The organism is Nocardia alba NBRC 108234, assembly GCF_001612665.1.
GTDB classification, from domain to species: domain Bacteria; phylum Actinomycetota; class Actinomycetes; order Mycobacteriales; family Mycobacteriaceae; genus Nocardia; species Nocardia alba.
On sequence record NZ_BDAX01000036.1, the window covers coordinates 1 to 86,189 of the forward strand.

Genomic DNA, 86,189 nt, shown 5'->3' on the forward strand with positions numbered 1-86,189 from the left:
GCCTGGGACTGCCACACCCCCGTAAGTTCCCAGCCCCACAACTCCCAAGCCCCGAGCAATCCTCAAGCCACCTCGGTAATCCCCACCGTCGGAAAGAAAAAGCAAGACCGCCCCCCATTGTCAGCAGTCCCGAAAACAGCAGCCAACACAGTCCCCCGCCCAGTATCAACAGGCACCGCCCGCACACCCCCCACCGGAACAGCCGCGAACAGAAATTCCCGAATAGCAGTCTCCGCGAGCGGACGCAGCTCACCAGGAACCTCAGCAGGCACCATCGCCCGCACAATGTCAGCAATCGACCCCATCGAAGCCATCCCCCCACGCCCCGTACTGATATTGAGCCACGCCACCTGCATCCCCGAGGTCTTGGTACCCGCGGTATCAGGAGCGAGCCCATAGGGCAGGAACGTGAACAACGTCTGCCCGGATTTCACAGCGGACAGGTCGAGCCCCGGAATCGGCAGCGTATTCGTCGGCCACGGCCCCGGCACCGCTCCCGCGACCGCCGGAACGAGCCCAGCACCATCACCGCTACAGCTCGCCGCCACCGTCGGATACAGAAATGGCTGGATACCCATGGCTTTCAGCGTCTCGACCACCGTCTGATAGGCACTGAGCAGATCCCCCGGCCCCGCCGTGGGCGTAACCCCGGATGCGTCGCGGGTGACAGCGGGCGTCACCGGCACGGCCGGTTCGGCAACCACCGACGGCGCCGCGAGTAGAAGCGCGGCGGCGCACACCGTCGACGCGATCAGCGTGGTGGAACGACGCGGCATGTTCACGACAAACTCCTCATCGACGCAGAGGAGCCCGACGCTACCGCGTGCGAGGGAAGAATCCGGACAGGTGAAGTAACCAGCCGTTCGGCGCGTCGCAATCTCACAGCGAATCCGTCGACCCCCCGGTTCACGGATCCCTACCACGCGGAACCGGGGCAATTGTGCCCGTGCGCGCGACCGGTTCCAAGCCCTGCGCTCACGGTGATTTCTACCGTTGCGCGCACTTGTGCCGGTGCCACATGCTGATTCAGCTCAGGCCCCGAAGGCCGGAGCGCAACCATCCAGAGCGACCGAGAGACCTGGCTCTACGACGTCGCAGCAACCCGCCCTCGTCGAGGGTGTGGGTGCTTCTGCCGGGTTCGATGGAGGAGATTTTCGTGCTGATCGTGGGCTACCGCCGGCGACATATCGACCAGTGCCGAGTGACCGCGACGGCATGTCGAACCCGATCGCTGCCAGATCGCGAACCCGTCGCTGGCCGGGTGGAGGTCGATGTGCCTCGTTTCACTGTTTTTCCGAAGGACTCCCATGACCGCGTCTGCCGTATCCGGCGCCGAGACCGCGCCCACACCACCCGGCGACGTGCTCCCCGTTGCGCCCGCGTCCGCTGACGAGCTTCCCCGGATCACCGGGTCATGGCACCCGTGGCGGTGGGTCATCGCGGCGATCGCGCTGCTGGTGGTGGCCCAGTTCGCGCACGGCCTGATCACCAATCCGGGTTGGGACTGGGGCACATTCGCCCAGTACTTCACCGCGAAGTCGGTGCTGGCGGCGCTGCGGGTGACCCTCGAATTGACCCTGTGGGGCACCGTCCTCGGTTTCGTGCTGGGCACTCTGCTGGCGATCGGGCGGGTGTCGAACAACCCCGTGTTGCGGGTGATCGCCTGGACCTACATCTGGGCTTTCCGTTCGATCCCGCTGATCGTGCAGCTGCTGTTCTGGTTCAACATCGCCTACCTGTATCCCCGCCTGTCCGTGGGCATTCCGTTCGGTCCCGGCTTCTACGAGTTCGATGTCAACGGTGTGATCAGCGGTTTCACCGCGGCGGTGATCGGGCTGGCCCTGCATCAGGCGGCGTATTCGGCCGAGCTGATCCGGGCGGGTCTGCTCGCCGTCGACGACGGTCAGCTCGAAGCGGCGGCGGCGCTGGGCATTCCGCGCTGGCGTCAGTTCCGCACGATCGTGTTGCCGCAGGCGATGCGGTCGATTCTGCCGAACGCGGCCAATGAGGTGATCAGTCTGTTCAAGGGCACCTCGATCGTGTCGGTGATGGCGATCGCCGAGCTGTTCTACCAGGTGCAGGTGATCTTCGGCCGCAACGGCCGGGTGGTGCCGCTGCTGATGGTGGCCACGGTCTGGTACATCGTGCTCACCACCGCGCTGTCGATCGTCCAGTTCTACATCGAACGCCATTACGCCAAGGGCGCGCAGCGTGAGTTGCCGCCGACACCGTGGCAGCGGGTACGCGCCAAGGTCGCCGAGATCGCCGTCGCACCCCGAGGAGCCACCCGATGACCGCCGCGGTGCAGGCACGAGGAATCCGCAAGTCCTACCACGGCACCGAGGTGTTACGTGGGATCGATCTGGCGGTGCGGACCGGCGAGGTCGTCGCGCTGATCGGCCCGTCCGGGTCGGGCAAGTCCACGCTGCTGCGGGTGCTCAACCACCTCGAGGCCCAGGACGCGGGCACCGTGCACATCGACGGTGAGCTCATCGGCTACCGGCAGCGCGGCAACACCCTGCGCCCGCTGCCCGACCACGCGGTGCGCGCCCAGCGCAGCCATATCGGTTTCGTGTTCCAGCAGTTCAACCTGTTCCCGCATCTCACGGCGCTGGAGAACGTCGTCCTCGCCCCGGTCTCGGCGCAGCGCCGCCCGCGCGCCGAGGTGATCGCCGAGGCGAGACAACTACTCGAACGGGTCGGCCTCGCCGATTTCGCCGATGCCTACCCGCGTCGGCTCTCGGGCGGCCAGCAGCAGCGGGTCGCCATCGCGCGGGCCCTTGCCCTGAAGCCGCGCCTGATCCTGTTCGACGAGCCCACCTCGGCGCTCGACCCGGAACTGGTCGGCGAGGTGCTGGCGGTGATCCGCGATCTCGCCCACGGCGGCACCGCGCTGGTGATCGTCACCCACGAGATCGGGTTCGCCCGTGAGGTCGCCGACACGGTGGTCTTCCTCGACGAGGGGCTGATCGTCGAACAGGGCGAAGCCGCCGCCGTTCTCGACCACCCCGAACATCCACGCACGCAGGCATTCCTGTCGCGCGTGCGCTGAGTATCCCTTCCCACGAACAGGTTTCGACACAGATGAAGCTCTCCACACTGATCGGTATCATCTCGGCGGCCACGCTGTTGACGGCAGGCTGCACCGCCGAGCCCGAGGCCGCCGACACCGTGCAGGCCGGCGCGGTCACCTACGACCTGTCCCCTGGCCAGCAGAGCAGGGTGCGGGCCGCCAAGGTCGCCGCGATCGCCGCCGAGGTGCCCCAGGCCATCCGCGACCGCGGCACGCTGGTGGTGACCGGTCCCGCCGGTTCCGTGCCGCCGCTGCGGTTCTACGCCACCGATGACCGGACCGTGGTCGGCTCCGAGGTCGACTTCGCCACCCTGGTGGCCGACATCCTCGGCCTCAAGCTCGACATCCAGGTGGCGGACTGGTCGCAGAACTTCGTGCGGGTGGATTCCGGCGAGGTGGACGCGTTCATCTCGAACGTGACCGTCACCGAGGAGCGCAAGGAGAAGTACGACTTCGCCACCTACCGCACCGACACTGTCGCCCTCGAGGTCCCCAAGGACAGCACGCTCACCTACACCGACCGCAAGAGCCTGGCGGGCAAGCGGATCGGGATCGGCGCGGGCACCAATCAGGAACAGCTGCTGGTGAGCTGGAACGAGAAGAATGTCGCCGAGGGCCTGCCCCCGGTCGATATCGCCTACTACCAGCAGAGCACCGACTACTACCTGGCGCTGGCCTCCAAGCGCATCGACGGCTACATCGGCCCGAACCCCGCGGCCGTCTATCACTCCGCGACCAGCGACGGCAAGATCATCGCCACCTTCTCCGGCGCGGGCGAGCAGCTGCAGGGCGAGATCGCGGCGCTCACCAAGAAGAACAACGGCCTGATCGGCCCGATCCACAAGGCGCTGCAGCACGCGATCGCCGACGGCAGCTACCAGAAGGTCCTCGACCGCTGGGGCCTGGCTTCGGAGAAGGTCACCGAGTCGCGGATCAACCCGCCCGGTCTGCCGAAGAAGCCCGCCGCATGAAGTTCCTGCTGATGACGCTGATCACCCGGGTGCCCGACCCGGTCACCGGCGTGGTCCCGACGACGCGTGATCGTCTGCACGAGGTGGTCGAACAGGCCAGGCGCGCAGAGGAACTCGGCTACGACGGGTTCGCTGTCGGTGAGCGGCACGAGGATCCGTTCCTGTCGGCCGCTCCCCCGGTGGTGTTGAGCCATATCGCGGCTCTCACCTCGCGGATCAGCCTGTTCACCGCGGTCACCACGCTGAGTCTGCTCGATCCGGTGCGCGCGTTCGAGGACTACTCCACGCTGGACAACCTGTCCGAGGGCAGGCTCGAGCTGATCATCGGCAAGGGCAACGGCGCGGCGCAGGCCCAGCTCTATCACGTCACCACCGAGGATCAGTGGGCGCGCAATCGGGAGGGGTACGAGCTGTTCCGGGCGCTGTGGGACAGCGAGGAAGTGACGTGGTCGGGACAGTTCCGGCCCTCGCTCACCGCGGCCAAGGCGTTGCCCCGACCGTTGCAGCCCCGGGTGCGGATCTGGCACGGGAGCGCGACGAGCCTGGAGTCGGTGGAACTGGCCGCGCGCCACGGTGATCCGGTGTTCTCGGCGAATGTCACCAACCCGATCGAGCCGTATGCCGCGCTGATCCGCCACTACCGCGAACAGTGGGCGCACCACGGTCACGACCCGGCCGACGCGCTGGTCGGCGCGGGCACGGCGGGTTTCCACGTCGCGCGGACCTCGCAGGAGGCCGTCGAGGCATTCCGCCCGCTGTTCGAGGCACGGACCTCGCTGCAGCGCAAGGTCGGCAATCCGGTCGTGTTCGAGACCATCGAAGACTTCGTCACCCGCTCGTCGGCGCTGGTCGGCAGCCCAGAGCAGGTGATCGACAAGGTCGGCCGCTATCACGAACAGTTCGGCCACGAGGTGATCCACCTGTCGGCCGAACGTGACGGTCGCACCGAATCCGCGTACCTGGGCAGTCTCGAGCTGTTCCAGGCCGAGGTGGCGCCCGAGTTGCGCCGCCGCATTCCCAGTCGTCCTCTGGCCGTTGGCCGTCAATTCTCTGGAGTTCTCTCGTGATCCGACATCGTCTCGCCGCTCTCGCAGGCGTACTCGCCGCCGCTACCACGGTGGTCGCGTGCGGCGGCGACACCGGGAGCTCCGGCTCGCAGGCCGGTCCCCCACAGCCGGGCGGCACGTTGCGCTATGGGCTCTCGGGTGCGCCGACCTGCTCGGACCCCGCGCAGTCGGGCACCAACCAGACCATCTACGTGGCCCGCCAGATCGTCGACTCACTGACCGATCAGGACCCGAAGACCGGCGCGATCACCCCGTGGCTGGCCAAGAGCTGGGAGGTCAGTCCCGACGCCAAGGTGTTCACCTTCAAGCTCGCCGACGGGGTCACCTTCAGCGACGGCACCGCGCTCACCGCCGACTCGGTGCGCGATACCTTCGACACAATCATCAAACTCGGTGCCGCGAAGGCTCAGCTGGGAGCCAGCTACCTCACCGGCTACGTCGCAACGACGGCGGTCGACAAGCTCACCGCCCGGGTCGAGTTCAATCAGCCCAACGCCCAGTTCCTGCAGGCGTCCTCGACCCCGCAGCTGGGTATCCTGGCCGCGGCCACCAACGCCAAACCGGCCGAGGCGCGGTGCGCCGGTGACAACATCGGCAGCGGCCCGTTCACCTATGCCGCCTACAAGCAGGACACCTCGGTGACCCTGGCCAAACGTGTCGGATACAACTGGGGCTCCGCGGTTTTCGGCCATCAGGGCGAGGCGTACCTGGATCGGATCGAATTCACCGTCGTCCCCGAATCGGGTGTGCGCACCGGCAGCCTGGCGTCGGGCCAGCTGGACGCGGTCAGCGACGCGCTGCCCCAGGACGCGCCGCAGATCGAGGCGACCGGCGGACGGATCCTGTCGACATCCAACCCCGGCACTCCGTTCGGCTTGCAGCTCAACGTGACTCGTGGCCCACTGCGTGATCCCGCGGTCCGGCAGGCACTGCTGCCCGCGATCGATCGCAAGCAGCTCGTCGAGACCGTCCTCGGTCCGCAGTTCAAGCCGGCCACCTCCAGCCTGGCGTCGGCGACCCCGGCGTACCTGGATCAGTCGGCCCGGGTCACCTACGATCCGGCCAAGGCCAAGTCGATCCTGGATCAGGCGGGCTGGGCGCCCGGCCCCGACGGAGTGCGAGCCAAGAACGGTGAGCGACTGAGCTTCGCGGTGACGTTCAGCCAGGTATTCGCCGGCAATCAGGCGATTCTGGAGCTGGTGCAGCAGCAATTGCGCCAGATCGGCGTGGACCTGAAGCTCGATCTCGTCTCCACCCCGGAGGCCATCGCCCGGCAGAACGCGAAGGACATGGACGCCGGTTACGGCAACTCCACCCGCGCCGACGGCGACATCCTGCGCACCTCGTTCGGCCTGGCCGGACGCAATCTCAACGCGCGTGGCCCGATCCCCGAGTTCGACGCGACCCTCGATCGCCAGCTCGCCACCAACGATCCCGCCGCCAGGAAGGAACTGCTCGCGACCGCGCAGCGGCAGGTGCTCGACAACGGGCTCTACATCCCCACGATCGAGCTGTCCCAGGCGATCGGCGCCGCCGGGCACACCCAGGATCTGAAGTTCGAGGCCTCGGCGCGACTGCAGTTCTTCGACACCTGGTTGAGCGGGCACTGAGATGAGTGGGCTGGTCGGGGGTCTGCGGCGAGTCGGCGCGAGCGAGCGCGCGGACTTCGCGCGCTACGTGGGTTCGCGTGTACTCCAGGCGATCTGGGTGCTGTGGGCGGCGTTCACGATCTCGTTCGTGGTGCTCTACCTGCTGCCGACGGATCCGATCTCGATGATGGCCGACAGCGGGGGCACCGGCGTTCCGGTGGACAAGGCGGCGATCGCCGAGTTGCAGGCTCGCTACGGCTTGGACAAGCCGCTGTGGGAGCAATATGTGACCGCGCTGGGCAATGCCGTCACCGGAGATCTCGGGCGGTCCATCAACACCGGTCAGCCGGTGACCGAAGCCCTCGGTGACGCCATCCCGCCGACCCTCGGACTGTCCGCTCTCGCACTGCTTTTCGCGATCATCGGCGGCACGATCCTCGCGTTCGCCGCCACCTACACGCGGCGGCCCTGGCTCCGCAATACGCTGAGTGCGCTACCGCCGCTCGGTGTTTCGGTGCCGACGTTCTGGACCGGCCTGCTGCTGTTGCAGCTGTTCTCGTTCCGGCTGCACTGGTTCCCCGCCTTCGGCGGGACCGGGCTGCGCGGGACCTTGTTGCCCGCGCTGACGCTGGCGCTGCCGATCGGGGCGGTGCTCGCCCAGGTCCTCGCCGCCGGACTCGAACAGACCTGGCGGCAGCCGTTCACCGATGTGGCGCTGGCCAAGGGGGCGTCGCGCTGGTGGGTGCAGCGTCGCCACATCGCCCGGCTGGCGAGTGTGCCCGCGTTCACCATCGCGGGTGTGCTGGTCGGCTCGATGCTGGCCGGGTCGGTGGTGGTGGAGTCGGTGTTCGCCCGCGCGGGCGTGGGCCGACTCACCCAGACCTCCGTCCTCAACCAGGACATTCCGGTGGTCCAGGGCGTGGTCCTGCTGTCGGCGCTGATCTTCGTGGCCGTGAATCTGGCGGTCGATCTGCTCTATCCGCTCCTCGATCCGCGCATCACCGGGACGCGGCGCAGCCGTGCCGTGCCGATCGAGAGCGTCCCCGCCGAAGCCGTGTCGATCGCCGGGACATCCGGCGACTCGGACGGTTCGAACACCGAAAGGAGTGAACGTGGTTGACATTCTCGTGCGCCGCGCGGCGCCGACCGCGAGGCCCGCATCGGTGACCGAGCACGGCGTCGAGCGCGGACACCGAACCGCCCGATGGGCCCGCGCGCACCTGGGCCTGCTGGTGTCGGGGATAGTGCTCGCCGTCGCGGTCGGCTGGGCGGTGGCGCCCTCGGTGTTCGCCTCCGGCGATCCGCTGACCGGGGTTCCCGCGCAGAAGTTCCAGGCGCCCAGCGCGGCGCACTGGTTCGGCACCGACAATCTCGGGCGCGACCTGTACACGCGGATGGTGCACGGCGCGGGGCTCTCGCTCACCGCCACGCTCACCGCGGTCGGGATCGCGTTGGTGGTCGGGTCGGCGCTCGGGCTGCTGTCGGGCGCCTCGGGCGGCATCGTCGACACCGCGATCATGCGGGTCGTGGATGTGCTGCTGTCCATTCCGTCGCTGCTGCTGGCGTTGGCGCTGGTCACCGCGCTCGGCTTCGGTACCCGCAATGTGGCGATCGCGGTCGGCGTCTCGCTGATCGCGAACTTCGCCAGGGTGATGCGCTCGGAGGTGCTGCGGGTGCGGCACGCGCCCTATGTCGAGGCCGCGCACGCATCCGGCGTGCGCTGGTACGCGGTGCTGGTTCGCCACGTTCTCCCCAACGCCTTCCAGCCGGTCCTGGCACTGGCCGCGGTCGAGTTCGGCGTGGCCGTACTGGCCGTGTCCTCGCTCAGCTTCCTCGGCTACGGCACCAAACCGCCCACTCCCGAATGGGGTTCGCTGATCTCGGAGGGCCGCAATTTCCTGGCGTCGGCCTGGTGGCTCACCACGCTGCCCGGCCTGGTCATCATCGCCGTGGTGTTGTCGGCCCAGCGGCTGGGCCGATTCGTGGGAAGGACCGAAACACGATGAGCGAGAAGACGAACGGGACGCCGAACCGGAGTTCGGCCGCGGCGGACCGCGCGTTGCTGACGGTGCGGGACCTGCGGATCGCGTATCGGACCGGTACGGGATCGTCGGTGCCGGCGCTGCGTGGCGTGTCGATCGAGGTCGCGCGCGGCGAGGTCGTCGCCCTCGTCGGCGAATCGGGCTCGGGCAAGTCGACGTTGGCGCACGCGGTGATCGGGCTGCTCGGCGACTCGGCGAGTATCGTCGCGGGCACGATCGAATTCGCCGGTGAGCCGGTCGATCCGGGCGACGAGAAGGCATTGCGGCGGCTGCGCGGGGCGCGGGTGGGCTTCGTGCCGCAGGATCCCGGCCTCTCGCTCAATCCGGTACTGCGGGTCGGTGATCAGGTGGCGGAGGCGCTGCTGGTGCATCGGCTGGCCGATCGCCGTGGCGCGGCGATCCAGGCCCTCGAGCTCCTGGAGGAAGTCGGGCTGGATCAGCCACGGGTGCGGGCGCGCCAGTATCCGCACGAACTGTCCGGCGGGCAGCGCCAGCGCGTGCTGATCGCGATCGCGCTGGCCTGCGGGCCCGAACTGATCATCGCGGACGAGCCGACGAGCGCGCTCGACGCGACGGTGGCCCGGCAGGTGCTCGACCGGCTCGCCGAGCGGATCGCAGCACGCGGCACGGCGGTACTGCTGATCACCCACGACCTGGCCGTCGCCGCGGAACGAGCCGATCGGCTGGTGGTTCTCGAACAGGGCGAGGTCGTCGAATCCGGCACTACCGCACAGGTGCTGACCCAGCCGACCCAGCCGTACACGCGCCGCCTGCTCGCCGCCTCGCCTGCCCTCTCGCCCACCGAATTCCGGCCACCGCGCCCCAGGGCGCAGACACCGTTGCTCTCGGTGCACGCGCTGCACAAGCGCTTCCACGCGGGATCGGGGTCCATCACCGCCGTCGACGATGTGCAGTTCAGTCTCGATCGCGGCGAAACGCTGGCGCTGGTCGGCGAATCCGGTTCCGGCAAGTCGACGACGGCGCGCATCGCGCTGCGACTCACCGACGCCGACAGCGGGACGGTGACCTTCGACGGCCACGACCTCACCAGCGCCCGCCGAACCCGCCTGCGCACGCTGCGCCGACGCTTCCAGGTGGTGTACCAGAACCCGTACTCCTCGCTGGATCCGCGCTGGGAAGTGGCCGACATCATCGCCGAACCGCTGCGCGCCTACGGGATCGGCAATCGCGCCGAGCGGGTCGCGCAGCTCCTCGAACAGGTCGCGCTACCGGCGGATTTCACCGCGCGCAGGCCCGCGGAACTGTCGGGCGGTCAACGCCAGCGCGTGGCGATCGCCCGCGCGCTGGCCCTGCACCCCGACCTGCTGGTGCTCGACGAACCGGTCTCGGCGCTCGACGCCTCGGTGCAGGCGCAGATCCTCGACCTGCTCGACACGCTGCAGCACGAACTCTCCCTCGGCTACCTGTTCATCTCCCACGACCTGGCCGTGGTGCGCCGGATCAGCGACCGGGTCGCGGTGATGCGCCACGGTCGCGTCGTCGAGACCGGGCCTACCGCGACCCTGTTCACCGATCCGCGACACCCGTACACGCGCGAGCTGCTCGCGGCGATCCCCACGCCGGGCGTCCGGATCGATCCCCTCGACGGAAAGGACCTCACCCGATGAGCAAGCCCAGACTGTTCCTCGGCATCGAAACGGTCGGCACCGGAACGCATCCCGCGTCCTGGCGGCGCGCCGATTCCGGCGCCGAAGACCTGTTCACCGCCCACTACTGGACAGCTGTGGTCTCCTCGGCCGAGGAAAGCGGATTCGACGCCGTCTTCCTGCCCGACTCGTTCGCCGTCCAGTCCGGTGGCGCGGCCGTGACCCGAGGCAGGCTCGACGCCGTCGCGATCGCCGCCCGCGCCGCCCCGCTGACCAGCCGGGTCGGCCTGATCCCGCAGGTCTCGGTCACCCATACCGAACCGTTCCACACGTCCAAGGCCGTGAGCGCGCTCGACTTCGCGAGCCTGGGCCGGGCGGGCTGGGAAGTGACCGTATCCACCACCGATGCCGAAGCGAAAGCGTTCGGGCGCAAGGAGAGTCAAGGCCCGAAGTCGCTGTGGCACGAGGCCGACGAAGCGATCGAGGTCGTGACCCGGCTGTGGGACAGCTGGGAGGACGGCGCCGAGATCCGCGACGTGCCCACCGGCCGGTTCATCGACCGTGACCGCCTGCACTACATCGACTTCGCCGGCGACAACTTCTCGGTCAAAGGCCCCGCGATCACCCCGCGTTCGCCCCAGGGTCAGCCGATCGTCACGGTCCGTGCCGAGGGCCCCGAGTCGACCGAGGTCGCTGTCCGCCGCGCCGACCTCATCCGGATCGACGCCCCCGACCTCCCCACCGCCGCCGCGCACCGCGAGGCTTTGCGCGCGGCGATCGCCACCGAGGGTCGCGATCCCGACACCGTGGCGATCCTGCTAAATCTGGCTGTCCACCTTGCTGATTCGACAGACACGGCCTGGTCCGGGGTGCACGAGCTCGAGCGCTGGGCACCGGATCACCCGCCGCTCGGTCCCGATCGCTTCCACCATGTCGGAACCGCCGCCGCCCTCGACGATCTGCTCGCCGAGATCACCCGCGCCGACGCCGTCGACGGCGTAGTCCTGCGACCGCTGGCCCTGCGCGCGTCGCTGATCGAACTCACCACCCACCGGACCGCCCTCGCGCCCACCGCGACGACCCTGCGTGAGCGCCTCGGACTTGCCCGTCCCCTCAGCCGATACGCCACGACAGGAGCAGCGCGGTGACCTCGAAGCCACGCAAGCAAGTCCACCTCGCCGCGCATTTCCCCGGCGTCAACAACACCACCGTCTGGGCCGATCCGGCGTCGAAATCGCAGGTCGATTTCGAGTCCTTCGAGCATCTGGCGCGCACCGCCGAACGTGGCCTCTTCGACTTCTTCTTCCTGGCCGAGGGGCTGCGGCTGCGCGAGCATCGCGGGCACATCCACGACCTGGATGTGGTCGGCAGGCCGGACACCTTCACCGTGCTCAACGCGGTGGCGGCGGTGACCGAGCGGCTCGGCCTGGCCGGCACCATCAACAGCACCTACAACGAACCGTTCGAGGTGGCCAAGCAGTTCGCCTCGCTCGATCACCTCTCCGGCGGTCGGGCCGCGTGGAACGTGGTCACCTCCTCCGACGCGTTCACCGGCGAGAACTTCCGGCGCGGCGGCTACCTCGAACACGGTGAGCGGTATCGGCGAGCCGAACAGGTGGTCGCCGCGACCAGGGCGCTGTGGGACAGCTGGCCCACCGACTCGCTGGTGATCGATCGGGAGCGGGGGATCTTCGCTCACGAGGTCCCCGAAACCGCTTTCCGGAGTTCACAATTCGACTTCACGGCGCCGTTCGTCGTGCCGCCGAGCCCGCAGGGGCATCCGGTGTTGTTGCAGGCGGGCGATTCCGACGAAGGCCGCGAGTTCGGTGCGAAGAGCGCCGACGCGATCTTCACCGGACACGGCACCCTCGAGGCGGGCCAGAAGTTCTACGCCGATATCAAAGGTCGACTGGCGAAATACGGTCGCGCGCACAGTGATCTGCTGGTGTTGCCCGCGGCCACCTTCGTGCTCGGCGATTCCGCGGCGCACGCGCACGAGCGGGCCCGTGAGATCCGCCTCCAGCAGGTGAGCCCGCAGACCGCGATCGCCTTCCTCGAACAGGTGTGGGGCCGTGACCTCTCCGGCTACGACCCCGACGGGCCGCTGCCCGATGTCGAGCCCGACGCCGCCGCCGAGATCACCCGTGGCCGGGTTCGGCACACGAAAGATCCACTGGCCGTGGCGAACGCCTGGCGTGCGCAAGCCGAGGCGGGCAACCTCAGCATCCGCGAACTCATCATCGAGGTCACCGCCCGCCAGCAGTTCATCGGCACCCCCGCCCAGGTCGCCGAGCAGATCGACCACTACGTGCAGTCCGACGCGGCCGACGGGTTCATCCTCGTCCCGCACCTGACACCCGCCGGGCTCGACGAGTTCGTCGACACCGTGGTCCCCGAACTGCAGGAACGCGGCAGCTTCCGCACCGAGTACACCGGCACCACCCTGCGCGACCATCTCGGTCTGCGTCACCCCCACCACCCCACCGTCGCCGAAGGAGCACGCGCGTCATGACGATCACCGTCGAGAACCCGACCCCCACCACGACATTCACCGACGACTGGTCGCGCTGGCACCACGCCCGCGAGGACGCCCTGCGCGATCCGCTCGGCTGGCTCAGCCTGGCGGGCCTGCACTGGCTCACCGACAGCCCCGAGCGTCTCGACGGCATCCCCGGCACCTGGTGGGTCACCGACGAGAAGGTGTTCATCACCGCGCAGCCCGCCGACCGGCTCGATGTGGACGGCGAGCGAATCGGCGGCGTGCAGATCGTGAAGCCGGTGGAAGGCGCGCCGGGGGTCAGCGTGTTCAACGAGGCGAAGATCTTCGAGGTGATCCGGCGCTCCGGGCAGTACGCGGTGCGCGTGCACGATCCGGCCACGCCGACGCTGACCGCGTTCACCGGGGTCAAGGCCTACCCGGTCGACCCGCGCTGGGTCGTCACCGGGCGTTTCACCGCCTTCGAGGACGCCCGCACCGTCACCACCGGCGCCGTGGTCGACGGGCTCGAGCACCACCACAGCGCCGCGGGAATCATCGAGTTCCGCGTCGGCGACAGCGACGAGACGCTGCTCGCCTTCGGCACTCCCGACAACCTGAAGGTGCTGTTCACTGACGCCACCAGCGGCATCACCACCTACCCGGCCGCTAGATCGCTGGCGATCGGTGCGGTCGAGGCCGACGGGACCGTCACCCTCGACTTCAACCGGGCCGTGAACCTGCCCTGCGCGTTCACCGACTTCGCCACCTGCCCTGTCGCGCCGGCCGAGAACCGGCTGCGCGTGGCGATCGAAGCGGGAGAACAGGATCCGAAACTATGAGCGTCGGGCTGTCGATTCTCGATCTGTCACCGATCAGCGAAGGGTCGAGTGCGGCACAGGCATTGCGCAATACCGTCGACCTGGCGCGGCACGCCGAGCAGTGGGGGTATCGGCGATTCTGGCTGGCCGAACACCATTTCGTGTCGGTGGCGAGTTCGTCGTCGCTGACGCTGCTCGGGTTGGTCGCCGCGGCGACCTCGCGTATCCGGGTGGGGACCGGTGCGGTGCAGGTGGGCCATCACACGTCGGCCTCGATCGTGGAGGCCTTCGGCACCGTCGACGCGCTGTATCCGGGACGACTCGACCTGGGTCTGGGCCGGTCGGGCCATCGACGCAGCCAGTTCGGTGCCTCGGCGACGACCACCAAGGGCGGGCACCCGGTGCTGGACACGGTCACCGGGCGGACCGAGGTGCGTGACGGTGTCGTGGTGCCGCCGCCGTTCGATCCACGCCGGGTCACCGACCGCTCGAGGTTCCTCGCCTCGGTCGAGGCGCTGCAACAGCCCGGTGCGCAGGCGCTGGACTTCGCCGACCAGGTGGCCGAGGTTCAGGCGCTGCTCGAGGGCCGCTACTTCACCGGCAGCGGTGTCGAACTGCACGCCGTTCCCGGCGAGGGGATCGACACCGAGCTCTGGCTGTTCGGCAGTTCGGCGGGCGAGAGCGCGGAGCTGGCGGGCAAGTCGGGGTTGCCGTTCGCGGCGGCCTACCATGTCGCGCCGGGATCGGCACTGGACGCGGTCGCGGCGTATCGGGCGGCGTTCCGGCCGTCGGAGCAGCTGGCCGAACCGTATGTCATCGTCTCGGCCGACGTCGTCGCCGCCGCCGACGACAACACCGCGCGCCACCACGCGAGCACCTACGGGCATTGGGTCCACAGCATCCGCAGCGGCGGCGCGGCCGAATACCCCGACCCCGCGACGACGTCCCCGCTCACCTCGGATCAGCACCGCCTCGTCGAGGACCGGCTGGCCTCCCAGATCGTCGGATCACCCACCACCGTGGTCGAGCGGCTCGAGGCTCTCCAACGGGTCACCGGCGCAGACGAATTGCTCATCACCACCATCACCCACGACCACGCCGACCGGCTCGAGTCACACCGCCTGCTGGCCGAGGCGTGGGAATCGCGCACCGCCCGCGCCGCCTGACCACGCCGCGCCCCGAGGGCGCCCCGCACCGTCGACTCGACCTCGGGGCGCCCTTCGGCTGTCCGAGGTCCATCGCCTGTCCCGACGGTGTCCCAGCCCTACCCGCCGATCTCCGCGACACCGGCAGCCGCGCTGAAGACGCCCCTGACCTGCGCCAGGATTCAGGTGCCGTTCATCACCGCAAGCACATCCGGTGCGGCGAAGAAGCGGGTACGGGCTCGAGTTACTTCGACGAGAATCCCCGCCTCCACCAGTTTCTCGACATTCAAGGTGGCGGAACGGTGGGTGACGTCGAGTGCCTTCATCGCGTTCGCGATGCCGATGATCGGGGAACGGAACAGCTCGTCGATCAGGATCGGGAGTAGGCCCGACGAACGGGCTCTCGCCACGCGCAGCCTGAGTTCGGTTCGCAGCGCGTCCAGGCGCACGGCGCGGGCCAGGCTGTCGCGGGCCTGCTCCTCGATGACCTCGAGAAAGAAGTCGAACCAGCCGAGCCAGTCACCTTCGGTCGAAACACGCAGCAAGCCTTCGTAATACCGGTCTCGACGCGGCTCGATATAGGCCGAGAGGTCGAGCAAGGGGCCCGGCAGCAACTGCCACTCGACCAGGAGCATCACCACGAGCAACCGGCCGATGCGGCCGTTGCCGTCGATGAACGGGTGGATCGCCTCGAACTGATAGTGCACCGCGGCGATCGCCAACAGCGGCGGCAGCTCTCCGTCGGCGTGCAGGAACTTCTCGAAGGCATCCAGACCTTGCCACAGGGATTCCGGCGGCGGCGGAACGTATTTCGCCGTGTCGATGGTAGAGCCGGGCGGTCCGATCCAATTCTGGCTGCGCCGGAATTCACCGGGCGTGGCGTAGTCCCCACGCACGCCGGTCATCAGAATTCGATGCGCTTCGCGCAGGAGCGACAAACTCAACGGCAAGCGCCTGCCGGGATCGAGGACATGATCCATCGCGCTCATGTAGTTGAACACTTCCTGGACGTCGCCCCGAGGCCGCGCGGGCCGCTCGACCTCGTACATCGCCACGTCCGATAGCGACGCGACGATGCCCTCGATCCGGCTCGACAAAACGGCCTCGCGGCGCACCAGTGCCCGGCCGAACAGTTCGGGACTCGGCAGTCCGCGCCCGAGACCGGCCAGCTCACCGACCGCCCGATCCGCACTGGACAGTCTGCGGACAAGTTTCGGCGACATCTGAACGATCGGCGGCAACGGCGGCGGCGAGAATGCGCGGTAACCATTGTCCGCACGCACGACATTGGCCTGCTGAGCGGCGCAGAAGTCTTCCAGAAGCATCCGCTCAACCCCTCACGACGGCATCCAGTGATACTTTTCGACTGAAAAGTATCACTAATGAAGGGTAATGGTACTTAAGTAGCACTACCAACCGCTTGTGCTACTTTTCGGACAAAAAGTAGCACAAGGTAGGGCGGATCTACGCGCTGAGCGGGGCCGCCGATACGCCGTAGCCGAGGTTGGTGAGGACTTCGCTGGTGGCCTTGGCGAAGTTCAAGGTGATGAAGTGCAGGCAGGGGGCGCCTTCGTCGGTGAGGCGCTGGGCCATTTCGGTGGCGATCTGGATGCCTTCGGCGCGCACGGCGGCGCGGTCTTCTTCCGGGCCGGTGCCCGCGGCGCGGGTGAGCCGGGCCACGACGTCGGCGGGGACGGGGCGGCCGCTGAGTTCCTCGGCGCGCGCGACCGTGCGCAAGGAGGTGATGGGCATCAGCTCGGGGATGATCGGCTTGGCGCCCTCGATGGGGTCCATGGCGATCACCCGGTCGCGCAGACGCAGGTAGTGCTCGACGTCGAAGAACATCTGGGTGATCGAGTACTCCGCGCCCGCACGCAGTTTCGCCGCCAGGTGGCGGGTGTCGTGGTCGAGGTCGGGCGAGCGATGGTGGCCCTGGGGGAACGAGGCGACACCCACGTGGAAGTCACCGAGGTCGCGCACGATGCGGACCAGTTCCTCGGCGTATTCGACGCCGCCGGGGTGCTTGGCCCATTCACCCAACGGGTCACCGGGCGGGTCGCCGCGCAGGACCAGCACATTGCAGATGCCGGAGTCGGCATAGGAGCCGATCAGGGAGCGCAGTTCGGCGATGCTGTGCCCGACCGCGGTGAGGTGGGCGACCGGGAGCAGGGTGGTTTCCTGCGCGAGTTCACCGGTGATGCGCACGGTGCGGTCGCGGGTGGAACCGCCCGCGCCGTAGGTCATCGACACGAAGGCGGGATGCAGGCGTTCGAACTCGCGGACCGCGCGCCACAGCCGGGCCTCGCCCGCTTCGTCGCGCGGCGGGTTGAACTCCACCGAGAACGGCACGCCGTTACCCGAATGGGTGCGCAGACTCTGCACCACCGAGGGGGTGTTCGAGACGATCGACGGCCGCTGGGCGGGTCGATCTGGGGTCGAACTTCCCCGTCCATTGTCGAAATCCACCGGCTCAGTCTAGAGGGAGGCGATGACGCCGCGGCACCGACTGGAAAACCGGCAGCCGAACACCGGACGATCCGTCGAGGCCGGTAGGCGTGCCACACCCGAACCCGGGGTGTGGGCTGCGTCGCAGCGACCCTGTGCGCCGAGGGCGCGCCCGGCGTGCCCGCGTATCGTTCGAGACAACGCTGGTGACCGCACCACCGAGTGCCCAACCGGTCCCACTGTTCGCCCACTTCGCCCCTGGAGGCCGCCCTGTCCGCCGGAATCGGTACCCCGCTATCCCGGTTCGGCGCCGACGCGCTGGCCCCGGTCGATCTCGTCGCGCTGACCCCGGGCACGCCGGCCTTCGTCGCCGCTGTCGAACAGGTGCTGACCAGCTTCTTCGCCACCCGTCGCGAGATCGTCGAGCCGCTGGGGCCCGTCTTCCTCGACGCGGTCGAATCGCTGGGCCAGTTCGTCGTGCGCGGAGGCAAGCGCACGCGACCGGGATTCGCGTGGACCGGCTGGCTGGGGGCAGGCGGCGATCCCGCCGGGCCCGATGCCGCCGCGGTGCTGACCGCCTGTTCGGCGCTGGAATTGGTGCAGGCGTGCGCTCTCGTGCACGACGACATCATCGACTCCTCGCGCACCCGGCGCGGGTTCCCGACCGTGCATATCGAGTTCGAGGATCGCCATGCCGCGGCGGGCTGGCCCGGCGACGGCGCCGCGTACGGCTCGGCGGTCGCGATTCTGATCGGCGATCTCGCGCTGGCCTGGGCCGATGACCTGGTGCACGAGGCCGGGTTGAGCCCGCGGGCGCTGGCCCGGTTCGCGCCGGTGTGGGCGCGGATGCGGACCGAGGTGCTCGGCGGGCAACTCCTCGACATCAACGGCGAGGCGGGCGCCGACGAATCGGTCGAGGCCGCGCTGCGGATCAACCGGTACAAGACCGCCGCGTACACGATCGAACGGCCTTTGCATCTGGGCGCGGCGCTGGCGGGCGCCGACGAGGCGCTGGTGGACGCGCTGCGGGTCTATGGAACCGATGTGGGCATCGCGTTCCAGCTGCGCGACGACCTGCTCGGCGTGTTCGGCGACCCGGCGGTGACCGGGAAGCCGTCGGGCGATGACCTGCGCGAAGGCAAGCGGACCGTGTTGATCGCCGAGGCGCTGCGCCGCGCCGATCCGGCCGCGGCCGCCCTGATCCGGACCGGCCTCGGCACGGACCTCGACGATGCCGCCGTCGACCGGCTGCGCACGGTACTCACCGAACTGGGCGCGGTCGACGAGGTGGAGCGCCGGATCACCGAACTCACCGATACCGGACTCGCCGCGATCGCGACCAGTTCCGCGACGCCGCAGGCCAAGCAGTTGCTCCACGCCATGGCGCTGGCCGCCACTCGCCGCGCGGCCTGATAGGAAAAGTGTTGTGGGACAAGCGAATCATGTCGTCGTAGTCGGAGCGGGCCTGGCCGGGCTCGCGGCCGCGCTGCACCTGCGGGGTGCGGGTCGCGAGGTGACGGTGCTGGAACGGGCCGATCACCCGGGCGGCCGGGTGGGTCGATACCGCTTCGACGACTACGAGATCGACAGCGGCGCAACGGTTCTCACTCTTCCCGAGTTGATCGACGACGCGCTGGCCGCCGTCGGGCACACCAGGGACAGTGTCGATCTCCGCATCCACCGGCTCAGCCCCGCTTATCACGCACGCTTCGCCGACGGCAGCGACATCCGCGTCTTCGACGACGCCGACCGGATGGCCGCCGAGGTCGAAAGTACCTGTGGGCCCGCCGAAGCGCGCAACTACCGCAGACTGCGCGACTGGCTCGGTCGTGTCTACGAGGCCGAATTCGACGAATTCATGAACGCCGATTTCGATTCGCCGCTCGATATGGTGCGCACGCCGCGCTCGCGGGCCGCGCTCGTCGCGCTGGCCGGACTCGGCGGCTTCGGCAGACTCGGACCCCGCGTGCGGTCCTATCTGCGCGACGAGCGACTGACCAGGCTGTTCACCTTCCAATCCTTGTACGCGGGCATGTCGCCGGACGACGCGCTGGCGGTCTACGGCGCGATCCCGAACATGGACACCTGCATGGGCGTCTACTTCCCCGAAGGCGGAATGCGCGCGATCACGGCGGCACTCGCCGCGGCGTTCACGGCCGCCGGTGGTCGACTGGTACTGAATGCCGAGGTCGACGGCATCGACTATCGACGCAGCGCGGGGTCCGACCGGATCTCGACCGGACGCGGCCGCCAGGCAGCGCGACACGCCGAAGCCGTGCGCACCGCCGACGGGCGCGCCTACCCCTGCGACGCGGTGGTCCTCACCGCCGACATCGGCTCGCTGCCGACGTTCGGCCTGCGTCATCGTCGCGGCCTGCGCGCCTCGCCGTCGGCCGTCGTCGCCCACGGCACCATCCCCACCGAGGTCACCGCGCACTGGCCCGTGCGGGCCCATCACACCATCGAGTTCGGCGCCGCCTGGGCACAGACCTTCGCCGAGATCGCCGCGCGCGCGGGCCGCGGCAGGCTCATGAGCGATCCGTCGCTGCTGCTCACCCGGCCCGCGCTCACCGACGCCGACCAGTTCATCGACCGGGCGGGCAGACGCTTCGAACCGCTGTCGGTGCTCGCGCCCTGCCCCAATCTGACCGCCGCCCCGCTCGACTGGGACCGACTCGCCCCGGCCTACCTGCGCGAGCTGCTCGCGGTGCTGGAACAGCGCGGCTACACCGGCATCGCCGAACATTTCGTAGTCGACCGTCTCGACACGCCCGCCACGTGGGCCGCCGCGGGCATGATCGCGGGCACGCCGTTCTCCCTCGCGCACGTATTCCGGCAAACCGGGCCGTTCCGCCCACGCAATCTGCCAAGGGGCGTGGACAACGTCGTTCTCGCAGGTTGCGGCACCACTCCGGGGGTCGGTGTGCCCACCACACTGCTGTCGGGAAAGCTGGCCGCGGCGCGAATCACCGGCAGCCGGGCACACGCCGGTACCGACCACCGGGTTAGTGTTCCCACTTGAAGCCGTAAACTGACGGCCGACTTATCAGCTCGCGGTTGCGACCGCCGACCATCCGGGGGGACCGACCGAACATGCCGCCCTCCGAGACGACCGTAGGCACCATGGACAACACGCGCACACTCGAGCGCCAGCGTCACCTACCCACCGGGAGCGACCCGGGCGTCCGGACCTGGCTGCGCACCGCAGGTGAGTTCGCCAGGAGCCCCGAGGGCCATGCGGCCCTGATGGGTTTCTTCGGCGCCATGATGATCACCTTCGGCGGCTTCGGCGCGGGAGCCGTGCGCAAGCGCGATCCGCTCCTTGAGGCGCTGCACCTGTCGTGGCTGCGGTTCGGCCACGGCTATGTGCTGTCGACGATCGCGATCTGGATCGGCGTGCTGCTGATGATCACGGCGTGGGTACGACTCGGTCGCACCACCCTCGGCAAGGGCGACTCGATGGTCACGCTGAACGAGTTGCGCGCGATCGTCGGAATCTGGATCACGCCACTGCTGTTCGCGGCGCCGATGTTCAGCCGCGACTCCTACTCCTACCTCGCCCAGGGCGCGCTGCTGCGTGACGGTTTCGACCCCTACCAGGTGGGTCCCGTCGCCAATCCCGGTGTGCTGCTGGACAACGTGAGCCCGGTCTGGACCACCACCACCGCGCCCTACGGCCCCGTGTTCTTGCTGATGGGCCGCGCGATCACCTCGCTCACCGGCGACAATGTCATCGCCGGAACCATCGCGCTGCGCGTGGTCATGCTGCCCGGTCTGGCGCTGATGATGTGGGCGGTGCCGTACCTGACCAAGCACCTGGGCGGAAAGCCGACGGTCGCGCTGTGGCTCGCCGTGCTCAACCCGCTGGTGCTGGTGCACCTGATCGGTGGCGTGCACAACGAGATGCTGATGGTCGGGCTGATGTGCGCGGGCGTCGCGCTCGTGCTCGAACGTCATCATGTGGCGGGCATCGTGGTGGTCGCTATCGGCGTCGCGATCAAGGCGACGGCGGGCGTAGCGCTGCCGTTCCTGGTGTGGATCTGGATTCTGCACGAGAAGGAACGCCGAGCCGCCGAGCGTCGGGCCGCACTGGATTCCGACACCGCGCTCACCGAGGAACAGAAGCACCCCGACGCCGCCAGGCCATCGGCGGATATGCCGCACCCGCTGTTCGTCTTCGCCAAGATCGCCGGCATCGGTGTCGGCGTGTTCGCGCTGGTGTTCGGCGCGGCGTCGGTGATCGCGGGGGTCGGCTTCGGCTGGGTCACCGCGCTGCAGGGCTCCAACAAGATCATCAACTGGCTGTCGCTGCCGACGCTGCTCGCGCACATGGTCACCTGGGTGACCCCACTCGCGTTCGACTCCGTGCTGGATGTGACCCGCCTGCTGTGCCAGATCGCCATGGTCGCGTTGCTCGTCGCGACCTGGTGGCGGTTCCGGCACAGTGAGCGCGAGGCCGTGATGGGCATCATCATCGCGTTCGTCGCGATCGTGCTGCTCTCCCCCGCCGCGCTGCCCTGGTACTACTCGTGGCCGCTCGCGCTGGCCGCCGGGTTCGCGATGTCGACCCGCACCCTGATGTGGCTGGTCGGCATCTGCACGTGGCTGATGCTGGTGTTCCAGCCCGACGGTTCGATCGGGCTCTACAACTTCTGGCACGTCGCGCTGGCGACCTTCGCCGCCGTGGTCGCGGCGCTGTCGCTGCGCACCGTCGATCCGCTGCATCTGCGTTCGGCCAGCTCGAAGGCCGCTGCCCCGGAATCGGCGCCGCCAGTTCGAGCATGAGCCCTCGCGCGCTCCGACTCGGCATCGTGAACGTGCCCGGCCGGCCGCTGACCGGCGATCTGGACGCGGCCTACGCGAGTTGCCGACGCATCGCCGCCGAGCACGGACGCACCTACTACCTGGCCACCACGCTGCTCTCGCCGCACCGTCGACAAGCGGTACACGCGCTGTACGCGTTCGCGCGGATGGTCGATGACATCGTCGATCACGCCGACAATCCCACCCGCGTCCTCGACCCACTCGACAGCACCCGTCGCGGTCTCGCTCCAGCCCACCGCAGCACCGTCGTCGGCCGTCGCGCCCCGGCCCGGCGCACCGAAACCCCGCGTGTCCAGCGGCCCGCACCGAGCGAACCCGAGCCCGCCCAGCACCTCGACATCGTCGAGAAGCAACTACGGCTTGCCCTCGACCACCGCGACATCGACACCACCGACACCCGCCGTCGCCAGATCATCACCGCGGCCGCGGACACCATCACCCGCTACGACATCGCGCACACCCACATCCAGACATTCCTCGACGCCATGCGCATGGATATCCCCGGTACGGCCACCCACCGCACCCGCTACGCCACGATGGGCGAGCTGCGCGAGTATATGTGGGGGTCCGCCGCGGCCATCGGCCTGCAACTGCTGCCGGTTCTGGGCACCGTAGTCCCCGTCGCCGAAGCCGAACCGGCGGCCGCCGCGCTCGGCGAAGCCTTCCAGCTCACCAATTTCCTGCGCGATGTCGCCGAAGACCTCGACCGCGACCGCGTCTACCTGCCCACCGACGAACTCCGCGCATTCGGCGTAGACGAACCCCACCTGCGCGCCTGCCATCAGCGCGGCCACACCGACGCGCCCCTGCGACGCGCGCTGGCCCACCTGATCGCCGTCAACCGCGACATCTACCGGCGAGCAGTGCCCGGCATCGCCCTGCTCGCCCCCCGGGTCCGACCGGCGATAGCCACCGCGGCCACCCTTTACGCCGAGATCCTCGACCGCATCGAAGCAGCCGACTACCAGGTCTTCACCAGTCGCGCCACGGTCCCCCACCGGCGCCGAATCCTGGTCGCCGCCAAAGGCTTGACCACCCCCACCGGCCGCCTCTGATCGCCCGTCTCGTATCACGCAGTCGCGACCCGAAATACCGAGCACTTCGCAGGTTCCGGTGCCGCCCTGGTGAACCCGTTCGATCCGTTCCGACGATCAGAAGGGTTCGGCGTGCGCGCGGCGGACCACCTCGCGGGCCAACTGCCCGTGCAGGGCGTCCACGGGGCGACCGGGCAGGGAGGGGTCCTCGGTGTAGAGCCAGCCGAGGATGTCCTCATCGGTGTACTTGGCGTCGCGCATGACGGTGATCACGCCGGGCAGCATGCGGACGATCTCGTCCTCGGCGTCGAAGAAGCGGGAGGGAATGCCTGCCACGCCGTCGCGGCGGATCGCGAGGAGCTGATGGTCACGCAGCAACTGGTGCACCGAGGTGACCGGGACGCCGAGTATGTCGGCCGCCTCGGGAAGCGAGACGATGGTTTCGGTGTCGGGCAGCACGTCGCTGCTGCAGGGGAAGGCACTCACCCGAACAACGGTAGTACGTGTCGGCGCGCAGGCATCGCCTGGCATGCCCACATCACCCGGTTACCATCGTGGTGGCCGCACCCGGCGGCCGGTTGAATGCCGGAGGACACCACTTGATCGGCCAGATGCTGGAAGGGCGCTATCGCATCGACGCGCCGATCGCGCGCGGCGGGATGTCGATGGTCTTCCGTGGGACCGACACCCGGCTCGATCGCCCCGTGGCGATCAAGGTGATGGACCCGAAGTTCGCCGGTGACCCGCAGTTCCTCAGCCGTTTCGAGTTCGAGGCGCGCGCGGTGGCCAAGCTCAAGCATTCTTCCCTGGTCGCGGTGTACGACCAGGGCGTCGACGGCGAATACCCGTTCCTGATCATGGAGCTCGTCGAGGGCGGCACGCTGCGTGAGCTGCTGCGCGAACGTGGGCCGATGCCGCCACACGCCGTGCGGGCCGTGGCCGAGCCGGTACTGCGCGCGATCGGCACCGCCCACGACGCCGGCCTGGTCCATCGCGACGTGAAGCCGGAGAACGTGCTGATCTCCGACGCGGGTGAGGTGAAGATCGCCGACTTCGGCCTGGTCCGCGCCGTGGCCGCGGCCAATACCACCTCCGCGAGCGTCATCCTCGGCACCGCCGCCTACCTCTCCCCCGAGCAGGTCACCACCGGCACCGCCGATGCCCGCAGCGACGTGTACTCCTTCGGCGTCCTTATCTTCGAACTGCTCACCGGTCGGGTGCCGTTCACCGGCGACCACTCGCTGTCGGTGGCCTACCAGCGGGTCGAGAACGATGTGCCGGCGCCGAGCAACTTCATCGGTGGCGTGCCGCCCCAATTCGACGCGTTGGTCGCCAAGGCCACCTCCCGCGACCCCGCGCGGCGCTTCGCCGACGCCAACGAGATGGCGGCGACCCTGCAGTCGATCGCGATGGAACTGAAGCTGCCGCCCTACCGGGTACCCGCACCGCAGGATTCGGCCGAACATCTCAGCGAGAGCTACCGGACCGGCGCCGCGCATCACCCCGGCGAGCGCCCGGTGACCCCGCCTCCGGTGGCCGCGCACGCTTCCCACGCACCCGAACCGCAGCACACCAGGGTGGTGACCGCGCCGCGCCCACGCCCGCAGGAGTACCCGCCCGCCGCGAGCGCGTTCGGTGGCAACGACAATCATGCGCGCCGAACAGGTTTGGTGTGGGTGGGCATCGTCGCCACCCTGACCCTGCTGGTCGGCATCGGCGGCTGGTGGCTCGGTGTCGGCCGTTACGCCGCGGTGCCGCCGATCGCGGGCATGAGTTCCGAGCGGGCCGTCGCGGTCCTGCAGGAGGCCGGTTTCGAGACGGCATTACGGCAGAAGGCCTCCGACACGGTCCCGGTGGGCGGAGTCGTCGGATCCGACCCGTCGGCAGGCTCGCGGGTCACCAAGAGTTCCACCGTCGCGGTGCTGATCTCCAACGGCAAGCCGCGGGTGCCCGATATCAAGCCCGGCGACCAGCTCGCCGCGACCAACCAGGCGATCCGCGACGCCGGCTTGCAACCGATCGACAGCGGCGAGGCCGCCAGTACCGCGCCGAAGGGCTCACTGGCCAAGGTGGAGCCCGCACCGGGCACGATCCTGCCGATGGGCGCGCAGGTGAAGGTGTACCGCAGCAAGGGTTCTCAGCCGGTGAACGTGCCCGATGTGCGAGGCAAGACCACCGAGGAAGCGGCCAGCGCGCTGACTACCGCGGGCCTGGTCGTTCGCGAAACGCGCGTGCAGTTCGACAAGAATGTGGAAGGCGACAAAGCGGTGGCGACCGAGCCCGCCGTCGGCACCACCCTGCAATCGGGCGATACCGTGACCCTGATCGTGTCGAACGCGGTGAAGGTCCCCAACGTGATGGGTCAGACCGTGGGCAATGCCCGGTCCAAACTGCAACAGCTCGGCCTGCGGGTGGAAGTCAAGTCCCTCACCGATTCCGACAGTTCGCTGGTGATCGGCCAGGTGCCGGGTTTCGGCTCGAATGTGGAGGCAGGCAGCGTCGTCACGCTCACCGCACTGCCTTGAAGGGGCAAGGATCCCGAGAAGGACAAGGAAAAACCCGGCCGCGGCCCCCGCTGACCACACTGACCACCACCCCGCCGCCAACCACACAACCAGCCCCGAACGACCCGACCTCGAGGAGGGTCCGCCGCGCAGCGGCGGTTCGCGGCCGTCCCGACGATCAGGTGCCGTTGCGCACGCGACGAAGGAGCAAGCAACGGCACCTGATCGTCGGGACCGCAGGGGCCGCGAACTCGAGCGCGCCAGCGCTCCAAATCAACGCAGCATCTCCGCGACCAGGAAGGACAGTTCGAGGGACTGCTGGGTGTTCAGGCGGGGGTCGCAGGCGGTTTCGTAGCGGCCGCCCAGGTCGAGATCGGAGATGTCCTGGGCGCCGCCGAGGCACTCGGTGACGTTCTCGCCGGTCAACTCGATGTGCAGGCCGCCGGGGTGGGTGCCGAGGGCGTGGTGCACCTCGAAGAAGCCCTGGACCTCGTCGACGATGCGGTCGAAGTGGCGGGTCTTGAAACCGGTGGACGACTCGTGGGTGTTGCCGTGCATCGGGTCGCACTGCCAGATGACCTGGTGGCCGGTGGCCTGCACCTTCTCGATGATCGGGGGCAGCACATCGCGCACCTTGCCGTTGCCCATGCGAGCGACCAGGGTGAGCCGACCGGGCTCGTTGTTCGGGTCGAGCCGCTCGACGTACTCCACGGCCAGGTCCGGGGTGGTGGTCGGCCCGATCTTGAGGCCGATCGGGTTCGCGAGAAGTTCGGCCAGCGCGATGTGGGCGCCGTCGAGCTGACGGGTGCGCTCGCCGATCCACAGGAAGTGCGCGGACAGGTCGTAGAGCAGCGGTTCGCCGGTCTCGGACTCGCTCAGCCGCAGCATCGCGCGCTCATAGTCGAGGACGAGCGCCTCGTGCGAGGCGTAGATGCGCGCGGTCTTCAGACTCGGGTCGTTGACCTGGCAGGCGGCCATGAAGCGCAGGCCGCGGTCGATCTCCTCGGCGAGGGTCTCGTAGCGTGCGCCCGCGGGCGACTGGGCCACGAAATCGCGATTCCAGTCGTGCAGGCGGTGCAGGTCGGCGGTGCCCGCGCTGGTCAGCGCGCGCACCAGGTTCATCGCGGCGCTGGCGTTGGCGTAGGCGCGCACCAGGCGTGACGGGTCGTGGCGGCGCACAGCCTCGTCGGCGACGAGCGAGTTCACCATGTCGCCGCGGTAGGACTTCAGGCCGAGCGCGTCGGTGTCGGACGAGCGCGGCTTGGCGTACTGGCCCGCGATGCGCGCCACCTTCACCACCGGCATGCTCGCGCCGTAGGTGAGCACCACCGCCATCTGCAGCAGCGTGCGGATATTGCCGCGGATGTGGGGTTCGGTGTTGTCGGCGAAGGTCTCGGCGCAGTCACCGCCCTGCATGAGGAAGGCCTCGCCGCGCGCAACGGCGGCCAGCTGCGCCTTGAGGTCTTCCACCTCGGCCGGCAGGCAGATCGGTGGCACGCTCTCGAGCACGGTGCGCATGGTGGCGGCCTCGTCGGCATCCCACGACGGCTGCTGCAGGGCCGGGCGGGCCAGCGCGGCGTCGAGGCGACCGCGCAGCTCGTCGGGCAGCGGCGGCAGTTCCGGCAGGCGGTCAATGGGTACGTCGACGGTCCAGGTCACCAGTCAACAATACGACCCATCGCGTCGCATTCCGCGTTCGGTCGACACAAATCGCGCCGATCACGGTCGTCACCGCGTTTCGGCCGGAGGCCGCGGGGGTGTCCTGGTCGTGGCGCATCCGGCACCTGCTGAGCGCGTCGGCGCTGCGCCTACAATCCAGGACGGAACTTGATAGCGGGCGAACCGTTGCGATGCCCCCGGTCCTCGCATGAGCCGAGGCGGATCCTCACGAGAAGGCAGGATACTTGCGATATTTCTACGACTCGGAATTCGTGGAGAACGGGGTGACGATCGACCTGATCTCGATCGGCGTCGTCTGCGAGGACGGGCGCGAATACTATGCCGTCTCCACCGAATTCGATGCGACGAAGGCCGGGCCGTGGGTGCGCAAGCACGTGCTGCCGAAACTGCCGACCGCCGGGTCGCCGCTGTATCGCACCAGGGAACAGATTCGCGACGACCTGTTCAAGTTCTTCCTCCCCCGGCCCAGCGTGCAGCCGGAGCTGTGGGCGTGGGTCGGCGCGTACGACCATGTGGCGCTGTGCCAACTGTGGGGTGATATGACCGCGCTGCCCAAGGCCATGCCGCGCTACACCAACGAACTGCGCCAGCACTGGACTGTCAACGGCAGCCCCGCCCTGCCGCCCATCCCCGACGACGCGCACGACGCCCTCGCCGACGCCCGCCACAACCTGGCCAAGTTCGAGGCCATCGAGACGTACCGGCGTACCCCGCGCCTGTAGGACACAGCGAAGGCCCCGAGTCGAATTCGACTCGGGGCCTTCGTGCTTCGTGCCGTCGGTCAGTGACCGGACGGTTTGCCGCTGTTCGCGATCGCCTGCTGCTCGGCGAGCACAGCGAGCATCCGGTGCTCCTCCTGCTCCTCGATCTCGACCCAGGAATCGCCCTCGGCCTTGGGGTCGGCCCGCAGGAAGCTACCGGTGCCGGGCTTGCCCGCCGAACCCAGCTTGTTCATCTTCTTGGGCACCGGAGCGCCCTGGTACTCCAGCGGGATGGCGTGGCCGTGGTCGTCGACCCCGCCCAGCGGCTGGTGCACCTCGATGTACTCGCCGTGCGGCAGACGCTTGATCACGCCGGTCTCGATGCCGTGCTCGAGCACCGCCCGGTCACTGCGCTGCAAACCGATGCAGAACCGGTAGGTCACGAAGTACGCGATCGGCGGCAGCAACAGCAGACCGATACGACCGAACCAGGTGGTCGCGTTCAGCGAGATATCGAACTTCAGCGCGATGATGTCGTTGACACACGAGAGCGTGAGCACCACGTAGAACGCGATGGACATGGCGCCGATCGCGGTACGCACCGGCACGTCGCGCGGACGCTGGAGCAGGTTGTGATGCGCCGAGGTGTCGTTGGTGAGGCGCTTCTCGATCCACGGGTAGGCCACCAGCAGCGTGAACACCAGACCCATGATGAGCGCGACCCAGAACGCCGCCGGGATCGTGTATCGACCCAGGTAGAGCTCCCACGGCGGCATCAGACGCGCCATACCGTCGGTCCACATCATGTAGAAGTCGGGCTGTGAACCCGCCGACACCTGGGACGGGTTGTACGGACCCAGGTTCCAGATCGGGTTGATCTGCAGGACACCACCCATGATGCCGACGATGCCGAGGGTGAACGCGAAGAACGCGCCCTGATCGGCGGCGAACACCGGGATGATGCGCGCGCCGACGACGTTGTGCTCGGTGCGGGCCGGTCCGGGGAACTGGGTGTGCTTCTGGTACCAGACCAGCGCCACGTGCGCGCCGATCAGCGCCAGGATGATGCCGGGCAGCAGCAGCACGTGCGCGATGTAGAGGCGCGGGATGATGATGTCGCCGGGGAAGTCGCCGCCGAACATCAGCCAGTGCAGCCAGGTACCGACGACCGGGACACCGATGGTGATACCCGAGAACGCGGCGCGCAGACCGGTACCGGAGAGCAGATCGTCGGGCAGCGAGTAGCCGAAGAAACCTTCGAACATCGCCAGGATCAGCAGCAGCGAGCCGATCACCCAGTTCGCCTCACGCGGCTTGCGGAACGCGCCGGTGAAGAAGATGCGGAACAGGTGGATGATGATCGACGCCGCGAACAGCAGGGCCGCCCAGTGGTGGATCTGCCGGACGAACAGACCGCCGCGCACCTCGAAGGAGATGTTCAGCGCGGTCTCGTAGGCCCGCGACATGCCGACGCCGCGCAGCGGCTGGTAGGCGCCGTCGTAGACCACGTGGGTCATCGACGGGTCGAAGAACAGCGTCAGGTACACACCCGACAGCAGCAGGATGATGAACGCGTAGAGCGCGATCTCACCCAGCAGGAACGACCAGTGGGTCGGGAAGACCTTGTTGATCGACCGCTTGACGAACGCTGCGGCGCGATACCGCTCGTCCATCTCGTTTACCTGGCTCATGAACGACGCTCCCAGAAGGCCGGGCCGAGCGGCTCGATGAAGTCGCCCGCGGCGACCAGGAAGCCCTCGGAGTTGACGGTGATCGGCAGCTGAGGCAGTGCGCGAGCGGCAGGACCGAAGACCGGCTTGGCCCACTCGGTCGCGAGGAACTGCGACTGGTGGCACGGGCACAGGATCCGGTTGGTCTGCTGCTCGAACAGCGAGGTGGGGCAGCCGAGGTGGGTGCAGATCTTCGAGTAGGCGAAGTAGTCGCCGAAGTTGAAGCTCTCCTGGCCCTTGCGCTTGATCGCCTTCTCGGCGTCCGCGGTGCGCAGCCGGATCATCATGACGGCGTTGCGGATACCGCGCAGCGACTGGAGGGTGGCGTGCTCATCGCCGCGCCACTTCTCTTTCCACGGGAACACGGTCTCCATCGAGCCGGCGTCCAGGTCTTCCGGACGCACCAGCACGATGTCGTTGGGGCGACCCGTATCGCGGCGGATGTAGACGGTCTCGCCCGGGTAGTCCGGGGTCCAGCCCGAGACCCACAGCGGCGACTTGTCGCGCTTGGCCCACGGGTTCTTCACCATGCCGCCGACGAACACCAGCAGCGCGCCGATACCGAGCACACCGACACCGGCGCCGGCCGTACCGAGCATCATCTTGCGACGACCGAGCGTGGAGGTGTCGAGCGCGTCCTGCAGCTCGGCCGCCAGGGTACGACGCTCGACCTCGTCCGACGGGCCGTCGTGGCGCTGCTGGATGGAGATCTCGGCGGGGATGAACCGCTTGCGGATCAGCACGACCGCGATACCGATGACCAGCACCGAGATGCCGAAGGTGAGGCCGACGAGCGGGGTGAACAGCGAGTAGGCGCTGTGGCCCTCCTCGGCGTAGCCCTTCCATTCCCACGGCCAGAACAGGAAGACACCGATGAGCGCGGCGGCGGCGAGACCGGAGACGGCGAACCAGAACGTGACCGCACGTTCAGCGCGCTTCTCGGCCCTGGTGCCGGGCACGGGCCACCGCTCGTTGCGGTAGACGACATCGACGTCGTCGCGACCGGTGCCGAGCGCTACCAGCTCGTCACGCGACATCGCGTCCAGTTCGTCTTCGGTGGGTTCGCGACCCATGTCGCTGTGCTCCTGTCCACTCATGGCTGCATCCAATTCGTCATGCTCGGGCGCGCCGCGTGGTTACGCTGCGCTGCCGCCTCCGCGCGCTGACCGATCATGTGCGCGATCCGATCCACATCGCGGCGCCGACCACGGCGGTGATGCCGATGACCCACATCGCCAAACCCTCGGTCGCCGGACCGAACCCACCGAGATCCCAGCCGCCGGGCGACTTCTCCTCGGCGGAGTTCTTGACGTAGGCGACGATGTCGCGCTTCTCCTCCGAGGTCAGCTGCCGGTCGGAGAACTTGGGCATGTTCTGCGGGCCGGTGACCATGGCCTGGTAGATCTGCTGCTCGCTGGCCTCGGCCAGCGGCGGCGCGAACTTGCCGCCGGAGAGCGCGCCACCGCGACCGGTGAAGTTGTGGCAGGAGGCGCAGTTCATGCGGAACAGCTCCGAGCCACGGGCGATATCGTCGCCGCGCAGCGACTCCTGGGCGATCTCGCCGTTGGCGTCACGGATCACCGAGGGGCCACCGCCGTTGGCGGCGACGTACGCGCCGATCGCGTCGGTCTGGTGCGCGTCGAACTTCTCCGGCTTGCGCAGGGCCTGCGCGCCGTTCATGGCCATCGGCATACGACCGGAGGAAACCTGGAAGTACACCGCGGCCTCGCCGACGCCGATCAGGCTCGGACCACGGTCGGCGACGCCCTGCAGGTTCGCACCGTGGCACGTGATGCACGACGTGTCGTACAGCTGCTTGCCCTCGCGGATGAGCGCGGACTGGTCTTCGTGCGCGGTCGCGACCTGCGCCTGCGGGGTGAGCGCGGTAGCCAGGAAGCCGGCTCCGACCAAGCCGATCATCAGCGCGAGCGCACCCGCGATGCGACGACGGGCACGGCGCTGCTTGCGCGCCTTTGCGGCCTGAGCGGCCTGCCCGGTGCCGGGGCCTGCGGGCTCTTGGGCCGACGGGGGAGATGAACTCATCTGTGTCCCTTTGGAGTAGACGGAACCGACTTGTGCAAAAGCTGTGTGCGCCGCGCGCTAACGGACGAAGTAGATCGTGGCGAACAGCCCGATCCAGACGATGTCGACGAAGTGCCAGTAGTACGACACCACGATCGCGGCGGTGGCCTGGGCGGGCGTGAACTTGCTCAGCGTGGTGCGGATGAGCAGGAACACGAACGCGATGAGACCGCCGATCACGTGCAGACCGTGGAAGCCCGTGGTGATGTAGAAAACCGAGCCGTACGAGCTGCCGGCGATCGAAGTTCCCTCCTCCACCAGGTGGTAGTACTCGTAGCCCTGCCCGGCGACGAAGAACGCGCCCATCAGCAGGGTGATCGAGTACCAGCGACGAAGGCCGAACACGTCGCCCTTCTCCGCGGCGAACACACCCATCTGGCAGGTGAACGAGGAGGCGATCAGCACGGCCGTCACCGGAATCGCGAGCTTCATGTTCAGCTCGGTCGGCTCCGGGGGCCAGTGCCCGTGCGCCTGCGCGCGAGCAACGAAATACATGGCGAACAGGCCGGCGAAGAACATCAGCTCGCTCGACAGCCAGATGATGGTTCCGACGCTGACCATGTTGGGCCGGTTCAGCGAATGCACACGCTGAGTAATGGCCGATCCTGGGGTGCCTACTGCGGTCGTCACGGGGTAAGTATGACTCTTCGTAGTACGACACATGTACCCGGGTACGAAAGTTTGTGGCCCGAGTCGGAAAACCCACGCACAGAGGGGGTCTACCGCCTCCGTCGGCGTGTTGGCGACGATCGCGCGACAACTCATTGTGACAGCGTTGGATGTGGATAGGCTGAGACGAGGAGGCGACGATGGTCGTGGTGCGGATGTGGCGGCGGCTGTTCGGTGGGCCGGCGCGGGAGTTGGACCCCGAACGTGACGATCTCGTCGTGGTCGCGTCGAGTTTCGACGATGTCGAGGCTTGTTCGACCGCGCTGGATCGGGCGAGCGAGCTGGATCGGGAGGCCGACGCGGTGTTGCGCCACCATCTTCGGCTGCCCGCCGAGCAGATCGAGGCCGCGTGCGAGATCGCCGGATACGACGGATACGCGCGTGCCGAGACCGCTGCCGCGGCCGAGGACCTGGTTCCGGTCCTCCTGCAGCGGGTGCAACGACTCGACCCACTGACCTGCTCGCAGGAACGCTCGCGGATGGCCGGGCTGGCCCAGCGCCACGACGGCATCGCCGACGGTTGGGACGCGCTGCAACCCCCGCGCGCCACCCCGTAAACTTCGCCCGACGGCGCAAAAGGCTTTGCGCCGCCTCCGCGTGCCCGATCTACTGTGGCGCAACGGCGTCGTCGAAGGAGAAGCAGAGCAGATGAGCGTGCGCAGCTGGGCCCAGGTGCTCGGAACCCTCGCCGACGGTGGCGACCTGGCCGCGGACGACACCACCTGGGTGATCGACGAGATCTTCACCGACAACGCCACCGCGGCCCAGATCGCGGCGTTCGGCGTCGCCATGAAGATCAAGGGCCCCACCCCGACCGAACTGGCCGGCATGGTGGCCGGGATGCTCGGGCGCGCGCGGCTGGTCCACATCGATGGCGACGCGGTCGATGTCGTCGGCACGGGCGGCGACCGATCGGGCTCGGTGAACATCTCGACCATGTCGGCGGTGGTCGTGGCCTCGGCCGGGGTGCCCGTGGTCAAGCACGGGAACCGGGCGGCCTCATCGAAGGCCGGTGGCGCCGACGTGCTCGAAGCGCTCGGGGTGAAGCTCGCACTCGGACCCGAGTCGGTGGCCCGGTCGGTGCGTGAGGCGGGAATCGGGTTCTGTTTCGCGCCGCTGTTCCACTCGGGGCTGCGTTTCGCCGGGGCCGCGCGCAAGGAGATCGGCATCCCGACCGTGTTCAACGTGCTGGGGCCGCTGACCAATCCGGCGCAGCCGGGCGCCGGGCTGATCGGGTGCGCGTTCGCCGATCTCGCGCCGGTGATCGCGGGCGTCTTCGCGGCGCGCGGGGCCAGTGCGCTGGTGGTGCGTGGGCGCGACGGGCTCGACGAGATCACCACGTCGGACCGCACCGATGTGTGGGTGGTCAGCGGTGGGCGGATCCGTCAGACGGTGATCGATCCGACGCGGCTCGGCATCGCGCTGGTGGATCTGGACGAGCTGCGCGGCGGCGACGCCGAGGTCAACGCCCGGGTCGCGCGCGAGGTGTTCGCGGGGACGCCGGGGCCCGTTCGGGACGCGGTGCTGCTGAACTCGGCCGCGGCGATCGTGGCCTATGACCTGTCTCGCGGAATCGGCGATGTCGACTCCGATCTCGACGCCGCGCTGTCGCGCGGACTCGAGCGGGCCGCCGCCGCTGTGGACAGCGGGGCGGCGGCGAAGCTGCTGCAGAACTGGGCGGCGCTCACCCAGGTGCTCGACGAGAACTGACAGCGCCTACTCCCCCAGCGAGAATCCGGCTTCCACGTCGGCGCTGGAATAGGACTTGAACGCGATATGGGTGGTGGTGCGGACCACGCCGTCCACCTTGTCGATGCCCGAGGTGACCACCTCGGCGATCTGCGCGTGGTCGCGGACCCGCACGATCGCGATCAGGTCCACGTCACCGGCGCAGGAGTACACCTCGGCGACTCCTGCGGTGTCGGCGAGGGCCTGCGCGGTCTCGGGGATGCGAGAGTTCTGCGCCTGGATCATCACGATCGCGGTAATCATGGGATCACTCTAGAACTTCGGGCCGTTCGGTGGCCGCTTTGAATCGTCGCATCAGGTCATAGCTCTTCACCCCTGGCGCGGTTTCCAGCGAACTGGACACGTCGACGCCGAAGGGTCGATGCCGCTCGATGACCTCGGCGACGTTGTCCGGGTCGAGGCCACCCGCCAGCACCACCCGACCCGGTTGCGCGCGAACCCAATCGGGGAATTCCTCGAAGACCCCGGAGCCCACGCTGGCGTCATAGAAGAAATATTCGCTGGTCTGCCCTGGTTCCGGCGGGTTCGAGGAGCAGAAGGCCAGGTTCGGCAGGTCGGTCCACCGGTAGAGCTGCACGACGTCGAACGCGTCCGACACCGCGGCGACCTCGCTCACCTCGAGCGCGACGGCGAAGGTGGTGATGCGGCCGCGGGCGTAGTCGGCGAGCGCGCGCGCCTGGTCGGGGGTGCGGTAGCGCTTGCTCTTCGTCGTCGTCATGACGCCGATCGCGGTGTAGCCGAGCTCGATCGCCCAGTCGATCTGCTCCTCGGTGGTCAGACCGCACACCTTCACGAACATCGGCCGCCGCTCCTTACTCTCCGCGCCCCGCCACGGTGTGCGGAGTCGAAGTCCATGATCCAGGACGGACTCCGCCGCGGTACCGCCAGCTGCCGTGCGACCGGAAAACCTGCCAGGGCCACGGCGACCCGCCAGCTCCAACTGCCCGCAGCGACCTGCTGTCACCGCTGCGCCAGATATTGCTCCTGGGCGCTCCTGGTGGTCGCGGCTGTGCGCGCGAGCTGCGCCCAGCCCACCCAACGCCCCGCCCCGTGCAGCGGTTCGCGGTAGCCCTCGCTGGTCCGCACGATCCGGGCGCCGGGTGTGGCGAGCCATCGGGCGATAACGCCCACCTCCTCGGGGGGTGCGCCGCGCAGTGGTGGCATGTCGTCCTCGTGTTCGACAACCGATGTGTCGGCGACGATGGCGGCGGGCATGGTGTTCGCGGCGGCAGGCGTGGCATTCGAGGCGGCGGGCGTGGCGATGACAGGAGCCACGGCGGACTCGACGGCCGGCGTGCCGGGCGGGCGGGTCGAGCCGCGTGCCGCCGCCGCGCCGAGATCGGGGATCACGGTTTCGGCCGCGGCGACGATGTGGTCGACCACCACCATGGGCGGGGTGCCGCGGGAGGCGGTGCCTGCGGCGGCGAGGCGGCCGTAGCGGATGACGGAGAATTCCCAACCGCCCGCGCCGTCGGGCAGGGCGACGATCAGTTCGGCGAGGCGAGCCAGGGCAGCGAGACGCTGGGTGCGGTACAGCTTGACGACGACGGCGGCAGTGCGGTCGCGCAGGCGGGCGGCGGCTTCGAAATGGTGCGCGGCCGAATGGGTTTCGATGCGATCGACCATCGCTGCCAGCAGCGTGTCGGCGCGGCCGGCGAACAGGTCGCGAACCGCCTCGACGGCCGGGGCGTAGGCCACCGCGTCGAGGTCGCCGTCGTGGCGTGCGGCGGGACAGCCGCCGACCACCGCGGGCGGGCAGGCGTGTCTCGCGGTGCGGGTGAGCCTGGTGGCGCAGGTGCGCGTTCCGGCGAATTCGGCGATCGTCGCTGCCACGTCGACCGCATCGATCCGAGAAGTGAACGGCCCCAACGCGGTTCGGGTGGGGGTGCGCACCGCGATCAGCCGAGGGAAGGCCTCCTCACTCAGCGTGAGCCACCAACCACGTCGCGGGAACTTCGAGCGACGGTTGTACGGCGGCGCGTGCGCGGCGAGCAACCGTAACTCGCGCACCCCGGCTTCCAGACCGTGCGCGCACACCACGTGGTCGACCCGAATCGCCAGTGCCACCATCTCTTTCATCCGGCCACGGGTCTCCGAGCCGGTGAAGTAATTGCGCACGCGCCGACGCAGATTCACCGCCGTCCCTATATAGAGGACTTCCTCGGAGGGTCCGCGGAAGAGATAGACGCCGGGAGCGGCGGGCAGATCGGTCGCGAAGGTGCGCTTGGCGCGCTGGGTTCCGGTGACGCCGGGCAGATAGTCGAGCAGCTCGGTCAGGCTGTGCACGCCCTGATTGCCGACCCGACCGATCAACGCGTGCAGTACGTCCACGGTGGCGCGGGCGTCGTCGAGCGCGCGGTGCGTCGGTGTCGTCGACGCGCCGAGGATCTGCGCGAGCACACCGAGCCGGGCCGACGGGGCCTCGTCGCGGGTGAGCACCCGCCGCGCCAGCTTCACGGTGCACAGCACCTGCGGACCGGGCCACGCGATGTCCTGGCGGGCGGCGGCCGCTTTGAGGAACGCGGTGTCGAAGCGCGCGTTGTGCGCCACCAGCACCGCCCCGGCGGCGAACTCGAGGAACGCGGGCAGCACCTGCTCGATCCGTGGCGCCTCGTACACCATCGCCGTGGTGATTCCGGTGATCGCCACGATGGCGGGCGGTATCGCGTACCCCGGATTCACCAGGGTGGCGAACTCCCCCAGCACCTCGCCCCCGCGCACCTTCACCGCCCCGATCTCGGTGATCGCGTCCCGATCAGCGCTGGTCCCGGTCGTTTCGAGATCGACGACTACGAAAGTGGTGGCATACAGCGGGGTATCGAGCTCATCGAAGGCCAACTGCCGGGCGGCGGCTGGGAGCGCAACGGGATCGGGCACGGCGAGCAGCGTAGGACGGGGGTCCGACAAGCCCACCCCGTCTAAGCCGACCTACCCGCACCGCCACAGTGTCTCTCCCACGATGCGGGCGCGTGGGCTGATACCACCCGGCGGCCCATCCCGCGACTCGACACAATGCGGGGCCGTGATCTCCGAAGCCCGCGATTCGGCGCGAAACTTTCGTTCCGGTCCGAACAGAATGCCAAGATCAAACTGAATTGTGACTGGGCTCACATATTTTTCGTGTTCACATCAATTCACCAGATTTCAACAGGTAATCAGCCTTACCGGTCTGTGCGCGTCGTAGCTTACGGCGCGCCGCCCGCGAGGCAGTCTGCTATCCGAGCAGGCACGGCCCGCCTCGAACGGTCCCGAGCTGCCGGTTTGCCGATTCCGAGGCTGAAAAGCGCCGCGCGCAGGCTATTGGCGACGCGCCGGTAGCACTCAGAAATCTCGGTCGACGCGACCAGGCGTTATCGTTTCGTGATCGGATGTGACTCAGATCGCACACATTCTTCGGTGATATCCGCCGAATACGCCTTTGGACCGATGTCCGACTTTACAAACCCCCGTGATGTCTTCGTAACCTTTTTGAGACCTCACGGAGTCCCGCTGACCGGAAACGGCCGACGAGACGAAGCCCGCCGCGTCATACGGACACGGCGTCGTGGGGCAGATTGGAAGTTCCGCATCATGGCGAACAACACCGTCAAGCGTCAGGCGCAGCGTGCCGTTGCCGTCGGAGCCGTCGGCGCTGCCACCATCGGCGCGTTCCTCCTGCCCGCCGCCCCGGCATCGGCCACGCCGGTGACCGTGCCCGGCATCGGCACTTTCGAGGTACCGAACGAGATTCCGCTGCCCCAGGGCGTCCCCGGCATCGAGATCCCGGCCGCGCCGCAGGTTTTCACCGCGCCGCGCGCCACCGCCGCCGACATCGCCCTCGATGCCGCACTGAGCAAGATCGGCTCGCCCTACGTCTACGGCGCCGCGGGCCCGAACGCCTTCGACTGCTCGGGTCTGGTCCAGTGGGCCTACGCCCAGGCCGGCATGAGCATTCCGCGCACCAGCGACGCCCAGCTGGGTGCGGGCGCCCCGATCTCGATCGATGACCTGCAGCCCGGCGACATGGTGTCGTTCTACGGTGGCGGCCACTCGGGCCTGTACGCCGGCGACGGCAATGTCGTGCACGCCTCCACCGCGGGCACCCCGGTCCAGATCGCGTCGCTGTCGTCGATGCCGTTCGCAGGCGCTCGCCGCTTCTGAGCGGTCGGGCTCGGTGCGTCGTTCGCGGGGAAGGGCGCACCGGAGGCCGCGGGATGTCTCGGGCAGACGCGCCGTCCACCGGGTTGGGCGGCGCACGTACCTTTACTGGACACGCATGCCCACGGTTCCGTAACCTGATCGAGATCTTCTCGGCTGACGAGGAGATCGCGCTCGGGTAAAGCGCTGGATCGGCGGACAACGAGAGAACGGGGCACGGGGCACTGTGACTGCACACCACCGGAATTCGCACGCCACGCGTGGTTTCGCCGGAACCCTGTCCGCCGCGATCCTGGTGTGCGCGATCTACACCGCCGGCCCCTCCGGCGCCGACCCCGTGGCCCTACCGACCACCGCGACCGACGCGATCTCACAGATGGTCGCGCTCTCGCGCCTGTCAGAACAGCTCAACCAGCTCGCCCTCGCCGCGCAGGACGATCTCGACGCCAAGCTCGCGCTGCAACGCGAAGCCGACGACAAGGTCGCCGCCACCTCCGCGGTCGTCGAGGCCGCCCGCGCGGAAGTGCGCAGGTTCCAGCCGATGATCGACCGCACTGCCGTGGCCGCCTACACCGGCGTGCGCACCAACAGCATGTTCGCCGTGCTGTCGAGCGGTTCACCCCAGCAGTTGCTGGACAAGATGTCGACGCTGGACGTGCTCGCCCAGCAGACCGCCGATACGGTGCGCCAGTTCAAGCAGGCCGCCGACGCCGCCACCGCGGCCGACACCGTCGCTCGCACCGCCGCCGAGACCGCGCACGCCGCGACCACCGCCGCCAACGCGGTGCGTGCCGATGTGGAACGCAAACGCCAGGATCTCGCCGCGTCGACCACCTCCGTGGTCGAGGCGTGGAGCCAACTCTCGGCCCGCGACAAGTCGACCCTGGCGGGTTCGCCGTTCCCCCCCGGCTTCGACCGTGATTCGCTGCTCGCGGGGCTGGTCCCCGGCAGCGGTACCAGCGCACTGGCCGCCGCCCTCACCCGCGTCGGCGATCCGTATGTCTGGGGCGCCACCGGGCCCGATCAATTCGACTGCTCCGGTCTCGTGCAGTGGGCGTTCAAGCAGGTCGGCAAGAACGTGCCGCGCACCAGTTCGCAGCAGGCGGGCTACGGCACGCCGGTGTCCAAGGACGAACTCCTGCCCGGCGACGTGATCCTGTTCTATCCCGACATCACCCACGTCGGTATCTACGCCGGCAACGGAATGATGGTGCACGCCTCCACCTTCGGTGTGCCGGTCGCTGTCGCACCGATCAACACCACTCCGTACCACTCGGCCCGGCGATACTGACGGTGACCGATCCGTCTGCCCGCTCGGGCCTGCGTTCGTGGCTCTCGTCGAACGGCCGCCTGGAATTCTGTATCACGCTCGTCTCGGTGACGCTGCTGACCGGGGCGTGCGTAGCCCTGACCCTGATGCCGCGCAACGCGGGTCCGCTACAGCCGGCCACCGACGAGGCCGAAGTCCTCAATACCTCGGCAGGCGTCGATGATCCACGCCTGAGTCCCGTGCGCCGTGAGCTGCAACCCTACGGCCCGATCCTGGTCCGTACCGTCACCGACGGCGCCGCGGCCGAGGCGTTGCTGGTGGCCCACCCCAGCCATAGCACCGACCTCGATGTCCTCGAACAGCAACTGGGCCGAGCCATTTCGGATGTGAGCGCGGTGTGGGGCACCGACTGGAATCGCGCGCCCGTGGTGGTCGTGGCGAGCACTCCGGCCGAATTCACCGCGCTCACCAGGTCCGCGGGCGCCACCGGCACCGACGTGGCCGCCGTATCGCTCACCGGGTCCTACACCCCGGGCACCCAGCCCAGCGACCAGCGCATCGTGTTCAACCCCGACGCCCGCAGGCGAGTCGGCGATGCGGGCCTGGCCACCCTGCTGCGCCACGAACTCACCCACCTGGCCACCAGAGCCGACACCACCGACGGCGCGCCGCTGTGGATGTTGGAGGGCTTCGCGGAGTATGTCGCTCAGCGCGATCAGCGGACCACTTTCTCCCAGATCGCGCCTACGCTCACCACCCGGTTGCGGGCCGGCGCCCTGCCCACCGCACTCGTCAGCGATCCCGATTTCACCGGGGTCGACGCGGCCTACGCCTACGAGAGCGCGTGGAGCGCCTGCGCGTTCCTCGCCGACCGCTACGGCATCACCGCCCTCACCACGTTGTACCAGCGCCTGGCCACCGGACCGCAGTCCCCCGCGACCGAGGACGCGGCGTTCACCGCGGTGCTCGGTGCCACGCGCGGCGAGGTGCTGGACGGGTGGCGGGCCTGGTTACGCGGCCGCATCGCATGACGGGCGCGGGCGCAGGTACGCCCGACCGTGTCCGCCCACCCCTCAGCCGACCGATTAGGTTGTTCTCTCATGGCCCGAACTCTGCTGGTTACCAACGATTTCCCGCCTCGGCCGGGCGGAATCCAGTCGTATCTGCAGGCGCTGTCGAATCAGCTGCCGCCCGAGGACCTGGTGGTGTACGCCCCACGCTGGCGCGGTGACAGCCACCAGAAGTTCGACGCCGCGCAGAAGTTCGCGGTGGTGCGTCATCCGACGACACTGATGCTGCCGACCCCCGCGGTTATCAAGCGGGCGAGCAAGCTGCTGCGCGAACACGACTGCGACACCGTATGGTTCGGCGCGGCCGCGCCCCTGGCGGCGATGGCGCCGATGCTGCGGCGCGCGGGCGCGCAACGCATTCTGGCCAGTACGCACGGCCACGAGGTCGGCTGGTCGATGCTGCCCGGTTCGCGCCAGGTGCTGCGGTCGATCGGCGAGCACACCGATGTGGTGACCTATGTCAGCAAGTACACCCGGGGCCGTTTCGCCTCGGCCTTCGGTCCGCGCGCGGCGCTCGAGCATCTGCCGCCGGGCGTCGACCCCACCGAGTTCCGACCCGACCCGACCGCGCGGGAAGAATTGCGCGCCCGCTACGGCCTCGGCGAGCGCCCGACGGTGCTGTGCCTGTCGCGGCTGGTCCCGCGCAAGGGCCAGGACATGTTGATCGTGGCGATGAGCGAGATCCGCGAGCGCGTCGACGGCGCGGTGCTGGTGATCGCCGGCGGTGGGCCGTACGAGACCCGCCTGCGCGCGTTGGCCGAGACGCTCGGAGTGCAGGACAGTGTGGTGTTCACCGGGCGGGTGCCCTCGGGCGAGCTGGCCGCCCACCACACGATCGCCGACGTGTTCGCGATGCCGTGCCGCACGCGCGGGGCCGGCCTCGATGTCGAGGGACTCGGGATCGTCTTCCTCGAGGCGTCGGCGACCGGGGTCCCGGTCGTGGCAGGCGATTCCGGCGGCGCCCCCGAGACGGTGCGCGAGGGCGAGACCGGCATCGTGGTGCACGGCCGGTCGGTCTCGCAGATCAGCGATGCCCTCGTCGAGCTGCTCACCGACCGGGACAAGGCGGCCGCGATGGGCGCCGCGGGCCGGGCTTGGGTGGAGCGGAACTGGCATTGGGACCGTCAGGGCGCCCGCCTGCGAGAACTGCTGCGGTGACACCGTGGCCGGGCCCGCTGTGGCGTCCACTACGCTCAGCCGGGTGAGCAGCATCCAGGTCGCAGATCAGACCTTCCTCGCCGCACCCGGCACCGCGATCGCCGAGGTGCTGAGCGCCGCGAACAACTGGCGCCGTTGGTGGCCCGACCTGCGCCTGGACGTGCGCGAGGATCGCGGCGACAAAGGCATCCGCTGGACGGTGGCAGGCGCGCTGACCGGCACCATGGAGGTATGGCTGGAGGCCGTGCCCGAGGGCGCGATCCTGCACTACTTCCTGCATGCCGAGCCCACCGCGGCCGCGTCGAAGTCGGTGCGCGAGCTGGCCGCGGCCAATCGGGCCCGTCGGGTGGCGGGTCGCGACATGGCCTTCGAACTCAAAGCACGACTGGAGGCCGGTCGCCCCGCGGGCGTCGCGCCCGCGGCTACCGCCGCCCGCTGATGCGCGTTACCGAGAACCGCCGCACCTGCCGTCGATAGACCGAGAATCGCGGCCTCGGCCGCCGGAGACACAGAAAGAGGCTTGGCTGCCATGGCCGACCGGACTCAGAGATCGATTCTCATCGACGCACCGGCGCAGCAGGTGATGTCCGTCATCGCGGATCTGGAGTCCTATCCCGAGTGGGTGGCCGCCGCGAAGTCGGTCGAGGTGATCGAGCGGGACGGCGAGGGCCGTGCCGCCACCGCCCGATTCGTGCTCGACGCGGGCGTCGTGAAGGACACCTATGTGCTGTCCTACACCTGGCGCGCCGACGGCAGGGCCGTGAGCTGGCGCCTGCTCAGCGGTGACCTGCAGAAGGCCCAGGACGGCAGCTACGAACTGCTGGATCGGCCCGGCGGCGGCACCGAGGTGGTCTACGAGCTCACCGTGGACCTGAACATCCCGATGATCGGCATGTTCAAACGCAAGGCCGAGAAAGTCATCACCGACACCGCGCTCAACGAGCTCAAGAAGCGGGTCGAAGGCTGAGCGCCCCGGGCGGTACCCGCGTCGAACTGTTCGTCGGCAAGGGTGGTGTCGGGAAGACGACGCTGGCCTGCGCGGCGAGCTTGACCTATGCCCGCTCGGGTCAGCGTGTGCTGATCGCCTCGCTGGATCAGGCCCATTCGCTGGGCGACGCGCTCGGTTTCCGTTTCCCGCACGATCCGGGCACCGTCGCCGGGGTGGCCAGGGTGGCCACCGGCATCGAAGTGATCGAGATCGACTCCCTAGCCCTGCTAGAGGACCGGTTCCGCGATGTGGTGGCGATGCTCGCCGCGGGCGGCGGCCACGATCACGGCTTCGACCTGGCCGCGCTGGACCCGGCCGAGCTGACCGGGCTGCCCGGTGTGCAGGAACTGCTGATGCTGGTCGAGATCGCCCAGTTCGCCGAGGAGACCGACTGGGACGTCATCGTCGTCGATTGCCCGCCCTCGGCCGACATGCTGCGCATCGTGACCGCCCCCGACACGATGCTCAGCTATCTCGAACGCCTCTGGCCCAAGCACGCCCGCACGATGAGCGCGATCGGGCTGGATCTGCGCAAGGCGGTGCTCGCGGCCTCGGTCGAACGGGTAGCGGTCGCGGTGACCCGGGTCCGCGATCTGCTCGCCGATCGCACGCGCACCAGCGCCCGCCTGATCACCGGCCCCGAACAGGTGGCCGTCGCGGAGGCGCGACGGGTCCGTTCGGCGGCCGCGCTGCTCGGACTGCGGATGGACGCGGTGGTGGTGAACAAGGTGCTGGCCCCGGTGCCGCCGCCGGGCGAGGACGCCCACCCGGCCGTGCACTGGTACCTGAACCGCCGCGCCGAGCAACTCGAGGTGGTGGCCCGGCTGCACGAACAGATCACCGATGTCCCGATTCTGATCGCCGAGCACGCCGGCGCCGAACCGGTGGGGGTGAATTCGCTGGCGGCGTTCTCGCGTTCGCTCGACACGCTGCCCGTCCCGGACGCTCAGAGCACGGATTCGGGCGAACCGGTGGTTCGATGGGAGTCCGGCTCCGGTATCGACTCCGTGTACGTGATGCGGTTGCGGCTACCGGTGGTCGATCCCGGCACCTTGCGGCTGGGCCGAGTGGAGGACGATCTGATCGTGGGAGCCGACGGGATACGCACCCGTGTACGGCTCGCGCCGGTGCTGCGACGCTGCACGGTGGCGGGCGCCGAACTCGACACCGGTCACCTCGTGGTCCGCTTCCGGCCCGATCCGCGGGTGTGGCCCGCCGATCCGAACTACACGAAGGCCACCGCAGATGAGCACTGACTCCCAGTCCGAGCGTCACGGCCACGACGGCTTCGCCGAGTTCACCGAGGAGCTGCGGCTACTGTCCGAAGTTCTCCTCGCCCGGGTCGAACCCGTGCTACGACGCACTGCCGCCGACGGTCGCGCCGACCTCGGCGGTTGTGCCTGGTGCCCGGTCTGCGCGGCCGCGGCCGTACTGCGCGGCGACCACCACGATGTCGTCGCGGCGCTCGCCGAACACGGCACCTCCATGGTGACCGTCCTGCGCGAAGCCCTCGCGGGTATCCCCGTCGAACCGGTCTTCCCGCCGGAATGGGCCGAACACGGCGCGCGGCACCCGGATTCGACCGACGACCACGCCGCACCCGCCACCGAACCCACGGGTCAGGGTCCACACCCGCACGGCACCACCGGTCTGCAGGATCCGGGGTCCAGCCGGCGTTCGGCGACCCCTCGCCCGGATCGATCCGGTGCCCCTCGACCGCGCCGGGTCGACGAATACGCCGCCCCGCGAACCGCGCGCACACCGCACATCACCCCCGAGACCGACACGGACGCATCGGGCCCGGACACCTTCGCCGCCACCGCGCCACCGACGGCCGACAACCCGAAACAGCGCGGCACCACCACCCGCGAACCGCGCTCGCCCTATATCGACATTCCGGTGACGATCCGGGGATGACCAGCAGGATCGACCCTCGACACCTGCTCACCGTCGGCATCGACGTGGGGGGCACGAACATTCGCGCCTCGGTGGTCGACGCCGACGGCGAGGTGCTCGACACCGTGGCCGCGCCGACTCCGCATTCGGCGCGCGCGCTGGAGGACGCGATCGACCGCTCGGTGCGCGAGCTGGCCCGGCGGCATCGGATCGCGGCGGTCGGGCTGGCCGTCGCCGGTTTCATCTCGACCGATCAGTCGACGGTGTTGTTCGCCCCGCACCTGCCGTGGCAGAACGCCCCGGTCGCCCAACGACTCAGCGCGCGGCTCGGCCTGCCGGTGTTGCTCGAGCACGACGCGAACGCGGCGGGCTGGGCCGAGTACCGTTTCGGCGCGGCGGCGGGTGGGCAGACGGTGGTGCTGGTCGCGATCGGCACCGGCATCGGCGCGTCGCTGCTCATCGACGGCCGGCTCTACCGAGGCAGCCACGGCATCGCCCCCGAACTCGGTCACCTCCAGGTCGTGCCGCAGGGCCGTGCCTGTCCCTGCGGCAAACACGGCTGCTGGGAGCGCTACTGCAGCGGAACGGCACTGGCCGACACCGCCATCGAGATGCTCGCCACCGACCCCGTGCGTTCGGTGCTGGCCCGCGACGTCTCGCGTGACCCCGGCTCGCTCACCGGCCGCCGGGTCGCGGGCGCCGCCCAGGACGGCGATCCACTCGCGGTCCGGGTGATGTCCGATTTCGCCAGGTGGCTGGGGCTCGGCCTCGCCTTCGTCAGCGATCTGTTCGATCCCGACCTCGTGGTGATCGCGGGCGGGGTGAGCAGTTCGGCGCCGTTGTTCCTCGACGAGGCCCGCGAACACTACGCGAGCGCGGTCACCGGAGCCGGGCATCGACCGCTGGCGCGCCTGCGCACCACCCAGCTCGGTGAGGCCGCCGGCATGATCGGTGTCGCGGAATTGGCCAGGGCGGCTGTCGACGCGCCGGTGACCGGGCGCGCGGCGAGATAAGGCTCACAGCCATGTGCTCCGGCTAACGACTCGGGTTGGTTGTGACCTGCGACCAGCGGTAAAGTCGTTGTCCGACGAGGCTCTACACGACCATCACGGTCCCGGGGAAAGGACGCCATGTTCTACTGGCTGCTCAAGTTCGTTCTCGTTGGACCGTTCATGCACGTGTACAACCGGCCCGAGGTCGAAGGGGTCGAGAACATCCCGACCGACGGCCCGGCCATCATGGCGGGCAACCACCTCTCCTTCTCCGACTGGCTGTTCGCTCCGTTGCTGAGCCCGCGCCGGATCAACTACCTCGCCAAGGCGGAGTACTTCACCACCCCCGGCGTCAAGGGTCGTCTGCAGAAGTTCTTCTTCAGCGGCACCGGCCAGTACCCGATCGACCGCAGCGGCGCCTCGGCCGCCGAGGACGCCCTCACCGCCGCCACCAAGCTCCTCGACGAAGGGCGCCTCGTCGGCCTGTACCCCGAGGGCACCCGCTCCCCCGACGGCCGCCTCTACAAGGGCAAGACCGGCATGGCGCGCCTCGCGCTCGAGACCGGTGTCCCGGTGATCCCGGTCGCGGTGATCGGCACCGACAAGGTGAGCCCGCCCGGACCGTTCAAGTGGCGTCGCCAGAAGGTCACGCTGAAGTTCGGTGCGCCCCTTGATTTCTCACGTTACGAGGGCATGAGCGGTAACCGCTTCGTCGAACGCGCCGTCACCGACGAGGTGATGTACGAGCTGATGCGGCTCACCGGCCAGGAATACGTCGATGTGTACGCGCACAGCCTCAAGAAGGGCGTCGCGCCCACCGACAATCAGATCGACGCCACCCGCATCCCCGAAACCAAGGCCGGCTGACTCGAAACCTGCTGCGCCGCACCATGCGTCGGCGCGCACCGACTTCACCCCCAGCGCCCGCGTGCGCCGTTGCCCGGACACCTCGGTACCCGATTGGTAGCCTGTGCCAGGCACGAACGGGCACCACAGGCGGTGGGCGTCGGAACAGCGAGGTGGGTATGGCCGGAGGCGAATCCGATGTGGGTCGCGTCATGCCGTTCGCTCGGCCCAAGCCCCCGCGAGACGGTAATCCACCCACGGGTCGGGTAGTACGCAGCGCCCGCTTGGCCGCGGTACCGGTGGCCTATGCGGGCCGCCGCATCGCGGGGTTCGGCAAACGCGCCGCGGGTCGCGACCCCGCCGCCGTGGACCGCGACATCCGCCTTCGCACCGCCGAACACCTCTTCCAGGTACTCGGCGAACTCAAGGGCTGTGTCGCGAAACTGGGCCAGCTCCTCGGCCTGCTCGAACTCGGACTCGCCCCCGACCTGGCCGAGCCCTACCGCCAAGCCCTTGCCCGACTGCACGATTCGGCACCGGCGATGCTGCCCGGCGCAGTCCACGCCGAGCTCGCCACCCATCTCGGCCCGCACTGGCGCTCGCTGTTCCTCGAATTCGACGACCGCGCCTCCGCCGCGGCCTCCGTCGGCCAGGTCCATCGCGCCCGCTGGCACGACGGGACCCAGGTGGCGGTCAAGGTCATGTACCCCGGTGCCCGCCGCGCGGTTCTGGCCGACCTGCAGGCCCTGCGTCGCGCGACACCGCTGTTCACCGCACTGCTCCCCGGCGCCGACACCCGCCCGGTCGTGGAGGCGCTGTGCGAGGAGATCCGCGACGAACTGGACTACGCCCGCGAGGCCGTCAACCAGCGCGCCTTCGCCGCCGCCTTCGCCGATGACCCCGATGTGGTGGTGAGCCGGGTGATCGCCCAGCGCGGCGACGTGCTGGTCACCGAATGGCTCGACGGGACTCCCCTGTCCCGGTTGATCATTCGTGGCGATGCCGACGAACTCGACCGGCTCGGCGTGCTGATCATGCGATTCCTGTTCTCCGCCCCCGCCCGCGGCGCCCTCGTCTACGGGGACCCGCACCCCGGCAATTTCCTTCGCATGCCCGACGGGCGCCTCGGCGTCGTCGACTTCGGCGCCTGCACCCCGTGGCCCGGTACCTTTCTCGATGTCGCGAGCGACGTGGGCGCCGCCGTCATCGCCGACTCCCCCGCCGACCTCGAGGCCGCGATCCGCCGCCACGGCTTCGTCGCCCCCGGGCGCGAACTCGACATCGCCACGGTCGTCGCGCGCCTGCGACCGGTCCGCGACGCCCTCCTCGCCCCCACCTACCCGCTCTCGGCCGACTGGCTGCGCGAACAGGTCCGCCTCGTCACCGACCTCCGCCTGACCAACGTCCTGCGCCAACTCACCATGCCCCCCGCCCACACCCCTATCCTGCGGTCCTTCCTCGGCGGCGTGGCTGTGCTGTGCCAACTCCACACCGCGGTCCCGCTGCGCGCCGAGTGCACCCGCTGGTATCCCGAAACCGCCGCCGCCGCGGGTTTGTAGACCCAGCCTTCGCAGTTAGGCCCGTCGTCCGGCATCGTTCATGTTCTGTTGCCTCGCTAACGACCGCGTGTTCGGACCGGTGGCGCACCGTGAGGTGCATGGCTGTCCCGGATTTCGCGATATCTCGGCGCACGCTGCTGCGCGCAACCGCTCTCGGCGTGGTGACCGCTCCCGCCCTGGTGGCCTGTGGCGATGGTGGACCCGCTCTCGTGCGAGCCAGGCCCACCCTCACCCACGGGATCGCGGTCGGAGATCCGCGCAGCGACGGCGCGCTGATCTGGGCGCGGTCGGACATCCCCGCGACGCTGGTGGTGGAGACCTCGGCGAGCGAGAAGTTCACCGACGTCAAGCGATTCACCGGGCCGCTGCTCACCCCCGCTACCGACGGCACCGGGCGGGTGCGGGTGAACGGTCTGCCCGCCGGACAGCTCGTGCACTACCGCGTGCGCCTCGACGGCGAGAGCGGCGCGAGCTCGGAAACGCTCACCGGCGTGTTCCGCACGGCGCCGACCGCGCCCGCCGACATCTCGCTGCTGTGGTCCGGTGACGTCGCGGGCCAGGGCTTCGGGATCAACCCCGACCTCGGCGGCATGAAGGTGTTCTCCGCCATGGCCGCTCGCGATCCACACCTGTTCCTGCACTCCGGGGACAGCATCTACGCCGACAACGCGCTCAAAGAGTCGGTGACGCTGCCCGACGGCCGGATCTGGCGCAACATCACCGCCGAGGCGAAGAACGCCCCGGCCGAAACCCTCGACCAGTTCCGCGGCAACTACGCCTACAACCTCACCGACGACAACTACCGCCGGTTCAACGCCGCCGTCGCCCAGATCGTCGGGTGGGACGATCACGAGACCACCAACAACTGGTCTCCCGGCGGCACGGTGGCCGCCGACAAGGGCTACGCCGAGCGCAGCATGGACACCCTCGCGACGCGCTCCTGGCAGGCCTTCCACGAGTGGATGCCGCTGGAGCCGAAGGAGGCCGTCGACGGGCGTCTCTACCGCAAGATCTCCTACGGCCCACTGCTCGACGTGTTCGTCCTGGACATGCGCGCCTACAAGGACGCCAACACCGCGAACACCGCGCCCCAGGGCCAGATCCTCGGCGCCGCCCAGATCACGTGGCTCACCGACGGTCTGCGCGACTCCAAGGCCACCTGGAAGATCGTGGCCGCCGATCTGCCGTTGGGCGTCGTGGTCCCCGACGGCAAGACCGACTTCGAAGGCCCCGCCAACGCCGCCCCCGGCGCACCCTCGGGTCGTGAAACCGAGATCGCCCGGGTGCTCTCGGCGATCAAGGCGAACAAGGTCGCCGACGTCGTCTGGCTCACCGCCGATGTCCACTACACCGCCGCGCACCATTACTCGCCCGCCCGGGCCGCCTTCACCGATTTCGACGAGTTCTGGGAGTTCGTCTCGGGTCCGCTCAACGCCGGCGCGTTCGGCCCCAACCCCCTCGATCCCACCTTCGGACCCGAAGCGGTCTACGTCCACGCGCCGCCCACCGCGAACACCTCCCCGATGGATCCGGAGTACCAGCACTTCGGCGAGGTGCGAATCGACGGCCGCAGCGCGGAAATGACCGTCAACTTGTGCGATGCGACCGGAAAGGTCCTGTTCGCCAAGCAACTGACGCCTACGCGGAAATAGGTGCGAAGTACCCTGCGCACGAACCGCGCACGTGTGGTTAGCTATGCGGTCATGGGCACGCCGCATACCGTCATCTCCGAAGAATATCTCCCCACCGATACGGCGGATGTCGTTCGCACTGTGCGTAATTCGCGCGGACGGTCGGAACGGTTGACGGTGCGCGGCGGTGAACAGACCGAAGAGTCCTATGGCCTGACCGATCAGCGCGCGGCGCTCTCGCTGCGCAAGATGAACTCGGTGCTCGACATCAACCTGGGTCGGCGCACCGTGCGCGTGCAGGCGGGCGCGAAGCTGTCCGAGATCGACCGCCGTCTCGGCGCGCACGGCCTCGGCCTGCCGGTGGTCGGCGATCATCGCGACATCACCGCGGGCGGCTTCGCCTCGGTCGGCGGGGTGAGCACCGCCTCGCACCGCTACGGCATGTTCATCGACCAGATCGTCGACCTCGAGTACGTCGATCCCGACGGCCGGATCGGCACCTGCGGGCGCGGTCACCACACCGAGCGGTTCCATCGCATCCTGGGCGCGGGCGGGCGCGCCGGGATCATCACCGCCCTCACCCTCGATGTGGTCGAGGTCGACAAAGACCACACCATGCTCACCACCGACGCCGACCGGTTCCTCGACTTCGACTCCTTCGTCGAGCACGCGACCAACGAGATCACCAACCCCGGCAGCGCGGCCCTGCAGGTGGGCCGCTGGGTCGATACCGCCCCACTGAAGGTGGCGCGCCCGGTCGGCACCGGCCAGGTGACCCTCGGCGCCGTCCGTTTCGGCCAGTGGTCGAGCCTGTACCCCACCGCCCCCACCCGTGGCCTGCGGGCCCGGCGCGAGGTCGGCACGCGGACCCGGAAGTCGTTGGGCGCCATCGCTTCCGCTGCGGGCGGGCGCGCGGGCATGCCGGTACGCAACGCGGCGGCGGGCGCGCTGATGTTCGCCCCGAAGGTCCTCACGATGCGCGACGCGGAGTACCTCGCCGATACCGTCATCAACTCCTCCGAACGCGGCCCCGCCTACCGCGTCGGCGTGTTCGCCCCGCTCGCCAACTACGGCTCGGTCTTCTACGGCCTGCACGACCTGTTCTCCGCGCACCGCGAACGCTCGGGCTGCTTCACCGTCATCTCCGCGATGACCTACGGCGTGCGCTCGGAGTACCTGCGCGCCGAAGCCGCCGCCCGCGGCCTCACCCCCGCCGACTACGGCCTGATCACCTTCACCTGCCGCCTGCGCCCCTCGGCCCTGCCCTCGGAGCAACTGCGCGAGATCGTCGCCGGCATCGACGACATCTGCCGCTCGGAGCAGGGCCTGCGCTACAGCGTGTAGCCGGCAACGACGAAGAAAGCCCCCACCGAAACAAAGAACCCGGTGGGGGCTTTCTCATTTCTCATTCCACACGAACGCAACCCGGTGAGGGCCGACCCCGAGGAGGCATCGCGAGCGCAGCGAGCGTCGCGGCCGCCCCGAGGAAAAACGACCCGAGACAATGCACCGCAGGTGCGAGTCTCGGGTCGTTTTTCATCGAGGCCCAGGGGCCGCGACTCGAGCGCGCCAGCGCTCCAAAATCTCAGTGCTTTTCGGCACCCAGGTAGTACTCGAAGACCAGGCCGGCGGCGGCGGTGAGCACGAGCACCACGCCGAGACCGATCAGCCAGAACTGGAAGAACGCCAGGCCGAGCGCGGTCACCGAACCGGCACCCGCGAGCAGGATGGGCCAGAAGCTACCGGGCGAGAAGAAGCCCAGGTCACCGGCACCGTCGACGATCTCGGCCTCTTCGTAGTCCTCGGGTCGCAGGTCGATGCGACGCGCGACGAACCGGAAGTAGGTGCCGATGATCAGCGACAGGCCCGCGGTCAGCACGATCGCGGTGGTGCCCGCCCACTCGATGCCGGTGCGCGACTGGGCGGTGAAGAAGCCGTAGACGATGCCCACCAGGATGAAGAACGCCGTGAGCAGTTCGAAGATCCGCGCTTCGATCCTCATATCAGAATCCTCACTTGCTCTCGTTCACCGAAGCGCTCTTGGCGTCGCGCTTGGTGTTGAAGGGGTACGTGGAGGTGGCCACCGGCGACTCGCCGATCGATGCCAGCGCCTCACCGTTGGTCTTGCCGTCGATGCGCGCCTGCATGTACTTGGCGTACTTCTCCGGCGTGACCGCGCGGACCTCGAAGTTCATCATCGAGTGGTAGGTGCCGCACATCTCGGCGCAGCGGCCGACGAACGCGCCTTCCTTCTCGATCTCGGAGATCTGGAAGACGTTGTCGGAATGGTTTTCCTTCGGGTTCGGCATCACGTCGCGCTTGAACAGGAACTCCGGCACCCAGAAGGCGTGGATCACGTCGGCGGCGGCGAGCTGGAACTCGATGCGCTTACCGGTCGGCAGCACCAGGACCGGAATCTCTTCGGTGGAGCCGAAGGTCTCGACCTTGTCGTAGTGCAGGTACGAGAGGATGTCGTTGGCCGGCTTGCCGTGCACGGGACCCGGCTGCGGGTGGCCCTTGTCGTTCTTGAGCTCACGGTATTCGGCGAGCTGCTCTTCGTTCAGCAGCTCCTTCTCCGTGTCGATGCCGTTCCAGGTGAGTCCGCCGACGTTGTTGATGTTGCGGTAGCCGAACTTCCAGTTCCACTGGAAGGCGGTCACGTCGACGGTGACATCCGGGTTGTCGGTCTTCTCGTGCACGTAGTTCTGCACGACCACGGTGAAGTAGAACAGCACCGCGATGATCACGAACGGGATCGCCGTGTAGGTCAGCTCGAGCGACACGTTGTAGCCGGTCTGGCGCGGGAACTCCGGGGAGTTCTTGCGCTTGCGGTGGAAGATGACCGTCCAGAAGGTCAGGCCCCAGACCAGCACGCCCATGGCGAGCGCGGCCAGCACCGACCAGGTCCACAGCTCACGCATGCGGGTGGCCTGCGGGGTGATACCCGACGGCCAGCCGAACCGGAGCCAAACATTGTCGATCGAGCAGCCCGAGACGAGCATCGCGGTGATCCCCAGGGACACCGCCAGCCCGGCCCGCCGAAGGACCCGGCCCTGCCGGCCCTTCTCGGGTCGTGCCCCGATCTCTTCGCTCGCCTTGTGCGCCACGCTCACGCCTTCCTGGTCGCCACACATTCCGACACATTGCGTCGTCCGGGCGGCGATTCGCCCGTTCCGACACCTCTTCACAGCAGTTTCAGGTCTTGTCGAAGTATTGCCGCTGTGACGCCTGCACACCTGAGAAGGACCTGAGTACTACGCAGCGTAGACCAAAGCGGGCACTGTCTTGTCGCGGGGTCACTTTCGACACTCCGCCGTGCTCTCACCGATCATCGCGACCTGCGGTTTGGCCCTCGTCTGGTCGCTACGTACCCCGCGCGAGCGGGCGAGCGCGGCGTGTCGGGCAGACGTGCGGCATACTCGGACACAGCGTTTCGGCCGTTTGTGGCCACCCATCATCGAACGAGAGAAGGTTGGGCGACACCGTGTGCGGACTGCTCGGATTCCTGACAGCTGATTCCGCGACGACCGCGGTGGTCGATCAGGTGTACGACGCGCTGCACTGCCAGCGGCATCGTGGCCCGGACGAGAAGGGCACCTGGCACGACGATCACATGATCTTCGGGTTCAACCGCCTGTCCATCATCGATATCGAGCACTCGCACCAGCCGTTGCGCTGGGGCCCGGCGGACAACCCGCAGCGCTACGCGATGACCTTCAACGGCGAGATCTACAACTACCTCGAGTTGCGCGAGCAGTTGGCGGCCGAGCACGGGGCCGAATTCCCCGATGCCGGGATCTTCGCTACCGACGGTGACGGTGAGGCCATCGTGGCCGCCTTCCATTTCTGGGGCCCCGAGGCCGTGCGCAAGCTGCGCGGCATGTTCGCGTTCGCCATCTGGGACACCGAGACCTCGCAGCTGTTCCTCGCCCGCGATCCCTTCGGCATCAAGCCGCTGTTCATCGCGACCGGCCCCGGCGGCACCGCCTTCGCCAGCGAGAAGAAGAGCCTGCTGGAACTGCTCACCCCGCTGGAACTGTCCGACGAGCTGGACCCGCGTGCGCTCGAGCACTACACGGTGTTGCAGTACGTGCCGGAGCCCGAGACGCTGCACCGCAGTATCCGCCGCCTCGAGTCCGGCACCTACGCCACGGTGCAGGTCGGCCAGGAGCCGGTCACGACCCGCTACTTCCGCCCCGACTTCCGGGTTCGCCCGTTCGCCGCGGGCTCGGAGCAGGCTCGCTACGCCGAGATCGCCGCGGCGCTGGAGGACTCGGTCGCCAAGCACATGCGCGCCGATGTCACCGTCGGTTCGTTCCTGTCGGGCGGCATCGACTCCACCGCCATCGCCGCGCTGGCGATGCGCCACAACCCGAAGCTGATCACCTTCACCACCGGGTTCGAGCGCGAGGGGTACTCCGAGGTCGACGTGGCCGCCGAGAGCGCCGAGCTGATCGGCGCCCGCCACATCGTCAAGGTGGTCTCGCCCGCCGAGTTCGCCGCCGCGATCCCCGAGATCGTCTGGTACCTCGACGAACCCGTCGCCGACCCGGCCCTGGTCCCGCTGTACTTCGTGGCCAAGGAAGCCCGCAAGCACGTCAAGGTGGTGCTTTCCGGCGAGGGCGCCGACGAGCTGTTCGGCGGCTACACGATCTACCGGGAACCGTTGTCGCTCAAGCCTTTCGAATACCTGCCCGCCGGTGCGCGCAAGCTGCTCGGCAAGCTCGGCGACAAGATCCCCGACGGTAAGCGCGGCAAGTCGCTGCTGCAGCGCGGCTCGCTGCGCCTAGAGGACCGCTACTACGGCAATGCCCGCAGCTTCAACGACGCCCAGCTGCGCGCGGTCCTGCGCGACTTCCGTCCCGAGTGGACTCACCAGGACGTCACCGCGCCGATCTACGCCCAGTCCGCGGACTGGGACCCGGTCGCGCGCATGCAGCACCTCGACCTGTTCACCTGGCTGCGCGGCGACATCCTGGTCAAGGCCGACAAGATGACCATGGCCAACTCCCTGGAACTGCGCGTGCCGTTCCTGGACAACGAGGTCATGCGCGTCGCCGAGGGCATCCCGTTCGATCAGAAGATCACCAAGAACACCTCGAAGTACGCGCTGCGCCAGGCCCTGGACGGTATCGTCCCCGACCACGTCCTGCATCGCGCCAAGCTCGGCTTCCCGGTCCCGCTGCGGCACTGGCTGCGCGGCACCGAACTCTACGACTGGGCCGAAACCCAGATCGCCGAGTCCCAGACCGACCACCTGCTGCACAAACCGGCCGTCCTGCAGATGCTGCGCGACCACAAGGCAGGCGTCTCCGACCACAGCCGCCGCCTCTGGACCGTCCTGGTCTTCATGGTCTGGCACGGCATCTTCGTCGAAGACCGCATCAAGCCCGAGATCCAGGAACCGGTCTACCCCGTCTCGCTGTAGACAGATAGCGAACACCCCCTGGATCGAAAGATCCAGGGGGTGTTCGCGTTCTGTCCGTCAGAGCAGGACGGCCAGGTCGTCGGCGGCGTCGGAGCCGTAGGCCTTGGTGATGCGTTCGAGGGCGTCTTCGGTGTTGAGGGTCCACTCCTGGGTGCCGGTGGTTTCCAGGATGAGCACGGCGATCAGGGAGCCGAGCTGGGCGGCGCGTTCCAGCGACAGGCCGGCGCGGTGGGCGGTGAGGAAGCCCGCGCGGAAACCGTCACCGACGCCGGTCGGGTCGACCTTGGCCACCTCGGGGACAACGCCGACGCGGACCTCGGTGCCGTCGGTGTCGACGACGAGTACCCCTTCCGAGCCCAGCGTGGTGACCCGGATGCCGACCTTGGCGGTGATGTCGGCTTCGCTGAGGCCGGTCTTCTGCTGCAGCAGAGCCCACTCGTATTTGTTGGTGAACAGGTAGGTGGCGCCGTCGACCAGTTCGGTCGCCTGCTCGCCGTCGAGGCGGGCCAACTGCTGGGACGGGTCCGCCGCGTAGGCGATGCCCTGTGCCTTGGCCTGGCGGGTGTGCGCGACCATCGCGTCGGGGTCGTTCGCGCCGACCAGCACGAGGTCGACATCGTGGGCGGCGGCGATCGCGGCGATGTCGATATCGCGCGCCTCGCTCATCGCACCCGGGTAGAACGACGCGATCTGCGCCATCGTCTCATCGGTGGTGCAGACGAACCGGGCGGTGTGCGAGGTCGCGGAGACATGCACCGCGGAGCAGTCGACGCCGCTGTTCTCCAGCCACTGCCGGTACTCGGCGAAGTCGGCGCCGACAGCGCCGACCAGTACCGGACGCTGCTTCAGCAGGCCCATCGCGTACGCGATATTGCCCGCCACTCCGCCTCGGCGGATCTGCAGATCGTCGACGAGGAAGCTCAGGGACACATGATCGAGTTGATCGGCGAGCAGCGCATCGGCGAACCGGCCGGGGAAGCGCATGAGGTGGTCGGTGGCGATGGATGCGGACACGGCAACAGGCACGAGGCAGGGCCCCTTCGACGCTAGGCGGGGAAAACAGAGAAAGTCCGGGACCACGAGATCCCGGACTTCAACGGTAGCAAGCGCCACACCCCCACGGTTCACCTGAACGCAACCGCGTCGAAAGCGGCAACCCCCACAAGCGAAGCGCTACTCCCCCGCAACACATCCCTGGACTCCACGACCACCCTCACGAGCGAATCGCCGAGCCTCCCGCAACCACCTACGAACTCCCAACCCGACCACCACGTTTTCGGCCGCCCCGAATCCGAGGGGCGATACGTAACGCCGAAGGCGCAGTATCGCCCCTCGGATTCGGGGTTACGAGGCCGAAAACCCGCGGCACCAGCCGCTAGTTGAACGAGTCTCCGCAGGCGCAGGAGCCGGTGGCGTTGGGGTTGTCGATAGTGAAGCCCTGCTTCTCGATGGTGTCGACGAAGTCGATCGAGGCGCCGTCGATGTACGGGGCGCTCATGCGGTCGACGGCCAGCTTCACGCCGGAGAACTCGACGACGATGTCACCGTCGAGGATGCGATCGTCGAAGAACAGCTGGTAGCGCAGACCGGCACAACCACCGGGCTGCACGGCGATCCGCAGGGCCAGGTCGTCGCGGCCCTCCTGGTCGAGCAGCGCCTTCGCCTTGATGGCGGCAGCGTCGGTCAACGTCGCACCGTGGGTCTCGGTGGCGGTCTCGTTCTGCACAGTCATGGACACTCCTAGTTCGACTCAGCCCGTCAACGGACCTCAGGTGCACAGCGCACGACTGATTCCAACGCTGTCGCAGCGACTGCTATTCCTATTTTGCCACCCTCGGCGCAGCCAGTGGACGCCACCTGGGTGCTTGTGCCCACAGTACGCCCTGTGACGGCGTGATCTGTGTCGCAGCCCGGCCGCGGTTGAGATCGGGCCCACCGCTGAGCGGACCGCATTTCCCGATGGTCGCCATCATCGAATAGCCTGGTGAACGTGAAATTGTTTCGTCGCGACGAGTCCAGCACCATCGACGAGTCCGTCGACCCCTCGGTGCCCGAATCCGAACAGGCCGCCGCTACCACGTCGACCACTCCGGGTAAGGGCAGGCCGACGCCGAAAAGGCGTGAGGCGGAAGGGAAGCGTCGCGGTCCGATCGCGCCCGCTCCGCTGACCGCGAAGGAAGCCCGCGCGCGCCGCAAGGCCGTCAAGGGCACCAAAGAGGACCGCAAGTCCGCCGCCGCCGACCGTCGCGCCGCCGTGCAGGACCGCCGCGCCCGCATGCTCGCCGGCGAGGACAAGTACCTGCTGCCCCGCGATCAGGGTCCGGTTCGCGCGTATGTGCGCGATCTGGTGGACGCCCGCCGCAACCTGGTCGGTCTGTTCATGCCGATGGCGCTGGTGCTGATCCTGTCGATGTTCGTGGCCCCCGGCCTGCAGACCATCGTCACGCTCGCGATGCTGGTGATGATGTTCTTCATGATCATCGAGGGCTTCGTCCTCGGCAGGATCGTGAACAACCGCGTACTCGAGCGCTTCCCCGACACCACGGACACCGGTTTCAAGCTCAGCTGGTACGCCTTCGTCCGTGCCTCGCAGATCCGTAAGATGCGCGCCCCGAAGCCCCGGGTCGGCCCCGGCGCGGCGGTGTAGTTCGGGGCGTATTCGCGCATTCAGCGATGGTCGGGGCGGGTGTAACCCGCGATGGCCGTGAGTTCGGCGTTCATGCGCTGAGCGTCGCGGTCGACGATCCCGGTGGATCCGGCGGTGCCGCGACCGATCAGTACGGCGAACGCGATGATCACGGTGAGGACGATCAGAAAAGTAAGCATGGCAGTAATTTTGCGCTCGATGATTTTCAGCCGAAAGTGGCCGTTCTGTCATTGTGCGCAAAGATTCAGCCAGCTACGATGAGGCATGCTGTCGAAGGTTGCCGTAGTCCTCAGCGACCGGCTCGCAATGTTCGAATTCGGTGTCGTCTGTGAGGTTTTCGGCCTCGACCGCACCGCCGACGGCCTGCCCGGCTTCGACTTCCGGGTCTGCGGCGCCGACCCGGGCAAGCCGCTGCGTTCCACCACCCCCGGCATTTCGGTCACCCCCGAGTTCGGCCTCGACCAGCTCGCCGCGGCCGATCTCGTGGCCATCCCCGCCTCCCCGATCGACCAGTACGACGATCGGGTGCTCGACGCGGTACGCAGTGCCGCCGACGCGGGCGCGACCGTCCTCACCGTCTGCTCGGGCGCCTTCCTCGCCGGCGCGGCCGGTCTGCTCGACGGCCGCAAGTGCACCACCCACTGGCGCTACGTCGACAGACTCGCCGCGATGTTCCCCGAAGCGACCGTCGACCCCGACGTGCTGTTCGTCGACGCGGGCAACCTGATCACCAGCGCGGGCACCGCCGCGGGCATCGACGCCTGCCTGCACCTGGTCCGCCGCGAGATCGGCACCGCCGCCGCCAACGGCATCGCGCGCCGCATGGTGGTTCCGCCGCAGCGCGACGGTGGCCAGCGCCAGTTCATCGAGCAGCCGGTCCCCGAGTGCAGCTCGATCGGTCTGTCCACCACCTTGGCGTGGCTCAGCGAGAACCTCGCCCACCCGCACACCGTCGACGAGCTCGCGGCCCGCTCCAGCATGTCCACCCGCACCTTCGCCCGCCGCTTCGCCGCCGAAACCGGCACCACCCCGGTCAAGTGGCTCACCACCCAGCGCGTCCTGTTCGCCAAGCACCTGCTCGAAACCACCGACATGGCCCTGGAGCGGATCGCCGACGAGTCCGGCTTCGGCTCCGGAGCACTGTTGCGTCACCACTTCCAGCGCCAAGTCGGCATCGCCCCCACCGAATATCGTCGCCGCTTCGGCGCGGCCGGCTGAGCCGACGTTCAATTCCGCTCTCCGCGGCGGCCGATGGCCACACCTGTCCCGACCGATTGGTACCGCGCGGCGCGGCGCTGTCGCCGATGCTGTGAAGCCGCACAATATGCTTGACGCGCTAGGCGCAAACTGGTCGTCTAGCAGGGTGTTTCACACTGGGTGGGGTAGTTTCCGTCGGCTGAGCAGAGTTCTCACGATCGTCGCCGCGGCCGTGGCCGTGTCGTCGTCGGTCAGCACATCGACAGCCTTCGCGGTGCCGGTCGCGGCACCGGCGATGCGGACGCCCGCAGGCGGTCTCGAGGATCTGGTCGTTCCGTCGAGCATGGGCCCGATCAAGGTCCAGGTGCAGTGGGCGGCGCGCGGCGGCAGTTCCGCGTTGTATCTTCTCGACGGTCTGCGCGCTCCGGCCGACCACAGTCAGTGGACCACCGACACCGACGCACTACGCCAATTCGCCGGTGACGACGTCACTTTGGTGTTCCCGGTCGGCGGCAACTCCAGCTTCTACACCGATTGGTACCGGCCGAGCAGCACCAATGGCCAACCGACGACCTACAAGTGGGAAACGTTCCTCACCCGCGAACTGCCCGACTTCCTGGCCGGATACGGCGTCTCCCGCACCAACAACGCCATCGTCGGCGTCTCCATGGGCGGCAATGCCGCCATGACACTGGCCGCCCACCATCGCGACCAGTTCCGGTTCGCCGGATCGTTCTCCGGGTTCCTCAACCCGGCGGCCCCGATGTGGAACCAGGTGATGCGCGCGGCCATGCTCGACGAGGGTCGGTTCAACATCGATGACATGTGGGGCGCCGCGGGCGATCCCGCCTGGAGTCGCAACGACGCCACCGTCCAGGCCGAACTGTTGCGCGGACTCCCGCTGTATGTGACCAGCGGCAACGGCGTCCCCGGTCCCCTCGATCTCCCGAGCGGCGTCGGTAACACCGTCAACGCGGCCGGGATCGAGTCGTTCGCCGTGATCACAGCGAGTGTCTTCCGCGACCGCACCGCCGCCCTCGGCATCCCCGCCCGGGTCGACTTCACCAACGGCACCCACACCTGGCCGTACTGGCAACAGTCCCTCGCTTCCGCCCGCCCGATGATCCTGGACGCTCTTTCCCTTTCTCCGGGTACTTCACCGGTAGCGGGTGATCGCTGAATTCGTGCCGGCCCGGATCACCTTCCTGGCAGCGGGAAGTCACCCCTGTTCCCGCGCGACCAGTCGGCGGTTACGGTGCTCGGATGTCCACTCGCATCCTCGTTCTCGGCGGTGCGCGGTCCGGCAAGTCGGCCTATGCCGAGGCCCTGCTGACCGACGCGCCCGCGGTTCGCTACCTGGCTACCGCCGTTCTCGACCTCGCCGATCTCGACTTCGGTGACCGGATCGCCGTCCACCGCGCTCGTCGTCCCGCGCACTGGACCACCGTCGAGAACATCGAACCCGCGACGGTTCTCGCCACCGAGACCCCCGCGACCCTGCTCGACGACATCGGCACCTGGATCACCGCCCGCCTCGATGCCCGCGGGGCATGGGATGCTCCGCGCGGCACCGTGGCACCGGACTGCGACGAGCTCGTCGCGGCCGTCGCGGCGTATCGGCAACGACTGGTGATCGTATCGCCCGAGGTGGGGATGGGGGTCATCCCCGCGACCCGCTCGGGGCGGCTGTTCCGCGACGAGATCGGCACGCTCAACCAGCGTCTCGCGCGGGCATGCGACGAGGCGTATCTCATCGTCGCCGGGCTGCCGATTCGACTGAAATGAGCCGGGCCGGTCGCCGTCGCGCACCGTGATCCGGGCAAGATGAGCGTCGAACACCCTGTACCACCTCCGAAAGGCATGCCAGTGACGCACGGATTCGACCCGGTCGCGGCCCCGGACGCGCAGGTGCGCGCGGCGGCCGAGCAGCGCCAGACGCAGCTCACCAAACCGGCCGGATCGCTGGGACGGCTCGAGGAACTCGGCAATTGGGTCGCCGCGTGCCAGGGCGTGTGCCCGCCCCGGCAGTTCGAACGCGCCAGGGTGGTGCTTTTCGCGGGCGATCACGGCGTGGCCGAGCACGGTGTCTCTGCGTATCCGAGCGAGGTCACCGCGCAGATGGTGGCCAATTTCCAGGCCGGCGGCGCGGCCGTGAACGCGCTGGCCGCCGTCGCGGGCGCGACCGTGCGGGTCGTCGATATCGCCGTTGCCAGCGACACCGATCCCTCGGTGTCGCAGCACAAGGTACGCCGCTCGAGTGGTTCCCTCGACCGCGAGGACGCCCTCTCCGACGCCGAGGTCACCGCCGCGCTGGCCGCCGGTCGCGCGATCGCCGATGAGGAGATCGACGCGGGCGCCGACCTGCTCATCGCCGGCGACATGGGCATCGGCAACACCACCCCGGCCACCGTCCTCATCGCCACGCTCACCGGCACCGAACCCGTCGCCGCGGTCGGGCGCGGCACCGGCGTCGACGACCAGGGCTGGATTCGCAAGGTCGCCGCGATCCGCGACGGCATGCGCCGCGCCCGCCCCGTCGCCACCGACCCCGTCGACCTGCTCCGCGTCGCCGCGGGCGCCGACTTCGCCGCCATGGCCGGTTTCCTCGCCCAGGCGGCCATCCGCCGCACGCCCGTGCTGCTCGACGGCGTCGTGGTGACCGCCGCCGCCCTGGTCGCCGAGGACATCGCCGCGGGTGCACGGGACTGGTGGCTGTCGGCTCACCGCTCCACCGAACCGGCCCACGACCTGGCCTTGAAGCACCTGCGCCTGACCCCGCTGATCGACCTCGAGATGCGCCTCGGCGAAGGCTCCGGCGCCCTGACCGCCCTGCCGATCCTGCGCGCCGCGGTCGCGACCCTCGCCGAGATGTCCACCTTCGCCGACGCGGGCGTCAGCACCTCGGCCGAGAAATCGGACGCCATCGACCTGGCCAAGTGAGCGCTGCGAACGCGGCCGCCGTGATCCGCACCGAATCCCCCGCCCCGGGTGGTTTCGCGGGGCCGACGCACCCTGTCGTGGATCGGAGCCCCGCGTGAACGCGCTACGGCTGGCGGTCTCCTGGCTGACGGTCGTCCCGGTCGCCGGGCCCGCGACGGTCGACCGGCGCACGGCGGGCCACGCGATCACCCTCGCCCCGCTGATCGGTCTCGCGCTCGGAGCCGTCGCGGCGGCCGCCCTCTGGCTGCTGGTCAGCGTCGGCATGACCACGCTGCTCGCCGGTTTCCTCGTCGTCGGCCTGCTCGCCCTGCTCACCCGCGGGATGCACCTCGACGGCCTGGCCGACACCGTCGACGGGCTCGGCAGCTACGGACCACCCCGGCGGGCCCGCGAGATCATGAAGTCCGGCGGGGCGGGCCCGTTCGGCGTGGCCGCGCTCGTTTTCGCCATCGCCGTCCAAGCGGTGGCCTTCGCGACACTGGCCGATCAGCATCGCTGGCTCGCCCTCGCCCTCGCCGTCACCGCGGGCCGAGTCGCCGTCGTGCCGGTGTGCCGCATCGGCATCCCCGCCGCCCCCGACGCCGGTTTCGGTGCGTTGGTCGCGGGCACGCAGCCGCGCGCCGCCGTGCTGATCTGGCCCGCGCTCGCCGTCGGCGCCGCGCTCGCGGCGGTTCCGGGCAACCTCTGGGTCGGCCCCGTTGTCGTGATCGTCGCCCTCGCGATGGCCGCCGCGCTCACCCGCCATTGTGTGCGCCGTTTCGAAGGTCTGTCCGGAGATATTCTCGGCACAGTCGTGGAGATCACGGTTTCGATTGCCGCAGCGGGCTTCTCACTGGCGTTATAGCGGATAGCTCGATTACCGGAAATTCGTACTGGTCACAAGTCCAGGATATGGGCGATTGTGTGCTCCCACAGACCGTCCGGTCAACGGTACTCGGGTGCGTCGCCAGCACACCGGTGGCAATACAGTGGAGCGCATGTCATCCGAGCGCCTCTACTTCCGCCAGCTGCTGTCCGGCCGGGATTACGCCGTCGGCGATCCGATCGCCACGCAGATGCGCAACTTCGCGTATCTGATCGGCGACCGGGAGACCGGCGAGACCCTGCTGGTCGACCCCGCCTACCAGGCGGCCGACCTGGTCGACGTCGCCGAGGCCGACGGCATGCGCGTATCCGGCGTGCTCGCCACCCACCACCATCCCGACCATGTCGGTGGCACCATGCTCGGTTTCACCCTCGGCGGCGTGGCCGAGCTGCTCGAGAAGACCAGCGTCGCCGTGCATGTCAACAAACTCGAACTCGACTGGGTCGCCCAGACCACCGGTATCGCCCCCAGCGAGCTGACCGGCCACGACCACGGCGACAAGGTGACAGTCGGCGCCTTCGAGGTCGAGTTACTCCACACCCCCGGCCACACCCCCGGCAGCCAGTGCTTCCTGTTCGACGGCCGCCTCATCTCCGGCGACACCCTGTTCATCGACGGCTGCGGCCGCACCGACTTCCCCGGCGGCGACACCGACGAGATGTTCCGCAGCCTGCGCCAACTGGCCGCCCTCGACGGCAACCCGGTCGTCTACCCCGGCCACTGGTACTCCGAAGCCCCCAGCGCCCCCCTCGCTTCGGTCCGCGACACCAACTACGTCCTGCGCCCGAAGTCCCTCACCGAATGGCAAGCCCTGATGCCGGGCTGACTCACCCCCGGTCCGGGGCCCAGGCCGGGCCCCGGATCCCCTACAGCGTCTGCATCCACCCATGCCGATCGGCGAAAGTACCCCGCTGAATCCCGGTCAACGTATCCCGCAGCGCCATCGTCACCTCACCGGGCTCGCCACCACCGATAGCGAATTCACCCGTCCCGGACTTCACCCAGCCCACCGGCGTGATCACCGCCGCCGTCCCACAGGCGAAGACCTCACTGATCTCACCGGATTCGGCACCCTCGCGCCATTCCTCCACCGAGATCTTGCGCTCCTGCACCGGGTACCCGGAGTCGGCCGCCAGAGTGAGCAGCGAGTCGCGGGTGATACCGGGCAGCAGCGAACCCGAGAGTTCCGGGGTGACCAGGCGCGCTTCCGACCCGGTGCCGAACACGAAGAACAGGTTGTTGGTGCCCATTTCCTCGACGTAGCGACGCTCGCAGGCGTCCAGCCAGACCACCTGGTCACAGCCTTCGTCGGTGGCCTGCGCCTGCGCGAGCAGCGACGAGGCGTAGTTGCCCGCCACCTTCGCCTCACCGGTGCCGCCGGGAGCCGCGCGCACGTACTCGGTCGAGAGCCACACCCGCACCGGCTTCACACCGCGCGGGAAGTAGGCCCCGGCGGGCGAGGCGAGCAGCAGGTACTTGTACGCCGAAGCCGGCTTCACACCGAGGCCCGCTTCGGTGGAGAACATGAACGGGCGCAGGTACAGCGAGTCCTCGCCACCTGCCGCGGGCACCCAGTCGGCGTCCACATCGAGCAGTTGACGCACGGATTCGATGAACAGCTCTTCGGGTAGTTCGGCCATCGCCATGCGCGCGGCCGAGCGGCGGAACCGCGCGGCGTTGGCGTCGATGCGGAAGGTCGCGATCTCGCCGTTGGGCTGGCGGTAGGCCTTGAGCCCTTCGAAGATCGCCTGACCGTAGTGGAACACCATGGTCGCCGGGTCCATCGAGAGCGGGCCGTACGGTTCGACGCGCGCGTTGCCCCACTGGCCGTCGGCGTAGTCGATCGACACCATGTGATCGGTGAAGAACCGTCCGAAACCGGGGGCCGCCAGTACCTCTTCCCGCCGCGGCGCCGGAACGGGCGCGGGGTGCGGGATACGGGTGAACTGTGCGGCGACTGTCATGGTGAGAATCCTATCCGGGCCGATTCGGTGCTGTCTCGCCCCCACTACGGGGGAGTTACTTGGTCTTGGTGTCGACGAACGGGGGCTTGACGACCGCGGCGCGCAGCTTGCGCCCACGCACGTCGACCTCCACCTCGTCGCCGGGTTCCAGGTTCGCGTCGGTGTCGAGCAGTGCCAGCGCGATGCCGACCTTCAGCGACGGTGAGAACGTCCCCGAGGTGGTCTCGCCGACCGGTACGCCGTCGCGGAGCACGGTCTGACCTTGGCGCAGCACGCCGCGGTCCAGTGCCTTCAGTCCCATCAGCGTACGGCGCGGGCCGTCGGCCTTCTCCTGCGTGAGCGCGGCTCTACCCCAGAATTCCGGCTTCTTCCAGCCGACGGCCCAGCCGGTGCGGGCCTGGTTCGGGGTGATATCGAGCGACAGTTCGTGTCCGTGCAGGGGGTAACCCATCTCGGTGCGCAGGGTGTCGCGCGCGCCGAGTCCGGCCGCCTGACCGCCTTCGGCCTCGACCTGCGCGATCAGGGCGCGAAACAGCGGTTCCGCGTCAGCCCAGGCGGGCAGCAGTTCGTAGCCGTGCTCGCCGGTGTAGCCGGTTCGGCACACGCGCACCGGGCGGCCCTGCCACTGGGCGTCGGCGTAGGCCATGTACTCCATCTCGGTTGGCAGGCCGAGCGCGGTCAGCACCTCGGTGGCCTTCGGCCCCTGCACCGCGAACACCGCGTAGTCGCGATGCTGGTCGGTGACGGTGATCCCCTCGGGAGCGACCTTGCGCAATTCGGCGACCACCGCCGCGGTGTTGGCCGCGTTCGGTACCAGGAACACTTCGTCGTCGCTGACGTAGTAGGCGATCAGATCGTCGATCACGCCGCCGTCCTCGGCGCAGCACAGGGTGTACTGGGCCTTGCCCGGCCGGATCCGATCCAGGTCGTTGGTCAGCGCCGAGTTCACGAAAGCCGCCGCTCCCGGACCCGCCACCGTCGCCTTGCCGAGGTGGCTCACGTCGAAGAGTCCCACCGTGGTGCGCACCGCGGTGTGCTCGCCGACCGTGCCCGCGTACTGCACGGGCATCTGCCACCCACCGAACGGCGCGAAGGTGGCACCGAGTTCGACGTGCACAGCGTGAATGGGGCCATCGAGCAGCACGGTGTCGGTCATGGGCAGAGTTTATCGGGCGCGGCCCCCTTTACTTCCCGCCCCCGCCATCGAGATCTGGGGGCGAGGTCGTCCGCGTCGAAAGATCGTGACGCCCAACGGCGGTAGTGTTCAAACTGTGAGTGAGTTGCCCCGAGCACGCTTCGGCCATGTCGCCCGGATCGACGACACGATGAGCCGGGCGGTATCCCGCATCCCGGAATCGGTGGTCGATCGCGGCATGCTGCGATTGACCCGGTCGGCCAATACCGGCGGCCTGTGGCTTGCCGTGGCGGCGGCGCTCGCGGTGAAGCCCGGTCCGCCACGGCGGGCCGCGCTGCGCGGCGTCATCGCGCTGGGTGGCAGCAGCTTCGTCGTCAACCTCGTACTCAAGACCCTGATCCCACGGCGTCGGCCACCGGCCGAACTGATGCCGCTGGGTCGCAGGCTGGTCACCGCGCCGGTGTCATCGTCGTTCCCGTCCGGCCACAGTTCCAATGCGGCCGCCTTCGCCACGGCCGTCGCCCTGGAGAGCCCGCGCACCGCGCTCGCGGTGGCGCCGGTGGCGGCCGCCGTGGCCTATTCGCGTATCCACACCGGCGCGCACTGGCCCTCCGACGTGCTGGTCGGCGCGGGCGTCGGCACCGCCATCGCGCTCACCACCCGCCGCTGGTGGCCGATTCGCGAATCCGACGAGGCCGACGCACACGTCGTGCACGACGCGCCGATCCTCGCCGACGGCAAAGGTCTGCTGCTCCTGGTGAATCCACGCTCGGGCGACTCCTCCTACGACCCGACGGACGACATCGCGCAAGCCCTGCCTGCGGCGGGGCTGGTGCGCACCGAACCCGGCCGCGACGCGGTCGAGCTGCTGCAGGAGGCGGTCGACGCCGCGGTCGGCGCGTCGGCTGAGCACACGTCGGTCCTCGCGGTCGGCGCCGCGGTCGGCGCGTCGGCTGAGCACACGTCGGTCCTCGCGGTCGGCGCCGCGGGCGGCGACGGCACCATCGCCGCGGCGGCGGCTGTCGCGATCCGCAACAACCTGCCCCTGGTGGTCATCCCGGCGGGCACCCTCAATCACTTCGCTCGCGACCTCGGCGTCTACGACCTGCGCGAGGTGGCCGATGCCACCGGTGCCGGCGAAGCCGTCGAAGTCGACATCGCCGCAGTCGAATTCGACACCGCCGACGGCCCGTATCAGCACCACTGGATCAATACCGCGAGCATCGGCGCCTACCCCGAACTGGTCCGGCTGCGCGAGAAGTGGGAAGACCGCTGGGGCAAGTGGCCCGCCTTCGCCGCCGCCCTCGTCGTCACCCTGCGCCGCGCGGAACCGATCCACATCCGGCTCGACGACCGTTGGCACGACATGTGGTTCCTGTTCATCGGCAACGGCCCCTACCACCCGCACGGCGCGGTACCGGCTTTCCGGTCCCGCCTCGACGAGGGCCTGCTCGACGTCCGCTGGCTTCGCGCCGACGTCCGGTTCTCCCGCACGCGCGCCGTCATCGCCCTGATGCTCGCCGCGATCGGGCACAGCCGCGTCTACGGCGAACGTCAGATGCACGAGCTCACCGTCACCTCGAGAACTCCCGTCGCCGTCGCCGCCGACGGCGAAGTGGTCGGCATCGCAACCACTTTCGACTTCTCCGTCGCGGGCCGGATCCCGACCTACCGTCGCGACGAGGACAACCCGCGCTGGGAAAACCGCCCACGACCGCACCATCGCCGCCCCCTGGCCTGGCTCACCGACCGCCGCCGCTGACTTTCTCACAAACCCGTCTCGTCTCGATCACCATCGCCCACAACAGCCTTGCGCCCCAGGCCACGGGTATCGAGGATGGACAGATGAGCTCGCCGGACGGGGGACGTCCGATCACCGCAACCGAAGCCGCCCGCCGCTGGGACCCGTGGACCCCGAGTGTGGTCGCCGCCCGACTCGCCGCCTGCCCGGTGCCATGGGCCGTCGCGGGTGGCTGGGCCCTCGACCTGTTCGCGGGCGCGATCTCCCGTGCGCACGACGACATCGAAATCACCGTCCCCCGAGCGGATTTCCCCGAGCTCGCGGCCGCCTTCCCCGAATACGAATGGGATGTCGTCGGCAGCGGCGAGCTGTGGCCCTATGCTCTGGCGGCCTCCGCCCCCGAGCTCCACCAGACCTGGCTGCGCGACCCCTTCACCGGCGCCTTCCATCTCGATGTCTTCCGCGAACCGCACGACGGCGACACCTGGATCTGCCGCCGCGACCCCACGATCACCCTGCCCTACACCGAACTCATCGGCACCACTCCCCACGGCATCCCCTATCTCGTCCCCGAGGTCGTGCTGCTGTTCAAGGCCAAAGCCGACCGTCCCAAGGACCACAACGACTTTCGCCGCATCCACCCCCTACTCCCCGGGTACCGACTCGCCCGCCTCCATTCCTGGCTCACCCGGCTGCACCCGGATCACCCATGGCTGACCGAGATCTGGGCACCGGCCGACATCACGCCCCCGGAATAATTCGGACACCGAGAACAAGCGACCACGCCACCGATCCAGAGCGCGAACGGTCTGTCGAACTCATTCGGCCATCCGACACCAATCACGGCGATAGTCGGCCCAATCCTGCGGTGTGGCAGCGAAATCTACGTACATGGCCACCCCGAAACTCGACCGGCCGACGTCGACGTCGGTCAGACCGAGACGAATCCCCCGGACCGCGGCGGCGACCGTCTCGGCAGCCCCGCGATGCCCTCGGTCGTCCGCCCAGTAGGCGGGCGCACCCATCAACAGATCGACACCGTCCGGTGTCGCCTCGGCGGCCAGTTCGGTCTGCTGCGCCACATATCCGCTGTAGAGAGCGCGGGTGGGCATCGCCGTGTCATAGGACATCACCGCCACCTGATCGACACGGCGGGCGACCTCGGCGAAATACGCCCGGCTCCACCATTTCCCGTGATCGGCCACGGCCAGACCCACCGAATGCAATCCCGGCAGCGGATCGATCACCGGCGCCGACACCGACAGTTGGACGCGCGCCGCCGACGTCACGCCCCGGGTCGCGTCGAGCAGCGCGAGAAAACCTGGCGATCCGGACCGAACGGGGTTCGAGGTCGTAGTGCACCCCGTCGAACCCGTAGGCGAGCACGCGCCGCGCCGATGCCACCACCCGCTCGCGCGACGCCGCCGATTCCAGATCCAGGCCGTCGTATTCGGGCCGCACGAGATCGCCCAGCCACGACTGCACCCGAATCCCCGGTAATCGCGCGTGCACCGCGTCGACGAACCAGTGCGCCCGCGGCGCGAGTTCGTCGCGCAGACTTCCGTCATGTTCCAAGGGGCCGGTATGCACGTACAGATCCCGAATTCCGGTACCCGCCAGCAATTTCCCGAGTCCGTCGATATCGGCGTCGGTTTTGCGCCCGTCCACCCACGCGTGCCCGAGCCAGACCGCGTCCTTGCCGCGCGTGCGTGCCTGTTCGGACTGTTCGCCGATGTTGTGCGTCAGCAGCGCGACTACCACCCCCACCACCGGCAATGTCACCACCAGAACCAGCGCGAGCGCGATCACCGCGCCCCGCGTCCACCACGACCACGCCCGCCACTTCCCCCGCATCATTCCCCCTTTGTCCGTGAGCCCCGACATTACCGGCAGGTACCGACAAGCAAACGTCCGACAAATCGCCCATCCGTGAAACACTGTGCGCCGCTGGACAATTGAATGGAGCACAATGAAGTACGCCGTAACCCTCGGTTCCGCCGCCGTCGCCGCCTTCGCGTTCGCGATCGCCACGCCGACCATCGCCGCAGCGCAGCCCTCGAAATGCCATGCCTCCTACAGCCCGTGCCTGCCCATCGTCAGCGATGTGGACTGCGAGGGCGGCAGCGGCAACGGCCCCGTCTATACCGGCCGCGTCACGGTGATCGGCCCCGACGACTACGGCCTCGACCGTGACGGCGACGGCATCGGCTGCGAGTGAACAGCACGAGGGGCGTGCGATGAACGACATCGCACGCCCCTCGTGAGCAACTGTCAGCGGTTGCCTTCCGGCCCCCAGCCCTGGTCACCGGGCTTGCCCGGGTCAGGACCATCGGGGTACCCGGTGCCGCCGTAATCCGGTCCGCCCGTACCCGGGCCACCGGCGCCGGGACCGCCGTAACCGGGACCACCGGCAGGCCCGCCGTAACCCGGTCCACCTTCGGGACCGCCGTAGCCGGGGCCGCCGTAACCCTGCCCGGTCGCCGGACCGCCGTACCCCGGCTGCCCGCCGAATCCGCCCGCGGGCCCGCCGTACTGCTGCGGATATCCCGGTTCCGGAGCCGTCGCCGCACCGGCCACCGGCCCACCGGTGACAACCCGGTACGCGTAGGTCGAGGCGATGATCGTCAACGGAATGGTGACGAGCAGGCCGAGACCGCACAGCAGCGCGCCGACGATATTGATGCCGAACAGCGCAAGCGCCAACAGCAGCAGCGTTCCCGCGTTGCTCGAGATCGCCGCGAAGCTCGACTTGATCGCGGTGACACCGTCCTGATCGCGATCGATCACGAACTGCATCGTCCACCAGGTGAAGAAGGCGACGACCAGGCCGGGAACGATGCACAGCACCAGGCCGATACCGGTCGCCAGACCGACCAGCAGACCCGCCACGATCACCGCGGCCACATTGGTGAACTGGAAGAACGACCCGAATTTGGGCTTGTTCCCATCGGTTTCGTGCAGCGAGCCCCGCACGAACGCCGCCGAGATCAGATAGCCGATCACGGAGCTCACGATGGTGCCGATGATCCGCCACACTCCGAATCCGAAACTGACACCGCCGTCATAGTCGGTGTCGGTGTTTCCGAGTCCGAACAGGAAGCTGATCACCGCCTGGATCAGGAAGGCGACAATCACCATCCCGATCCACACGAGCGCGTTGTCCTTGAATTTCGTCCACCCGTATCCGATGGCGTCACCGACGCTGAGCGTCGGTCCCGCCGGGGGATAGCCGGGCTGCTGCTGTCCATATGTCATCCGAATCGCTTCCCCTCATCCTTCGAGACGGCCGATGCCGCTCATATGAGTACTCCGATCCGACGTCACGGTCACGCCGACACAGCCGATCATGACATATGGAAAACGCTACTTGTCGGTGTTCTCGCGCTTCGGGAGTTTCCAGCCGGGGCGAGGAAAATGGCAGGTGTAGCCATCGGGGTAGCGAATCAGGTAGTCCTGGTGCTCGGGCTCGGCGTCCCAGAACGCGCTCGCCGGGGTGACCTCGGTGACGACCTTGCCCGGCCACAGGCCCGAGGCGTCGACGTCGGCGATGGTATCGAGGGCGATCCGGCGCTGATCATCGTCGAGATAGAAGATCGCGGAACGGTAGCTGTCGCCGAGATCGTTGCCCTGGCGATCCTTGGTGGTCGGATCGTGGATCTGGAACAGGAACTCGAGCAACGCGCGGTAATCGGTCCCCGCCGGGTCGTATTCGATCTCGACGGCCTCGGCGTGGCCCGGATGATTGCGATAGGTCGGATTGTCGTTGGTCCCACCGGTATAGCCGACCCTGGTGGCCAGTACGCCGGGTTGCCTGCGGATCAGGTCCTGCATGCCCCAGAAGCATCCACCGGCCAGAATCGCCTTACGAGTGTCGCTCACACATCCTCCTTCATAAGGGTCTACGGTCGCACGAATCGGCCACAACCGTCTCTATGGAACACCGGTGTTCGCACCGGAATTCCCGTCAGTATTGTTGCCGCCCGAGCGTTACCTCAGCAATGTCCACATGCACTTTCAGGGTCATCCAGGAAGCAGGAGGAAGACGGCGCGATGCCACGGTTTGTCATTTCCCAGTGTTTGGCGATCGGTTTGGTGGCAACAGCTCTGATGGGGTCGGCGGTGGGCAGCGCGTCGGCGCATCCCGGCGCGGACGACACCATCGCGCAGAACGCGGGGCCCTGCGCGGAACTACGACAGGCGCGCCAGAACGACCAGGGCGTCCGAGCGGCCGGTCCGACGGCCGCGGGTCAGATCGACGCGGTGCTGATCGCCGCGACGAACCGCGCGCCGATCGCGGGCGGCAAGATCGTCCTCACCGGCATCGACGCGTGTGGCGACTCCATCCACCGGCACATGTCCACCAGCGTCAACGGTCAGGTGAGTTTCCGCGGCCTCCAACCGGGCCGCTATCGGCTCACCGCCTATCGCAACAGCTCGGCGACGCGCTCGGTCACCAAGGCCGATATCGATCTGCCGACGCCCTCGCTCAAAACGATCCAGTTCACCGCGGACTGATCTGGACTGCCGGGCCGGGCGATCACCGCCCGGCCCGGAGTTCGTTGACCCGCAGCGCGCTCGCGCGTCCCGTGATACAACTCACCCCAGAGTGAAAAGGGGTGGTTTCCGCTATGGAGCCAACAGCCGAACAGCGAGCCGCGCTGGGCATGATCTGCGATACGTTCCTCCCTGGCGACGAATTCGGATTGCCCGCCGCGACCGAGATCGGCGCGGTCGATACGATTTTCCGCATTCTGGGGCGCAACCCTCGCGAAGCCGAGCAGAAGCAGTTGGCAACGCTGTTGGGAATGTGGGATTCCGTCGCTTTCGGCCTGATCACCGGCAACGGCTTGCGCCGGTTCTCCAAGCTCTCGCAGGCTCGACGCGAGGCGGCCCTGCTGCGTCTGGCCGATTCCAAGTTGGCCCCGGCCCGTGCGATCTTCCAGGCGCTCAAACAGGCGTCGCTGCTCGCCTACAACGTGAGCCCCGGCCCCACAGGGGTCAACCCGCTGTGGACGCGGCTCGACTACCCGGCCCCGGCCGGGCGGCTCGCGACCGCGCCGAAACCGCCGCTGTCGCCACTGCGGTTCACCGAATCCACCGCGCTCGACTGCGATGTCGTGGTGGTCGGCTCCGGTGCCGGTGGTGGCGCCGCGGCGGCGGTGCTGGCCGAGGCCGGCCTGGACGTGATCGTGCTCGAACGCGGCAACTATTACGACGACCAGGATTTCGGCAACGGCGAACTCGACGCGCTGACCAGCCTGTATTCGCCCGGTCCCGCCGCGTCGGCGGAAGGCCAGATCACGCTCGTCGCGGGGTCCTGCCTGGGCGGCGGCACCGTGGTCAACTGGAGTACCTCACTACCGACACCCGACTCGGTGCGCGCCGAATGGGCCGAGACCGGCGTGGCGCAGTTCGCCTCCGACGAGTTCGGCGACGCGCTCGCCGCCGTACAGAAGCGGATCGGCGTCACCGACGCCAAATCGCCCCTCTCGGCGCGCGACGGCATTCTCGAACGCGGCGCGCGTGCGCTGGGTTGGGACGTCGACACCCTGCCACGCAATGTCAGCGATGCCTGCGACGCCGGGATCGAATGTGGGCGTTGTGGTTACGGCTGCCGGGTCGGTGCCAAACAGTCGGCGACCAAGACCTGGCTCGCTGATGCGGCCGAGCGCGGGGCGCGCCTGGTGGTCGACGCCGATGTCCGCGCGATCACCGTGAAAGCGGGCCGGGCCGAATCGGTTTCGGCCGTCACCGCCGCCGGGGTCGAGATCACGGTGCGCGCCAAGGCGGTCGTGGTCGCCGCGGGGGCGATCCAGACACCGGCGCTGTTGCGACGATCCGGCCTGCGCAACAAGAACATCGGACAGCATCTGCGCCTGCATCCGGCGGCCGCGGTGTTCGGCGTGTTCGAGGAGGAGATCCGGCCGTGGGAGGGCGCGCTGCAGGCCCGGATCAGCAGGCACCACGCCGATCTCGACGGCAACGGGTACGGCGTCATCTACGAAACCGGCCCCAATCACCCCGGCCTGGCGACGGGCTTCATGAACTGGCGCGGCGCGGGCGAATATCGCACCCGCCTGCTCGATTTCACGCGAACCAGCTCCGTCGGCGTCATCACCCGCGACCGGGATCCGGGCTCGGTGTCGATCGACGGCGGCGGTGAACCGGTGGTGAAGTACCGCCTGTCCGACTACGACGCCGCACATCTGCACACCGGCATCGTCGGCGCTGCCTCGGTTCTCGAAGCCGCCGGGGCGCGCGAGATCTACTCCGGACACCAGGCAGGCGTCTCGTTCGAGCCGGGGACGCGCGGCTCGCTGGCGGAGTTCGACGCCGCCGCCGCGAAGGCGGGCTATGGACCCGGCCAGTGTTCGATGGGCGCCCTGCACATCATGGGCTCGGCCAGGATGGGCGGCACGCCGGAGCTCTCGGCGACCGACCCGGACGGCGCCACCTGGGACGTGCCGAACATCGTGGTGGCCGACGGGTCGAGCTTCCCCACCGCGCCCGGCGTCAACCCGATGGTCACCATCGAGGCGATCGGCTACATGAACGCGAAACGGCTCGCGGCCCGACTGCGCTAGCACCCGAGATGCCCCGGCGGCCGACGGGCCGGTGGGGCGGCCGCGCTGTCCCGGATGTGTAGTGGACACGTAATATGGCAGGTACATATGCGGTAGAACCGCGCCACTCGTGGAAGGGGCTGAGATGGACAAGGCGACGCACCTGGTCGAGTTCGAGACCATGCTGCTCGGCCGTCACAGCCTGAGGTCGCGCCGTGGGTCCGACGCCATGGACCGCAGCGCCTACATCTTGCTGAGCCGACTGCGGATGGGCGGGCTGATGTCCATCGGGCAGCTCAGCGACGCGCTGGGTCTGGACGCCTCGACGCTCAATCGGCAGACCGCCGCCATGATGCGCACCGGCCTGGTCGAGCGGATTCCGGATCCCGAGGGCGGGATGGCGCGCAAGTTTCGGGTCACCACCAAGGGCGAGCGCCGGCTGAATGCCGAACGGGCACTGATCGTCGACGCCCTGGATTCCATCCTCGAGGACTGGTCCGCCGAGGATGTGGCCGCGTTCGTCGACTACCTGCGGCGATTCAACATCGATATCGAACGCCGGTCCGGCGAGTACTGGCCACGCCCCCTCACGACCCTGCCCGCGGATCACTAGCCCGACTGCGACCGACATCACGATTCCTCGATGGATTCCGCATGCCCAGTTATGTGTAAGATACACATCTAATGCAGCATGCATATCTTGTGCTCTGTACATAGTTAGCTCGTCGATGGGAGCAGTACGTGGCGATTTCGGAAAAGGAGGCCCGACCCGGAGTGGTCGTCGGCGTCCTCGCGTTCGGCGGCACCGTCGCCGCGATCACCCAGACGGCGGTGGTGCCGATCATCGGCCAACTGCCGAGCCTGCTCGATACCAGCGCCGCCAATGCCTCCTGGGTGATCACGGTGACGTTGCTCGTCGGCGCGGTGTTCACCCCGGTCGCGGGCAAGCTCGGCGACCTGTACGGAAAACACCGCATGCTGCTGGTCTCCGGTGGATTCCTGATCGTGGGCGCCGCCGTCGCCGCCATGTCCTCCTCGCTGGTTCCCATGCTGATCGGACGCGGAATCCAGGGCATGGGAGTCGGCTTGATCCCATTGGGGATCAGCCTGATGCGCGATGTGCTCCCCCCGCAGCGGCTCGGTTCCTCGATCGCGCTCATGAGCGCCTCGCTCGGCGTCGGTGGCGCGCTGGGTCTGCCGGTGGCGGCCGCGGTCGCGCAATACGCGAGCTGGCGGGTCCTGTTCTGGGCCGCGGCGGCACTGAGCGCGCTGGTCATCGTACTCATCGCGATCCTGGTGCCGACCGAGGCGAAGCGCGGTGACGCGGGTGGACGGTTCGATTTCGTCGGCGCGGCCGGGCTCGGCGCCGGACTGGTCTTCCTGCTCCTGCCGGTGTCGAAGGGCGCCGGGTGGGGTTGGACCAGCACCACGACCCTCGGGCTGTTCGCCGCCTCGGCGGTGACCCTGGCCGCGTGGGGATGGTGGGAACTGCGGACCGGCGACCCGCTCGTCGATCTGCGCACCACGGCGCGACCGCAGGTGCTGCTGACCAATATCGCATCGGTCCTGGTCGGCTTCGCCATGTACGGCCAGGCGCTGATCGTGCCGCAGTTGATGCAGTTGCCCGCGGCCACCGGCCACGGCATGGGACAAACCATGCTGGGGATGGGTCTGTGGATGGCGCCGGGTGGCCTGATGATGATGGCGTTGTCACCGGCGGGCGCGAAACTGTCGGCCGCGCGCGGCCCCAGGGTCACCCTCGCGGTCGGGGCACTGGTCATCGCGATCGGTTACGGGTCGTCTGCCGTGCTGATGGGTTCGACCTGGGGCCTGATGACGATGGTCTGCATCACCAACATCGGTGTCGGCCTGGCCTATGGCGCCATGCCCGCCCTGATCATGGGCGCGGTGCCGCTGTCGGAAACCGCCTCCGCCAACAGCATCAACACGCTGATGCGCTCGCTCGGCACCTCGGTCTCGGCCGCCGTGGTCGGGGTGGTGCTGGCCAATATGACGACCGACTTCGCCGGGCACGCCGTGCCGTCGGAGCGCGGTTTCCATGTCGGCTTGCTGATCGGCGCCGTGGTGGCGCTCGTCGCCGCCGGTGTCGCGCTGACCATTCCACGCCGACCGGCCGAGCCCACCGATCTCGATACCGAACTCGCGAACCTGTCGACGCGGTCGGTGTCGGTGGCGAAGGCCTGACGAATTCCCCTACGCGACAATCGGTCTAAGACCGTTTGATCCCGGCGAGCACCGCCCGCAGGACATCGATGTCCGGGGCGGTGCTCGTCTGGTTTCGTGGCGCGCGGGCGTGGAGTCGGCCCTCGTCGATCAGATCGCCGATGAGCAGCTTCGTCGAGGTCAGGGGTAGGCGCAGATGCGCGGAGACCTCGGCGACCGACAGCGGCGTGCGGCACAGCGTGACGATCATGTCGTATTCGGGGGCGATCAGGCGCGAGCGCATGCCCGAACGCGCGTCGACCAGCAGCGTGGTGAGCTCCAGGTCGTGGCGTGGAGCCTTGGAGCGCCCGCCGGTGACGGCGTAGAGCCGCACCATCGGACCCGCCTCGTCCTCGTACCAGTGTTCGCGATCGTCGCTCATGGTCGCGGCGCGACCGCGGGGAACTGGCCCGAGATCGCCGACTCGGGATCGGACGCCTCGGCCAGCGCCGACGGGATCAGCACCACCACCCGCACGCCGCCGTAGACCGATTCCGACAACCGCACCGAGATACCGTGCCTGCCCGCCAGCGTGGCGACCACGAACAAACCGAGCCGCGAGGTTCCGGCCAGCGTGCCGACGCTGAACGCGGGCGGGTCGGCCAGCATCGCGTTGCGGTCGGCCACGTCGGTCTCCGACATGCCGAGGCCCTGGTCCACGACCTCCACCGCCACCCCGCGACCGACCACGACCCCCGACACCACGACCTGGGTCTCGGGCGGGGAGAAGGCGGTCGCGTTGTCCATCAGCTCGGCGAGTAGGTGGATCACATCGGCGACAGCGTGCCCGGAGACACGCACATCCGGCATCTGCTTGGCCGCGATCCTGGTGTAGTCCAGGCTCTCCGCGACCGCGGAGCGCACCAGCTCGATCAGCGGGACCGGCTTGCGCCACCGCCGACCCGGCTGTTCGCCACCGAGGATGATGAGGTTCTCGGCGTTGCGCCGGGCCCGGGTGGCCAGATGGTCGAGCTGGAACAGCAGATCGAGCTGATCGGCATTGCTCTCGTCCCGCTCGGCGCGGTCGAGCAGCGCGAGCTGGCGGTGCACCACCACCTGGCTGCGGTGCGCGATGTCGAGGAAGACCGTGCTGATCCCCGCCTTGGTCTGGGCCTCGGCGACCGCGGCCGACATCGCGGCCACATGGGCGCGGTTGAACGCCGCGGCGACCTGACCGAGCTCGTCGGTGCCGAAATCCAGGCGTGAGCCCTGCGCCGTGGTGTCGACGACTTCGCCTGCCGCGACCTTGCGCATCACCTCGGGTAGCCGCTCATCGGCCAGTTCGAGGGTGTCGCGGCGCAGTCGGCGCATCCGTTCGATGAACCGATTCGCCATCACCAACGCGACGAGGAAGGCGGCCACCGCCGCGAGCGCGATCAGCGCACCGCCGAGCAGCGCGCTGTCGGTGTCTCGTTCGCCCTGTTTCCTGGCGATCGCGTGAGCGTCCGCGCTCTGGCCTTTCCACAATTCCTGCAGTGCCAGGGCGACGAACCTCGACGCGTCCTGCCATTGCGCCAGACTGATCGGAAGTTCGGTTTCGGTGTCCTTCGCGGTGACAGGTCCGCGCAGGAGCACCGCGTCCTGCATCGCGATCACCTGCTGCCACTGTGAACTCGTGGTGATCTCGGAAAGCTGTGCCAGGCGCCGTCCTTTCAGGACGGTCGCCGAATAGGCGGCCTCACCACGGAATTCACCGACCCGACGGCCGAAATCGATCAGCGCGGCACTACTCATCGTCGCGGTGGTCAACGCGACGGCGCCGAGCGTGTCCGCTTGCGACAGCGCCTCGGCCGCCCGCAATTGGTCGACGCCATAACCCAATTCGATGCCGACCTTCGCCGTCGGCGCCACCCGGGCGGCCAGCATCGACGCGGCGATGATCGTGCCGATCACGCCGGTGTACAACGCGAACACTTCCTCGGCCGGAACCTGCGTGGCTTCGACGCCCCGACGCACCACCGGCACCATCGCGAACAGCTTGTTGTAACCCTCGATATCCTCGCGGGAACCGTCGGGATTCAGCGCGCGAGCGGCATCGCCTTTCGCGAGCACCGCGGCGAGCGCCTCGTCGGAACGCTGCTTGGCGGCATCCAACTCGGCAGCCGACGAAACGTCACCGGCCAGCCGTAGCAGCGATAGCCTGCGCTCTTCCTGGAATGCCGACACCATCAGAACCGCGGGCGCGGCGGTACTGCCCGCCAATTCGGCCCAATCGGTGGAATCCCGTGCCGAATTCACCAGATAAATCGCGCCGCCGCCGCCGACCACCAGCAGCATGATGCTGGAGATGAGTACCATCGACAGCAATCGAATACGCACACTGACCCGGCCACGAACACCGGTACGCCTGATCGTCAAATCTGAAATCTTTCCACTCCCCGGAACACCACGGCGCTCCGCTGCGGGCAGGCGCCGATCATGGGCCACCGCCACGCGTGTCTCGCCGTGAGAGTATCCGACTACCCGACCGCGCGTGCCAGGTCGCCGAATGTCGAAACACCCTTAATTTCAGGCGAACCCGTGGCGCCGAATACGGGTGACTCGCGGTGTCACTATCGCGCCGCCGCGCGGACACGATGCCTCGACAGGTGACTCAGCACCGCCTGATTCGCCTCCCAGCCATCGGGGAACTTCACCGGGACCCCGAGGTGCACCGGGTCGGCGGAGGGGTGGGCGTCGAGGAGTTCGGGGATTCCCGCCCGGCCGACGAGGATGCAGGCGTGGCGATGCCGAGAAGCCAGCACGCACAGCCGACCCGCCTCCAGGTGGAAGGCGCTGGCGTCGCGGCGCCCCGAGAGTGGGTGCAGCACCAGGGTGACGTCGTATTCGCGCCCCTGGAGCCGGTTGGCGGTGTCGACGGTGACGGGTTCGGCGCGGGTGCCGCGCAGGGCGGTGCGGATGGCATCGGCCTGGTCGCGATGCGCGGTACCGATCGCGATCCGCTCGGTGGTCACCGGGCGGCTGCCGGATTCGGAGTGCGCGGTGGCGCCGCGTTCGATCAGCCGCTCCGCGATCTCCGCGATCGCGGCCACGGCGTCACGATCGGTGCGCAGGGTGTGCCGGGCAGGCAGTTCGTACCAGCCCCAACCGGATTCGGCCGCTTCCTCCAGCACCGCGTCGACCGGCCCACCCATGCCGCGAGTGGTGAAATCCATTCGCCGGTCGCCGAATCCGGTACCGGACTGGAAGGTGGTGAAGGGATAGAACGCGGTCGACACCACCGGCGCCGCGGTCGCGGGCAGCCGCCAGGACACCGGCAGCCGGTGGGTGGGGATGTGGTCGTTGTTGGCCAGCATCACGCTCACCGCGCTCATCGTCGGATCCCAGGTGAGACCGGCCCACCGCGCGGTCTCGACGGTCGCGAACGGGTCGAGCTGGCCCGGGTCGCCCACGAACAGCCCGCGATCGAACCGATTCGCGATGCGCAGCAACATGTCCGAGCGCATCTGGTACGCCTCGTCGATGATCGCGTGCGACCAACTGCCCTCGGTGATGGTGGCCCACTTGGCCGCGGTGCCGATCACGATGGTGCGGTCGGCGAGGTCGCCGGGCTGCTTGGCGACCCGGACATTGCCGTGCCGGTCCACGCGATCACTCACCACGTAGGCCGCGCTGGACAACCGCCCGATCCGTAGCGCGGGGTCGGCGGCGGCCAGCCGGTCGATGAGGTCGTCGACCTGCTCGTTGGTCTGCGCGACGATCATCCGCTGATCGCCGTCCTCGGCGAGCTGGCGAGCCGCCCGCACCACCAGCGTCGACTTGCCCGCGCCCGGCGGGGAGTCGACGACGATCGCGCGATGACTCTCATCGCGCAGGTCGGTGAGAATTCCCGCGACGGCCTCGTCCGGTGTGGTCACTGGAGTTCGTCTGCTTCCTCGTCGGTCGGCGGGGTCCATTCCGGCGGCGGACCGCCGTGGGTCCACGGGGTCTCCTCGCGCGCGGGCAGATTCAGCATCCCGTTGAACGGTGTCGGTTTGAAGCGGGCGAAGCCGAGGTCATCACCCTCCTCGGGAACGCTGCCCGGCTCGGCGACGAGCTTGCGCCCCATTCCCCCCGATAGTTCGAGCACGATCGTGTCACCGTCGACCTCGACGACGAGCCCCGACTGTTTCGGCCGCTCGACGCAGGTCAGCTCCTCCCCGACCACGGCGAGGAACGGGTCGGTGGTGCGAATATGGATGTGCGGGCGCAGTTTCGGGCGCGACCCGGTGCGATCGAGTCGCTCGGGCTCACTGTGGGTGACGGTGCCACGCAGCGCCGCTCCGCTGACGCGATGCTCGAGCATGCGCAGCGGATCATCGAAAGCGCACTGCCCCTGCAGAGCTTCCAGCGCCCGTTCGCGCTCGAGCAGTCTGCGCACCGCGGGAACGGCGGAATCGCGTCTGGCCTGCGGAACCCCCTCCGCGACATCGGCGGCGAAGCGGGAGAACGCGCCGCGATCATCGGTCCACCGGTTCTCGACGCTGGCGCCTTCGGGCAGCGCGCTCAGCAGCTCGATCGAGCGCCACATCAGCTGCCAGGTGGGTTCGAGCTGGCCGCGCAGCGAGCGCTCTAGCCGTTCGGCGGCGACAGATCTGGCCGAGTCGTCGAGTGCGGCGTTGTAGGCGGCGATCAGCGGCGCGAGTTCCTCGTTGTCGAAGCCGGGGTCGGTGGCCGGACCGGCGGGCGGCGACAACAGCGGATCCTCCGCCATGGCGGCGGCTTGCGCGCCGGTCAACCCCGGCGGCGGGTCGATCCAGCCGAGCAGGGCCGCGAGATTGCCGTCTTCGAGGGCGGATTGGCCCGACGCCCAATGCGCGGACAGCACTGTCGTCATCGCGGGCAGCACCGCCGAACCGGGATGTTCGGCCCGATCACCGAACCAGGTGAGCCACCGTCCGAGCAGCGGAATCGACGCCGGTACCGGGTTGTCCCCCTCCACCCGGTGAAACCGCACCGAACGCCCGAGCAGCTTCAGGAAATTCACGCCGCCGGGGTTCGGCGTCCACATCTGGGGCGCGTCCAGGCACCGGGTGTAGGTCTCGCCCGCCTTGCTGGTGAGCTCCTCGGTCTCGACGAGAAACGTCGAAAGATAGGGCAGCACAACATCAGCCAGTTGCTCGATGAATCGCAACCGCAGCACCCGGTCGCGGGGCTGGGGCACCGTCAGTACGTTCTGATCGCCGACCGAGGTGCCGATCATGATCGCCACCGGCGCCGCCGCCTCCCCCGCCAGCCGCAACGGCACCGCCACCAGCGGGCGCTCGGCGAGGTGGAGGTGGCGTACCGCCGCGGTAGCCTGCGCCCGGCCCGCCCGTACGGCCTCGGCCTTGGCCAGGGCCGCCAGCACGCTCATCCGGCGATCTCCCATCGCAGCCGATGGGCGGTGCGCAGCATGGCGGTGATGTCGGCGTGTTCGGGGCCGGGTTCCAGTGTCCCGTCGGCCAGGCCGAGCACAGTGTGGATGTTCTCGATCCCCCCGACCACATCGCACACCCCACGACCCAACGCATCCACCGAACCGCAGGTGCGGGCTTCGTCGCGGCAGGCGAACGCGAGTTCGCAGCTCGACATGCACTCGGGCGCGTAGCGAGCCGGAATGGCGGCGATCGTCTTCTCGAGGTTCTCGCCCGGCGCGAAGGTGGCCTCGGGCGGCAGCAGGGCGAGCAGGTCGGGAATCGCGGTGAGTCTGGTCAATTGACGCGAGACCGTGGCGAGTTGCTTACGCAGATCGACGAGTTCGGCGGTCGGCCGATTCGAGAAATCCCGCGCGCAGACCAGAATCACATTGTGCGACACGATCTCCGGTGACTCACCGATCTCGGCCATCAGCTCGCGCAGGGCGATCACATACACCGCGGACTGCCGCGCGGCCGCCGCGACCTGCGCCGGGTCGGCCTGTCCGTCGATCACCGGGAAGGCTTTCACCTCCACCACATGGAACTTGCCGTCCAATTGCACGGCCACCACATCGGGTTCGAGATAGGCCGTCGCACCGGCGATATCGAGCCGCAGCATGGGGTGATCGAACAGGGTGCCCTCGCCCGCCGCGATCGCGCTCTTCAACAATTGCCTGGTGCGTTGATAACGCACCGCGTTGCCGGTGTTCTCCCCCACCGAATTCAGGTCGTGGTAGGCGACTTCGGGGATCGTGAGGCCGAGTTTGTCGCGCAACAGGGCGAGCAATTCCGCGCAGCCGTTCGCCTTCACCATCGCCTCGAACGCGTTGCCGCGGGTAATGGCGAATTGGGACTGACCGAATTGTGGCGGGAATCCCAATGATTGGGCTATCACGGTTTTGTCCACCGCGGCCGCGTCGAGCAGGGCGCGGCGGGCACATCCGGGATTGGCCGTCAGCGCGGCGATGGTACGGGCATTGTGCCTGGTCGCGGGGACTTCGCCGCGCAACTCGTCCAACTGTGCTGCGAGAGTGCTCATTTCACCTCGATTCGTCGCCGATCGGCTACGCCGAGCCGAACACCGAATAGTTGTGCGGCCGGATCCGCCAGCTGATCCGCCGCCCGACGCGCCGCCGCAGTGCGCTGCCTCGCGTCCTCGTCCTCGTGCACCGCGAGCTCGCGCCGCGCGGCCTCGATCACCTCGGCCGGGTCGAGCGAATCCGGAGCGGTCGAGATGCCAGGAATCGACACGGCGAGCCGCCACAATACGCGCAATCCCGACGTATCTCCCGCAGGCTGCGCCGAAAGGTGTTCAGCCAGGCGAATTGCCGACACCAGCAGCCCCACCCGCGGACTCAACGGGCCGACCATTCGCCGTTCCAGCGGCCACGAACTCACCGCCATCAGTCCGCGCGCCGGTGCGAGCAGATCGGTGGTGAGCGCCGCGCACAGGTAGTACGGGCGGGCGTACGGCGCCGATCGAAAAGACCGTTCCTCGTCGCGACGCAGGCTCGTCAGCCGGGCGGGCAGCAGTTCACCGGAGAAGAAAGCCTCGTGCGTGGCGAGCACCAGTTTCGGCGACGACGGTACCGAGAGCAGGGTCAACGCGCGATGCACATGTTCACGCACCGGAACCCCCGGCGCCTCGGCGGCCTCCTCCGGCATCGAGCCGAGAACCGCCGCGTCCCAGGCCAACTCGGCCCTGCGCAGAGCGGCGCGCAATTGCCGCGCCCCGGCCCGATCCCCACCGGCGGCCGCCCGTCGCACCTCGGCCCGCAAACCGGAGATGCGCACCTCCAGCTCTTCGGCCGAGTCCGTCACGAGTCGGAGCGTATCCACAGCTACCAGTATTGTCCAGTAATTCCCAGTATTTCGGTCGCGGGCCTACGGGGACACCGCGCACCGGCACAGCCGGACTCGTGATGCGAGCACCGATAGCGACCGAATAACCTGGGGCAATGACAGCTGTTGCAGATCGTTCACTCGGACCGGAGTTGGCGCGCACCGAAACCATCACCGCGGACACCGACGTGCTGGTGATCGGGTTGACCTCCTCGGAGAACGGACCGGCCATCGTCCCCGCCGACCTGTTCGGCGACGTGCTCACCGCCGAGGTCCGCGCGGAACTGCTGGACGCCCTCGGCGCGGTCGGCGCCAAGGGCAAGCCCGAGGAACTCACCCGGGTGCCCGCGCCCGCCGCCCTGGCCGACGTCACCAGCGTGCTCGCCGTCGGACTCGGCGCGGCCGACAAGATCGATGCCGAACAGGTGCGCCGCAGCGCCGGTGTCGCCGGACGCGCGCTCAGCGGCACCGAACTCGTCGCCACCACCCTGTCCGGCATCGATCTCGGTGCGGCGGCCGAAGGGTTCTACCTCGGCGCGTACACCTTCTCCACCTTCAAATCCAAGAGCGCGCCCAAGCCGGACGAGCGCCCGGTGGTCCGCCTCGAACTGCTGGTGCCCGAACCGGAGTTCGACGCATTAGAGCTGCTGCGCGCCCAGCTGGTCGCCGAGGCCATCGCCACCGCGCGCGACTTCGTGAACACCCCGCCGAGCGCGCTCTACCCCGCCGAGTTCGCCGAGCGGGCCCGGCTGCTCGCCGAAGCGGCGGGCCTCGAGGTCGAGGTGCTCGACGAGAACGCGCTCGCCGCAGGCGGCTACGGCGGCATCGTCGGCGTCGGTCAGGGCTCGTCCCGGCCGCCGCGACTGATCCGGATCAGCTACGCGGGCGGGGCGAAGAAGATCGCGCTCGTCGGCAAGGGCGTCACCTTCGACACCGGCGGCATCTCGATCAAGCCCGCCGCCAACATGGAGAACATGACCTCCGACATGGCGGGCGCCGCGGCGGTCATCGCGACCGTGCTGCTGGCCGCGCGCCTGGGCCTGCCGGTCACCGTCACCGCGACGGTCCCGATGGCCGAGAACATGCCATCGGCTACCGCCCAGCGCCCCGGTGACGTGCTCACCCAGTACGGCGGCACCACCGTCGAGGTCATCAACACCGACGCCGAGGGCCGGCTCATCCTGGCCGACGCCATCGTGCGCGCGGTCGAGGACGAGCCCGACTACCTGATCGACGTCGCCACCCTCACCGGCGCGCAGATGGTCGCGCTCGGCACCCGCACCCCGGGAGTGATGGGCACCGAGGAGTTCCGCGACCGCGTCGCCGCGATCTCGCGCTCGGTCGGTGAGAACGGCTGGGCCATGCCGCTTCCCGCCGAATTGCGCGCCGACCTCAATTCCAAAGTCGCCGACCTGGCCAATGTGGCACCGCACCGCTGGGGCGGCATGCTCTCGGCCGCGCTGTTCCTCAAGGACTTCGTGCCGGAGGGCGTGCAGTGGGCTCACCTGGACGTCGCGGGTCCCGCCTACAACACCGGCGGGCCGTTCGGCTACATCGGCAAGGGCGGCACCGGCGTTCCGGTGCGCACGCTCATCACGGTGATCGAGGAGATCGGCGCGGAGTAGTCACTCTTCCAACTCGGCTTCGCGAGCCCGCCGCTCCTCGATGCGGCGGCGGGCGTCGAAGTCGCGCATACGTTGTGGATAGCCGGTGCGGTTCACGTCGTAGACCGGAATCTTCAAGGCACCGGCCAACCGCCGCGCGCCCTTCTCACCGACGATGCGGCGGGTCCACTCCCCGTCAGCGGCCACCAGCACAGCTGTGACATCAGTCACAGTTGTTCGGGGCTCGACGAAGGCTTCGACCCCACGCCGCGTCCGCGCCCACTCCCCCAAGGCCTTCACCTCCGACGCGGTCTCGCGCGCGCCTGACCTGCTCGCACCGCGCCCACCACGGAAACGATCCAGCAAACCCATCCGGCTCGACCTCCTCCGTTCCGGCGGAATTCTGCTCACCGCCGTACATTCCATGGTGCCAGCTTCGCCCGGATCGACGCCCTGCGCTACACCCGCGACGGACGAGTGCAAGGATGGTTGCCGGAACAAGAACCAACGTTTCCCGGGTGCTCCGCCGATACCGGCGGGGTGGACGCAAGCCGCGACCCGCGACGGATGTCCGCCGGGTACACACTCAGAGGAGTCAGAGGACATGGCCTTCTCCGTCCAGATGCCAGCCCTTGGTGAGAGCGTCACCGAGGGCACGGTGACCAGGTGGCTGAAGCAGGAAGGAGACACGGTCGAGGTCGACGAACCGCTGCTCGAAGTCTCCACCGACAAGGTCGACACCGAGATCCCGTCGCCGACCGCGGGCGTGCTCTCCAAGATCGTCGCCCAGGAAGACGACATCGTCGAGGTCGGCGGTGAGCTCGGCGTGATCAGCGATGCCGACGAAACCCCCGCCACCGCTCCTGAGCCCGCCTCCGCGCCCGCCGCACCCGAGCCGGCGCCGGA

80 protein-coding genes and 1 riboswitch are annotated in these 86,189 nt (G+C 68.6%); of the genes, 50 read left to right on the top strand and 30 right to left on the bottom strand.

Annotated elements, in window-relative coordinates; translation table 11 throughout:
* Nucleotides 1-62: 62 nt before the first annotated feature.
* A complete protein-coding gene (locus NA12_RS29700) occupies nucleotides 63-776 on the bottom strand; it encodes a hypothetical protein (protein ID WP_067458955.1) in 714 nt (237 codons plus the stop codon).
* A gap of 277 nt (nucleotides 777-1,053) precedes the next feature.
* Nucleotides 1,054-1,148, top strand: a riboswitch (SAM riboswitch).
* Nucleotides 1,149-1,307: 159 nt separating this feature from the next.
* Between NA12_RS29700 and NA12_RS29705 the strand changes: the two genes are divergently transcribed.
* From NA12_RS29705 to NA12_RS29760, 12 genes are all read left to right on the top strand, one after another.
* A complete protein-coding gene (locus NA12_RS29705; RefSeq protein WP_084473212.1) occupies nucleotides 1,308-2,294 on the top strand; it encodes an amino acid ABC transporter permease in 987 nt (328 codons plus the stop codon).
* Nucleotides 2,291-3,052: an amino acid ABC transporter ATP-binding protein gene (locus tag NA12_RS29710; RefSeq protein ID WP_067458960.1), complete on the top strand. Its 762-nt coding sequence runs from the start codon at nucleotides 2,291-2,293 to the stop codon at nucleotides 3,050-3,052. Before NA12_RS29705 ends, NA12_RS29710 begins: the two co-directional genes overlap by 4 nt.
* Nucleotides 3,053-3,084: 32 nt before the next feature.
* Nucleotides 3,085-4,044 (top strand): ABC transporter substrate-binding protein, encoded by a 960-nt coding sequence (locus NA12_RS29715; RefSeq protein WP_067458963.1) that lies wholly within the window; start codon nucleotides 3,085-3,087, stop codon nucleotides 4,042-4,044.
* Nucleotides 4,041-5,111: an LLM class flavin-dependent oxidoreductase gene (locus tag NA12_RS29720; protein WP_067458966.1), complete on the top strand. Its 1,071-nt coding sequence runs from the start codon at nucleotides 4,041-4,043 to the stop codon at nucleotides 5,109-5,111. The genes NA12_RS29715 and NA12_RS29720 overlap by 4 nt, the downstream gene beginning before the upstream one ends.
* Nucleotides 5,108-6,721, top strand: coding sequence for an ABC transporter substrate-binding protein (locus NA12_RS29725; RefSeq protein WP_132370300.1), 1,614 nt, complete (start codon nucleotides 5,108-5,110; stop codon nucleotides 6,719-6,721). Before NA12_RS29720 ends, NA12_RS29725 begins: the two co-directional genes overlap by 4 nt.
* A 1-nt stretch (nucleotide 6,722) precedes the next feature.
* Nucleotides 6,723-7,820 (top strand): ABC transporter permease, encoded by a 1,098-nt coding sequence (locus NA12_RS29730; RefSeq protein ID WP_067458972.1) that lies wholly within the window; start codon nucleotides 6,723-6,725, stop codon nucleotides 7,818-7,820.
* 100 nt (nucleotides 7,821-7,920) lie between these two features.
* Nucleotides 7,921-8,706 (top strand): ABC transporter permease, encoded by a 786-nt coding sequence (locus tag NA12_RS29735; protein WP_243655142.1) that lies wholly within the window; start codon nucleotides 7,921-7,923, stop codon nucleotides 8,704-8,706.
* Nucleotides 8,703-10,370: a dipeptide ABC transporter ATP-binding protein gene (locus NA12_RS29740; protein ID WP_067458975.1), complete on the top strand. Its 1,668-nt coding sequence runs from the start codon at nucleotides 8,703-8,705 to the stop codon at nucleotides 10,368-10,370. Before NA12_RS29735 ends, NA12_RS29740 begins: the two co-directional genes overlap by 4 nt.
* Nucleotides 10,367-11,497 carry an LLM class flavin-dependent oxidoreductase gene (locus tag NA12_RS29745; RefSeq protein ID WP_067458978.1) on the top strand — a complete coding sequence of 377 codons (1,131 nt, stop codon included), beginning with the start codon at nucleotides 10,367-10,369 and terminating at the stop codon, nucleotides 11,495-11,497. Before NA12_RS29740 ends, NA12_RS29745 begins: the two co-directional genes overlap by 4 nt.
* Complete coding sequence (locus NA12_RS29750) at nucleotides 11,494-12,861, top strand: NtaA/DmoA family FMN-dependent monooxygenase (RefSeq protein ID WP_067458980.1); 1,368 nt, start codon at nucleotides 11,494-11,496, stop codon at nucleotides 12,859-12,861. Before NA12_RS29745 ends, NA12_RS29750 begins: the two co-directional genes overlap by 4 nt.
* Nucleotides 12,858-13,667 (top strand): DUF1684 domain-containing protein, encoded by an 810-nt coding sequence (locus NA12_RS29755; protein ID WP_067458983.1) that lies wholly within the window; start codon nucleotides 12,858-12,860, stop codon nucleotides 13,665-13,667. Before NA12_RS29750 ends, NA12_RS29755 begins: the two co-directional genes overlap by 4 nt.
* On the top strand, nucleotides 13,664-14,812 hold the full coding sequence (locus NA12_RS29760; RefSeq protein WP_067458986.1) for an LLM class flavin-dependent oxidoreductase: 1,149 nt from the start codon (nucleotides 13,664-13,666) through the stop codon (nucleotides 14,810-14,812). Before NA12_RS29755 ends, NA12_RS29760 begins: the two co-directional genes overlap by 4 nt.
* 161 nt (nucleotides 14,813-14,973) lie before the next feature.
* Here the strand turns inward: NA12_RS29760 and NA12_RS29765 are convergent, their stop codons facing one another.
* Nucleotides 14,974-16,116 carry a Fic family protein gene (locus tag NA12_RS29765; protein ID WP_067458989.1) on the bottom strand — a complete coding sequence of 381 codons (1,143 nt, stop codon included), beginning with the start codon at nucleotides 16,114-16,116 and terminating at the stop codon, nucleotides 14,974-14,976.
* Between the two features lie 139 nt (nucleotides 16,117-16,255).
* Nucleotides 16,256-17,257: a methylenetetrahydrofolate reductase gene (locus NA12_RS29770; RefSeq protein WP_371856033.1), complete on the bottom strand. Its 1,002-nt coding sequence runs from the start codon at nucleotides 17,255-17,257 to the stop codon at nucleotides 16,256-16,258.
* Nucleotides 17,258-17,494: 237 nt separating this feature from the next.
* On the opposite strand from NA12_RS29770, the gene NA12_RS29775 reads away from it, so the two are divergent.
* The 4 genes from NA12_RS29775 to NA12_RS29790 all read left to right on the top strand — a co-directional run bounded on the left by NA12_RS29775 (nucleotide 17,495) and on the right by NA12_RS29790 (nucleotide 23,115).
* Nucleotides 17,495-18,649, top strand: coding sequence for a polyprenyl synthetase family protein (locus NA12_RS29775; protein ID WP_084473220.1), 1,155 nt, complete (start codon nucleotides 17,495-17,497; stop codon nucleotides 18,647-18,649).
* 13 nt (nucleotides 18,650-18,662) lie between these two features.
* Nucleotides 18,663-20,258: a phytoene desaturase family protein gene (crtI, locus tag NA12_RS29780; RefSeq protein ID WP_067458992.1), complete on the top strand. Its 1,596-nt coding sequence runs from the start codon at nucleotides 18,663-18,665 to the stop codon at nucleotides 20,256-20,258.
* A 101-nt stretch (nucleotides 20,259-20,359) separates the two neighbouring features.
* The gene (locus NA12_RS29785; RefSeq protein WP_067458995.1) at nucleotides 20,360-22,021 is read left to right on the top strand and encodes an alpha-(1->6)-mannopyranosyltransferase A; all 1,662 of its coding nucleotides are present in this window, start codon (nucleotides 20,360-20,362) and stop codon (nucleotides 22,019-22,021) included.
* Entirely contained in the window at nucleotides 22,018-23,115 is a 1,098-nt protein-coding gene (locus tag NA12_RS29790) for a phytoene/squalene synthase family protein (protein WP_067458997.1), read from the top strand. The genes NA12_RS29785 and NA12_RS29790 overlap by 4 nt, the downstream gene beginning before the upstream one ends.
* Nucleotides 23,116-23,211: 96 nt before the next feature.
* Here NA12_RS29790 and NA12_RS29795 read toward each other — a convergent pair whose 3' ends face one another.
* A complete protein-coding gene (locus tag NA12_RS29795; RefSeq protein ID WP_067459000.1) occupies nucleotides 23,212-23,580 on the bottom strand; it encodes an Rv2175c family DNA-binding protein in 369 nt (122 codons plus the stop codon).
* 125 nt (nucleotides 23,581-23,705) lie between these two features.
* Here NA12_RS29795 and pknB point away from each other — a divergent pair, with 125 nt between their 5' ends.
* Nucleotides 23,706-25,619, top strand: a complete 1,914-nt coding sequence (gene pknB / locus NA12_RS29800) for a Stk1 family PASTA domain-containing Ser/Thr kinase (protein ID WP_067459136.1) — start codon at nucleotides 23,706-23,708, stop codon at nucleotides 25,617-25,619.
* A gap of 252 nt (nucleotides 25,620-25,871) precedes the next feature.
* Here pknB and NA12_RS29805 read toward each other — a convergent pair whose 3' ends face one another.
* On the bottom strand, nucleotides 25,872-27,257 hold the full coding sequence (locus NA12_RS29805) for a class II 3-deoxy-7-phosphoheptulonate synthase (protein WP_067459003.1): 1,386 nt from the start codon (nucleotides 27,255-27,257) through the stop codon (nucleotides 25,872-25,874).
* 245 nt (nucleotides 27,258-27,502) lie between these two features.
* Between NA12_RS29805 and NA12_RS29810 the strand changes: the two genes are divergently transcribed.
* On the top strand, nucleotides 27,503-28,000 hold the full coding sequence (locus NA12_RS29810; RefSeq protein ID WP_067459006.1) for a polyadenylate-specific 3'-exoribonuclease AS: 498 nt from the start codon (nucleotides 27,503-27,505) through the stop codon (nucleotides 27,998-28,000).
* Between the two features lie 59 nt (nucleotides 28,001-28,059).
* Here NA12_RS29810 and qcrB read toward each other — a convergent pair whose 3' ends face one another.
* The 4 genes from qcrB to ctaE all read right to left on the bottom strand — a co-directional run bounded on the left by qcrB (nucleotide 28,060) and on the right by ctaE (nucleotide 32,421).
* A complete protein-coding gene (gene qcrB, locus NA12_RS29815; protein WP_067459009.1) occupies nucleotides 28,060-29,670 on the bottom strand; it encodes a cytochrome bc1 complex cytochrome b subunit in 1,611 nt (536 codons plus the stop codon).
* A complete protein-coding gene (gene qcrA, locus NA12_RS29820; protein ID WP_067459012.1) occupies nucleotides 29,667-30,806 on the bottom strand; it encodes a cytochrome bc1 complex Rieske iron-sulfur subunit in 1,140 nt (379 codons plus the stop codon). The genes qcrB and qcrA overlap by 4 nt, the downstream gene beginning before the upstream one ends.
* A gap of 73 nt (nucleotides 30,807-30,879) precedes the next feature.
* Nucleotides 30,880-31,752, bottom strand: coding sequence for a cytochrome bc1 complex diheme cytochrome c subunit (gene qcrC / locus NA12_RS29825; RefSeq protein WP_165914875.1), 873 nt, complete (start codon nucleotides 31,750-31,752; stop codon nucleotides 30,880-30,882).
* Nucleotides 31,753-31,809: 57 nt separating this feature from the next.
* Entirely contained in the window at nucleotides 31,810-32,421 is a 612-nt protein-coding gene (gene ctaE / locus NA12_RS29830) for an aa3-type cytochrome oxidase subunit III (RefSeq protein ID WP_067459019.1), read from the bottom strand.
* A 179-nt stretch (nucleotides 32,422-32,600) separates the two neighbouring features.
* Here ctaE and NA12_RS29835 point away from each other — a divergent pair, with 179 nt between their 5' ends.
* Together NA12_RS29835 and trpD are read left to right on the top strand one after the other, a co-directional pair.
* Nucleotides 32,601-33,017: a hypothetical protein gene (locus tag NA12_RS29835; protein ID WP_067459022.1), complete on the top strand. Its 417-nt coding sequence runs from the start codon at nucleotides 32,601-32,603 to the stop codon at nucleotides 33,015-33,017.
* A 91-nt stretch (nucleotides 33,018-33,108) separates the two neighbouring features.
* A complete protein-coding gene (gene trpD / locus NA12_RS29840; RefSeq protein ID WP_067459025.1) occupies nucleotides 33,109-34,170 on the top strand; it encodes an anthranilate phosphoribosyltransferase in 1,062 nt (353 codons plus the stop codon).
* A gap of 6 nt (nucleotides 34,171-34,176) precedes the next feature.
* Here the strand turns inward: trpD and NA12_RS29845 are convergent, their stop codons facing one another.
* The 3 genes from NA12_RS29845 to NA12_RS29855 form a co-directional block, all read right to left on the bottom strand.
* Nucleotides 34,177-34,452 (bottom strand): Lrp/AsnC family transcriptional regulator, encoded by a 276-nt coding sequence (locus tag NA12_RS29845; protein WP_067459028.1) that lies wholly within the window; start codon nucleotides 34,450-34,452, stop codon nucleotides 34,177-34,179.
* Between the two features lie 4 nt (nucleotides 34,453-34,456).
* The gene (locus NA12_RS29850; protein ID WP_067459030.1) at nucleotides 34,457-35,008 is read right to left on the bottom strand and encodes a phosphoribosylanthranilate isomerase; all 552 of its coding nucleotides are present in this window, start codon (nucleotides 35,006-35,008) and stop codon (nucleotides 34,457-34,459) included.
* 161 nt (nucleotides 35,009-35,169) lie between these two features.
* Nucleotides 35,170-37,086: a DEDD exonuclease domain-containing protein gene (locus tag NA12_RS29855; RefSeq protein WP_084473214.1), complete on the bottom strand. Its 1,917-nt coding sequence runs from the start codon at nucleotides 37,084-37,086 to the stop codon at nucleotides 35,170-35,172.
* Between the two features lie 693 nt (nucleotides 37,087-37,779).
* Here NA12_RS29855 and NA12_RS29860 point away from each other — a divergent pair.
* The 13 genes from NA12_RS29860 (at nucleotide 37,780) to NA12_RS29920 (ending at nucleotide 51,100) form a co-directional block, all read left to right on the top strand.
* Nucleotides 37,780-38,349, top strand: coding sequence for a C40 family peptidase (locus tag NA12_RS29860; RefSeq protein ID WP_067459031.1), 570 nt, complete (start codon nucleotides 37,780-37,782; stop codon nucleotides 38,347-38,349).
* A 223-nt stretch (nucleotides 38,350-38,572) separates the two neighbouring features.
* Nucleotides 38,573-39,637 carry an NlpC/P60 family protein gene (locus NA12_RS29865; RefSeq protein WP_084473215.1) on the top strand — a complete coding sequence of 355 codons (1,065 nt, stop codon included), beginning with the start codon at nucleotides 38,573-38,575 and terminating at the stop codon, nucleotides 39,635-39,637.
* A gap of 2 nt (nucleotides 39,638-39,639) precedes the next feature.
* Nucleotides 39,640-40,647: a peptidase MA family metallohydrolase gene (locus tag NA12_RS29870; protein ID WP_067459033.1), complete on the top strand. Its 1,008-nt coding sequence runs from the start codon at nucleotides 39,640-39,642 to the stop codon at nucleotides 40,645-40,647.
* Nucleotides 40,648-40,716: 69 nt separating this feature from the next.
* On the top strand, nucleotides 40,717-41,844 hold the full coding sequence (locus NA12_RS29875) for a glycosyltransferase family 4 protein (protein WP_067459035.1): 1,128 nt from the start codon (nucleotides 40,717-40,719) through the stop codon (nucleotides 41,842-41,844).
* Between the two features lie 43 nt (nucleotides 41,845-41,887).
* Nucleotides 41,888-42,283: a polyketide cyclase / dehydrase and lipid transport gene (locus tag NA12_RS29880; RefSeq protein ID WP_067459037.1), complete on the top strand. Its 396-nt coding sequence runs from the start codon at nucleotides 41,888-41,890 to the stop codon at nucleotides 42,281-42,283.
* 90 nt (nucleotides 42,284-42,373) lie between these two features.
* A complete protein-coding gene (locus NA12_RS29885) occupies nucleotides 42,374-42,811 on the top strand; it encodes an SRPBCC family protein (RefSeq protein WP_067459039.1) in 438 nt (145 codons plus the stop codon).
* Between the two features lie 26 nt (nucleotides 42,812-42,837).
* Nucleotides 42,838-44,088: an ArsA family ATPase gene (locus tag NA12_RS29890; protein WP_067459041.1), complete on the top strand. Its 1,251-nt coding sequence runs from the start codon at nucleotides 42,838-42,840 to the stop codon at nucleotides 44,086-44,088.
* Complete coding sequence (locus NA12_RS29895; protein WP_067459043.1) at nucleotides 44,078-44,749, top strand: hypothetical protein; 672 nt, start codon at nucleotides 44,078-44,080, stop codon at nucleotides 44,747-44,749. Before NA12_RS29890 ends, NA12_RS29895 begins: the two co-directional genes overlap by 11 nt.
* Nucleotides 44,746-45,741, top strand: a complete 996-nt coding sequence (locus tag NA12_RS29900) for an ROK family protein (protein ID WP_067459045.1) — start codon at nucleotides 44,746-44,748, stop codon at nucleotides 45,739-45,741. Before NA12_RS29895 ends, NA12_RS29900 begins: the two co-directional genes overlap by 4 nt.
* Nucleotides 45,742-45,858: 117 nt before the next feature.
* Entirely contained in the window at nucleotides 45,859-46,587 is a 729-nt protein-coding gene (locus NA12_RS29905) for a lysophospholipid acyltransferase family protein (RefSeq protein WP_067459047.1), read from the top strand.
* A 158-nt stretch (nucleotides 46,588-46,745) separates the two neighbouring features.
* Nucleotides 46,746-48,125, top strand: a complete 1,380-nt coding sequence (locus tag NA12_RS29910) for an ABC1 kinase family protein (protein WP_132370302.1) — start codon at nucleotides 46,746-46,748, stop codon at nucleotides 48,123-48,125.
* A 98-nt stretch (nucleotides 48,126-48,223) separates the two neighbouring features.
* The gene (locus NA12_RS29915) at nucleotides 48,224-49,777 is read left to right on the top strand and encodes an alkaline phosphatase D family protein (RefSeq protein WP_067459049.1); all 1,554 of its coding nucleotides are present in this window, start codon (nucleotides 48,224-48,226) and stop codon (nucleotides 49,775-49,777) included.
* Between the two features lie 51 nt (nucleotides 49,778-49,828).
* Nucleotides 49,829-51,100 carry an FAD-binding oxidoreductase gene (locus NA12_RS29920; protein WP_067459051.1) on the top strand — a complete coding sequence of 424 codons (1,272 nt, stop codon included), beginning with the start codon at nucleotides 49,829-49,831 and terminating at the stop codon, nucleotides 51,098-51,100.
* A 241-nt stretch (nucleotides 51,101-51,341) separates the two neighbouring features.
* Here NA12_RS29920 and NA12_RS29925 read toward each other — a convergent pair whose 3' ends face one another.
* Together NA12_RS29925 and ctaC are read right to left on the bottom strand one after the other, a co-directional pair.
* Complete coding sequence (locus NA12_RS29925; RefSeq protein WP_062988680.1) at nucleotides 51,342-51,758, bottom strand: cytochrome c oxidase subunit 4; 417 nt, start codon at nucleotides 51,756-51,758, stop codon at nucleotides 51,342-51,344.
* A 10-nt stretch (nucleotides 51,759-51,768) separates the two neighbouring features.
* A complete protein-coding gene (gene ctaC / locus NA12_RS29930; RefSeq protein ID WP_243655144.1) occupies nucleotides 51,769-52,758 on the bottom strand; it encodes an aa3-type cytochrome oxidase subunit II in 990 nt (329 codons plus the stop codon).
* Between the two features lie 482 nt (nucleotides 52,759-53,240).
* Here ctaC and asnB point away from each other — a divergent pair, with 482 nt between their 5' ends.
* Entirely contained in the window at nucleotides 53,241-55,184 is a 1,944-nt protein-coding gene (gene asnB / locus NA12_RS29935; RefSeq protein WP_067459147.1) for an asparagine synthase (glutamine-hydrolyzing), read from the top strand.
* Between the two features lie 57 nt (nucleotides 55,185-55,241).
* Here the strand turns inward: asnB and NA12_RS29940 are convergent, their stop codons facing one another.
* Both NA12_RS29940 and NA12_RS29945 read right to left on the bottom strand, forming a co-directional pair.
* Nucleotides 55,242-56,168, bottom strand: coding sequence for a carbohydrate kinase family protein (locus NA12_RS29940; RefSeq protein WP_371856035.1), 927 nt, complete (start codon nucleotides 56,166-56,168; stop codon nucleotides 55,242-55,244).
* Between the two features lie 391 nt (nucleotides 56,169-56,559).
* A complete protein-coding gene (locus tag NA12_RS29945) occupies nucleotides 56,560-56,916 on the bottom strand; it encodes a HesB/IscA family protein (protein ID WP_067459056.1) in 357 nt (118 codons plus the stop codon).
* Between the two features lie 258 nt (nucleotides 56,917-57,174).
* Between NA12_RS29945 and NA12_RS29950 the strand changes: the two genes are divergently transcribed.
* Nucleotides 57,175-57,831: a DUF3043 domain-containing protein gene (locus NA12_RS29950; protein ID WP_067459151.1), complete on the top strand. Its 657-nt coding sequence runs from the start codon at nucleotides 57,175-57,177 to the stop codon at nucleotides 57,829-57,831.
* A 20-nt stretch (nucleotides 57,832-57,851) separates the two neighbouring features.
* On the opposite strand, the gene NA12_RS33950 is transcribed toward NA12_RS29950, so the two are convergent.
* Nucleotides 57,852-58,010 (bottom strand): hypothetical protein, encoded by a 159-nt coding sequence (locus tag NA12_RS33950; protein ID WP_157106421.1) that lies wholly within the window; start codon nucleotides 58,008-58,010, stop codon nucleotides 57,852-57,854.
* Between the two features lie 85 nt (nucleotides 58,011-58,095).
* Here NA12_RS33950 and NA12_RS29955 point away from each other — a divergent pair, with 85 nt between their 5' ends.
* The 6 genes from NA12_RS29955 (at nucleotide 58,096) to NA12_RS29980 (ending at nucleotide 63,659) form a co-directional block, all read left to right on the top strand.
* A complete protein-coding gene (locus tag NA12_RS29955; RefSeq protein WP_067459059.1) occupies nucleotides 58,096-59,049 on the top strand; it encodes a helix-turn-helix domain-containing protein in 954 nt (317 codons plus the stop codon).
* Nucleotides 59,050-59,155: 106 nt separating this feature from the next.
* Nucleotides 59,156-60,208 carry an alpha/beta hydrolase gene (locus tag NA12_RS29960; protein WP_084473222.1) on the top strand — a complete coding sequence of 351 codons (1,053 nt, stop codon included), beginning with the start codon at nucleotides 59,156-59,158 and terminating at the stop codon, nucleotides 60,206-60,208.
* A gap of 83 nt (nucleotides 60,209-60,291) precedes the next feature.
* Complete coding sequence (locus tag NA12_RS29965) at nucleotides 60,292-60,813, top strand: bifunctional adenosylcobinamide kinase/adenosylcobinamide-phosphate guanylyltransferase (RefSeq protein ID WP_067459062.1); 522 nt, start codon at nucleotides 60,292-60,294, stop codon at nucleotides 60,811-60,813.
* Between the two features lie 75 nt (nucleotides 60,814-60,888).
* Entirely contained in the window at nucleotides 60,889-61,968 is a 1,080-nt protein-coding gene (cobT, locus tag NA12_RS29970) for a nicotinate-nucleotide--dimethylbenzimidazole phosphoribosyltransferase (RefSeq protein WP_067459065.1), read from the top strand.
* Between the two features lie 94 nt (nucleotides 61,969-62,062).
* Complete coding sequence (locus tag NA12_RS29975) at nucleotides 62,063-62,812, top strand: adenosylcobinamide-GDP ribazoletransferase (RefSeq protein WP_067459068.1); 750 nt, start codon at nucleotides 62,063-62,065, stop codon at nucleotides 62,810-62,812.
* A 133-nt stretch (nucleotides 62,813-62,945) separates the two neighbouring features.
* Nucleotides 62,946-63,659: an MBL fold metallo-hydrolase gene (locus tag NA12_RS29980; protein ID WP_067459071.1), complete on the top strand. Its 714-nt coding sequence runs from the start codon at nucleotides 62,946-62,948 to the stop codon at nucleotides 63,657-63,659.
* 40 nt (nucleotides 63,660-63,699) lie between these two features.
* On the opposite strand, the gene NA12_RS29985 is transcribed toward NA12_RS29980, so the two are convergent.
* Both NA12_RS29985 and gcvT read right to left on the bottom strand, forming a co-directional pair.
* Nucleotides 63,700-64,797: a branched-chain amino acid aminotransferase gene (locus tag NA12_RS29985; protein ID WP_067459074.1), complete on the bottom strand. Its 1,098-nt coding sequence runs from the start codon at nucleotides 64,795-64,797 to the stop codon at nucleotides 63,700-63,702.
* 55 nt (nucleotides 64,798-64,852) lie between these two features.
* A complete protein-coding gene (gcvT, locus tag NA12_RS29990) occupies nucleotides 64,853-65,953 on the bottom strand; it encodes a glycine cleavage system aminomethyltransferase GcvT (protein ID WP_067459077.1) in 1,101 nt (366 codons plus the stop codon).
* 115 nt (nucleotides 65,954-66,068) lie between these two features.
* On the opposite strand from gcvT, the gene NA12_RS29995 reads away from it, so the two are divergent.
* The gene (locus NA12_RS29995) at nucleotides 66,069-67,694 is read left to right on the top strand and encodes a bifunctional phosphatase PAP2/diacylglycerol kinase family protein (RefSeq protein WP_243655133.1); all 1,626 of its coding nucleotides are present in this window, start codon (nucleotides 66,069-66,071) and stop codon (nucleotides 67,692-67,694) included.
* Between the two features lie 83 nt (nucleotides 67,695-67,777).
* A complete protein-coding gene (locus NA12_RS30000; RefSeq protein ID WP_067459080.1) occupies nucleotides 67,778-68,431 on the top strand; it encodes a nucleotidyltransferase domain-containing protein in 654 nt (217 codons plus the stop codon).
* Between the two features lie 60 nt (nucleotides 68,432-68,491).
* Here the strand turns inward: NA12_RS30000 and NA12_RS34785 are convergent, their stop codons facing one another.
* Entirely contained in the window at nucleotides 68,492-68,803 is a 312-nt protein-coding gene (locus tag NA12_RS34785) for a hypothetical protein (RefSeq protein WP_243655134.1), read from the bottom strand.
* On the bottom strand, nucleotides 68,793-69,530 hold the full coding sequence (locus tag NA12_RS30005; protein ID WP_243655135.1) for a hypothetical protein: 738 nt from the start codon (nucleotides 69,528-69,530) through the stop codon (nucleotides 68,793-68,795). The genes NA12_RS34785 and NA12_RS30005 overlap by 11 nt, the downstream gene beginning before the upstream one ends.
* 112 nt (nucleotides 69,531-69,642) lie before the next feature.
* Between NA12_RS30005 and NA12_RS30010 the strand changes: the two genes are divergently transcribed.
* Nucleotides 69,643-69,891, top strand: a complete 249-nt coding sequence (locus tag NA12_RS30010; RefSeq protein WP_067459084.1) for an excalibur calcium-binding domain-containing protein — start codon at nucleotides 69,643-69,645, stop codon at nucleotides 69,889-69,891.
* A gap of 53 nt (nucleotides 69,892-69,944) precedes the next feature.
* On the opposite strand, the gene NA12_RS30015 is transcribed toward NA12_RS30010, so the two are convergent.
* The gene (locus tag NA12_RS30015) at nucleotides 69,945-70,928 is read right to left on the bottom strand and encodes a hypothetical protein (protein WP_067459087.1); all 984 of its coding nucleotides are present in this window, start codon (nucleotides 70,926-70,928) and stop codon (nucleotides 69,945-69,947) included.
* 108 nt (nucleotides 70,929-71,036) lie between these two features.
* On the bottom strand, nucleotides 71,037-71,552 hold the full coding sequence (gene msrA, locus NA12_RS30020) for a peptide-methionine (S)-S-oxide reductase MsrA (RefSeq protein WP_067459090.1): 516 nt from the start codon (nucleotides 71,550-71,552) through the stop codon (nucleotides 71,037-71,039).
* Between the two features lie 213 nt (nucleotides 71,553-71,765).
* Here msrA and NA12_RS30025 point away from each other — a divergent pair, with 213 nt between their 5' ends.
* The 4 genes from NA12_RS30025 (at nucleotide 71,766) to NA12_RS30040 (ending at nucleotide 76,441) form a co-directional block, all read left to right on the top strand.
* On the top strand, nucleotides 71,766-72,188 hold the full coding sequence (locus NA12_RS30025) for a carboxypeptidase-like regulatory domain-containing protein (RefSeq protein WP_132370304.1): 423 nt from the start codon (nucleotides 71,766-71,768) through the stop codon (nucleotides 72,186-72,188).
* Nucleotides 72,189-72,301: 113 nt separating this feature from the next.
* Nucleotides 72,302-74,257, top strand: a complete 1,956-nt coding sequence (locus NA12_RS30030; protein ID WP_067459096.1) for a GMC family oxidoreductase — start codon at nucleotides 72,302-72,304, stop codon at nucleotides 74,255-74,257.
* A 124-nt stretch (nucleotides 74,258-74,381) separates the two neighbouring features.
* The gene (locus NA12_RS30035) at nucleotides 74,382-74,849 is read left to right on the top strand and encodes a MarR family winged helix-turn-helix transcriptional regulator (protein WP_067459099.1); all 468 of its coding nucleotides are present in this window, start codon (nucleotides 74,382-74,384) and stop codon (nucleotides 74,847-74,849) included.
* Nucleotides 74,850-74,977: 128 nt separating this feature from the next.
* Complete coding sequence (locus NA12_RS30040) at nucleotides 74,978-76,441, top strand: MFS transporter (protein ID WP_067459102.1); 1,464 nt, start codon at nucleotides 74,978-74,980, stop codon at nucleotides 76,439-76,441.
* A 25-nt stretch (nucleotides 76,442-76,466) separates the two neighbouring features.
* On the opposite strand, the gene NA12_RS30045 is transcribed toward NA12_RS30040, so the two are convergent.
* The 6 genes from NA12_RS30045 to NA12_RS30070 all read right to left on the bottom strand — a co-directional run bounded on the left by NA12_RS30045 (nucleotide 76,467) and on the right by NA12_RS30070 (nucleotide 83,658).
* Nucleotides 76,467-76,841, bottom strand: a complete 375-nt coding sequence (locus NA12_RS30045; RefSeq protein WP_067459105.1) for a DUF742 domain-containing protein — start codon at nucleotides 76,839-76,841, stop codon at nucleotides 76,467-76,469.
* Nucleotides 76,838-78,817 (bottom strand): sensor histidine kinase, encoded by a 1,980-nt coding sequence (locus NA12_RS30050; RefSeq protein WP_243655136.1) that lies wholly within the window; start codon nucleotides 78,815-78,817, stop codon nucleotides 76,838-76,840. The genes NA12_RS30045 and NA12_RS30050 overlap by 4 nt, the downstream gene beginning before the upstream one ends.
* A 194-nt stretch (nucleotides 78,818-79,011) precedes the next feature.
* On the bottom strand, nucleotides 79,012-80,316 hold the full coding sequence (locus NA12_RS30055; protein ID WP_132370306.1) for an AAA domain-containing protein: 1,305 nt from the start codon (nucleotides 80,314-80,316) through the stop codon (nucleotides 79,012-79,014).
* A complete protein-coding gene (locus NA12_RS30060; RefSeq protein ID WP_067459112.1) occupies nucleotides 80,313-81,794 on the bottom strand; it encodes a hypothetical protein in 1,482 nt (493 codons plus the stop codon). The genes NA12_RS30055 and NA12_RS30060 overlap by 4 nt, the downstream gene beginning before the upstream one ends.
* Complete coding sequence (locus tag NA12_RS30065) at nucleotides 81,791-82,876, bottom strand: hypothetical protein (RefSeq protein ID WP_067459115.1); 1,086 nt, start codon at nucleotides 82,874-82,876, stop codon at nucleotides 81,791-81,793. Before NA12_RS30065 ends, NA12_RS30060 begins: the two co-directional genes overlap by 4 nt.
* The gene (locus NA12_RS30070; RefSeq protein ID WP_067459161.1) at nucleotides 82,873-83,658 is read right to left on the bottom strand and encodes a hypothetical protein; all 786 of its coding nucleotides are present in this window, start codon (nucleotides 83,656-83,658) and stop codon (nucleotides 82,873-82,875) included. Before NA12_RS30070 ends, NA12_RS30065 begins: the two co-directional genes overlap by 4 nt.
* A gap of 137 nt (nucleotides 83,659-83,795) precedes the next feature.
* Here NA12_RS30070 and NA12_RS30075 point away from each other — a divergent pair, with 137 nt between their 5' ends.
* Complete coding sequence (locus tag NA12_RS30075) at nucleotides 83,796-85,304, top strand: leucyl aminopeptidase (RefSeq protein WP_067459117.1); 1,509 nt, start codon at nucleotides 83,796-83,798, stop codon at nucleotides 85,302-85,304.
* On the opposite strand, the gene NA12_RS30080 is transcribed toward NA12_RS30075, so the two are convergent.
* Nucleotides 85,305-85,655, bottom strand: coding sequence for an oxidoreductase (locus NA12_RS30080; protein ID WP_067459120.1), 351 nt, complete (start codon nucleotides 85,653-85,655; stop codon nucleotides 85,305-85,307).
* Between the two features lie 232 nt (nucleotides 85,656-85,887).
* On the opposite strand from NA12_RS30080, the gene NA12_RS30085 reads away from it, so the two are divergent.
* On the top strand, nucleotides 85,888-86,189 hold a 302-nt coding region (locus NA12_RS30085; RefSeq protein WP_303752515.1), incomplete at its 3' end, for a biotin/lipoyl-containing protein.

Coding starts and splice junctions, on each gene's coding strand:
- NA12_RS29945 (WP_067459056.1), bottom strand. CDS start 56,916: ATGACTGTGCAGAACGAGACCGCCACCGAGACCCACGGTGCGACGTTG.
- NA12_RS29905 (WP_067459047.1), top strand. CDS start 45,859: ATGTTCTACTGGCTGCTCAAGTTCGTTCTCGTTGGACCGTTCATGCAC.
- NA12_RS30045 (WP_067459105.1), bottom strand. CDS start 76,841: ATGAGCGACGATCGCGAACACTGGTACGAGGACGAGGCGGGTCCGATG.
- NA12_RS29920 (WP_067459051.1), top strand. CDS start 49,829: ATGGGCACGCCGCATACCGTCATCTCCGAAGAATATCTCCCCACCGAT.
- NA12_RS29900 (WP_067459045.1), top strand. CDS start 44,746: ATGACCAGCAGGATCGACCCTCGACACCTGCTCACCGTCGGCATCGAC.
- qcrB (WP_067459009.1), bottom strand. CDS start 29,670: ATGAGCCAGGTAAACGAGATGGACGAGCGGTATCGCGCCGCAGCGTTC.
- qcrA (WP_067459012.1), bottom strand. CDS start 30,806: ATGAGTGGACAGGAGCACAGCGACATGGGTCGCGAACCCACCGAAGAC.
- NA12_RS30005 (WP_243655135.1), bottom strand. CDS start 69,530: ATGATGCGGGGGAAGTGGCGGGCGTGGTCGTGGTGGACGCGGGGCGCG.
- NA12_RS29885 (WP_067459039.1), top strand. CDS start 42,374: ATGGCCGACCGGACTCAGAGATCGATTCTCATCGACGCACCGGCGCAG.
- NA12_RS30030 (WP_067459096.1), top strand. CDS start 72,302: ATGGAGCCAACAGCCGAACAGCGAGCCGCGCTGGGCATGATCTGCGAT.
- NA12_RS29785 (WP_067458995.1), top strand. CDS start 20,360: ATGGACAACACGCGCACACTCGAGCGCCAGCGTCACCTACCCACCGGG.
- pknB (WP_067459136.1), top strand. CDS start 23,706: ATGCTGGAAGGGCGCTATCGCATCGACGCGCCGATCGCGCGCGGCGGG.
- NA12_RS29965 (WP_067459062.1), top strand. CDS start 60,292: ATGTCCACTCGCATCCTCGTTCTCGGCGGTGCGCGGTCCGGCAAGTCG.
- NA12_RS30015 (WP_067459087.1), bottom strand. CDS start 70,928: ATGACATATGGACAGCAGCAGCCCGGCTATCCCCCGGCGGGACCGACG.
- NA12_RS30035 (WP_067459099.1), top strand. CDS start 74,382: ATGGACAAGGCGACGCACCTGGTCGAGTTCGAGACCATGCTGCTCGGC.
- gcvT (WP_067459077.1), bottom strand. CDS start 65,953: ATGACCGACACCGTGCTGCTCGATGGCCCCATTCACGCTGTGCACGTC.
- NA12_RS29720 (WP_067458966.1), top strand. CDS start 4,041: ATGAAGTTCCTGCTGATGACGCTGATCACCCGGGTGCCCGACCCGGTC.
- NA12_RS29940 (WP_371856035.1), bottom strand. CDS start 56,168: ATGCGCTTCCCCGGCCGGTTCGCCGATGCGCTGCTCGCCGATCAACTC.
- NA12_RS29705 (WP_084473212.1), top strand. CDS start 1,308: ATGACCGCGTCTGCCGTATCCGGCGCCGAGACCGCGCCCACACCACCC.
- NA12_RS29740 (WP_067458975.1), top strand. CDS start 8,703: ATGAGCGAGAAGACGAACGGGACGCCGAACCGGAGTTCGGCCGCGGCG.
- NA12_RS29875 (WP_067459035.1), top strand. CDS start 40,717: ATGGCCCGAACTCTGCTGGTTACCAACGATTTCCCGCCTCGGCCGGGC.
- NA12_RS29755 (WP_067458983.1), top strand. CDS start 12,858: ATGACGATCACCGTCGAGAACCCGACCCCCACCACGACATTCACCGAC.
- NA12_RS29835 (WP_067459022.1), top strand. CDS start 32,601: ATGGTCGTGGTGCGGATGTGGCGGCGGCTGTTCGGTGGGCCGGCGCGG.
- NA12_RS29730 (WP_067458972.1), top strand. CDS start 6,723: ATGAGTGGGCTGGTCGGGGGTCTGCGGCGAGTCGGCGCGAGCGAGCGC.
- NA12_RS29715 (WP_067458963.1), top strand. CDS start 3,085: ATGAAGCTCTCCACACTGATCGGTATCATCTCGGCGGCCACGCTGTTG.
- NA12_RS33950 (WP_157106421.1), bottom strand. CDS start 58,010: ATGCTTACTTTTCTGATCGTCCTCACCGTGATCATCGCGTTCGCCGTA.
- NA12_RS29745 (WP_067458978.1), top strand. CDS start 10,367: ATGAGCAAGCCCAGACTGTTCCTCGGCATCGAAACGGTCGGCACCGGA.
- NA12_RS29860 (WP_067459031.1), top strand. CDS start 37,780: ATGGCGAACAACACCGTCAAGCGTCAGGCGCAGCGTGCCGTTGCCGTC.
- NA12_RS29710 (WP_067458960.1), top strand. CDS start 2,291: ATGACCGCCGCGGTGCAGGCACGAGGAATCCGCAAGTCCTACCACGGC.
- NA12_RS29760 (WP_067458986.1), top strand. CDS start 13,664: ATGAGCGTCGGGCTGTCGATTCTCGATCTGTCACCGATCAGCGAAGGG.
- trpD (WP_067459025.1), top strand. CDS start 33,109: ATGAGCGTGCGCAGCTGGGCCCAGGTGCTCGGAACCCTCGCCGACGGT.
- NA12_RS29910 (WP_132370302.1), top strand. CDS start 46,746: ATGGCCGGAGGCGAATCCGATGTGGGTCGCGTCATGCCGTTCGCTCGG.
- NA12_RS30010 (WP_067459084.1), top strand. CDS start 69,643: ATGAAGTACGCCGTAACCCTCGGTTCCGCCGCCGTCGCCGCCTTCGCG.
- NA12_RS29850 (WP_067459030.1), bottom strand. CDS start 35,008: ATGTTCGTGAAGGTGTGCGGTCTGACCACCGAGGAGCAGATCGACTGG.
- NA12_RS29895 (WP_067459043.1), top strand. CDS start 44,078: ATGAGCACTGACTCCCAGTCCGAGCGTCACGGCCACGACGGCTTCGCC.
- NA12_RS29765 (WP_067458989.1), bottom strand. CDS start 16,116: ATGCTTCTGGAAGACTTCTGCGCCGCTCAGCAGGCCAATGTCGTGCGT.
- NA12_RS34785 (WP_243655134.1), bottom strand. CDS start 68,803: ATGTCCTATGACACGGCGATGCCCACCCGCGCTCTCTACAGCGGATAT.
- NA12_RS29790 (WP_067458997.1), top strand. CDS start 22,018: ATGAGCCCTCGCGCGCTCCGACTCGGCATCGTGAACGTGCCCGGCCGG.
- NA12_RS29915 (WP_067459049.1), top strand. CDS start 48,224: ATGGCTGTCCCGGATTTCGCGATATCTCGGCGCACGCTGCTGCGCGCA.
- NA12_RS29960 (WP_084473222.1), top strand. CDS start 59,156: ATGCTTGACGCGCTAGGCGCAAACTGGTCGTCTAGCAGGGTGTTTCAC.
- NA12_RS29700 (WP_067458955.1), bottom strand. CDS start 776: ATGCCGCGTCGTTCCACCACGCTGATCGCGTCGACGGTGTGCGCCGCC.
- NA12_RS29980 (WP_067459071.1), top strand. CDS start 62,946: ATGTCATCCGAGCGCCTCTACTTCCGCCAGCTGCTGTCCGGCCGGGAT.
- ctaC (WP_243655144.1), bottom strand. CDS start 52,758: ATGCTCGTCTCGGGCTGCTCGATCGACAATGTTTGGCTCCGGTTCGGC.
- NA12_RS30000 (WP_067459080.1), top strand. CDS start 67,778: ATGAGCTCGCCGGACGGGGGACGTCCGATCACCGCAACCGAAGCCGCC.
- NA12_RS30075 (WP_067459117.1), top strand. CDS start 83,796: ATGACAGCTGTTGCAGATCGTTCACTCGGACCGGAGTTGGCGCGCACC.
- NA12_RS29985 (WP_067459074.1), bottom strand. CDS start 64,797: ATGACAGTCGCCGCACAGTTCACCCGTATCCCGCACCCCGCGCCCGTT.
- cobT (WP_067459065.1), top strand. CDS start 60,889: ATGCCAGTGACGCACGGATTCGACCCGGTCGCGGCCCCGGACGCGCAG.
- qcrC (WP_165914875.1), bottom strand. CDS start 31,752: ATGAGTTCATCTCCCCCGTCGGCCCAAGAGCCCGCAGGCCCCGGCACC.
- NA12_RS30065 (WP_067459115.1), bottom strand. CDS start 82,876: ATGAGCACTCTCGCAGCACAGTTGGACGAGTTGCGCGGCGAAGTCCCC.
- NA12_RS30080 (WP_067459120.1), bottom strand. CDS start 85,655: ATGGGTTTGCTGGATCGTTTCCGTGGTGGGCGCGGTGCGAGCAGGTCA.
- NA12_RS29955 (WP_067459059.1), top strand. CDS start 58,096: ATGCTGTCGAAGGTTGCCGTAGTCCTCAGCGACCGGCTCGCAATGTTC.
- NA12_RS29925 (WP_062988680.1), bottom strand. CDS start 51,758: ATGAGGATCGAAGCGCGGATCTTCGAACTGCTCACGGCGTTCTTCATC.
- NA12_RS30060 (WP_067459112.1), bottom strand. CDS start 81,794: ATGAGCGTGCTGGCGGCCCTGGCCAAGGCCGAGGCCGTACGGGCGGGC.
- NA12_RS29845 (WP_067459028.1), bottom strand. CDS start 34,452: ATGATTACCGCGATCGTGATGATCCAGGCGCAGAACTCTCGCATCCCC.